The organism is Erwinia endophytica (assembly GCF_009295515.1).
Lineage (GTDB): Bacteria > Pseudomonadota > Gammaproteobacteria > Enterobacterales > Enterobacteriaceae > Erwinia > Erwinia endophytica.
In genome coordinates, this window is the sequence record NZ_RQVV01000003.1 from 173,014 (window position 1) to 288,356 (window position 115,343).

At 52.1% G+C, this 115,343-nt stretch carries 104 protein-coding genes and 2 pseudogenes (1 of these 106 running past the window's edge); 60 read left to right on the top strand and 46 right to left on the bottom strand.

Annotated features, from left to right (window positions below; genetic code table 11):
- The first annotated feature begins 322 nt into the window (after nucleotides 1-322).
- A complete protein-coding gene (locus EH228_RS01010) occupies nucleotides 323-595 on the top strand; it encodes a putative hemolysin (protein ID WP_152319843.1) in 273 nt (90 codons plus the stop codon).
- Between the two features lie 48 nt (nucleotides 596-643).
- On the opposite strand, the gene EH228_RS01015 is transcribed toward EH228_RS01010, so the two are convergent.
- Nucleotides 644-1,636, bottom strand: a complete 993-nt coding sequence (locus EH228_RS01015; RefSeq protein ID WP_152319844.1) for a 2-hydroxyacid dehydrogenase — start codon at nucleotides 1,634-1,636, stop codon at nucleotides 644-646.
- Nucleotides 1,637-1,751: 115 nt separating this feature from the next.
- On the opposite strand from EH228_RS01015, the gene EH228_RS01020 reads away from it, so the two are divergent.
- Nucleotides 1,752-4,376, top strand: a complete 2,625-nt coding sequence (locus EH228_RS01020; RefSeq protein WP_152319845.1) for a YdbH family protein — start codon at nucleotides 1,752-1,754, stop codon at nucleotides 4,374-4,376.
- Nucleotides 4,363-4,548: pseudogene (locus tag EH228_RS01025) on the top strand (YnbE family lipoprotein); the annotation flags it as partial. The gene EH228_RS01020 and the pseudogene EH228_RS01025, both read left to right, overlap by 14 nt.
- 138 nt (nucleotides 4,549-4,686) lie before the next feature.
- Here the strand turns inward: EH228_RS01025 and EH228_RS01030 are convergent.
- Nucleotides 4,687-5,292 carry an FMN-dependent NADH-azoreductase gene (locus tag EH228_RS01030; protein WP_152319847.1) on the bottom strand — a complete coding sequence of 202 codons (606 nt, stop codon included), beginning with the start codon at nucleotides 5,290-5,292 and terminating at the stop codon, nucleotides 4,687-4,689.
- 231 nt (nucleotides 5,293-5,523) lie between these two features.
- Between EH228_RS01030 and hrpA the strand changes: the two genes are divergently transcribed.
- Nucleotides 5,524-9,423 (top strand): ATP-dependent RNA helicase HrpA, encoded by a 3,900-nt coding sequence (gene hrpA, locus EH228_RS01035; protein ID WP_152319848.1) that lies wholly within the window; start codon nucleotides 5,524-5,526, stop codon nucleotides 9,421-9,423.
- Nucleotides 9,424-9,447: 24 nt separating this feature from the next.
- On the opposite strand, the gene EH228_RS01040 is transcribed toward hrpA, so the two are convergent.
- From EH228_RS01040 to rstA, 5 genes are all read right to left on the bottom strand, one after another.
- Nucleotides 9,448-10,263 (bottom strand): trypsin-like serine peptidase, encoded by an 816-nt coding sequence (locus EH228_RS01040; RefSeq protein ID WP_152319849.1) that lies wholly within the window; start codon nucleotides 10,261-10,263, stop codon nucleotides 9,448-9,450.
- Nucleotides 10,264-10,376: 113 nt separating this feature from the next.
- Nucleotides 10,377-10,460, bottom strand: a complete 84-nt coding sequence (gene ydgU, locus EH228_RS20920; protein ID WP_476729646.1) for a small membrane protein YdgU — start codon at nucleotides 10,458-10,460, stop codon at nucleotides 10,377-10,379.
- Nucleotides 10,461-10,545: 85 nt separating this feature from the next.
- Nucleotides 10,546-10,917, bottom strand: coding sequence for an acid resistance repetitive basic protein Asr (gene asr, locus EH228_RS01045; RefSeq protein ID WP_152319850.1), 372 nt, complete (start codon nucleotides 10,915-10,917; stop codon nucleotides 10,546-10,548).
- A gap of 207 nt (nucleotides 10,918-11,124) precedes the next feature.
- Nucleotides 11,125-12,426, bottom strand: coding sequence for a two-component system sensor histidine kinase RstB (gene rstB / locus EH228_RS01050; protein WP_152319851.1), 1,302 nt, complete (start codon nucleotides 12,424-12,426; stop codon nucleotides 11,125-11,127).
- A 2-nt stretch (nucleotides 12,427-12,428) separates the two neighbouring features.
- Nucleotides 12,429-13,160 carry a two-component system response regulator RstA gene (gene rstA, locus EH228_RS01055; protein WP_152319852.1) on the bottom strand — a complete coding sequence of 244 codons (732 nt, stop codon included), beginning with the start codon at nucleotides 13,158-13,160 and terminating at the stop codon, nucleotides 12,429-12,431.
- 175 nt (nucleotides 13,161-13,335) lie between these two features.
- On the opposite strand from rstA, the gene EH228_RS01060 reads away from it, so the two are divergent.
- The gene (locus EH228_RS01060) at nucleotides 13,336-13,749 is read left to right on the top strand and encodes a hypothetical protein (protein ID WP_152319853.1); all 414 of its coding nucleotides are present in this window, start codon (nucleotides 13,336-13,338) and stop codon (nucleotides 13,747-13,749) included.
- A gap of 264 nt (nucleotides 13,750-14,013) precedes the next feature.
- Here EH228_RS01060 and ydgH read toward each other — a convergent pair whose 3' ends face one another.
- Nucleotides 14,014-14,964: a DUF1471 family protein YdgH gene (gene ydgH, locus EH228_RS01065; protein WP_152319854.1), complete on the bottom strand. Its 951-nt coding sequence runs from the start codon at nucleotides 14,962-14,964 to the stop codon at nucleotides 14,014-14,016.
- 314 nt (nucleotides 14,965-15,278) lie between these two features.
- Between ydgH and EH228_RS01070 the strand changes: the two genes are divergently transcribed.
- From EH228_RS01070 to pntB, 3 genes are read left to right on the top strand one after another with little or no spacing between them, the layout of a single operon-like run.
- Entirely contained in the window at nucleotides 15,279-15,539 is a 261-nt protein-coding gene (locus EH228_RS01070) for a hypothetical protein (protein ID WP_152319855.1), read from the top strand.
- Complete coding sequence (gene pntA / locus EH228_RS01075) at nucleotides 15,469-17,001, top strand: Re/Si-specific NAD(P)(+) transhydrogenase subunit alpha (protein ID WP_152319856.1); 1,533 nt, start codon at nucleotides 15,469-15,471, stop codon at nucleotides 16,999-17,001. The genes EH228_RS01070 and pntA overlap by 71 nt, the downstream gene beginning before the upstream one ends.
- 10 nt (nucleotides 17,002-17,011) lie before the next feature.
- Nucleotides 17,012-18,400 (top strand): Re/Si-specific NAD(P)(+) transhydrogenase subunit beta, encoded by a 1,389-nt coding sequence (gene pntB / locus EH228_RS01080; protein ID WP_152319857.1) that lies wholly within the window; start codon nucleotides 17,012-17,014, stop codon nucleotides 18,398-18,400.
- 87 nt (nucleotides 18,401-18,487) lie between these two features.
- Here pntB and uspE read toward each other — a convergent pair whose 3' ends face one another.
- Both uspE and EH228_RS01090 read right to left on the bottom strand, forming a co-directional pair.
- Nucleotides 18,488-19,435 (bottom strand): universal stress protein UspE, encoded by a 948-nt coding sequence (uspE, locus tag EH228_RS01085; protein ID WP_152319858.1) that lies wholly within the window; start codon nucleotides 19,433-19,435, stop codon nucleotides 18,488-18,490.
- Between the two features lie 179 nt (nucleotides 19,436-19,614).
- Nucleotides 19,615-20,370: an FNR family transcription factor gene (locus tag EH228_RS01090; RefSeq protein WP_152319859.1), complete on the bottom strand. Its 756-nt coding sequence runs from the start codon at nucleotides 20,368-20,370 to the stop codon at nucleotides 19,615-19,617.
- A 341-nt stretch (nucleotides 20,371-20,711) separates the two neighbouring features.
- Between EH228_RS01090 and frmR the strand changes: the two genes are divergently transcribed.
- From frmR to smrA, 4 genes are all read left to right on the top strand, one after another.
- The gene (gene frmR, locus EH228_RS01095; protein WP_152319860.1) at nucleotides 20,712-20,987 is read left to right on the top strand and encodes a formaldehyde-responsive transcriptional repressor FrmR; all 276 of its coding nucleotides are present in this window, start codon (nucleotides 20,712-20,714) and stop codon (nucleotides 20,985-20,987) included.
- Between the two features lie 39 nt (nucleotides 20,988-21,026).
- Nucleotides 21,027-22,136, top strand: a complete 1,110-nt coding sequence (locus EH228_RS01100) for an S-(hydroxymethyl)glutathione dehydrogenase/class III alcohol dehydrogenase (RefSeq protein ID WP_152319861.1) — start codon at nucleotides 21,027-21,029, stop codon at nucleotides 22,134-22,136.
- A gap of 47 nt (nucleotides 22,137-22,183) precedes the next feature.
- Nucleotides 22,184-22,762, top strand: coding sequence for an S-(hydroxymethyl)glutathione synthase (gene gfa, locus EH228_RS01105; RefSeq protein ID WP_152319862.1), 579 nt, complete (start codon nucleotides 22,184-22,186; stop codon nucleotides 22,760-22,762).
- A gap of 81 nt (nucleotides 22,763-22,843) precedes the next feature.
- Entirely contained in the window at nucleotides 22,844-23,410 is a 567-nt protein-coding gene (smrA, locus tag EH228_RS01110) for a DNA endonuclease SmrA (protein ID WP_152319863.1), read from the top strand.
- Between the two features lies 1 nt (nucleotide 23,411).
- On the opposite strand, the gene EH228_RS01115 is transcribed toward smrA, so the two are convergent.
- A complete protein-coding gene (locus EH228_RS01115) occupies nucleotides 23,412-24,332 on the bottom strand; it encodes a LysR substrate-binding domain-containing protein (RefSeq protein ID WP_152319864.1) in 921 nt (306 codons plus the stop codon).
- A 305-nt stretch (nucleotides 24,333-24,637) separates the two neighbouring features.
- Between EH228_RS01115 and EH228_RS01120 the strand changes: the two genes are divergently transcribed.
- Nucleotides 24,638-25,969: an MFS transporter gene (locus EH228_RS01120; RefSeq protein WP_152319865.1), complete on the top strand. Its 1,332-nt coding sequence runs from the start codon at nucleotides 24,638-24,640 to the stop codon at nucleotides 25,967-25,969.
- 17 nt (nucleotides 25,970-25,986) lie between these two features.
- Here the strand turns inward: EH228_RS01120 and EH228_RS01125 are convergent, their stop codons facing one another.
- Nucleotides 25,987-26,421, bottom strand: coding sequence for a DoxX family protein (locus EH228_RS01125; protein ID WP_152319866.1), 435 nt, complete (start codon nucleotides 26,419-26,421; stop codon nucleotides 25,987-25,989).
- Between the two features lie 85 nt (nucleotides 26,422-26,506).
- Nucleotides 26,507-27,352 carry a LysR family transcriptional regulator gene (locus EH228_RS01130; protein ID WP_152319867.1) on the bottom strand — a complete coding sequence of 282 codons (846 nt, stop codon included), beginning with the start codon at nucleotides 27,350-27,352 and terminating at the stop codon, nucleotides 26,507-26,509.
- A gap of 117 nt (nucleotides 27,353-27,469) precedes the next feature.
- Between EH228_RS01130 and EH228_RS01135 the strand changes: the two genes are divergently transcribed.
- Entirely contained in the window at nucleotides 27,470-28,639 is a 1,170-nt protein-coding gene (locus tag EH228_RS01135; protein ID WP_152319868.1) for a methionine aminotransferase, read from the top strand.
- A 23-nt stretch (nucleotides 28,640-28,662) separates the two neighbouring features.
- The gene (locus tag EH228_RS01140; protein ID WP_152319869.1) at nucleotides 28,663-29,439 is read left to right on the top strand and encodes a transporter substrate-binding domain-containing protein; all 777 of its coding nucleotides are present in this window, start codon (nucleotides 28,663-28,665) and stop codon (nucleotides 29,437-29,439) included.
- A gap of 116 nt (nucleotides 29,440-29,555) precedes the next feature.
- On the opposite strand, the gene pepT is transcribed toward EH228_RS01140, so the two are convergent.
- Entirely contained in the window at nucleotides 29,556-30,800 is a 1,245-nt protein-coding gene (gene pepT / locus EH228_RS01145; protein WP_152319870.1) for a peptidase T, read from the bottom strand.
- 263 nt (nucleotides 30,801-31,063) lie between these two features.
- Between pepT and EH228_RS01150 the strand changes: the two genes are divergently transcribed.
- Both EH228_RS01150 and rhaT read left to right on the top strand, forming a co-directional pair.
- Nucleotides 31,064-32,656 (top strand): ABC transporter substrate-binding protein, encoded by a 1,593-nt coding sequence (locus EH228_RS01150; RefSeq protein ID WP_152319871.1) that lies wholly within the window; start codon nucleotides 31,064-31,066, stop codon nucleotides 32,654-32,656.
- Nucleotides 32,657-32,902: 246 nt separating this feature from the next.
- On the top strand, nucleotides 32,903-33,937 hold the full coding sequence (gene rhaT, locus EH228_RS01155) for an L-rhamnose/proton symporter RhaT (protein ID WP_152319872.1): 1,035 nt from the start codon (nucleotides 32,903-32,905) through the stop codon (nucleotides 33,935-33,937).
- Between the two features lie 82 nt (nucleotides 33,938-34,019).
- On the opposite strand, the gene rhaS is transcribed toward rhaT, so the two are convergent.
- Nucleotides 34,020-34,844 carry an HTH-type transcriptional activator RhaS gene (gene rhaS / locus EH228_RS01160; protein WP_152319873.1) on the bottom strand — a complete coding sequence of 275 codons (825 nt, stop codon included), beginning with the start codon at nucleotides 34,842-34,844 and terminating at the stop codon, nucleotides 34,020-34,022.
- Between the two features lie 100 nt (nucleotides 34,845-34,944).
- Nucleotides 34,945-35,151, bottom strand: a complete 207-nt coding sequence (locus EH228_RS01165) for a hypothetical protein (protein ID WP_152319874.1) — start codon at nucleotides 35,149-35,151, stop codon at nucleotides 34,945-34,947.
- On the opposite strand from EH228_RS01165, the gene rhaB reads away from it, so the two are divergent.
- From rhaB to rhaM, 4 genes are read left to right on the top strand one after another with little or no spacing between them, the layout of a single operon-like run.
- Nucleotides 35,144-36,616: a rhamnulokinase gene (gene rhaB / locus EH228_RS01170; RefSeq protein ID WP_152319875.1), complete on the top strand. Its 1,473-nt coding sequence runs from the start codon at nucleotides 35,144-35,146 to the stop codon at nucleotides 36,614-36,616. The genes EH228_RS01165 and rhaB overlap by 8 nt on opposite strands.
- A complete protein-coding gene (locus EH228_RS01175) occupies nucleotides 36,613-37,869 on the top strand; it encodes an L-rhamnose isomerase (RefSeq protein ID WP_152319876.1) in 1,257 nt (418 codons plus the stop codon). The genes rhaB and EH228_RS01175 overlap by 4 nt, the downstream gene beginning before the upstream one ends.
- Nucleotides 37,870-37,878: 9 nt before the next feature.
- Nucleotides 37,879-38,721 carry a rhamnulose-1-phosphate aldolase gene (rhaD, locus tag EH228_RS01180; protein WP_152319877.1) on the top strand — a complete coding sequence of 281 codons (843 nt, stop codon included), beginning with the start codon at nucleotides 37,879-37,881 and terminating at the stop codon, nucleotides 38,719-38,721.
- Nucleotides 38,711-39,025, top strand: a complete 315-nt coding sequence (gene rhaM / locus EH228_RS01185; RefSeq protein ID WP_152319878.1) for an L-rhamnose mutarotase — start codon at nucleotides 38,711-38,713, stop codon at nucleotides 39,023-39,025. The genes rhaD and rhaM overlap by 11 nt, the downstream gene beginning before the upstream one ends.
- Nucleotides 39,026-39,053: 28 nt before the next feature.
- Here rhaM and EH228_RS01190 read toward each other — a convergent pair whose 3' ends face one another.
- Nucleotides 39,054-40,238 carry a sugar transporter gene (locus EH228_RS01190; RefSeq protein WP_152319879.1) on the bottom strand — a complete coding sequence of 395 codons (1,185 nt, stop codon included), beginning with the start codon at nucleotides 40,236-40,238 and terminating at the stop codon, nucleotides 39,054-39,056.
- Nucleotides 40,239-40,644: 406 nt separating this feature from the next.
- On the opposite strand from EH228_RS01190, the gene EH228_RS01195 reads away from it, so the two are divergent.
- From EH228_RS01195 to EH228_RS01270, 16 genes are all read left to right on the top strand, one after another.
- On the top strand, nucleotides 40,645-41,517 hold the full coding sequence (locus EH228_RS01195; RefSeq protein WP_152319880.1) for an NAD(P)-dependent oxidoreductase: 873 nt from the start codon (nucleotides 40,645-40,647) through the stop codon (nucleotides 41,515-41,517).
- Between the two features lie 211 nt (nucleotides 41,518-41,728).
- Nucleotides 41,729-42,208 carry an RrF2 family transcriptional regulator gene (locus tag EH228_RS01200; RefSeq protein WP_152319881.1) on the top strand — a complete coding sequence of 160 codons (480 nt, stop codon included), beginning with the start codon at nucleotides 41,729-41,731 and terminating at the stop codon, nucleotides 42,206-42,208.
- Nucleotides 42,209-42,516: 308 nt separating this feature from the next.
- The gene (locus EH228_RS01205; RefSeq protein ID WP_152319882.1) at nucleotides 42,517-42,858 is read left to right on the top strand and encodes a helix-turn-helix domain-containing protein; all 342 of its coding nucleotides are present in this window, start codon (nucleotides 42,517-42,519) and stop codon (nucleotides 42,856-42,858) included.
- Between the two features lie 199 nt (nucleotides 42,859-43,057).
- A complete protein-coding gene (locus EH228_RS01210; protein ID WP_152319883.1) occupies nucleotides 43,058-44,077 on the top strand; it encodes an AI-2E family transporter in 1,020 nt (339 codons plus the stop codon).
- Between the two features lie 109 nt (nucleotides 44,078-44,186).
- Nucleotides 44,187-44,690: a ribonuclease domain-containing protein gene (locus EH228_RS01215; RefSeq protein WP_152319884.1), complete on the top strand. Its 504-nt coding sequence runs from the start codon at nucleotides 44,187-44,189 to the stop codon at nucleotides 44,688-44,690.
- A gap of 1 nt (nucleotide 44,691) precedes the next feature.
- Nucleotides 44,692-44,967: a barstar family protein gene (locus tag EH228_RS01220; RefSeq protein ID WP_152319885.1), complete on the top strand. Its 276-nt coding sequence runs from the start codon at nucleotides 44,692-44,694 to the stop codon at nucleotides 44,965-44,967.
- Nucleotides 44,968-45,422: 455 nt separating this feature from the next.
- Complete coding sequence (locus tag EH228_RS01225; protein WP_152319886.1) at nucleotides 45,423-46,088, top strand: GntR family transcriptional regulator; 666 nt, start codon at nucleotides 45,423-45,425, stop codon at nucleotides 46,086-46,088.
- 30 nt (nucleotides 46,089-46,118) lie between these two features.
- Nucleotides 46,119-46,820 (top strand): type 1 glutamine amidotransferase, encoded by a 702-nt coding sequence (locus EH228_RS01230; protein WP_152319887.1) that lies wholly within the window; start codon nucleotides 46,119-46,121, stop codon nucleotides 46,818-46,820.
- 62 nt (nucleotides 46,821-46,882) lie between these two features.
- Nucleotides 46,883-47,938: an ABC transporter substrate-binding protein gene (locus EH228_RS01235; RefSeq protein WP_152319888.1), complete on the top strand. Its 1,056-nt coding sequence runs from the start codon at nucleotides 46,883-46,885 to the stop codon at nucleotides 47,936-47,938.
- Between the two features lie 59 nt (nucleotides 47,939-47,997).
- Nucleotides 47,998-49,128 (top strand): M24 family metallopeptidase, encoded by a 1,131-nt coding sequence (locus EH228_RS01240; RefSeq protein ID WP_152319889.1) that lies wholly within the window; start codon nucleotides 47,998-48,000, stop codon nucleotides 49,126-49,128.
- A 67-nt stretch (nucleotides 49,129-49,195) separates the two neighbouring features.
- Nucleotides 49,196-50,902, top strand: coding sequence for an ABC transporter permease subunit (locus EH228_RS01245; RefSeq protein ID WP_240116203.1), 1,707 nt, complete (start codon nucleotides 49,196-49,198; stop codon nucleotides 50,900-50,902).
- The gene (locus EH228_RS01250; RefSeq protein WP_152319890.1) at nucleotides 50,883-51,890 is read left to right on the top strand and encodes an ABC transporter ATP-binding protein; all 1,008 of its coding nucleotides are present in this window, start codon (nucleotides 50,883-50,885) and stop codon (nucleotides 51,888-51,890) included. The genes EH228_RS01245 and EH228_RS01250 overlap by 20 nt, the downstream gene beginning before the upstream one ends.
- Before the next feature lie 44 nt (nucleotides 51,891-51,934).
- Nucleotides 51,935-52,876: a dihydrodipicolinate synthase family protein gene (locus EH228_RS01255; protein ID WP_152319891.1), complete on the top strand. Its 942-nt coding sequence runs from the start codon at nucleotides 51,935-51,937 to the stop codon at nucleotides 52,874-52,876.
- Between the two features lie 281 nt (nucleotides 52,877-53,157).
- Nucleotides 53,158-53,463 (top strand): YdgH/BhsA/McbA family protein, encoded by a 306-nt coding sequence (locus EH228_RS01260; RefSeq protein ID WP_152319892.1) that lies wholly within the window; start codon nucleotides 53,158-53,160, stop codon nucleotides 53,461-53,463.
- 213 nt (nucleotides 53,464-53,676) lie between these two features.
- Nucleotides 53,677-54,810 carry a metallophosphoesterase gene (locus EH228_RS01265; RefSeq protein WP_152319893.1) on the top strand — a complete coding sequence of 378 codons (1,134 nt, stop codon included), beginning with the start codon at nucleotides 53,677-53,679 and terminating at the stop codon, nucleotides 54,808-54,810.
- 34 nt (nucleotides 54,811-54,844) lie between these two features.
- A complete protein-coding gene (locus tag EH228_RS01270) occupies nucleotides 54,845-55,585 on the top strand; it encodes an SDR family oxidoreductase (RefSeq protein WP_152319894.1) in 741 nt (246 codons plus the stop codon).
- A gap of 845 nt (nucleotides 55,586-56,430) precedes the next feature.
- Here EH228_RS01270 and EH228_RS01280 read toward each other — a convergent pair.
- The 5 genes from EH228_RS01280 to EH228_RS01300 form a co-directional block, all read right to left on the bottom strand.
- Complete coding sequence (locus EH228_RS01280) at nucleotides 56,431-56,742, bottom strand: hypothetical protein (protein WP_152319895.1); 312 nt, start codon at nucleotides 56,740-56,742, stop codon at nucleotides 56,431-56,433.
- A 328-nt stretch (nucleotides 56,743-57,070) separates the two neighbouring features.
- Nucleotides 57,071-57,793: a class II aldolase and adducin N-terminal domain-containing protein gene (locus tag EH228_RS01285; protein ID WP_152319896.1), complete on the bottom strand. Its 723-nt coding sequence runs from the start codon at nucleotides 57,791-57,793 to the stop codon at nucleotides 57,071-57,073.
- Between the two features lie 37 nt (nucleotides 57,794-57,830).
- Nucleotides 57,831-59,609 (bottom strand): ABC transporter permease subunit, encoded by a 1,779-nt coding sequence (locus tag EH228_RS01290; RefSeq protein WP_152319897.1) that lies wholly within the window; start codon nucleotides 59,607-59,609, stop codon nucleotides 57,831-57,833.
- Nucleotides 59,610-59,635: 26 nt separating this feature from the next.
- Nucleotides 59,636-60,979, bottom strand: coding sequence for an LLM class flavin-dependent oxidoreductase (locus EH228_RS01295; protein WP_152319898.1), 1,344 nt, complete (start codon nucleotides 60,977-60,979; stop codon nucleotides 59,636-59,638).
- A gap of 17 nt (nucleotides 60,980-60,996) precedes the next feature.
- Nucleotides 60,997-62,064, bottom strand: coding sequence for an extracellular solute-binding protein (locus EH228_RS01300; RefSeq protein ID WP_152319899.1), 1,068 nt, complete (start codon nucleotides 62,062-62,064; stop codon nucleotides 60,997-60,999).
- Between the two features lie 1,053 nt (nucleotides 62,065-63,117).
- Between EH228_RS01300 and EH228_RS01305 the strand changes: the two genes are divergently transcribed.
- Together EH228_RS01305 and EH228_RS01310 are read left to right on the top strand one after the other, a co-directional pair.
- On the top strand, nucleotides 63,118-64,500 hold the full coding sequence (locus EH228_RS01305) for a diaminobutyrate--2-oxoglutarate transaminase (RefSeq protein WP_152319964.1): 1,383 nt from the start codon (nucleotides 63,118-63,120) through the stop codon (nucleotides 64,498-64,500).
- 13 nt (nucleotides 64,501-64,513) lie between these two features.
- The gene (locus EH228_RS01310) at nucleotides 64,514-65,986 is read left to right on the top strand and encodes a pyridoxal phosphate-dependent decarboxylase family protein (RefSeq protein ID WP_152319900.1); all 1,473 of its coding nucleotides are present in this window, start codon (nucleotides 64,514-64,516) and stop codon (nucleotides 65,984-65,986) included.
- 203 nt (nucleotides 65,987-66,189) lie between these two features.
- Here the strand turns inward: EH228_RS01310 and EH228_RS01315 are convergent, their stop codons facing one another.
- Nucleotides 66,190-66,417: a non-oxidative hydroxyarylic acid decarboxylases subunit D gene (locus EH228_RS01315; protein WP_152319901.1), complete on the bottom strand. Its 228-nt coding sequence runs from the start codon at nucleotides 66,415-66,417 to the stop codon at nucleotides 66,190-66,192.
- Complete coding sequence (locus EH228_RS01320) at nucleotides 66,414-67,865, bottom strand: non-oxidative hydroxyarylic acid decarboxylases subunit C (protein ID WP_152319965.1); 1,452 nt, start codon at nucleotides 67,863-67,865, stop codon at nucleotides 66,414-66,416. The genes EH228_RS01315 and EH228_RS01320 overlap by 4 nt, the downstream gene beginning before the upstream one ends.
- A gap of 120 nt (nucleotides 67,866-67,985) precedes the next feature.
- Between EH228_RS01320 and EH228_RS01325 the strand changes: the two genes are divergently transcribed.
- A complete protein-coding gene (locus EH228_RS01325; RefSeq protein WP_152319902.1) occupies nucleotides 67,986-68,399 on the top strand; it encodes a MarR family winged helix-turn-helix transcriptional regulator in 414 nt (137 codons plus the stop codon).
- A 46-nt stretch (nucleotides 68,400-68,445) separates the two neighbouring features.
- On the opposite strand, the gene EH228_RS01330 is transcribed toward EH228_RS01325, so the two are convergent.
- From EH228_RS01330 to EH228_RS01340, 3 genes are read right to left on the bottom strand one after another with little or no spacing between them, the layout of a single operon-like run.
- Nucleotides 68,446-69,756, bottom strand: coding sequence for a c-type cytochrome (locus EH228_RS01330; protein ID WP_152319903.1), 1,311 nt, complete (start codon nucleotides 69,754-69,756; stop codon nucleotides 68,446-68,448).
- Between the two features lies 1 nt (nucleotide 69,757).
- On the bottom strand, nucleotides 69,758-71,530 hold the full coding sequence (locus EH228_RS01335) for a GMC family oxidoreductase (RefSeq protein ID WP_152319904.1): 1,773 nt from the start codon (nucleotides 71,528-71,530) through the stop codon (nucleotides 69,758-69,760).
- Nucleotides 71,531-71,569: 39 nt separating this feature from the next.
- Nucleotides 71,570-72,286 carry a gluconate 2-dehydrogenase subunit 3 family protein gene (locus EH228_RS01340; protein ID WP_152319905.1) on the bottom strand — a complete coding sequence of 239 codons (717 nt, stop codon included), beginning with the start codon at nucleotides 72,284-72,286 and terminating at the stop codon, nucleotides 71,570-71,572.
- A gap of 328 nt (nucleotides 72,287-72,614) precedes the next feature.
- Here EH228_RS01340 and EH228_RS01345 point away from each other — a divergent pair, with 328 nt between their 5' ends.
- A complete protein-coding gene (locus EH228_RS01345; RefSeq protein WP_152319906.1) occupies nucleotides 72,615-73,634 on the top strand; it encodes a LacI family DNA-binding transcriptional regulator in 1,020 nt (339 codons plus the stop codon).
- Between the two features lie 145 nt (nucleotides 73,635-73,779).
- Here the strand turns inward: EH228_RS01345 and EH228_RS01350 are convergent, their stop codons facing one another.
- Together EH228_RS01350 and EH228_RS01355 are read right to left on the bottom strand one after the other, a co-directional pair.
- Nucleotides 73,780-74,802, bottom strand: coding sequence for an LLM class flavin-dependent oxidoreductase (locus tag EH228_RS01350; RefSeq protein WP_152319907.1), 1,023 nt, complete (start codon nucleotides 74,800-74,802; stop codon nucleotides 73,780-73,782).
- 105 nt (nucleotides 74,803-74,907) lie between these two features.
- A complete protein-coding gene (locus EH228_RS01355; RefSeq protein WP_152319908.1) occupies nucleotides 74,908-75,240 on the bottom strand; it encodes a hypothetical protein in 333 nt (110 codons plus the stop codon).
- On the opposite strand from EH228_RS01355, the gene EH228_RS01360 reads away from it, so the two are divergent.
- The 5 genes and pseudogenes from EH228_RS01360 to EH228_RS01380 all read left to right on the top strand — a co-directional run bounded on the left by EH228_RS01360 (nucleotide 75,221) and on the right by EH228_RS01380 (nucleotide 78,407).
- Nucleotides 75,221-75,748, top strand: coding sequence for a GNAT family N-acetyltransferase (locus tag EH228_RS01360; protein WP_152319909.1), 528 nt, complete (start codon nucleotides 75,221-75,223; stop codon nucleotides 75,746-75,748). The two genes, EH228_RS01355 and EH228_RS01360, sit on opposite strands and share 20 nt — an antisense overlap.
- Before the next feature lie 229 nt (nucleotides 75,749-75,977).
- Complete coding sequence (gene lhpI, locus EH228_RS01365; protein WP_152319910.1) at nucleotides 75,978-76,919, top strand: bifunctional Delta(1)-pyrroline-2-carboxylate/Delta(1)-piperideine-2-carboxylate reductase; 942 nt, start codon at nucleotides 75,978-75,980, stop codon at nucleotides 76,917-76,919.
- A 499-nt stretch (nucleotides 76,920-77,418) separates the two neighbouring features.
- Complete coding sequence (locus EH228_RS01370; protein WP_000493286.1) at nucleotides 77,419-77,748, top strand: type II toxin-antitoxin system RelE/ParE family toxin; 330 nt, start codon at nucleotides 77,419-77,421, stop codon at nucleotides 77,746-77,748.
- A complete protein-coding gene (locus EH228_RS01375; RefSeq protein WP_000780222.1) occupies nucleotides 77,729-78,010 on the top strand; it encodes a helix-turn-helix domain-containing protein in 282 nt (93 codons plus the stop codon). The genes EH228_RS01370 and EH228_RS01375 overlap by 20 nt, the downstream gene beginning before the upstream one ends.
- A 116-nt stretch (nucleotides 78,011-78,126) precedes the next feature.
- Nucleotides 78,127-78,407: pseudogene (locus tag EH228_RS01380) on the top strand (oligopeptide/dipeptide ABC transporter ATP-binding protein).
- 143 nt (nucleotides 78,408-78,550) lie between these two features.
- Here the strand turns inward: EH228_RS01380 and EH228_RS01385 are convergent.
- From EH228_RS01385 to EH228_RS01395, 3 genes are read right to left on the bottom strand one after another with little or no spacing between them, the layout of a single operon-like run.
- The gene (locus EH228_RS01385; protein WP_152319911.1) at nucleotides 78,551-79,351 is read right to left on the bottom strand and encodes a hydroxypyruvate isomerase family protein; all 801 of its coding nucleotides are present in this window, start codon (nucleotides 79,349-79,351) and stop codon (nucleotides 78,551-78,553) included.
- A gap of 10 nt (nucleotides 79,352-79,361) precedes the next feature.
- Nucleotides 79,362-80,630, bottom strand: a complete 1,269-nt coding sequence (gene otnK / locus EH228_RS01390) for a 3-oxo-tetronate kinase (protein ID WP_152319912.1) — start codon at nucleotides 80,628-80,630, stop codon at nucleotides 79,362-79,364.
- Between the two features lie 3 nt (nucleotides 80,631-80,633).
- Nucleotides 80,634-81,302 carry an aspartate/glutamate racemase family protein gene (locus tag EH228_RS01395; RefSeq protein ID WP_152319913.1) on the bottom strand — a complete coding sequence of 223 codons (669 nt, stop codon included), beginning with the start codon at nucleotides 81,300-81,302 and terminating at the stop codon, nucleotides 80,634-80,636.
- 284 nt (nucleotides 81,303-81,586) lie between these two features.
- Here EH228_RS01395 and EH228_RS01400 point away from each other — a divergent pair, with 284 nt between their 5' ends.
- The gene (locus tag EH228_RS01400) at nucleotides 81,587-82,831 is read left to right on the top strand and encodes an alpha-hydroxy acid oxidase (RefSeq protein ID WP_152319914.1); all 1,245 of its coding nucleotides are present in this window, start codon (nucleotides 81,587-81,589) and stop codon (nucleotides 82,829-82,831) included.
- Between the two features lie 12 nt (nucleotides 82,832-82,843).
- Entirely contained in the window at nucleotides 82,844-83,545 is a 702-nt protein-coding gene (locus EH228_RS01405; RefSeq protein WP_152319915.1) for a molybdate ABC transporter substrate-binding protein, read from the top strand.
- Between the two features lie 131 nt (nucleotides 83,546-83,676).
- Here EH228_RS01405 and EH228_RS01410 read toward each other — a convergent pair whose 3' ends face one another.
- The gene (locus tag EH228_RS01410) at nucleotides 83,677-84,711 is read right to left on the bottom strand and encodes a LacI family DNA-binding transcriptional regulator (protein WP_152319916.1); all 1,035 of its coding nucleotides are present in this window, start codon (nucleotides 84,709-84,711) and stop codon (nucleotides 83,677-83,679) included.
- Nucleotides 84,712-84,933: 222 nt separating this feature from the next.
- Between EH228_RS01410 and EH228_RS01415 the strand changes: the two genes are divergently transcribed.
- The 7 genes from EH228_RS01415 (at nucleotide 84,934) to EH228_RS01445 (ending at nucleotide 92,557) form a co-directional block, all read left to right on the top strand.
- Nucleotides 84,934-86,247, top strand: coding sequence for an MFS transporter (locus EH228_RS01415; RefSeq protein ID WP_152319917.1), 1,314 nt, complete (start codon nucleotides 84,934-84,936; stop codon nucleotides 86,245-86,247).
- A 25-nt stretch (nucleotides 86,248-86,272) separates the two neighbouring features.
- Nucleotides 86,273-86,911, top strand: coding sequence for a 3-oxo-tetronate 4-phosphate decarboxylase (otnC, locus tag EH228_RS01420; RefSeq protein ID WP_152319918.1), 639 nt, complete (start codon nucleotides 86,273-86,275; stop codon nucleotides 86,909-86,911).
- Between the two features lie 39 nt (nucleotides 86,912-86,950).
- Nucleotides 86,951-88,099 carry a beta-propeller fold lactonase family protein gene (locus tag EH228_RS01425; RefSeq protein WP_152319919.1) on the top strand — a complete coding sequence of 383 codons (1,149 nt, stop codon included), beginning with the start codon at nucleotides 86,951-86,953 and terminating at the stop codon, nucleotides 88,097-88,099.
- A gap of 58 nt (nucleotides 88,100-88,157) precedes the next feature.
- On the top strand, nucleotides 88,158-88,871 hold the full coding sequence (locus EH228_RS01430; protein ID WP_204902644.1) for a hypothetical protein: 714 nt from the start codon (nucleotides 88,158-88,160) through the stop codon (nucleotides 88,869-88,871).
- A 134-nt stretch (nucleotides 88,872-89,005) separates the two neighbouring features.
- A complete protein-coding gene (locus EH228_RS01435) occupies nucleotides 89,006-90,406 on the top strand; it encodes a c-type cytochrome (RefSeq protein ID WP_152319920.1) in 1,401 nt (466 codons plus the stop codon).
- A complete protein-coding gene (locus tag EH228_RS01440) occupies nucleotides 90,390-90,926 on the top strand; it encodes a sugar dehydrogenase complex small subunit (protein ID WP_152319921.1) in 537 nt (178 codons plus the stop codon). The genes EH228_RS01435 and EH228_RS01440 overlap by 17 nt, the downstream gene beginning before the upstream one ends.
- Nucleotides 90,923-92,557 (top strand): GMC family oxidoreductase, encoded by a 1,635-nt coding sequence (locus EH228_RS01445; RefSeq protein ID WP_152319922.1) that lies wholly within the window; start codon nucleotides 90,923-90,925, stop codon nucleotides 92,555-92,557. Before EH228_RS01440 ends, EH228_RS01445 begins: the two co-directional genes overlap by 4 nt.
- 159 nt (nucleotides 92,558-92,716) lie before the next feature.
- Here EH228_RS01445 and EH228_RS01450 read toward each other — a convergent pair whose 3' ends face one another.
- From EH228_RS01450 to EH228_RS01460, 3 genes are all read right to left on the bottom strand, one after another.
- Nucleotides 92,717-95,092 carry a membrane-bound PQQ-dependent dehydrogenase, glucose/quinate/shikimate family gene (locus EH228_RS01450; RefSeq protein ID WP_152319923.1) on the bottom strand — a complete coding sequence of 792 codons (2,376 nt, stop codon included), beginning with the start codon at nucleotides 95,090-95,092 and terminating at the stop codon, nucleotides 92,717-92,719.
- Nucleotides 95,093-95,412: 320 nt separating this feature from the next.
- Complete coding sequence (locus tag EH228_RS01455) at nucleotides 95,413-96,564, bottom strand: glycosyltransferase family 4 protein (RefSeq protein ID WP_152319924.1); 1,152 nt, start codon at nucleotides 96,562-96,564, stop codon at nucleotides 95,413-95,415.
- Between the two features lie 163 nt (nucleotides 96,565-96,727).
- Complete coding sequence (locus tag EH228_RS01460; protein ID WP_152319925.1) at nucleotides 96,728-98,104, bottom strand: NAD-dependent succinate-semialdehyde dehydrogenase; 1,377 nt, start codon at nucleotides 98,102-98,104, stop codon at nucleotides 96,728-96,730.
- Nucleotides 98,105-98,238: 134 nt separating this feature from the next.
- Between EH228_RS01460 and ptrR the strand changes: the two genes are divergently transcribed.
- The gene (gene ptrR, locus EH228_RS01465) at nucleotides 98,239-99,108 is read left to right on the top strand and encodes a putrescine utilization regulator PtrR (protein WP_152319926.1); all 870 of its coding nucleotides are present in this window, start codon (nucleotides 98,239-98,241) and stop codon (nucleotides 99,106-99,108) included.
- Here ptrR and EH228_RS01470 read toward each other — a convergent pair.
- Nucleotides 99,096-99,269, bottom strand: coding sequence for a YciY family protein (locus EH228_RS01470; RefSeq protein ID WP_152319927.1), 174 nt, complete (start codon nucleotides 99,267-99,269; stop codon nucleotides 99,096-99,098). The two genes, ptrR and EH228_RS01470, sit on opposite strands and share 13 nt — an antisense overlap.
- 148 nt (nucleotides 99,270-99,417) lie before the next feature.
- On the opposite strand from EH228_RS01470, the gene cls reads away from it, so the two are divergent.
- Entirely contained in the window at nucleotides 99,418-100,878 is a 1,461-nt protein-coding gene (cls, locus tag EH228_RS01475; protein WP_152319928.1) for a cardiolipin synthase, read from the top strand.
- A gap of 48 nt (nucleotides 100,879-100,926) precedes the next feature.
- Entirely contained in the window at nucleotides 100,927-101,250 is a 324-nt protein-coding gene (locus EH228_RS01480; protein WP_152319929.1) for an HI1450 family dsDNA-mimic protein, read from the top strand.
- Nucleotides 101,251-101,358: 108 nt separating this feature from the next.
- On the opposite strand, the gene oppF is transcribed toward EH228_RS01480, so the two are convergent.
- From oppF to EH228_RS01510, 6 genes are all read right to left on the bottom strand, one after another.
- The gene (oppF, locus tag EH228_RS01485) at nucleotides 101,359-102,360 is read right to left on the bottom strand and encodes a murein tripeptide/oligopeptide ABC transporter ATP binding protein OppF (RefSeq protein ID WP_152319930.1); all 1,002 of its coding nucleotides are present in this window, start codon (nucleotides 102,358-102,360) and stop codon (nucleotides 101,359-101,361) included.
- Nucleotides 102,357-103,355, bottom strand: a complete 999-nt coding sequence (oppD, locus tag EH228_RS01490) for an ABC transporter ATP-binding protein (protein WP_152319931.1) — start codon at nucleotides 103,353-103,355, stop codon at nucleotides 102,357-102,359. The genes oppF and oppD overlap by 4 nt, the downstream gene beginning before the upstream one ends.
- A gap of 11 nt (nucleotides 103,356-103,366) precedes the next feature.
- Complete coding sequence (oppC, locus tag EH228_RS01495) at nucleotides 103,367-104,275, bottom strand: oligopeptide ABC transporter permease OppC (protein ID WP_152319932.1); 909 nt, start codon at nucleotides 104,273-104,275, stop codon at nucleotides 103,367-103,369.
- 14 nt (nucleotides 104,276-104,289) lie between these two features.
- Nucleotides 104,290-105,210, bottom strand: a complete 921-nt coding sequence (gene oppB, locus EH228_RS01500; RefSeq protein WP_152319933.1) for an oligopeptide ABC transporter permease OppB — start codon at nucleotides 105,208-105,210, stop codon at nucleotides 104,290-104,292.
- 76 nt (nucleotides 105,211-105,286) lie between these two features.
- A complete protein-coding gene (oppA, locus tag EH228_RS01505; RefSeq protein ID WP_152319934.1) occupies nucleotides 105,287-106,918 on the bottom strand; it encodes an oligopeptide ABC transporter substrate-binding protein OppA in 1,632 nt (543 codons plus the stop codon).
- 842 nt (nucleotides 106,919-107,760) lie between these two features.
- Entirely contained in the window at nucleotides 107,761-108,408 is a 648-nt protein-coding gene (locus EH228_RS01510; RefSeq protein WP_152319935.1) for a YchE family NAAT transporter, read from the bottom strand.
- Nucleotides 108,409-108,900: 492 nt separating this feature from the next.
- Here EH228_RS01510 and adhE point away from each other — a divergent pair, with 492 nt between their 5' ends.
- Nucleotides 108,901-111,570 carry a bifunctional acetaldehyde-CoA/alcohol dehydrogenase gene (gene adhE, locus EH228_RS01515; protein WP_152319936.1) on the top strand — a complete coding sequence of 890 codons (2,670 nt, stop codon included), beginning with the start codon at nucleotides 108,901-108,903 and terminating at the stop codon, nucleotides 111,568-111,570.
- 151 nt (nucleotides 111,571-111,721) lie between these two features.
- Here the strand turns inward: adhE and tdk are convergent, their stop codons facing one another.
- The gene (tdk, locus tag EH228_RS01520) at nucleotides 111,722-112,336 is read right to left on the bottom strand and encodes a thymidine kinase (RefSeq protein ID WP_152319937.1); all 615 of its coding nucleotides are present in this window, start codon (nucleotides 112,334-112,336) and stop codon (nucleotides 111,722-111,724) included.
- 442 nt (nucleotides 112,337-112,778) lie between these two features.
- On the opposite strand from tdk, the gene hns reads away from it, so the two are divergent.
- A complete protein-coding gene (hns, locus tag EH228_RS01525) occupies nucleotides 112,779-113,186 on the top strand; it encodes a histone-like nucleoid-structuring protein H-NS (protein WP_152319938.1) in 408 nt (135 codons plus the stop codon).
- Nucleotides 113,187-113,309: 123 nt separating this feature from the next.
- Here hns and EH228_RS01530 read toward each other — a convergent pair whose 3' ends face one another.
- Both EH228_RS01530 and EH228_RS01535 read right to left on the bottom strand, forming a co-directional pair.
- On the bottom strand, nucleotides 113,310-114,317 hold the full coding sequence (locus EH228_RS01530; RefSeq protein WP_152319939.1) for an NAD-dependent epimerase: 1,008 nt from the start codon (nucleotides 114,315-114,317) through the stop codon (nucleotides 113,310-113,312).
- A gap of 14 nt (nucleotides 114,318-114,331) precedes the next feature.
- Nucleotides 114,332-115,343 carry the 3' portion of a UDP-glucose dehydrogenase family protein gene (locus tag EH228_RS01535; RefSeq protein ID WP_152319940.1) on the bottom strand. 329 nt of this gene lie beyond the right edge of the window, so the window shows 1,012 of its 1,341 coding nt (coding positions 330-1,341); its start codon lies off the right edge, out of view; it ends in the stop codon at nucleotides 114,332-114,334.

Sequence of the window (115,343 nt, forward strand, 5' to 3'; positions counted from 1 at the left end):
CGTCGCGCATTATCGATCTGATGCGGTGCTGCTCCTGCGTGGCTGGGTGATGTCGATCATCCTTTTACACAATGCGGATTCCGTATTGCAGTTGATTACCGAAAAACAGGATAAGACACAAAAGAAGAACCATTAAAATAATCTATCATTTTGTTTTATAATTATTTTATCTCCATGCTCGAAGGATTTATATAAAATAAGACCAGGAGCTATTGCTATTTTTGGTTTTTTATTTAGTAAAAATTCGTGACAGACCTCGACCTGCTCAAGATCGTAGCTTATGCTGGCGAACTGCATATTCACTAATTTTCGGAGTTTCTGAATGAAAGCAGCGACTTTTCTCCTTGTGGGGGCCGCGCTGATGTTGTCTGGTTGCAGCAGTGATAGCGCTAACGAACCACCGCAACAAGCCACTGCCGCACATATTCCGCCGCGGGTCGTCATGTCCGGCCTGGCTGAAAGCGCCTGTTCGAATGCCGGAGGAACACTGGCCCTCTCGCGTCAGTTGGATGGAAGTTCTGTTGGGATGTGTCAGTTAACTAATGGTCGCCGCTGCAGTGAAAATGCACTGATAAGCGGTAACTGCGCACGTTGAGAATGTCGTCGCCAATAAGGCCGGATAAACCGGCCTGGGCGGGGGGCATCAGACCGTCAGTTCATTCACACAGGGGTGGTTATTTTCTAACTGCCTGAGGTTTTCCAGGGTGGTTTCGGCAATGCTGGTGAGCGCCTCTGCCGTCAGGAAAGCCTGATGTCCGGTAAACAAGACGTTATGGCAAGCGGAAAGCCGACGGAACACGTCATCCTGAATCACATCGTTCGAATTGTCTTCAAAAAACAGGTTCTGCTCGTTCTCATAAACATCCATGCCCAGCGAACCGATTTTCTGCATTTTCAGCGCATCAATAGCCGCCTGTGAATCGATCAGACCGCCCCGGCTGGTATTGATAATCATCACCCCGTCTTTCATTTGTTCAAATGCCGACATATTCAGTAAATGATTATTTTCCGCCGTCAGCGGACAATGCAGAGAAATAACATCAGACGCTCTGAACAGGGTTTTCAGATCGACATATTCCGCACCCAGTTCAAGAGCCTGCGGGTTAGGATACGGATCGGAAACCAGCAGACGCATGCCGAAACCTTTCAATATACGCAAGGTGGCAAGACCAATTTTTCCGGTACCGATGACCCCGGCTGTGCGGCCATGCATATTAAAGCCGATCAGCCCTTCAAGTGAGAAATTAGCGTCACGGGTACGCTGGTAGGCGCGGTGAATACGTCGGTTCAAGGTCATCATCATGCCGACCGCGTGTTCGGCGACCGCTTCTGGCGAGTAGGCCGGTACACGAACCACTTTAATACCCAATTGTCTGGCTGCGTCTAAATCAACGTTGTTAAACCCGGCACAGCGCAGCGCCACAAATTTGATCCCCAGTTCCGCCAACTCACGCAGTACCGCCGGGTTGCCATCATCGTTGACGAAAATACAAACTCCCTTGCAACCGGTCGCGGTTTTTACCGTTTTTTCAGTCAACAGAAAGTCGAAAAAATCCAGTTCATAACCATACGCTGCATTGACCTGCTCAAAGTATTGCCGATCATACTGTTTGCTGCTGTATACCGCGAGTTTCATGGTCCTTCTCCTGTAGACATAAACTTAAAGTTGCCTGGTGCAATAGTAACACGGGAGAGAACATGCCATCATTCACCCCTATGATATTCACGGACAGAACGGAATTTTTATTGCCATGACCCGGGGTTGGAAGCTATTGACTGCGGCGATAACGTCGGTGTTGTTGATCGCGGTATTGTTGCTCACCATTCCCCACTGGTTGCCAAGGCTGGCGGGGATATGGCTGCCTGTTAATACCACGATCCGGCTGGATGGCGCTCTGCACTGGCGCGATGGTGGCATCGAATTACCTGGCGTTCATTATTGGGTGGGGGATTGCGAGCTCGCCACGGTTAGTGCTCTGTCATTAAAGCATACCGCGGGGCGCTGGTCTCTCAGCAGCAGTAAAGTGGATATTGATAGCGGATGCGTCAGTAAATTTCACCACAGCGACCAGGTTAGCGCGCCGAAATCGCTGGCGGAATGGCAAGCGATGTTACCCACCAGTGAGATGACCGTAGGCCAACTGATTATCCATCCCTGGCAGGACTGGGCTGGTTCGCTGCATTTGAATCTCGCCAAAGGGCAACAATCCGTGAGTTATCAGGGGGATAACGTTGCCCTGGAGGCTTTATTACAGCGACAACAGCTGGATATCCAGTCCCTGACGCTCAACGCGCCTGGCGTTCCACAACCCGTCAAAGTGGCAGGCAGGCTATTTCTGGCTAACCAGCCAGATTCATTGCCCGTAGCGGGTAAGGTAGTCGCTGATCTGAAGATGACGGGACTCGCCGCCTCGCTGAACGCGACACTCAACTGGCAGCAGGATAAAGGCGAACTGGTGGTGCGGCAGGACGATGATCCGGCTCCGTTGGTGTCCCTGCCGTGGCAGGTTTCTGCCGAACGTATCCGTATTCAGCAGGGGCAGTGGCGCTGGCCTTATACCAGCCCGCCGCTTGCTGGCGGCGTTAATCTGACCCTGGCGCATTGGCAGCAGGGGCTGACCGCGACGGATATCACCGGGCGCCTCAATGTGCTGACTCAGGGGCGCGGAGGCAAGGGCAACATGGTGCTGACGTTGGGGCCAGGAAGACTGGACTGGCGCGCCAGCCAACTGCCGTTTCGCCTGACTGGCGACAGTAAACTGGCGCAACTGCTGTTTTTCGCCAGCATTCCAGGCGAGGTGCAGGGGCCGTTGTTCGATCCCAAACTCACTCTGAAGCCCGGGTCGTTGCTGCGAATGCGTGGACGATTGCTGTCCACGCTTGAAGTCGATGAAGCCCGCTGGCCATTGTCTGGCCTGACGGTTTCTTCTGCAGGGATAGCGGGTCGCCTACAGGCGATCCTGACCGCTCATGATCCGACAATGGGGCGCTTCAGGTTACATCTTGATGGCCGGGCAAGCGATTTTTGGCCGGATAAAGGACACTGGTTTTGGCGTTATTGGGGCGAGGGTTTTATGGCGCCGTTGACCGCGAAATGGGATGTCAATGGCCGGGGGCGCTGGCAGGATCAATTGATCGAGCTGGAGTCGCTGTCGACGGGCTTTGATCACATCCGCTACGGCAGCGTTAATGTTCATTCTCCCAGACTGGTACTGGATGAAGCGGTGCGCTGGCAGCGGGGTGTCGCGAATCAGTCTTTCTCCGGCAGACTTCGTCTGAATGCGCAGCAAACCACTTTCAGCGGTGGTGGTTATCTGCCGCCAGCCACGCTAACGCTGGTCTTGAAAGGGCAGGATCCGGCGGCTTTCCTGTATAACGGCACCCTGGAAGCTAACCCCATTGGCCCGGTACGTGTCCAGGGACGATGGGATGGGCAACGCCTGCGCGGTCAGGCGTGGTGGCCGCAACAGCCGTTGCGTGTTTTCCAGTCGCTGCTCAGCAACGATCTGAAAATAAACATTCAGGAGGGCACCCTGAAAGCTCAGGTGGCATTCTCTGCAGCCAGCGATCAGGGATTTGAAGCAGGAGGGCACTGGGTGGTGAACGATGGCAGCGTGTGGATGCCGGATAACCAGATCAACGGAATCGACTTTTCGCTGCCGTTCCGGCTGAAAGACCATCAATGGTATTTCGGTGCCAGAGGCCCGGTTTCGCTGCGGATCAGCGAAGTTAAAAACCAGTTCACTTTGCAAAACATTACCGCCGATCTGCAAGGATGGTATCCATGGAATGCCCGGCACCCCCTGCGCCTGAGTCATGTCGGCATGGATGTGTTGGGCGGTGAAATGAGGATGGAAAGCCTGCAAATGCCGCAGACTGAGGCCGCCACGCTGCGGTTGAAGAACATCAACATGAGCGAATTGGTTACTGCTATCCGGCCAAAACAAATCGCTATGTCCGGTCATATTAATGCCGCCTTGCCATTGTGGCTAAATGATTCACGCTGGCTGGTGAAGGGGGGATGGGTGGCCAATAGCGGGCCGCTGACCGTGCGGCTGGATAAAGATTTTGCCGATTCTATTTCGGCTAATAACATTGCCGTGGGTGCGGCGACAGACTGGCTGCGCTACATGGAAATTTCGCGCGCCTCAGCTGCGTTGGATATCGATAACCTTGGCCAAATGACGCTAAAAGCCCAGGTCAATGGCACCAGCCGCTTCAGCGATAAAAACCAGCGCGTTGCGCTAAATTATACACAACAGGAAAACCTGTTTCAGCTTTGGCGCAGTCTGCGCTTTGGCGATAATTTGCAATCCTGGGTGGAGCAGAACGCCACCTTGCCGATGCAGAAGGAAAACGTCCATGAAACCCATTAGTCTGCTGATGCCTGTTGGAATACTGCTGCTCAGCGGTTGTGTTCCCCGTATTGAGGTGGCGGCGCCAAAGGAACCGATAACCATCAATATGAACGTTAAAATCGAGCATGAGATCCGTATCACGGCCGATAAAAATGTCGACGCACTGCTTAAAAACCAGAACGGGCTCTTTAACGCTGACAGCGGTAAGCATCCAGCACGAGAGGGAATCGATGAAAAGGACAGCGAACAGGGCGGTTCGGGGAGGTAATTTGGACTGCTTTCGTCGTCACCCCCAGAGGCAACCTCTGGGGGGATGATTAAGGCAAGATTATGCTGTTGCAATCTGCTTCAGTACGTCTTTCGCCTCGTTAGCGGCTTTGGTGGCCACTTCTGGTCCGTAGGCGATGCCTTCAGCAAAGACAAATTTCACCTCTGTCATGCCCAGGAAGCCCAGGAACAACTTCAGGTAAGGGGTGAGCAGATCGCTTGGGGTATCTTTGTGGATACCCCCACGGCTGGAAATGACCACGACTTTTTTCCCAGTGATTAGACCTTCCGGGCCGTTTTCGCTGTAGCGGAAGGTCACACCTGCGCGGGCAACCAGGTCGAAATAGTTTTTCAACTGGGTTGGGATATTGAAATTGTACATTGGCGCGGTCATAACGATGAGGTCATTAGCCTGCAACTCAGCGATCAGTTCATTGGACAGATCCAATGCTTCCTGCTGCCGCGGTGTCAGGGGAGCATCAGAGGGACGCAAAGCACCGACCAGCTCGCCATCCAGTACCGGGATTGGATTTGCTGCCAGGTCGCGCACGGTGATATTGTCGCTACCATGAGCGGCTTTCCACTCGGCAATGAAGTGATCAGCCAACTGGTTGGACTGGGAATAACCCGCGAGAATACTGGATTTCAGGACTAAAACTTTGCTCATGATAATTTCCTGTGTTAAGCGGAATAGCTTCCGCGCAATAATGACACTCTATGAGGAAACCCCGTCGAGTGATAGTGCAATATTCTGAGGCCTATATTCGAATTTACTGAACAAGTTTACCCACATGGAAGTCTGGCTAAGTGATTGTCTGTGCTACACTACGCAAAATTTTGATAACCTGAATCATCAGAAGTCGGCCAGCCTGCTGGCGATTAGCGAGTTTTATATTTTATGTCTGACACCCCCCATTCGCCTTTGACGTCACTCCTCCCACGTCTGGACTCACTGATGCTACGTGATCGTCAGCGTTTGCTGAAACGGTTGCACGGCGCAAAAAAAGTAAACAACCCGGCGGCGCAACAGGCGATAGCAGAAGAACTGAGTGCGGAGATCGTTGCCGCTGAACAGCGGGTTAACCAACGGCGTTTGGCCACGCCGGCTATCCGCTATCCGGAAAACCTGCCAGTAAGCCAGAAGAAACAGGACATTGCCGATGCGATTCGGGCGCATCAGGTGGTTATCGTGGCGGGTGAGACCGGCTCGGGTAAGACCACCCAACTGCCCAAGATTTGTCTCGAATTGGGCCGCGGGATAACCGGGTTGATTGGACATACGCAACCTCGCCGTCTTGCCGCCCGCACGGTCGCTGACCGTATTGCCGATGAGTTGGAAACCTCTCTCGGCGGGTGTATTGGCTATAAGGTGCGTTTTAACGATCAGGTCAGTGAAACGACGCAGGTCAAACTCATGACCGACGGTATCCTGTTGGCGGAAATTCAGCAGGATCGCCTGCTGATGCAGTATGACACCATCATCATTGATGAAGCCCATGAACGCAGCCTGAACATCGATTTTTTGCTGGGCTACCTGCGTGAGCTGTTGCCACGGCGTCCTGATTTGAAGGTCATTATTACTTCAGCCACCATCGATCCCTTACGCTTCTCAAAACATTTCCACAATGCGCCGATGATTGAAGTCTCTGGCCGTACCTGGCCGGTTGAAGTTCGTTATCGCCCGATAGTCGAAGAAGCCGACGATACCGATCGTGACCAGTTGCAGGCCATTTTCGATGCAGTCGATGAGCTTGGTCATGAGAGCTGGGGAGATATCCTGATTTTTATGAGCGGCGAGCGCGAAATCCGCGATACCGCCGAGGCATTGAGCCGTCGTGAACTGCCGCATACAGAGATCCTGCCGTTGTACGCCCGGCTGTCGAACGCGGAACAAAATCGCGTGTTTCAGTCGCACACTGGCCGCCGTATTGTGCTGGCGACCAATGTGGCGGAAACCTCGCTGACCGTTCCGGGTATTAAATATGTTATCGATCCCGGGACGGCGCGTATCAGCCGCTACAGTTTTCGTACCAAGGTGCAGCGTTTGCCGATTGAGCCGATTTCCCAGGCTTCCGCCAATCAGCGTAAAGGCCGATGTGGACGTGTCTCGGAAGGGATTTGCATTCGTCTTTATTCGGAAGATGATTTTCTCAGTCGTCCGGCGTTTACCGATCCCGAGATCCTGCGCACTAACCTGGCATCGGTCATTCTGCAGATGACCGCGCTCGGGCTGGGCGATATCAGCGCGTTTCCTTTTGTTGAAGCGCCGGATCGTCGCAATATTCAGGACGGCATCAGATTATTGGAAGAATTGGGAGCGATAACCCAAAGTGAAAACCAGCACTATAAGTTGACGCCTTCCGGCCGTGCGCTGGCCCAACTGCCGGTTGACCCGCGATTGGCGAAGATGGTCCTGGAGTCACCAAAATATGCCTGTACCCGCGAAGTGATGATCATTACTTCGGCGCTTTCTATTCAGGATCCCCGTGAACGTCCGGTAGATAAACAGCAGGCATCTGACGAAAAACACCGGCGATTTGCTGACAAAGAGTCAGACTTTTTGTCCTTTGTTAATCTATGGGATTATCTGCAAGAGCAGCAAAAAGCGCTGTCCTCCAGCCAGTTCCGCCGCCTGTGTAAGACGGATTATCTCAACTATTTGCGGGTGCGTGAATGGCAGGATATTTATACCCAGCTACGTCAAGTCGTCCGTGAACTGAGGATCCCTGTGAACAGTGAACCAGCTGATTTCCGTGGTGTGCATACGGCGCTACTGACGGGTTTGTTGTCGCATATCGGCCAGAAGGATGCTGAAAAACAGGAGTATACCGGCGCTCGCAATGCCCGTTTCGCCATTTTCCCGGGTTCCGGTTTGTTTAAAAAACCGCCGAAGTGGACTATGGTCGCCGAACTGGTGGAAACCAGCCGTCTGTGGGGGCGGATTGCCGCCCGTATCGATCCTGAATGGATTGAGCCGGTCGCACAACACCTGATCAAACGCAGCTACAGTGAACCGCACTGGGAGAAAGCCCAGGGCGCGGTGATGGCCAGCGAAAAAGTCACGTTATACGGACTGCCAATCGTTGCGGCGCGTAAAGTGAATTACAGTCAGATTGATCCGGTGCTGTCACGGGAGCTGTTTATTCGCCATGCGCTGGTAGAGGGGGACTGGCAGACTCGTCATGCCTTCTTCCGTACCAACCTCAAGTTGCGTGAAGAGGTGGAAGAACTGGAACATAAATCTCGCCGCCGCGACATTTTAGTCGATGAAGAGAGGTTGTTCAGCTTTTACGACCAGCGCATTCCGCATGAGGTGGTCTCCGCTCGTCATTTCGACAATTGGTGGAAGAAAGCCAGCCGCGAACAGCCGGAGTTACTGAATTTCGCCAAAGAGATGTTGATCAAAACAGGGGCTGAAAACGTCAGCAACCTTGATTATCCGAATGTCTGGCAACAGGGTAATCTCAAGCTACGCCTGAGCTACCAGTTCGAACCAGGCAATGATGCTGACGGTGTAACGGTCCTTATTCCACTGCCGTTGTTAAATCAGGTGGAAGAACAGGGCTTTGAATGGCAGATCCCCGGCTTACGTCGCGAACTGGTTATTGCGTTAATCAAATCGTTGCCGAAGCCAGTGAGACGGAATTTTGTCCCGGCGCCGAACTATGCTGAAGCCTTTCTGGCCCGCGCCACGCCGCTGGAACTGCCGCTACTGGAGGCCCTGGAGCGAGAGTTTCGCCGCATGAGCGGGGTGAGCATTGAGCGAGAAGCCTGGCAATGGGATTTGGTGCCCGATCATCTTAAAATGACCTTTCGGGTGGTGGATGAAAATAATCATAAGCTGGGTGAAGGGCGCGATCTGAGTACGTTAAAGGTGGCGCTGAAAGGCAAGGTTCAGGAGACGCTGACGAAAGTGGCGGATGAGGGGCTTGAGCAAAGCGGGTTGCATCTCTGGAGCTTTGGCGATTTACCCGACCACTTTGAACAGAAACGGGGGAGTTACAGCGTTAAAGCCTGGCCGGCACTGGTAGACGAGAAAGACAGTGTGGCTATCCGTCTGTTTGATTCTCAACACGAACAGCAAAAGGCGATGTGGCGAGGCCAGCGGCGGTTGTTATTACTCAACATTCCGTCACCCATTAAATATCTGCATGAGAAGTTGCCAAATAAGGCTAAATTGGGACTGTATTTTAACCCTTACGGTAAGGTGCTGGATCTGATTGATGACTGCATCACCTGCGGTGTCGATAAGTTGATTGCCGGGTACGGCGGGCCCACCTGGCAGGAAGAGGGGTTTACCCAACTGCATGATAAGGTTCGGGCGGAATTAAACGACACGGTGGTGGATATCGCCAAACTGGTTGAGCAGATCCTGACGGCGGTTTTCCGCATTAATAAACGCCTTAAAGGGCGAGTGGACATGACTATGGCACTGGCGCTGTCAGACATCAAAACACAGATGGGCGGACTGGTGTATCGCGGTTTTGCCACGCAGAACGGTTGGAAACGACTGGCGGATACGTTGCGCTATTTGAACGCGATTGAGCGTCGTCTGGAGAAGTTACCGATCGATCCTAATAGTGACCGCGCCAGGATGCTGAAAGTGGAAAAAGTCCAGCAAGCGTGGAGCCGTTGGTTCAACAAATTGCCGCCAACCCGTCAGGATGATGACGATGTTCAGGATGTCCGCTGGATGATAGAAGAACTGCGGGTTAGCTATTTTGCCCAGCAACTGGGTACGCCTTATCCGGTTTCCGAGAAACGTATTCAACAGGCGATGGATGAGATACCACAATAGTCAAAGATTGATCTTTGCCATCAGTTATTCCCGTACCAGCGCTTCCAGATTATCGCGAAAGGCGGTCACGGCAATGGCTCTGTTATCCGCCAGGTAGCGATCTTTCGCTGCCGGCGCTGAGCTTTGCACCGCTATCAGTTGCCAGGCATTATTCACCTTCAGCAAGAGCGGGGAACCGCTGTCGCCGGGCAAGGTGTCGCACTGATGTGACAATACGCCTTTCTGCACCCAGCCAGTGACCAGACAGTCATTGTGTGCATAGAGCATGTCCAGGTGATCCAGCGGATAGCCAGCCTGAGTGACTCGTCGCGCGGTATTTTTCAGTGCGACGCTCAGATCATTGCGGCTACCGGTGAACAACGGCAGTGGCGTAATACCCGACGGTGGATTGTGTAAAATAATCAGACCGTAATCATAAGGTGCTGCGGAGGTTGGCACGATCCAGCCTTCGCCATCGGCTTTCAGTCGTTTACCCAATTGTGGATCAACGCGACTTTCAATATCGTGAATTTCGTAGCGCCATTTCCCTTTGCCGTTGGAAATAAAGCGTAGCGCAACCGCTTTATCGAGTTTACCCGGTGGGGAGAACAGGCAGTGTCCGGCGGTCAGGGCCAGATGCGCGGAAATAAGGGTGGCAGTGCAGAGGTTACCGCTGGCGGTTTCTAACTGACCAATCGCCTCCCAGGGTTGGCTGGCGGTCTCAGTAATCGGTTGGCGATCATCCTTACCAAAGAACAGTGTTTTGAGTTCAGTCGGGTCTGGAGTGTCATCATCGTCATCAGCATGGGTATAAAACGAAAAGGCTAAACACCCGATTAAAAAAACAGCAATTAAGCGCATGTCTCTCTCTGAATGGAGAATATTAGAAAATCTCAGAACCAGTAAATGACCAATACTATAGTCGGATAGTTAGAAAAAAGGGAGTTTAATATTGGAATATCAGCAAACCAGGATTAAAGATAGAAGCTGGCAGCGATAACGCCGCAAAGAATCATTAAACCCAGGATAATTTCGAATAAATAGCGACGCACCATCATCCGATACTCCAGAAAGAAACACCCGGACGAACCGGGTGTTTACGTTATCGATCTACAGTGAAGAACTGTATTTTCACTTTATTCGTTATGCTTTAGGCGCAGCGGCTTTCTTGGCAACTTTTTTGTGATGAACTTTTTTAGCGGCCTGAGCTTTCTGTGCTACTGGTTTTTTAGCCACTTTTTTGTGATGGGCTTTTTTAGCGGCCTGGGCTTTCTGCGCTACTGGTTTTTTAGCCACTTTTTTGTGATGGGCTTTTTTAGCAGCCTGAGCTTTCTGCGCTACAGTTTTTTTAGCTGCTTTTTTCTTGTGGTGAACTTTTTTAGCAGCATGAGCTTTCGCTGTTGTTGCTGTGGTGGTGGTAGTAGTAGTCGCAGGAGCCGCTGTAGTTTCAGCAGCGAAAGCAACTGAAGACAGACCCATAGCAGTGGCTACAACCAGAGCAAATAATTTTTTCATTGCAAAACCCTCAACGTTTATTTCATGTGTCAGCCCACTGCGGGGCCGGTGAAAACAATATATGAGAATGCAATAAACGTTTCCGTAAGTGATTGGTATCGGCATGTAACCGATTGTACAAAGTCGGTCGTTGTGGTCGCGGTGAGAGGTTCAAACCTGGCGCCAGAGGAGTCTGGCGCAGATAAATCATGGGGGTTGGGAGCGCAATCAGGCAGTCCGGGCAGGCATTAAGGGCAAATTCACCGGCCAGCAGAAGCGTACACAGGCACCGCCGAGTTGGCTGGAATCAATCAGTACGTGGCCACCAAACGCCAGAGCGATCGAGTGAACGATAGCCAGTCCCAGGCCGCACCCTCCCGTGGCACGGTCACGGCTGGGATCAAGACGGACAAAGGGTTCAAACACGCGTTCACGCTCGGTCAGGGGAATACCCGGACCATCATCTTCAACTTGCAGGCAGGCGAGGTTACCGTTAAACCAAAGTCCGACGCGCAAATGTTGTCCCGCATAGCGCAAGGCGTTATTCACCAGGTTATCCAGTACGCGCTCCATCAGCCGGGTATCCGCCACGCCAATGTTTTGTCGCTGTGGGATATTGAGATCAATTTTAAATTCCGGATGAACGGAACGAATATCATCCAGACGCTCACTCAGCCATCCTGCAAGATCCAAAGATTGCAGATTAAGATCGACTTTAGGGCGGTCCAGGCGGGCATAGGTCAGTAGTTCTTCAATCAGCGATTCCAGTTGGCCAATATCGCGGTTAAGCGCTGCAGCCTCGGCCTCACTAAGGTTATCACTGATCTCCAGTCGATAACGTAACCGCACCAGCGGCGTGCGCAGCTCGTGGGCGATACCATCAATCAGTTGCTTCTTACTGGCAACTAGCGTGTTGATATTATCGGCCATCTGATTAAATGCCACACCAAGGCGCACCAGGCTGGAAGTGCTGTCAAAATGGATACGTTCATCAAGATGCCCCTGGCCGAACCGCTGCGCGGCTGATTCCAGCCGTAACATATCCTTCCAGTGTGGGCGCATCCAGATAAATACCGGCAGCGCCAGCGAGATCCCAATAAACGCCAGCAGCGCAATATCGAGAATGCGCATTTCATGTAAAAAGAACAGGTAAGGAATAGGGCCGACTGCCAACACATAATGGCTGCGCGGGATATGCTGCAGAAAGGTATATTCATCATCCAGCGCCACAATCTCACCGGCGCGCAGGCGATGCTGTGTAACCGGATCGAGCTGGTATTTGTTCATGGGTTCAATGTGCAGCTTGAACGACAGATTCAGTTCCAGGTTATCGATGGTTTTATTCCAGTCACGCGGCGGGATCTCGCGCAGTTCACTGCGCATCAAATACAGTGAACTTTTCATCAGGTCATCCATCGACTGACGGCCTGCTCGCTCGGCGGTAAATTTGTAGACCAGCCCGACCAACATAGCCATCACCAGAAAGCAGACAAACAACAACAGATAAAACTGAATAAAAAGTTTCTTCATTATTATTTAGCGTCCCATGCGTGTGGCGCAAACAGATAGCCTTTATTACGGATTGTTTTGATGCGGTAAGGTTCCGTGGCATTGTCCAACAGCTTTTTACGCAAACGGGAGATGGCCACATCGATGCTGCGATCCATGCCATCATAGCTTACGCCACGCAGCGTTTTGAGTAACGCATCGCGGTTCAGAACGGTCCCTGCATGGGTCGCCAGTTCCCACAACAGATCAAAGTCGGCGGTGGAAAGGGCGATGTTTTCATTGCCCAGCGTCACCTGACGGTTGGTCGGATCGATCGACAACGTGTCAAAACGTAATGTTTTCTGCGCGGAAATCACCGCTGTAGCGATGTCTTCTCCCTGCATCGGCGTCCCGGCCTGGCGCAGATGCAGACGCAGACGGGCCAACAGCACCGCAGGCGGCGTGGTTTTCAGGATATAGTCATTCGCCCCCATTTCCAGCGACAGAATATGATTCATATCGCTATCCAGCGACGTCAGCAACACTATCGGCCCTGACCAGATGTGACTGGCGCGCAGATCGCGGCACAGGGTCATCCCGTCTTTACCGGGTAGCATAATATCCAGCATCACCAGATCCGGCTCGGCGGTAGCGATGGTTGCTTCAGCACGATCGCCGCGACTTTCTACAATGACGTCAATGTCATGGCGGCTCAGATAGGCCGCAATCAGTTCACCAACATCCTGGTCATCTTCAACAAATACAATTTTGTTCATAGCGCTATTTATCTGAATTGGAGCGGATAGATTACTATTTGTTAACCCGGTCGACTACGGCTCGTTGTGAAATAACGCTCGATGTATGGAATAAGAGCCATGAAATATGCCATTATATCTGTAGGGCTGTTTCAGGCTGCCCGGGGATTTTTTTACGGTGAAAGGAGAGCGAAGGGTGACTGATAAAGAACTGGTTTCAGCGGTACGCAGCGACCATATCTGCCTCAATTACACCGATTTTCTTGCAGCTTCCTGTAAAAAACGCTGGAGCTTTGTTGATGCTATCTACGGCGTGATGCCGATATTTGGTATGGTGACCCGTAAGTCACAGGATCTACCTGGCACACCCGATGAGAGGCTGAAAGCGCTGGCGTTACAGATAATCTCCACCCAAGTCAGCGATGAGATAAACATCGCCCGGTTGATAACGTTAGCTGAACAGCAGCACATCGCACAGTTCGATATTTTGCTGCCTTACCCACTTTCCGAGCAGCAACTGGCGGGGATCCGCCAGGAATACATTAAACCGTTGTCCATTGAGCAATATGATGATCGATTGGTGGTCAGCATTCCTGCCTTCTCTCATTAACGCCCCGGTAAGCATATCACCGGGACAGACCCGGCCTTCCAACCCTTTCAATCCATCGTCTGAGTCAAATTGTGTCTCTGGAACACCATGTCGAGCGTATAAAACGAGGCATCTCTGAATCCGGCAACAATGGCGATTTTACGATGGAGCCAGACAGAGGCAATGAGAATATGGCTAAAAAGCGATAGTGTGCGGACAGACAAAGGGCGGGGGATATGTCAGTAACGGAGACGGCGGCAAGTCGTCTCCGTAAAGGGATTATGCTTATTTGAACAGGTCAGCAGAAATGGTCAGATTCCCTCCGCTCTGGTTAGACCACTGACGGGTGATATGATAATACTTAGCCCCTTTTTTAATGGCTGCCCGGCCTACGGCGTCAGAGATCTCGGTTGGCGTACCAAAATGACCCGTGAACGTCACGCTGTCAAACGGCTGCATTTGCGCAGCGGTAATCGCGTTAACTTCCTGCACGCTTTTACCATCAGGGGTTTTGACCGTGTAAGGCTGACCGGATGAAGACTGCGTTTCAAAGAACCGTCCGACTTTATTGCTTGGGGTTTCAGAAGAGGCGACCCCCGGGATTTGCACCGTTTTCGCTGCGACGCCACCGGCGGCAATGGCCGCTTTCCCTGCCTGAGAATCCGCTGGGATCAAGTCTGGAGACTGCACTGTACGCTCTGGCGCATCCGCTTTGTAGATATACGCGGTGATGTATTGGTTACCGCCGCTGTTAGCATCAATCTGGCGGACAATGAAGAAGGATGCGGCGCCTTTAGATTTAGCTTGTTTAGTGATCGCATCGTTCACATCCGGCTGACTGCGGAAAAAGCCGCTGACTGAGACGGTATCGTAAGGCTCCAGTTTAAATGCTTCGCTTTTGGTCAACTCGCGTACACCGTTAATGACACGGTCATTGTTTTTAGGGGCGTCGGGCGCATCTGCATGATACAGATCAGCGACCACGCGCCAGTTACCACCGTTGCCGTTGGTGTCATTAATGCCCTGGATATAGTAGGCCGAGGCCCCCAACTCATCGGCACGTTTTGATATGGCATTGCTCGCATCACCAATTGCGTTAAAACGACCAGTAATGGCAATACGATCAAATGGCTTCAGTGATGCTGCTTTTTCTGGCGTCAGTTCCTGTGCCGCATGTGCAGTTAATGCTGTTAGTGATAATAGGGCTGAGGTCAGAATGGTATTCTTCAGCTTCATAAAAATAATCCTTCGCCTTACGCAAAAAATGAGTACGAAAACGTGCTGGACTCTTGATGTGTAACAGATTAGCTGCCGATTATTGCATGTAATAATACATCCTGTCTCAGCCATTTTGAGCGGAATGAGTACTCAGGCAAAGCAGGGGAGTTGAACATATTAAAAAAATGTTAGCTTTGGCTTTTTTTGCTTGTTTATCTGTTATAGCGATTATTGATATCAATAATATCATTAACAACTTGTTAATTAATGCTTTTATGATGCGAAGAACGCAGGATTAGTCCTGAATTCAATTAGCAGGATATGCGCAATTATTGCGTAAATTCAGTGCTGAAATAGCGTTTTTGTCACTTGCCTCTGAATTTTTATATGAAAAGCAGAGAAATGCGCCTGCGATAGCTGGATTGTCAGTCATAATTTCAGTAGGTTATAAACAGTTTGAAACACTTCCTGCGCAGGCTGGCGCAGTGAGGAACAATCTCATCTCTGATGAAAGGGAATATTATGCTAATTGGAATAACCAAAGAGCGATTGCCCAACGAAGCACGCGTAGCGGCGACACCGAAAACGGTTGAGCAGTTGCTGGCTCTGGGCTTTAGTGTCGTGGTTGAAAGTGGGGCGGGTAAACTGGCCAGTTTCGACGATGCCGCTTATGTCGCTGCTGGGGCTACACTCGCCGATACCGACAGTGTCTGGCAGTCCGATATCGTTTTGAAGGTCAATGCGCCGACTGACGAAGAAATCGCACTGACCCGCGAAGGCGGCACATTGGTGAGCTTTATCTGGCCGGCCCAGAATCCGGATCTGCTGGAAAAACTGGCCACCCGCAAAATGACCGTGATGTCGATGGATGCCGTGCCGCGTATTTCGCGCGCGCAGTCTCTTGATGCGCTCAGCTCAATGGCCAATATCGCAGGCTACCGTGCAATCGTGGAAGCGGCACACGAATTTGGCCGTTTCTTTACCGGTCAGATAACCGCTGCGGGCAAAGTGCCGCCCGCGAAAGTGATGGTGATTGGCGCCGGAGTGGCCGGTCTGGCCGCAATCGGTGCGGCTGGCAGCCTGGGCGCTATTGTCCGTGCATTTGATACCCGCCCGGAAGTCAAAGAGCAGGTTCAGAGTATGGGGGCTGAATTCCTTGAATTAGATTTTGAAGAGGAAGCAGGCAGCGGTGACGGTTATGCCAAAGTGATGTCCGAGGCTTTTATTAAGGCTGAGATGGCGTTATTTGCCGCGCAAGCAGCAGAGGTTGACATTATTGTCACCACGGCGCTGATCCCCGGACGTCCGGCACCGACGCTGATTACCGCAGAAATGGTTGCGTCAATGAAGCCAGGCAGCGTCATTGTCGATCTGGCGGCACAAACGGGCGGCAACTGTGAGTTGACTGTTGCTGATCAGGTGACGACCACGGAAAACGGCGTGAAGATTATTGGCTATACCGATCTGCCAAGCCGCCTGCCAACCCAGTCATCTCAACTGTACGGCACCAATCTGGTTAATCTGCTGAAGCTGCTTTGTAAAGAGAAAAATGGCGAGATTGCCATTGATTTTGAAGACGTGGTGGTGCGTGGTGTGACGGTTATCCGCGATGGCGAAGTCACCTGGCCGGCTCCGCCTATCCAGGTTTCTGCCGCGCCGAAAGCCGCGCCAGCCGCTGCGAGTGTCGCGGAAAAAGTCGAAGAAAAACCAGCGTCTCCGTTCCGTAAATATGCGTTATTCGCGCTGGCGATAGTGCTGTTTGGCTGGTTCGCGACCGTTGCGCCGCCCGCTTTTCTTTCACACTTTACTGTATTTGCCCTGTCCTGTGTGGTGGGGTATTACGTGGTGTGGAATGTCAGTCATGCATTGCATACTCCGCTCATGTCGGTGACCAATGCCATTTCCGGCATCATTGTTGTAGGCGCGGTACTGCAAATTGGTCACGGCGGCTGGGTCAGTTTCCTGTCCTTTATTGCCGTGATGATTGCCAGCATCAACATCTTCGGTGGTTTCACCGTGACTCAGCGCATGCTGAAAATGTTTCGTAAAAACTAAGGGATAATCAATGTCTGGCGGATTAGTGACTGCAGCATACATTGTTGCCGCAATTCTTTTTATATGCAGCCTTGCCGGGCTGTCGAAACATGAAACCTCCAAACAAGGTAACTTGTTTGGTATCTCGGGGATGGCTATTGCACTGCTGGCGACCATTTTGGGGCCGGACAGCGGCAACATTGCCTGGATATTACTGGCGATGGTCATTGGTGGCGCTATCGGGGTCCGTCTGGCGCAGAAAGTCGAGATGACCGAAATGCCGGAACTGGTCGCCGTGCTGCACAGCTTTGTAGGTCTGGCGGCGGTGCTGGTCGGTTTTAACAGTTATCTGGATCATGGTCCTGGCCTGGATGCGATACTGGAAAATATCCATCTGAGCGAAGTATTCGTGGGGATCTTTATTGGTGCGGTGACCTTCACGGGATCGCTGGTCGCCTTTGGCAAACTGTGCGGTAAGATCTCTTCCCGTCCGCTAATGCTGCCACATCGCCACAAGCTGAATTTGCTGGCGCTGGTCGTCTCACTGTGTCTGCTGATCATCTTTGTACGTACCAACAGTACCGGTGTTGAAGTGTTTGCGCTGCTGGTGATGACACTGATTGCACTGGCTTTCGGCTGGCATCTGGTTGCCTCTATCGGTGGTGCGGATATGCCCGTAGTGGTATCGATGCTGAATTCTTACTCGGGATGGGCGGCAGCGGCTGCGGGCTTTATGCTCAGTAACGACCTGCTGATCGTGACCGGGGCGCTGGTAGGTTCAAGCGGGGCAATCCTGTCTTACATTATGTGTAAGGCGATGAACCGATCGTTTATCAGCGTGATTGCCGGAGGCTTCGGCACCGACAGCAGCTCAACCGGTGAAAGCGAAGAAGTAGGCGAGTATCGTGAAATTGATGTGCAGGGAACAGCGGAACTGCTGAAGAACTCTCATACCGTGATAATCACACCCGGATACGGTATGGCAGTGGCGCAGGCACAATATCCCGTGGCCGAAATCACCGAGAAGCTGCGCGCACGCGGCATTAAAGTTCGTTTTGGCATCCACCCGGTAGCCGGTCGTTTGCCGGGACATATGAACGTGTTGTTGGCAGAAGCTCGCGTACCGTACGATATTGTTCTGGAAATGGACGAGATCAATGACGACTTTGCCGATACTGATACCGTGTTGGTCATCGGTGCTAATGATACCGTTAACCCGGCCGCGCAAGAAGATCCACGCAGCCCGATTGCAGGCATGCCGGTACTGGAAGTGTGGAAGGCGCAGAATGTCGTGGTCTTCAAGCGTTCGATGAATACGGGCTATGCTGGGGTGCAAAATCCGCTATTCTTCAAAGAAAATACGCAAATGTTATTTGGCGATGCGAAAGCGACTGTGGATGCCATTTTGAAAGTGTTGTAAGTAAAAAACCACCGGCATAAGGTGGTGTTCAGATGTGTGTAAAAAGGGGACCCCGGGGTCCCCTTGTTCTATCCGTTCCCGGCAATTTCACGCCATATCCTCATCCGGCTCAATCGGTGAGGTGAAACCATCGGGTTTAATTGCCAACAGGTCACAACGCAGATGATCAATGACCTGCTCAGCGGTATTACCAAGGAAAGCGGCTGAAAGCCCGGTGCGCCCAATCGTCCCCAATACTACCACACCGGCATCCAGTCGCTCGGCCAACTCCGGGATCACATCCTCCGGCAGCCCTTTATCTACATGAGTGAATTTCTCATCAATGCTGAATTGCTGTCGTAGCGCCTTCATTGCCAGTAAATGCTGTCCACGGATGGCATCGTTGTACACGCTGGGATCAAAATCAGGCAGTTCAATGGCAATATTGATCGGTGTAATAGGGTAGGCGCCGACCAGATGTACCTCGGTATGGTTAACCATTTCCGCCAGTTCCAGTGTCTCCTTCACCAGTTTGGTGTTTAGCGGGTCATGGTGTGGTTCTTCGCTCGCCAGGTTAACAGCAACCAGCGCTTTACCGCCCTCCGGCCACGGTTGGTCTTTCACCATCCATACTGGACAAGGGCATTTGCGCAGCAGGTTCCAGTCGGTCGGCGTAAACACCACTGCCTGCAGACGATCATGTTGATGAGCCATCTTTAGCACCAGGTCATAACGCCCGTTGAGCACTTCCTGAATAATCGCCTCAAAAGGGCGGCTATGCCAGACAACGTTAATATCAATATCCACACCGGCTTCAAGATAGGCTTTGGCCTGCTCACGGATCCATTCCGTGCGCTGGCTGATGACACCTTGACGCATAGCAATACGTTCATCGGGTGACAGCAGGGTGGTCATCTCATAAGAGAAATCATAGATAGGCAGGAAGGCGGTTATCTGTCCACCCAGGCGCTGATTAAGGTAGACAGCGCGGCGGAGCGCTGGCTGATCGTCTTGCTGTGGATCGACAACCACGAGAATGTTTTGATACTTAGCCATAACGGGATCTCCATACGCTGGGTAGGTTAAAGATAGCCCAATTGCGGCAGGTTCAGAAGGGAAAAGTTATAATTGGATCAATATTATAACAAATAATGATTACACTGTTCATGGCCAGGAACCAGAAGGAAAGGCCCAGTGGAAGATGGCTGGGCTAAAGTATTAATCCGCTCTGGGGTTCAGGCAATCGCACGACTCTGACCGGCGAGTAGTGATAATTCGTCATGATTTTCGATGGTGATATATTTGCCTTTCACGGCCAGCATGCCACTCTTCTGGAAACGTCCCAGTAGCCGACTGATGGTTTCCACCGTCAGGCCAAGGTAGTTGCCGATATCGCCACGCGTCATGGTCAGGCGGAACTCGCGCTGGGAGAAGCCTCGTTCACCGAAGCGGCGGGACAGGCCGTATATAAAGGCGGCCAGGCGTTCTTCCGCATTTTTCTTCGACAACAACAGGATCATCTCCTGGTCGCCTTTGATCTCGCCACTCATCAAACGCATCATCTGTTGGCGCAGACTGGGCATCTTGCCGGACAGGTCGTCGAGAGTTTCAAACGGAATTTCACACACCATGGCGGTTTCCAGCGCCTGAGAGAAGCTGGGATGTTGGCCTGCACTGATGGCATCAAAACCGACCAGATCACCCGCCAGATGGAAGCCGGTTATCTGCTCATCGCCCTGTTCGGTGATGGTATAACTTTTGATCGTTCCAGAGCGAATAGCGTATAGCGATTTAAGTTCGTCTCCGGCCTTGAACAGGGTCTGGCCTTTTTGAATCGGCTTCTTACGTTCAATAATATTATCCAACTGATCGAGTTCATGCTCGTTCAGCGTGAAGGGGATGCAAAGCTGGCTGATGCTGCAATCCTGACAGTGAATAGCACATCCGCCAGACTGAATGCGTCTGCTGATAATACGCTTTTCAGGGATCATAATTATAGGCTCGATTGATTATTGACTGAGGTCAAATTTATCATTTTTTGCTCACAAAATGAAACCGAGTAAGGTCGTTTTAGCTACCTTAAATCCATGAATGTCACTTTTAGTGACATTCTGTTTAAAACTCCCTTATCTCGATCTCATGATGCCTCCCTGAATATTGCTGAAAAGAGCACTTTTCAGATTTGCTTCTACACTGACAGGCTAACGCTTTCGCTTTTTTAGCGCGCAAATCCTGTTTGCACCTACATGTCCTATACTGGGATATAGTATCCATTGACCAGCATCAATACTGGTGTATAGTATATGAAATCTCAATTAACAACAGGTGAGTCATGCCCAGTACACCAGAAGAAAAAAAGAAAATTCTCACTCGGGTTCGCCGTATTCGGGGGCAAATTGATGCTCTGGAAAGATCGCTTGAAACTGGCGCCGAGTGTCGTGCTGTTTTACAGCAGATAGCCGCTGTCCGCGGTGCCGCAAACGGATTAATGGCGGAAGTGCTCGAAAGTCACATACGGGAAACATTCGACCAGAATGAAGTTTACAGTCTCGAAGTCAGTAAATCCGTTAACGATACCATTGAACTGGTTCGAACCTATCTCAAATAACCGCGACAATCCATAGATTAAAGAAGGAGATAATATTCCATGAAATCACGCGCAGCAGTTGCTTTTGCGCCAGGGAAACCCCTGGAAATTGTCGAGATTGATGTCGCCCCGCCAAAGAAAGGTGAGGTGTTGATCAAAAATACCCATACCGGGGTCTGCCATACGGATGCATTCACCTTGTCCGGAAACGATCCGGAAGGCGTTTTCCCGGTTGTACTCGGACACGAGGGGGCCGGTATTGTCGTTGAGGTTGGCGAAGGGGTAACCAGCGTTAAGCCGGGTGATCATGTTATCCCGTTGTATACCGCTGAATGCGGTAAATGTGAATTCTGCCAATCCGGGAAAACCAACCTCTGCGTCGCGGTTCGGGAGACCCAGGGAAAAGGCCTGATGCCTGACGGCACCACTCGCTTTTCTTATAACGGTCAGCCGCTCTATCATTACATGGGCTGCTCGACGTTCAGTGAATACACTGTCGTGGCCGAAGTTTCCCTGGCCAAAATCAATCCACAGGCAAACCATGAGCATGTCTGCTTACTGGGATGTGGGGTCACCACGGGGATTGGTGCGGTGCACAACACGGCAAAAGTACAGCCGGGTGACTCTGTGGCTATTTTTGGTCTGGGCGCTATTGGGCTGGCGGTGGTACAAGGGGCTCGTCAGGCAAAAGCAGGGCGCATTATCGCCATAGATACTAACCCGACAAAATTTGCGTTAGCCAAACAGTTTGGTGCCACAGACTGTATCAACCCGAATGACCATGATAAACCGATCAAAGATGTCCTGCTGGATATCAACAAGTGGGGAATCGACCACACCTTTGAGTGTATCGGTAACGTCGATATCATGCGCGCGGCGCTGGAGAGTGCACACCGTGGCTGGGGACAGTCAGTCATCATCGGGGTGGCGGGCGCTGGCAAAGAAATTTCCACCCGTCCATTCCAGTTGGTGACGGGGCGCGTCTGGAAAGGTTCCGCTTTTGGTGGCGTAAAAGGACGTACTCAATTGCCGGGTATGGTTGAAGATGCCATGAAGGGTGACATCGAACTGGAACCTTTTGTTACGCACACCATGACCCTGGATGATATTAATGAAGCTTTTGAGCTCATGCACCAGGGTAAATCCATCCGGACCGTTATTCACTACTGATTTTCACTGTCGGGCAGGCCGTTCTGCCCGTAATTAATGGAGTCAATATGGACGTCATCAAACTACACCCTGCACTTGATAATGGTATGCCCCACCAACCTGACGCTGAATTTAAAGGGGGGACGCTGACCTGCCTGTGCGAACACCACCCGGTTAAAGTCAGAGTGGATGCCCAGACGGCACATAACCATGCCTGCGGCTGTTCAAAATGCTGGAAACCGAAAGGTGCGATCTTTTCTCTGGTCGCAGTCGTATCCCGGGATAAAGTTACCGTGACTGAACATCAGGAAAAACTGGTTATTGTTGATGAAAAAGCCCCGATCCAGCGTCATGCCTGCCGGGAGTGCGGCACCCACATGTATGGACGGATTGAGAATACGGCGCATCCTTTTTATGGTCTGGACTTCATTCACACGGAACTCTCTGATGATCAGGGCTGGAGCGCGCCAGAATTTGCGGCGTTTGTCTCTTCCCTGATTGAAACAGGCACGCCAGTCTCACAGATGTCGGCCATTCGTCAGCAATTGAGCGATATCAGCTTACCCCCGTATGATTGCCTTTCTCCGACGCTAATGGATGCCATCGCGGCACATAATGCCAGGGCTTTGGGGACATACAAGGAATAATTCAGCCAGCTTTTGCTAAACTAGCCCGGTGGATGCCACAACCATGCCATCATTTTTTGTTGCCACCGGGGGACCCGTATAATGAGCTTTGACGATAAAGATCTGTTCAAAGAGGCGATGGAAGATGTCACACCGCTGAAGAATTGCGCCAACATTCTTTGGTTGAAATCCCCCCCGACTCACTATCCCCGTCAGAAAATGGCAGACCTGCTGCTGGATAATCCGCTGGTCAGTGGTTTCATTAACATCGTGCCGCTGGAAACCCCGCTGGAATATAAAGCGGAAGGCATACAGCAAGGTGTGCTGGATAAACTGCGTCTTGGAAAGTACCCGCTGGATGCCAGCCTGAACCTGTTACGCCAGCCGGTGGAGACTTGCCGCCAGTCACTGTACCGCTTTATGCTGGAAGCCCGACGCGATAACCTCCGCAACGTGCTAATTATTCATGGTAAAGGCCGTGACGATGAAGCTCATGCCAATATTGTGCGTAGCTATGTGTTCCGCTGGTTGCAGCAGTTTGCAGAGGTCCAGGCTTTTTGTTGTGCTCAACCGAAGCACGGCGGCAGTGGTGCCTGTTATGTTGGCCTGAAAAAGAGTCATCAGGCCCGGCTGGATAACCGTGAACGCCACGCCAAACGCAGCCGCTGAATTAACAGGGTGATTTACGGATAGTTGCCATCAGGACCTCTGCACTGATGCTCAGAGGCTCTCCCGTGCGAGTAATCATACCAACCGGTTCGCCGGAACCGAGTGAAGTAATCGGTAGCGCCGTCAACGACTGGTGCAGTAAATCGTCCTTGATTGCCCCGGAAGGGACAAACCATACATAGTCATAACGTAGTGCCAGTTGTCGGGCCAGAGAGGTGGCTGACGTCTCGACCAGCGAGGCAGGGAGTTGACAACCTTGTTCCTGAAGTAAGGCATTGGCTATCCTGCGCGGCGCCGTGCCTTCGGGTGAGATGACCACCGGGAATGAAAGGGCGCGTGACAATGTGACGTTGTCACTTAGTAGTGGATGTTCGGGGCGGACGACCAGTTGTAATGATTCAAGGAACAACAACTCATAGCTTAAGCCCGTCATCATGTCGGGAGCGGCCATGCGGCCAATGCACACATCAAATTCACCCGCTTTCAACCCCGCCAGCAGTACATTATTGTGCAGCGTCGCGACCTGAACCCGAGTCTGTGGTTGCTGCTGATGAAAACGTTGCAGAATAGCAGGCAGTATGCCCAACGCCACCGTGGTCAGAACCCCAACACTTAAGGTGGCGGGTTCCTGCCGTATCGCCGGACTGAAGGACTGACCGGCATGATTGAGAGCATCCAGGATCCGCACCGCATGGGTCAGAAACTGTTCGCCCATCGTTGTAAGCTGAGCCCCCAGCCTTCCACGTTCGAACAGGCGGGTGCCGGCCAGCGCCTCAAGTTCGTTAAGCGTTTTCGATAAGGCAGGCTGACTGAGCGACAGTTTTTCGGCGGCACGCCCCAGCGAGCCCTGTTGAGCCACGGCGACAAAGGTATGTAAATGACGCAGGCGAATGCGCTGATTAAACAGGTAATTTTTGTCCATACCCCAGCATAGTCAGCGTTTCTGTCAGCAGACAAGCTTGATACTACATAAATGTTACGTTTGTTGGGAATTTAATTAACACTTTCTCATTTTGTCCCGGTTTCTATCACTTTCCTGGTCATCTGCCGTGGAAATCATCATTTTTACTGATGAAATTTCTCATTATCGCCCCTAACCACTGCCTGATCTGGCGAAGGGCGGTATTTTTGCAGGTGAAGAAGAAGACAATCCGCTATTATACTTGACACTTTTTTCAGGAATTGATGCCAGTCTGCTTACCAAACACTGGCCCATGGAGCGTTATCATGGAGAGTATTGCTGCAACCGATGTACGTACCTTGATTAATGAGGGCAACCTCAGTCGCTACCAGCAACGGATCATTGCCCTTTGTTTCGCAGTTGTGGCAATGGACGGGATGGATATCGCCCTGATGGGCTTTATTACTCCGGCACTCAAAACTGCCTGGAACGTTAGCACTCATCAGTTGGGCGTGGTCATCAGTGCTGCGCTGATTGGTCTGGCGCTGGGCGCGATGTTTGCCGGACCGTTAGCGGATCGTTTTGGTCGCCGGGTGATCATCGTGAGCAGCGTGTTCTTCTTTGGCTTGTGGACGCTGGCTACCGCGTTTTCACACAACATCGACCAAATGATGCTGTTCCGCTTTCTTACCGGACTTGGGCTGGGGGCGGCGATGCCGAATGTCGGCACCCTGGTAGCGGAATATTCTCCTGAACGCAAACGCGCCTTTATTATCACCGTGGTATTCTGCGGTTTTACCTTTGGTGCCGCTGGCGGCGGTTTTGCGGCTTCCTGGCTGATTCCCCATTATGGCTGGCCGTCAGTACTGATTGTCGGTGGTTTACTGCCATTATTGATCGTGCCGATGTTGCTGAAATGGCTGCCGGAGTCAGTGTGTTTTCTGCTGGCCCGCAATGCGCCGGTTGCTAAAATCCGCCGTATCATTGAGAAAATGGTGCCCGATCAGGTTCATCATGATAGCCAGTTTACTATGGTGGAAAGGGCGCAACAGCATGGGGCTGTGCGGTTGGTGATGAGTCGTCCTTATCTGCTGGGGAGCGTGTTACTGTGGGGCGGCTATTTTATGGGGCTGTTCCTGGTGTATCTCATCGGCAGCTGGCTGCCCTCACTGGTCAGGGATCTGGGGATGACGGTGACCCAGGCCGCGCTGGTGACCGCGATGTATCAGGCTGGTGGCACCATCGGCTCGCTGTTTGCCGGTTGGCTGATGGATCGGTACAACGCAAATCTGGCGCTGGCGGCAATCTACTTTGCTGGTGCGATAATCACCATGGCGATTGGTTATGCGCCTGCCGATACGCTGGTTCTCAGCCTTGTCGCCTTCTGCAGCGGCTTTTGCCTTAATGGTGCTAATACCGGGATGAACGCACTGTCGGCCAGCTATTATCCGACGCATGCGAGAGCCACTGGATCCAGCTGGATGCACGGTGTGGGGAGGATAGGCGCGATCCTTAGCGCATTTGCCGGGGCGCAGATGCTGTCAATCGGCTGGCATATCACCGAGGTCTTCACCAGTCTGGCTATCCCGGCGCTGCTGACATCACTGATGTTGCTGGTAAAGTACCGTTATGGCTACCGCCGCCCCGAGCAGGAATGAGCCTCCCCTGATGATAATTACTGCAGGCTGGGGTTCCGGATTAAGCCGTATCTGCCAGCGCCCAGCAGCATAACGGCGCAGGCGCTGAAGAAGTAAAATGCCTCATCTTCTAATGCCCATGCACCAGTGACCGAGCGGTGCCATACCGCGCCGGTTCTCACCAGCAATGTTGCCACGACCAGATTAACCGCGATGATAAAAGCGGCCGGACGCGTCATCAGACCGATAATCACCATCACTGGGGCGACCACTTCGCCAAGATAGGCGCCATAAGCCACATAGCCGGGAATACCATGCGCTTTGAGGTGTGAGGCAATCCACCCCACGCCATGCAGTACTTTGAACTGACCATGAAACAGCAGAAGCGCACCGAGAGACACGCGCAGTATCAATTTACCAAAGTCCGGATGATCGCTGAGGCGGGAAAAGCCGTTATTGATGGCCGCAAACATATTCGATCCTTATTTTAAAATTTGAGGCACAGTTAAGCGTAAAGCTTCCTAAAACTCAATTTTCATTGCTATTAAGGAAAAGAAATTAAGACACTAACCAGGCTACCAGCTCCGATAACTGTGGTGGCGCATCCGCAGAGGGGCGCTGAACCAGGCTGTAGACAGCCCCCGTTTTCACGGTGGCGTTGAAGGGGGCGATCAGCCGTTTCATCGCCAGATCAGCTTCGATCAAGGTCACATCCGCCACGGTCACGCCAAACCCTTGGATCGCCGCGCTGATGGCGAGGTCCATGGTATCGAAATGCTGGTTGCGTCTGGCGGTCACCCGTGTTTGCTGCTGGCTAAGCCACAACTGCCAGTCACGACCATCGGCAGTAGGATGGAGGAGGGTAAAACGCGATAAATCTTCAACGAGCAAGGGAGATTCCGGCTGCAGACTGGCGGCAATAACAGGCGTTAATTCCTCATCAAACAAACGGAAACTGCCAGAAATGGGGGCGCCATACAGGATAGCCGCATCAAAATTATCCAGTTGGCTGTTGTGATCAAGGGTGGTGGTCAGTGCCACGTGAAGATCGGGCCGCGCCTGTTCCAGCGCGACCAGTTTCGGCACCAGCCAACGCATGGCACAGGTTGGCGCTTTCAGGCGTACTGCGGCATGTGTTTTGCTGGCCTGTTCCGCGGCCTGCACCATCTGTTCAAAGTTACTTTTCATCACCGGCAGCAAACTTGAACCCTGCGGAGTGAGACGCAGTCCCCGGGCATGGCGGTCAAAAAGCGCAAAACCCAGCCAGTTTTCCAGCGCGGCAATCTTACGGCTGACGGCCCCTTGAGTGATGCATAACTCTTTGGCGGCATGAGTCAGATTAAGATGGCGAGCGGTGACAATAAAGGCATAAACTGCATTTAACGGGAACGGGCGCCGTGACATGAAATCCCTTTGAGCTATGTTTAAAAGTCATAGCTATTATGACCACAATTCGCTTGTCGGCTCAAGCCTCCTCACGTTGAATAAGGCTCACCGCCTTACCTCTTTACTGGAGACAGTATGACCATCAAATCTTCTGTAACGTCGCGATCCAAACTTCCCGATGTGGGCACCACCATTTTTTCCGTGATTGGCCAGCTTTCAGCCCAGCATAATGCGATCAACATGTCGCAAGGCGCACCTAATTTTCCTTGTGATCCAGCGCTGGTGCAGAGGGTGATGCGGGCTATGGAACAGGGGCATAACCAGTATGCGCCAATGACCGGGCTGGTCGCGTTAAAAGAGGCGCTGGCCAGCAAGGTCTTTACGCTGTATGGCCAGCAGTATGATGTGAACAGCGAAGTGCTGATTACAGGGAGCGCCAGTCAGGGTATCTATGCGGCAATCAGTGGACTGGTACATGCGGGCGACGAAGTGATTTTCTTCGAACCCGCTTTCGACAGCTACGCGCCGGTGGTTAGATTGCAAGGGGGCGTCCCTGTTGCGCTGAAGTTGCAATTACCGGATTTTGCTATTAACTGGGATGACGTCCGGGCGGCCATTACGCCGCGGACCCGGATGATAATCATCAATACTCCGCATAATCCGAGTGCGCAGGTCTTGTCTCGCGAGGATCTGGACCAACTGGCGGCTATTATCCGTAATAGCGATATTGTGGTGTTGTCTGACGAGGTCTATGAGCACATTTTGTTTGATGGCCGCCAACACCAGGGCATGGCCACGCATACGGAACTGGCTCAGCGTAGCGTGATCGTTTCCTCTTTTGGTAAAACGTTCCATGTGACTGGCTGGCGGGTGGGCTATTGCCTGGCGCCGGCAGAGCTGATGGCCGAACTGGTCAAAGTGCATCAGTTTATGATGTATGCCGCCGATACGCCAATGCAGGTGGCCTTTGCCGACTATCTGCGCCAGCCGGAAAACTATCTGGGGCTGAGTGAGTTTTATCAGCGTAAGCGCGATACGTTAATCGCCTTGTTGGCCGCCTCGCCATTCCGTCTGCTGCCTTCGGCGGGATCGTTCTTTATGCTGGCCAGCTATGCGGATTTCAGTGACGAAAGCGACAGTGAAATGGTAAAACGTCTCATTGTTGATTACGGTGTAGCAACTATCCCACTTTCGGCGTTCTACACGGATGGTACCGACAATAAATTGATCCGTCTCTCTTTTGCAAAAGACGATGCCACACTGCGGGCAGGCGCTGAAGCGCTGTGCCGGGTGAAGCCTCGCTAAAATATATTCCTGAGGGGAAGTTGATGAAAAAACTGAGTGTACTGTTAGTCGCGGCAGGATTGCTGTCTTCGGTATCGGCAATGGCGCAGGAAACGTTGCGTTACGGTCTGGAATCACAGTATCCACCGTTCGAAAGTCGTAACGCGTCTGGTGAGCTGGAAGGCTTTGATATCGAGTTAGGCAAAGCCATCTGCCAGGTGGGTAACTTTAAGTGCAGTTGGGTGGAGAGCAGCTTCGATGCGCTGATCCCGGCTCTGGTCGCGAAAAAATTTGATGCCATCAACTCAGCGATGAATATCACGGCAGCACGGATGAAAAGTATCGACTTCACCAAACCGATTTACCGCATTCCCAGCCAATTGATCGTTAAAACAGGGTCAAATCTTGCGCCAACCGTTGCCGCGTTAAAAGGTAAGAATATTGGTGTATTGCAGGGTTCCGTCCAGGAAACGTTCGCCAGGAAGCATTGGGAGCCGCAGGGAGTAACAGTGACGTCTTATCAGGATCAAAACCAGGTTTATAACGATATGGTTGCCGGACGTCTTGACGGTACGCTGGTGATGTCGGCGGCGGGGCAGTCGGGCTTCCTGGCAAAACCACAGGGTAAAGATTTTAGTTTTGCCGGTAACCCTGTTGAAGATGATCAGATTCTCGGCGTCGGCATCGGTTTTGGCCTGCGTAAAGGCGATACTAAACTGAAGCAGGAACTGGATGCCGCAATCAGTAAAGTTCAGGCTGACGGCACGGTGACCAAACTTGCCGCTAAGTTCTTCCCGGGAATTGATGTCAGCGTTAAATAAGAGAGAAGTCAGTCGCTCTTCGGGGTCTCAGCCCCCTAAAGCACCGGGAAAACCGATAAAACATTGTTCCTGACAGCCAGGCTCGCGCCATCAATGGCGCGAGATTATCGTTGTGGTTAATCGCCTAATCCCTGAGCCGCCAACAGGCAGATTTTTTCCGCCACCAGATAAGACTTCACAAACGAAGGAACCGGCAGAAACTCATATCTGGAGTGGAAGTTGTGCGCACCGGTAAAAAAGTTAGGCGTCAGCAAGCCTTTAGCGGACAATGCCGCGCCATCGGTGCCACCGCGCATTGGGGTGATCTTCGCGATGATATTCAGTTGTTCCAGCGCACGAAAGATCAGCTCGATAGCACGGCGATCTTCGCCGATCGCGTTACTGATGTTGCTGTAAATATCACTGATCTTCAGTTCAACCTTGCCGGTTGGATAGTGCGCGGCGATTTTTCCCGCCACCTCCCGTAACTGATCTTTACGCTGTTCAAATGAGGCCAGATCGAAGTCACGAATGGAGGCTTTGAGCTGCGCCTCGCTGGCATTGGCCGTCATGTCGTTAAACCAGATATACCCTTCGCGGCCTTCGGTATGCTCCGGTGTCTGCTGACGATCGAAGTGAGCGATAAAATCCCACGCCATCAGCAGTGGATTGACCAGTACCCCTTTCCCCGACATCGGATGGGCCGTCACGCCGGTAAAGGTTATCTGGGCCGCCGCCGCGTTGAAGTTCTCGTACACCACTTCGCCCAATTCACAGCAGTCAATGGTGTAAGCAAAATCCACGTTAAACCGCTGCTTAAGATCCAGTGCTTTCGCTCCACGCAGGCCAATCTCTTCATCCGGTACAAACGCCACCACAATATCACCATGCGGCGTATCATGGCTGAGGTTCTCCATCAGTGTCATCACCACAGTAACGGCGGCTTTGTTATCCGCGCCCAGCACACTGGTGCCATCGCTGAAAATAATATCCTGGCCATGATAAGCATTGATTTCAGGGTGTTCAGCCGTGCGCAACCAGATGTCCTGCTGAGGGTTGAGGCACAGATCTTTCCCTTCAAAACGCAGAATCTGTGGATGAATATGCGGGGAAAGGCCGACATCCACCGTATCAATGTGGGTGATAAAACCAATGCGCGGCGCAGCAGGACAATTGCCCGGTTTCACGGCGGTGACGGTAGCGTACTGATCAATCACCACCTCCTGTAACCCCATTGCCTGTAATTCATCCGCCAGCATCCTCGCCATATCATGCTGGCCTGGTGTACTCGGTAATGTGGTGGATGAAGCGTCACTCTGGCTGCTCACGGCCAGATAACGGTAAAAGCGGGTACAGAGCTGATGAGCCAATTCCTGATTCATGCCAATAGGGTCCTGAGTATCCTTTGAGGGGTTCTTAATTTACGGACAGAACATACTGTCTGGCAAGCCACCGTCCGGAAAAAGACCGTAAAGTTCATTCTCAATAAACAGGGAAGGATTTGATGAGCATTCATAAGCAAGGCATCGCACATTGGGAAGGCGATATCAAGCAGGGGAAGGGCACAATCTTTTGCTGGTTCCCCCAGCATTACGCGATTAGATTGTTACCTGGATGACAGGAACAATCAAAATGAGAGGGTGGAATGAAAACATCGGTATTGAGAACGGCGGTGGCCGCTCTGACATTGGCGATAACCAGCGGCACTATGGCGAAAACGTTGGTGTATTGCTCTGAGGGATCGCCAGAAAACTTCAATCCGCAGTTGTATACCTCGGGTACCAGCGTGGATGCCAGCGCTGTTCCCGTCTATAACCGCCTGGTCGATTTTAAAGTCGGCACGACCGAGCTGATACCCAGCCTGGCTGAAAGCTGGGATATCAGCCCTGATGGCACGGTTTATACTTTTCATTTACGTAAAGGGGTGAAGTTTCAGAGCAATAAACTGTTCAAGCCGACACGAGACTTCAATGCCGATGATGTGATCTTCTCCTTTATGCGGCAGAAAGATGCTAAAAACCCATACCATAATGTCTCGAATGGCACCTACGCCAACTTTGAGAGCCTTGAATTTGGTTCGCTGATTAAAAACATCGAAAAAGTTGACGACCATACCGTACGTTTCACGCTGGCCCATGCGGAAGCGCCATTTCTGGCTGATCTTGCCTGGTACTTTGCTTCCATTCTTTCAGCCGAATATGCCGATGCGATGCTGAAAGCAGGAACGCCTGAAAAAATTGATCAAGACCCGATAGGTACCGGTCCATTTGAACTGGTGCAATATCAAAAGGACTCGCGCATTCTGTTCCGTGCTTTCCCGCAGTACTGGCAGGGCAAAGCGCCGCTCGATCGTCTGGTGTTCTCTATCACGCCAGACGCGTCGGTGCGCTATGCCAAGTTGGTCAAAAATGAGTGTCAGGTGATGCCATTCCCCAATCCCGCTGATCTCCGGCAAATGGGAGAAAACAAAGATTTGACGCTGATGCAAAAAGCCGGGCTGAATACGGGATTCCTCGCATTTAACACGCAAAAACCGCCGCTGGATAATGTCAAAGTGCGTCAGGCGCTGAGCATGGCCATTAATAAACCGGCCATTGTCCAGGCCATATTCCAGGGAACCGGTACAGTGGCTAAAAACCTGCTGCCGCCTGGCGTATGGAGTGCAGATCAGGACTTGAAGGATTACGACTACGATCCGCAACAGGCAAAAACATTGCTACAGCAAGCCGGGATCAAACCGGGAACCACTATTGATCTGTGGGCGATGCCGGTACAGCGCCCCTATAACCCCAATGCGCGACGGATGGCCGAAATGATCCAGGCAGACTGGGCTAAAGTGGGGATTAAGGCCAATATTGTCAGCTTTGAATGGGGCGAATACCTTAAACGGGTGAAAAATGGCGAACACCAGGCCGCGTTGATGGGCTGGACAACGGCCACGGGTGACCCGGATAACTTCTTCGGCCCCTTGTTCAGTTGCACCTCAGCCAACGGCGGTTCTAATTCCTCAAAATGGTGCTATAAACCGTTCGACAAACTGATTACGGAAGCCCGTGGTGAGCAGGACCATAACAAACGTATCCAGCTTTACCAGCAGGCTCAGCAAATTATGCACGATCAGGCGCCGGCGGTGATGATAGCCCACTCGACAATTTTCGAGCCTGTCCGTAAAGAAGTGACTGGCTATGAGATTGACCCGTTTGGCAAACATATCTTTTATCAGGTCTCACTGAAGTGATTAACTTGGCACATTTTCCTGACAACATGCAGAAGTCGCCCCCTGTCAGACGGGACTGTCTGTCCGGCAACGTGGCAGAATAAGCTATGGCGCATCCATCGCGGATTTGTGATCGCGATGAGCAACAGATGCTAAATTTTGCCATTTTAATCCAGAGCCGGACCGTCAGCATAAGGTGGCGGCGGAATATTCCTTCGTAGACTGCACATTATCAGGAAATCAACCCATTCACGGAGGAAGAGAATCATGAGTCAGGCAATTTTGTCAGGGATCCTCTGGCATCTGGTCGGTGCCGCCAGTGCCGCTTGCTTTTACGCCCCGTTCAAAAAGGTTCGCCACTGGTCATGGGAGACCATGTGGGCGGTGGGCGGCTTTATGTCGTGGATCGTGCTGCCATGGGCGGTCAGCGCCATTTTACTACCCGATATATGGCATTATTACCGTTCTTTTTCTCTCTCACAGTGGCTGCCGGTCTTCCTGTTCGGCGCGATGTGGGGGGTGGGTAATATCAATTATGGCCTGACCATGCGTTATCTGGGCATGTCGATGGGGATTGGCATTGCCATCGGTATCACCTTAGTGGTGGGAACGCTGATGACGCCGTTGCTGCAAGGACGGTTTGTCGAATTGTTCAGTTCTGCTGGCGGCCGGTTGACGCTGTCAGGCGTACTGGTCGCATTAGCAGGCGTGGCGATTGTCTCCCGCGCGGGATTACTGAAAGAGCGGGCGATGGGAATTGCCGCTGAAGAGTTTAATTTGCACAAAGGGCTGCTACTGGCCGTTCTGTGCGGCATATTTTCCGCAGGAATGTCCTTTGCGATGAACGCCGCCAAACCCATGCATCATGCCGCGACGGAATCAGGCATTGATCCGCTGTACAGTGCGCTGCCAAGCTATGTGGTTATCATGGGCGGCGGAGCGGTGGTTAATCTCGGTTTCTGCTTTTTCCGCCTCGCTACCCAGGCCAACCTCTCAGTCAGGGCCGATTTTTCAGTCGTAAAATCATTGTTGATAAGCAACGTACTGTTGTCATTGCTCGGCGGGACGATGTGGTATCTGCAATTTTTCTTCTATGCCTGGGGACACGCCCGTATTCCAGCGCAGTACGATTTCATCAGTTGGATGCTGCACATGAGTTTCTATGTGCTGTGCGGTGGTCTGGTCGGGCTGATGCTAAAAGAATGGAAAAACGTCGGGCGTCGTCCGGTGAGTGTACTGTGTGGCGGCTGCGTTATGATTATTATTGCCGCCAATATTGTGGGCATCGGCATGATGTTCTGAATATCATCCGGGGCCATAGTGCAGATACCCTCTGAACAAAACAGTCTTAACGTGGAATGTTATTCATTCTTCCAGACGGCCCCTAGAGGTCATTTTGTCTGATGGCCCGTGGCGACGTGCCGAACTCACGCTTAAACAGGGTAGAAAAGTGATTGCTGTCACCAAATCCGCAATGAAAAGCGATGTCTGTTATTCGCATCTCACTGTGTCGCAGCAGGTGCCGGGCTTGCAACAACCGCAAGCGGTTGAGGTAGCGCTGCGGCGTGCTGCCGGTTTGTTGCTTCATCTGGCGATGCAATGTGCGCAATGAAAGCGAAAAGGTATCCGCCACCACTTCCCAGTCCACTTCTTCGCTGAAATGCTCGGCCAGCCAGTCGAGCAGTCCACGCATCCGGCCATTCTGGTCGTCTCCTGGCTGTTCACTGCAGCCACGGCGTAGCAGGAGCAGCAATTGCATAAAACGCATCTCCTGTTCAGCCTGCACTTCCAGCGTAAACGGCAAGGCGGGTTTTTCCATCTCATTAATTAACAATCTGGCTTTCTCCAGCACTTTATTACTGACGCGCCAGTGGGAAGGGTAATAGCCCTCACATTCCTGTGGTAACAGATGATGGTAGCCAGTAATGAAACGAAACGCCTCCGGGCCGCGAAATAACACATTGGTCAGGAACAACTGGTCGGTTTTCTCGTAAAGATGCCGATCATGGTCGCGTACGAAACAGACGCACCCGCCGCAGAGTGAGCGTGGTTCACCGTTAAAAATATGAACGCCGGCCCCTTGTTCGACGATGACGATTTCATGAAAGTCATCGTGATAATGCTCCGGGAAAGCCACCTGTGGCGTCCGGGGTTCAATCGCCACCGGTCCACCGTCGGAGAAAAAATCCACACTATGCAACACGGTCATGATTTGCTCTCCTTGTCATTTCATTGCAGCGGTCTACTGTCAGATCCTGCCTCTTCGTCCTAAATTCTCGACAGAAAAAGTCGCGCCGCCAACTGATTATTCAATAACTGGTCAGGTGATATACAGAATTGCGCGTCAGGTCACATCCGCTCCCGCCACTGTTAGAAATAAAAACGTGAGCTACTTCACGTTCATCTTTGTGGTGCTGCCAGCCCCCGGCAATGGCTGGCAGTAGCAGGAAGGTACTAAATTTGCTGACTTTTACACTGATGGTATTGAACAGACAGGAAGCCAATGCCATGAGCATGCGAAATTGTATTGCCATTGATCTGGGCGCATCGAGCGGACGTGTAATGCTGGCCCGTTTTGATTCTCGCCGCGGGGAACTTCAGTTGGAGGAAGTTGCCCGCTGTAAAAACAGTCTGGTCACCGTTGATGATCATCAGTGCTGGGATATTGAGGCGCTTGAGACGTTTATCATCGATTCGTTGAACAAGCTGGAGCCACAGGGAATGGCGGTGGACAGTATTGGCATCGATACCTGGGGGGTGGATTACATTCTGCTGGATAAGGCTGGGCAACGTATTGGTCTGCCGATCGCCTACCGCGATGATCGCACCCATGGGGTACTGGAGCGCGCTTGTCAGGAACTGGGACGTGAAACAATCTATCAGCGTACCGGTATTCAATTCTTGCCATTCAATACCCTCTATCAGCTACGCGTATTATGCGAAAGCCAGGCCCCCTGGTTGAATGAGGTGCAGTATGCGCTGATGATCCCCGACTACTTTCATTATCGGCTGACCGGAGAGGCCAACTGGGAATACACCAATGCCACCACGACTCAGTTGCTGAATATTCACAGCGGCGAGTGGGATCCCCTGTTGTTGAAATGGACTGGCGCGAAACCGGACTGGTTCGGTAAACCTTCATCGCCGGGACGAAAAGTCGGCAACTGGCAGACCGCTGCCGGGCGGGATGTGCCGGTGATTGCGGTGGCGACACATGATACCGCCAGTGCGGTATTGGCCGCGCCGCTGGCAGGAAATGATGCCGCCTGGCTTAGTTCGGGCACCTGGTCGCTGATGGGGTTTGAGAGTTTCACGCCCTGTAACGATGAGGCCGCCCTCGCCGCCAATATTACCAATGAAGGTGGTGCTGAAGGGCGTTATCGGGTGTTGAAAAACATTATGGGACTGTGGCTGCTCCAGCGAGTCTGCAGTGAAGAGGCCATTGAGGATCTGCGTACACTGGTAAAAGAGGCTGAAGCTCAGCCAGCCTGCCGTTCGCTGGTTAATCCTAACGACCCACGTTTTATCAATCCAGCCAGCATGGTGCGCGAAATTCAGAAGGCATGTGACGAGCAGGGGATGCCCGTCCCCACAACCATCGCCGCCCTGGCCCGTTGTATTTTTGACAGCCTGGCGCTCTATTACCGCCAGGTGTTGGAAGAGCTGGAGACGGTACGCGGCAGGGCGTTCAATCAACTCCATATCGTTGGCGGTGGGTGCCAGAATCCGCTGTTAAACCAACTGTGTGCCGATGTGTGCGGTATCCCGGTGGTGGCAGGCCCGGTTGAGGCTTCAACCCTGGGCAATATCGGTAGCCAGTTGATTGCCAGTGGTGATGTGCGCGACGTGACCGCATTCCGCCAATTGATCACGCAAAACTTCCGTTTACAGACTTTTACCCCACAAGCCAGTGACGTCTACCGCCAGAATTGGCCACTTTTTCAGTCACTGACACATACCGCTAAGGAGCTATGTATATGACCCGAGCAATCGAACAGATGTTCGAACTGGCGAAACAGCGTTTTGCTGAAGTAGGCATTGATGTCAACGCCGCAATGGCTCAGCTGGATAAGATGCCCATTTCCATGCATTGCTGGCAGGGTGATGATGTTCGTGGCTTTGAAAATCCACAGGGTTCCCTGACGGGCGGTATCCAGGCTACCGGTAACTATCCGGGCAAGGCGCGTAATGCTGTCGAACTGCGTGCCGACCTGGATAAAGCGATGTCGCTGATCCCTGGCCCGAAAAGACTCAATCTGCATGCGATTTATCTGGAAAGCGATACGCCGGTTGCACGGAGCGATATTGAACCGAAGCACTTTGCGCACTGGGTCGAATGGGCCAAAGCCAGACATCTCGGACTGGATTTTAATCCCTCCTGCTTCTCGCATCCGCTAAGTGAAAGTGGCTTTACGCTGTCCAGCGCCAGCAAAGAAATCCGCCAGTTCTGGATTGAACACTGTAAAGCCAGTCGCCGGGTTTCTGCTTCATTCGGCGAACAATTGGGTACTCCTTCAGTGATGAACATCTGGGTACCGGACGGCATGAAAGATCTGACGGTTGATCGTTTCGCGCCACGTCAGCGTCTGATGGATGCGCTGGATGAGGTGATCAGCGAAAAACTGAGCCTGGCCCATCATATTGATGCCGTTGAGAGCAAATTGTTCGGTATCGGCGCTGAAAGTTACACCGTGGGTTCTAATGAGTTTTACCTGGGCTACGCCGCCAGCCGTCAGACCGCGCTGACCCTGGATGCCGGTCATTTCCATCCCACTGAGGTGATTTCCGACAAAATCTCCACCGTCATGCTGTATGTGCCGCGCCTGTTGTTGCACGTCAGTCGTCCGGTACGTTGGGACAGCGACCATGTGGTGTTACTGGATGATGAAACCCAGGCTATCGCCAACGAAATCGTTCGCCAGCGACTGTTTGACAAGGTGCATATCGGTCTGGACTTCTTCGATGCGTCCATCAATCGCATCGCTGCCTGGGTTATCGGTACGCGCAATGCGAAAAAAGCCTTACTCCGTGCGTTGCTGGAACCGGTGGAACAGCTGAAAAAACTGGAACGGGAAGGCGATTACACTTCACGCCTCGCGCTGCTGGAAGAGCAGAAATGCTTGCCGTGGCAGGCGGTGTGGGAGGCTTACTGTCTGCATCACGACGTTCCGGCTGATGCCAGCTGGCTCGGTGAGGTGCGTCATTACGAACAACAAATTCTCAGTAAACGTTAAGGGTGCAACATGCAACACATTCTGACTTCATGGTTTGTCCAGGGAATGGTCAAGGCTACCAGCGATATGTGGCTGAAAGGATGGGACGAGCGCAACGGCGGTAACGTCAGTCTGCGTTTGCTGGATGAAGAGGTAAAACCCTTCGCGCAGGATTTTTATCGTGAACCCCGGACGGTTGAGTTGACGCAGCCGGCGCCAGCATTGGCAAATTGCTGGTTTTTGGTGACAGGTTCAGGAAAATTCTTTCGCAACGTCCAGCTCGATCCTGCGGATAGTCTGGCATTACTGCGGGTCAGTGACGATGGCCGTGCCTACAGTATTTTTTGGGGGCTAAGTAACGGTGGCCTGCCGACCTCTGAGTTGGCTTCACACTTCCAGTCCCACGGCGTGAGAATGAAAGTCAGCAACGGGGCAGACCGCGTGATTATGCACTGCCATGCCACCAACTTTATGTCATTAAGTTATGTGGTGGATTTAGATTCAGCACGTTTCACCCGTCTGTTGTGGGAAGGCAGCACCGAATGTCTGGTGGTGTTCCCGGATGGTGTCGGGATCGTGCCATGGATGGTGCCGGGTACTGATGATATTGGTGATGCAACCGCAGAGAAGATGGCTTCGCACAGTCTGGTCATGTGGCCATTTCATGGCATCTTTGGCGCGGGCCCGACGCTGGACGAAACCTTTGGCTTGATCGATACCGCCGAAAAATCCTCAGAGGTGGTGGTGAAAGTGCTGTCGATGGGCGGGATGAAGCAAAGCATTACCACTCAGGAACTGATTGCGCTGGGCAAACGTTTCAATGTCAAACCGTGGCAGGCGGCACTGGAGGCAAGGCATCCTTATGTTGCGTAAAGCGTTTGTCATGCAGGTTCATCCTGACAAACATCAGGAATACCAGCAACGGCACAATCCCATCTGGCCGGAACTGGCACAAACGCTGAAAGAGCATGGCGCGCATCATTACAGTATTTTTCTTGATGCGCAACGTAACCTGCTGTTTGCCGTGGTATCCATAGAATCGGAAGAACGCTGGAACGCCGTGGCACAAACCGAGGTATGCCAGCGTTGGTGGCGTTCAATGTGTGAACTGATGCCATCAAACGCCGACTGTAGCCCGATAAGCGATGAGCTGTTACCGGTGTTTTATCTGGAGTAAAAAAGCGGGGCGATTGTCGCCCCGTTTTTTAACCGTTAATCCGTAACTGTGGATAACGACGCATACTCCATGCGCACCACGCTAACGAGAGCAAACCGATACTGCCGCCAACATAACCAATATTGGCCATATTCAAATGCAGACTGACCTGATTCCCCAGAAGTGCGCCGCCGCCAATCCCGATATTATAAATCCCGGACAGTAATGACATTGCCACATCGGTAGCATCCGGTGCCAGTGCCAGCACCCGCACCTGAACGGCCAGGCCAATAATCATCATCGACATGCCCCAGATAATGCAGAGTACTGAAATGGCCATACTGTGCGTAGCCGACAGATACAATGCCAGCATACACAGCGAAATTAGCGCAATCGCCCCGAGTAAAAATGTCGCCGGATATTTGTTGCCCAGCGAACTGAACAAAATACTGCCGACAATACCGGCTGCCCCGAATATCAGTAGCAGGAAGGTGGTGAAATTATCCCCCATTGCCGCGACCCCCTGAATAAACGGCTCAATATAGCTATAAGCGGTATAATGGGCCGTCACCACAACGGCAATCAGCAAATAAAGTGCGACCAGAGCAGGGCGCTTAAATAATATCGGCACACTTTTCAGTGAACCAGAGTGTTCGCTTGGCAATGCCGGCAGCAATTTCGCCAAACACAGCATGGTCGCTAACGCCATTACGCCTATTACCCCGAAGGTGCTCCGCCAGCCCAGATATTGGCCGATCAGCCGTCCTATCGGTAAGCCGAGCACCATCGCCAGTGCGGTCCCCGTTGCCAGCATACTTAACGCCTGCGTTTTTTTACCTGGCGGTGCCACACGGATCGCCAGCGAGGCGGTGATTGACCAGAAGATAGCGTGCGCCAGCGCGATGCCAATTCGCGACACCACCAGAATACTGAAGCTCCAGGCAAAAGTGGACAGCGCGTGGCTGGCAATAAACAGCAGGAAGATAGCAATTAACAGAAAACGTCGCTCAACCTGACGGGTCAGCAGCATCATCGGCAACGACATCAGCGCCACCACCCACGCATAGATGGTCAACATCAGTCCGACCTGTGCTGTATTCATAGAAAAACTGGTGGCGATATCGGACAACAGACCAACCGGCACAAATTCGGTGGTATTAAAAATAAAAGCAGCAATGGCTAACATGATGACACGGAGCCATGCGGTTTTGCGTGAGACGGTGGTTGATTGCATTGAAGTTAACAACTTATTAATGTTTGGTTAACTCCGCATTGGGCGGAATTAGAGTAAAGTGCGCATATTGTGTTTTATTTATCGATCAGATGACATCCCCAAAAAACACTTTTTTGTAAATCAGATTATTTGCCCCGCAAATGGCTCTTCATCTTGTTTGACTGATGATGAGTGCGGTTTTGAAAGTAAAAAAACGGCCAGGTTGATCGCTACAATATTCTGATTTTGCTGTGACACGGACACTATCGATCCTCATTGTCAGCTTAAGCTCGTAACACTTTCTTACCGATTCACACTGTGCAGCATCCTGCGACTCAGGCATTTCGCGGCATATTACGCTACCGTGGATAGTTGACAGTGGCCGCCGCGCCACCCCTGTAACCTTTATTTATAAGGATGACACTTGATGAATCAACGTCCCTCTGTCGCGGTATTGGGATTGGGCATGATGGGTCATGCGTTTGCCGCCAACTTGCTGAAGAATGGTTTTACCACCTATGGCTGGAATCGTACCAAAGCACGAGGTGAAGACCTGAAAAGTGCGGGCATGCAACTGACTGACAACCCGGAAGAGGCGGTTAAGCAAGCCGATGTCGTGATTACCATGTTGGCGGATGCCGCAACCACGGAAAATGTACTGAAACAGGCCTTGTCTTCATTGAAGCCAGGGGCGATTGTGACGCAAATGGGGACTATCGGTGTGGAATCGACCACCACATTGCTTGCCACATTTCGCGAACTGCGTCCTGATGTGGTTTTTCTTGACGCGCCGGTTTCCGGTACTAAAACTCCCGCGGAAAATGCCCAGATAGTGGTGTTGGCAAGTGGTGATCGTGAACGAGCCAAAGCGATAGAGCCTGTTTTTGCCGCGATTGCTAAAGGAACAAAATGGCTGGGGGAGGCGGGGGCAGCATCACGCATGAAACTGGTAGTGAACGCGTGGTTAATGTCCATGGTACAGGGACTGTCGGAAAGTACCCAAATAGCTCATGAGTTGGGATTCACGCCGGAGGAATTCTGGAGCGTACTGGACGGTGGCCCACTGGCCGTACCTTACGTCAAAGGGAAACTCGACATGATCGGCGGAGGTGACTACGAACCGCAAATGCATCTGGCCTGGGCGTTGAAAGACGTCAAACTGGCGTTGGCGGCCGCGCCGAACAGTCAACTCCCGGGACTGAAGTTGATTTCAGACGTCTGGCAGAATGCAGTCGATAGCGGCTACGGCGAGAAAGATCTCTCGGTTATCTACCAATATTTAATGGAAAAAAAACAATAGAGGCTGGCTGGTCGGTCATTGACCGACTGGCATAAATCATCTATTTTTCAGTGTAATAAGGGGAAAAGCAGTAATCGCTTAAGGCGAATCTTCTAAAGTGCAACTATATTTGTTATATTAATTAAACATTTTTCAATACTTTACTGATTTTTAATGCTTTTTAAGACCACCCTGCCAAGGGTGATGCGCAGCCAAAAGCAAGGATCCGAACATGCTTGATATTCGTTTCCCTACGGCCTTACAAATGGTGCTCAGTGTGGCCTATGCGGAGCGGGAAGGTAAACGCAGCACCAGTAAAACTCTGGCAACAGGCCTTGAGGCTAACCCCAGTTTCGTCCGTAAGATGATGGTGCCGCTGACCCGTGACGGTATCATTGTTTCAACGTTGGGCCGCAGCGGAACCATCCGACTGGGACGGCCGGCGGAAGCAATTACACTCTGTGACATCTATATGTCGGTACTGGAAGATAAACCATTGCTGGCAGGGCGGCCTGAAGTTCCGGCACGTTGTCTGGTCAGCGCCAACACCTGTTGGTTCTTTAAAGAACTGGCGCGAGAGGCTGAGCAGGCCTCGATGAATGTGCTGGCCAGGCGCACAGTAGCCGATGCGTTGAAAGAGATTTACGAGCGGGATCGCCGCTGTCCTGAAGATCGTCGCGAGACGCCAAAAGAGGCGGAAAACGCCGAATAGTGCTTCATTTCCTCCTGAAAGAAAAACCGGCTATCTGATGATGTCCCGGTTTTTTTTATGTCCTGAAATGTCCGCCGCCTTTCTTCTATTTGAGCCATCAATAAACCACAGGTTGCGCGACCTCAGTTTCTCTGACGGTATCAATCGCGATGGTCATGAATCGCATTAAATGCAACAATTAAACTTGCATTTAATACAAGGGCGTTCTACGGTAGGTAAGTGCACTTGTTAAAGTTACTTTTACTCAGCTTGCGGTAAAAGGTCAAGATAAGAAAAGGTTGTGACTATATAAGCGTTAAGGGGAAACCATGAGTCATGATGATTTTATTAACGATCTTGTAACGTGGATCGACACTCATATTGAAGGGAAGATGGACCTGGATACCGTCGCCCGACGTGCTGGTTATTCAAAATGGCACCTTCAGAGAATGTTCAAGCAACATACTGGCTACGCGCTGGGTGAGTATATTCGAGCCCGGCGTCTGAAAAAATCGGCTGAACGTCTCGCTCAGGGAGGAGAACCAATTCTGGATGTTGCTATTTCTTTTGGTTTCGACTCCCAACAGTCGTTTAACCGCAGCTTTAAACGCCAGTTCGGGCAATCTCCGGGGGCCTGGCGTCGTCAGGTTCAGGTCAGCGCCTGCTCTTAACTGTCTTAAAGCGGGCTAAAGCCCGCTGTGAGTGATATACCGGATTCTCCACCTCACGACATTCAATCACACGACAGGTAACCCGACAGACATGCCGTCAGTAACGAAAGCCCCATAGCAATGACTCAGCATTAATTCTGATGGCGTTGTATACTGCCTGAATTGCAATAAGTTTTAAACAATTCAGGCAGGTATCGTGATGGAAATATGGAAAATGAATAAGCAGGGGATCTGCGCAGCGGTCAGCTATATGCTGATTTTACTCGCACTGTTTTTAATCTTTCCTCTGCGGCTGCTGCCTTGTTTTCTGGCAGGTTTTATTGTTTATGAAACCATTCTGGCGCTGACGCCCTGGGTGGAAAGACTGGTTAAAGGTCCACTGGCCCGCTGGATAATTATCTTATTCCTGACGGTGTTGGTATTGCTGTCGCTGGTGTTCGGCATCACCAAACTGATCGGTTTCCTACTGCATGACTTCCAGAACCCAGAAGCCTTCCATGCCACTGCCAGCAAATTGTTGGAAGATGCACAGCGCACACTGTCACCCGTGGTGACTCGCTATTTGCCTGCAGATATTGATGAGTTACAGCATCAGGTGGTGACCTGGCTGCGTGAACATCTGGTCGTTGTACAAACCTTTGGCCGCACTGCCGCGCACACCTTCGCAACCATGCTGATTGGTATGCTGCTTGGTGCCATTATTTCGCTGCGCGGCGGCGAGGGCAACCAGACGAATATGCCGTTAACGCATGCCATGTTTGAACGGCTGGGCAGGCTGGCGGATGCCTTCCACAACGTGGTTTTTGCGCAAATTAAAGTTTCGTTGGTTAATACTGTACTAACCAGCGGTTTCCTGTTTGGTGTCTTGCCGCTGTTCGGGCTGCATTTTCCGTTTGCCAAGACAGTGGTGGTGCTGACCTTTATCGCCGGGCTGTTGCCAATCATCGGCAATCTGATTTCCAACACCGTGATTGTGTTGATTGGCTTGTCGATTTCATTGAAGGCGGCTCTGATTGCGCTGATCTTCCTGATGTTGGTGCACAAACTGGAATATTTTATTAACGCCCGCATTTTTGGTACGCGGATTAATGCCAAAACCTGGGAAATCCTGCTGGTGATGCTGGTCTTTGAATCCGCTTTTGGTCTCGCCGGCGTCGTTGCAGCCCCAGTTTATTATGCTTATCTGAAAAGCGAACTACGTTACGCGAAGTTGATCTGAGCGGCCTGATTTGGCGCCCCGCATGCGCTGGCGTCTTTCAGACTGGGAATCAAGGGCTTTGGTCGTGAGACGCTGGACGTTAATCCAGTCCTCAGGGTAATATTCCGCGATGAATAAAAAACTTATCATCGCGGCGATTTTTGCCATTGTGGCCGTCGCCGCCGGATTACGTCATCCGGCAAAACACACTTCACTTCCGCAGACTACCGGCGAGAATCGTCCCCACGATGCCGCCAGTAGTCGTATTTCCCGTCAGACGGAGACACTTTCCAACCGCGATATCAGCGTTCTCACCCAGCAGCAAAAGGTGGCTGATTATCTTCATCAGCACCAGCGTCTACCTGCTTATTACCTGCGAAAAAATGAGGCGAGAAAGCAGGGATGGGATCCAGCCAGCGGCAATCTCTGTAATATCTTGCCTGGACGCGCTATCGGCGGTGATCATTTTTCTAACCGGGAAAACGTGCTGCCTGATCAACCAGGGCGCCGCTGGTTTGAAGCGGATGTCAACTATCAGTGCGGTCATCGCGGCAGCGACAGAATGCTCTATTCCAGTGACGGATTGATTTACGTCACCCATGATCATTATCGTCACATGGAGCAGATTTACTGAAATGAAAACGGTCAGCTTTGATTTCAACACGATTCCCAATGTTGCGGAATTTTATCGGCAGTTCGCCCTTAAATTTGCGATCAAAATCGATTTTGGCGCTAATCTCGATGCACTCTGGGATGCGCTGACCGGCATGATTGGACTTCCTGTCCAGGTCACATTGCTTCATCTGGCTGAGCAGGACAATGCTGCGCAGTTTACCGAGGTCATTGCGGTTATGCAGCAGGCGGAACAGGAACTGAACGGCGCATTCCGCGTTATTTTCGCCCCCAAATAATCCCCTGATGCCGTCTCCCGGTAGCCCCATTGCTCCCGAACAGGGAAGGGGCTTTTTGAATCGTGCTCACACTGGCGAGCTGAACACTTGCCTGCTTTCGCCAGTAATCCGGCTGACTGAACACCCACCGCTGTTTGCAGACGGCTGGAGTGATACGGAATAAATATCGTTAACCGCTTTCAGTCAGATCAAAATACTGGCATTGATTTCCATCCGGCCCGTTTCTCTACCGCTCGTTAGAACCCGCTATCGGTAAGGACAGTGTGTCTTTGCTGCCTCAATACAATGAATTTTCCCGATGCGGTAAAGAATAAGATTTGCTTATTTCATGACTATTTTCTCCATAATCCAGGATAATCAACGCATTTCGCCACCATAATCCATGTAGACAAAAGGTGTACAAATAGAATACAAAAACAGGGAAGGGTAAAAAAATATGCAGTACGGGGGTGGGAATGAAAGCAACGGTATTAACCCCAGCCAATGACCAGTCGTTAACGCAAAATGCTTTTGACGCCGTACTGCAGATGATTCAGCTCGGTACGCTGGCCAATGGCGATGTGGTTAACGAACGCCGGCTGGCGGAACAACTTGGCCTGTCGCGTACGCCAGTACGTGAGGCGCTCGGACGGCTGGAAGGTCGCCATTATCTTCGCCGATCTGGCCGGACGCTGCTGGTTAACGGCGTGGAGTTGAGTGAAATTCTGGAAATTATGTCAGTACGCTGTTTGCTGGAAGCCGATGCTGCCCGTAACGCGGCAGGCAAAATGCCGCCAGCCAGGCTGGCCATTATTCGCCAACAGTTGATGGAAATGGACCAACCTGAGCAGGTAACGGCGACCCGCCACTGGCAAATCGACGACTTTTTGCATCTCAGCATCGCGGAGACCAGCGGCAATAAGTTGTTGTTGCGTCTGATCGATGAACTGCGTACTCGCACCAGAATGTTTGGTAAAGAGACGGTGCCGGCGCGCTTTGAACCGGGACGTCACGAACACCTGGCCATCATCGACGCGATTGAGGCGGGTGACGGCGAGCGGGCAGCACAGGCGATGATCAGTCATATCGAAGCCGCGCGCCTCGCGATATTTCAGTCGGTTACCGGCGGCGCGTTGCGCTGATGGCCTGTCAACCAGCACCAGGAGGTCTCGATGGGGCGCAAACGTTTGCTTTATCTCCATAATGGTCGAACGCAACACACCATAGCCCGTCTGGACGAGCGTTTTGAGTCATGGGGGTTGGAGGTTGATCGTTATTGGGCTTACCAGAACCAATTTCCCGCTGACTTGACCGCTTATGACGGTATTTTTCTCTCTGGTAGCCCGCACGGTGCTTATGAGGATATTCCCTTTATTCATCGGGAGCATCAGTTAATCAACCAGGCCGCCGAATTGGGCATTCCTATCTTAGGAATCTGTTTTGGCAGCCAGATCCTCGCGTCGGCCTTGTGCGGTCGGGATCAGGTTTTCCGCCGCGCCAACTGCGAAATCGGCAATAAATGGCTACAGGCTACGCCAGCGGCGGCTGATGATGTCATTGCCTCCGGCATCGTGCCGCAGGTGTATATGTTTGTCTGGCACAACGACGAAGTGCGCGCCACTCATCCGGATATGACCGTCCTGGCTTCCAGCGATCAATGTCCCAACCAGATTTGGCGTTATAAAGACCAGCCCATTTGGGGGATCCAGGGCCATCCTGAAATTACCTTACAACAGGCACCGCTGTGGTTTGAGCAGAATCGCGCCACCATGGAACGCGATGGGGCCGATATTGATCAACTGATCGCCACGGCAGATGAAGCGGTAGCTGCCAAGTCCATGCTCAGCCGCTTTGCTGCGTTTATCTCCAGCTAGCAGTTTATCGTCCGGGCCCCCTCCGGGAACGAAGTCTGTCAATTAATGAAGGAAGAGAGGTGATGGCAAGATTGCAGGTAAAATACCCCAATGTGCTGGCCGCTTGCACAGTAGTCGTCTCATTGTTACTACCGTTAAGCGCCACCGCTGATGAAATGACCTTCGCCAGTTGGGGGGGCGCTTATCAGGATGGCATCCGCGCGGCGTGGATAAAACCTTTCACGCAGGAAACCGGCATTCAGGTTGTCGAGGATACCAATCCGCTTATCGCGCGGATCAAAGCGATGGTGGATACCCATAATGTGCAGTGGGATGTGGTCACCGCAGGGGGAGCCAGCCTGATGCAAGGGGCGAAAAGTGGTTTGTTCGAGAAAATCACCCCCGATAAGGTTGATGAAAGCAATGTCCTGCCCGCTGCGCGTAATGATTATGGCGTCCCATCGGAAATATTCTCCACGGTCATTGGCTATTCAACGAAGGCCTTTCCCAATGGCGGCCCGAAAACCTTCGCCGATTTCTGGAACGTTAAAAAATTCCCCGGTAAACGCACGCTGCCGGATAAGCCGGATACAGTACTGGAAGCCGCATTACTGGCTGATGGCGTAGCGCCAGCCGATGTATATAAAACGCTGGATACCCCGGCGGGGATGAAACGCGCATTAGATAAGATCCGCCAGATAAGACCTTATGTCGCAATGTGGTGGTCGTCAGGCGCCCAACCCGTACAAGCGTTGGGCAGTGGTGATGTGGTCATGGCGCTGGGCTGGAATGGTCGTTTTCAGGCCGGTATCGATGACGGTCTGCCCATTGCCATGTCCTGGGGGCAGTCGGTAGCTCAGGTAGGTTATTTTATGATAGTCAAAGGCGCGCCGGATAAGGCGCAGGCGGTTAAATTCCTCAACTACATCATCCGTCCGGAAGTTCAGGCCCGCTTCAGTAAATACGTGGCTTACGGCCCGGTCACCCCCAAATCGATTCCGTTAATCGACAAATCGCGTCTTGACCGATTGCCCTCAACGCCTGAGCGTTTATCCAACGCCTTGTTTATGAATATTGACTGGTGGGCAGCCCATTCCCTGGCGGCAGGCGAAGCCTATAACACCGCGATGCAGCAATAGTTTTATCCGTAAGCATGACCCGCCCAGCGCGTGGCCAATCAATCAAAGAGGTATCAGCGATGGTGGAAACCAATTACTGGTTTGAAAAAGCCGAATATGACCAGCGACTGGCGCGGGTACAGCTGCAGTTAGTGGAAAAGGGCTATGACGCCTTGCTGGCGTTTATGCCGGAAAGTGTGACCTGGCTGACGGGATTTTTCACCCGCGCCTACTCATCGTTTCAGTTTGCCATTATCCCGGCAAGTGGCGAGCCGACGGTTATCTGTCGCGACGTGGAAGCCTATTACCTCGACAGCACCTGCATCTATGCTGATCGGGTGATGTGGAGCGATAGCGATGATAAAACCACCGTCGCGGTACAGGCGATCCGTTCCCGACTCGGTCATTCGCCTCGACTGGCAGTGGAAATGGGCGCATGGCCGCTGTCGGTGGCGCGATTCCATGGTATTCAGGCCGGTCTGCCCGCGGCGTTAATGATGGATGAAAGCCAACTGGTGACCCGGATGCGATTTATAAAGTCTGCGGCGGAAATCAACTATCAGCGGCGGGCCGCCCGGGCTGCAGAGGCGGGGATGACGGCGGCGATCAATGCGGCACAACCCGGTGTCAGTGAACGCGAAATGGCGGCGGAAATCTGTCGCGCCATGATCCGTGCTGGCAGTGATCTACCAGGACCTGGCGTGATGTCGTCTGGGGAGCGGGCTTATCATTTACATGGCGGTTACAGTGATCGTGTACTGGCTCGCGGGGATATTGTGCAGATTGAAACCACGCCCAATGTGCGGCATTACCATGCCCGTTTTATGCGGCCGATCCGGGTGGCTCAGGCTAGCGAAGAAGACCTGTGGGCGGTAGAAAAACTGATTGCTATACAGGATGCGGCACTGGCGGAAGTGCGGCCCGGTGTGGCTGCTGCCGTACCGGATTCTGTCTATCGCGAGGGCATACTGGCTGCTGGATTACGTGAAACCTATACCAATAAAACCTTCTATTCTGTCGGCCTGCTGTTGGCCCCCAGCGGCGGCGAACCGCTGGAAGCGGCACCCGGTTGTAGCTGGCATTTTTCGCCGGGTATGACCTTTCATACTTATGTACTGGCGCGTGGTTTCGGGATGTCTGAAACCATTGCCATTACTCACGATGGTTACGAGCGATTAACACAATTTACGCGGCAGCTGTTTATCAGTTAACCCGCCATCATCGGGATACTCATCACATCATCGGTACGAATGCCTGAACACAACGCATGGGGAGCTTATGTCGACGATAACGCTGAGTGCGGCGGAAGAGGAAAGGGGGATGCGCCGCTTTTCCCGTTTGGTACTGCTAACCCTGCCGCTGCTGATTTTCCTGGCACTGTTTTTTTTCTGGCCAATTATGGGGTTGCTTAAACAGGGCTTTTACAGTCAGGGCGCATTGTCAGCGGATAACTATCTTCGCCTGCTAAAGGTGCCTGTTTATCGGGTTGTGTTACAAAATACCTTTGTTATTGCCGCGGCGGTGACTTGCAGTTGCGTGATCATGAGCTATCCGCTGGCTTATCTGATGGCCACGGTCAGGCCCGCGTTGTCGAAACTCTTGTTTTTTGCCGTGCTACTGCCATTCTGGTCCAGCGCGCTGGTGCGAACGTCAGCCTGGGTTGCGCTGTTACAGCAAAACGGACCACTGAATACGCTGCTTATCACGACCCGTCTGATCGATCATCCTGTCGCCTTTCTCTATAACTTTACCGGCGTCTTGATTGGTATGACTCATGTCCTGATGCCCTTTGTGGTGTTGCCGCTGTACGCGTCATTCCGTGCGCTGGACAACTCGCTGGTGCAGGCGGCTCAGAGTCTGGGAGCCGACTCGATTGGCATTTTCACCCGGGTGATTTTACCGCTGACCCGGCCTGGCGTGGTGGCCGGCGCCATTATCGTTTTTATGAACGCGGTAGGGTATTACATCACACCATCACTGATGGGCGGCCCGGCACAACGCATGATTGCCGAGCTTATCTCACATAATATCAGTGATGAACTGAACTGGGGCATCGCTGCCGCACTGGCGGGGGTATTGCTGCTGACCACGCTGTTCACGCTGTGGTTGTTCAACCGTCTTTTCGGCCTGGATAAACTGATGGGCGGCCCGGCGGCGGGCAAGGGGAACCCGCCCGCCCGCATCCGACGCACCCGCGGCGGGCGGCTCAGCGCTCTGGCGGGTCTGCTGTGCGCCGCGTTCCTGCTGGTGCCGATCCTGGTGGTTATCCCAATCAGTTTCGGCACCAGTAGCTTTCCGACTTTTCCGCCTGCAGAGTACGGCATCCGCTGGTACCGCAATTTTTTTCAAGACCCCAAATGGATGGGGGCATTGTGGCAAAGCATTGAGGTCGGCGTTGTGGTTACCCTGATCTCAACGTTGCTGGGCGCCTCTGCCGCCCTGGGTGTATACAAAATGCGTTCAGCCCGCAAGGGGATTCTGGAAATATTATTTATCATCCCGATGGCTGTGCCAGCGATTATCACCGCCGTGGCGCTGTATTATCTGTGCGGCCCATTGGGGCTTATCAATAATTCAGTGGCGTTAATCATCGGTCATACGGTGATGGCCACGCCTTATACCTACATTACTCTGCGCGCTGCGCTACAAAGTTTTGATCCCAATCTGGAACTGGCGGCACTCAGCCTGGGGGCCAACTGGCGACAAATGTTCAGACGAGTGATGTTTCCTGCTCTGGTGCCAGGTTTGATCGGCGGGGCGGTGTTTGCCTTTATCACCTCGTTTGACGATGTGGTAATGGCTTTATACCTGACCACACTGCGTAACCGCACATTGCCCAAATTGATGTATGAAGGATTGTCGTTAGATTTCGACCCGACGGTCATTTCCGCCTCCTGTGTGTTGATCGCCGCTACCGCGTTAATGTTAATCGCCCACAGTTTGTTCGGTCGTCATGGAGAAAAGCATGCAACAACAACAAGGTAAAGATGTCACGCTGGCGGGGATCCGCAAAACCTATGGTGAAGTTATCGCTCTGCCACATGTTGATCTGTCGGTACGACGCGGTGAGTTTTGCACCCTGTTGGGCGCCTCCGGCTCAGGAAAAACAACCTTGTTGAAGATTATCGCTGGGTTTGAAAAACCAGATCAGGGCAGCGTCTATATCGCCGGCAAAAATGTCAGTCGGACACCAATAGCTGAACGCAATATCGGTATGGTATTCCAGAACTACGCGCTGTTTCCGCATATGTCAGTGTTTGAAAATGTCGCTTTTCCATTGCGTATGCGGCGGCTGGCCGAAGAGGATATTAAACGTAAGGTCAGTGAAACCCTGGCGCTGGTCAGTCTGGAGCATTATCACACACGTTTACCGGGAGAACTGTCCGGAGGCCAACAGCAACGTACCGCGCTGGCGCGGGCATTGGTCTTTAATCCCGATATTTTGCTGATGGATGAGCCATTAGGCGCCCTGGATAAAAATCTGCGTCAGTCGATCCAGTTACAAATTAAACAACTGCATCAGGAACTGGGCCTGACCGTGGTATTCGTCACGCATGATCAAGAGGAGGCGATGAATCTGTCCGATACCATTGTGATTATGGAAAACGGCAGCATCGTCGAATCCGGCGCACCGGAAACGCTGTACCGTCAGCCAGGCAGCCCGTTTGTCGCGGGTTTCCTGGGCGAGTGCAATTTTATCCGTCAGGACGGTGGCGGCATGGTGGGTATCCGACCCGAACATCTGTTGGTCGGCCGCCAGGGGCAGTTGGCGGTGCAACATCATCAGGGCGAAATCCAGCAGGCAACCTTCTGCGGTTTACACTGGAAATTGTTCATTGCTTCGTTGGGACAAACCATTATCGCTTATGCTCCGCCTGATATTTCACCGCCTGAACGTACGCCGGGACACATCGTCGACTGGGGATTTCAGCCAGCGGACACCATGGTATTTCAACCGGATATGTCTGCCTGATCGGTGGACGACAATGACTCTTTTTATCACGCAGGAAGGCAGCGATGACCAATAAACTCGATGAACAGGCGCGCGGCGTCTATATCATTTCAGCCACGCCGTTTACCGATAATGGTGAACTGGATTTAGACAGTACCGATAGCCTGACCGATTTTTATCTGCAACAGGGCGTCAGCGGCATCACGATTCTCGGCATGATGGGCGAGGCGCCCAAGCTGACGGACGAAGAGTCATTGCTTTTTATGCGCCGGGTGTTGGCACGGGTTAATGGGCAGGTGCCTGTGGTGGTGGGCGTCAGTCATGCCTCACATCGCCATGTACAGCGTCTGAGCCATACCGCGATGGAACGGGGTGCCGCAGGGGTGATGTTGGCGCCAGTGCCGGGCCTTAAAACCGACGATCAGGTAAGCCAGTACTATCTGACGGTGGCAAAACTGTTGGGAAATGACGTACCGGTCTGTTTACAGGATTTTCCACAGTCTACGGGGGTACATACTTCCGTGGCGGTTATCCTGCGTTTGATTGAGCTTCTGCCGCAACTGGTGATGCTGAAACATGAAGATTTGCCAGGACTGCGTAAGCTCAGTCAGGTACGGCAACAAAGCACGGCGCAAGGCCTGAGGCGTATCAGCATTCTGGCGGGTAATGGCGGGTTGTTTTTGCCCCAGGAAATGCGCCGTGGCGCGGATGGCGCGATGACCGGATTCGCTTATCCGGAAATGTTGGTGCAGGTCTGTGCGCTATTCCTGGCAGGTAAACCCGAAGAAGCCGAGGATTTATTTGATATCTACCTGCCGTTGCTGCGTCATGAATTCCAGTACGGTATCGGTTTAGCACTGCGCAAAGAAACCCTGCGTCGTCGGGGCGTGATCCGCTGTGCGACGGTACGTCAGCCTGGCCCGGTACTGGATAACGATGACCTGCGCGAACTGGAGCAACTGATCGCGCGTCTTGAACTGCGGCTACGGGAACATGAACCCGCCTGACTTTTGATTTAATATTTCCGCGCCGGATGGCCGCGCTTTTGCGCCGGGGCTCTTGAGAATAAGGGCCAGGCCATTGGTACAGGGAATCATACGGACTAATTCGTATCAAAAATAGCCAAACTGTGATCAGATGAAAATACTCTCCTTAACATTGATTAAGTTATGGCTGAATTTTTCATAACAATTTATTAGCAATAAAAGCTAAAGCATGAAACATAAAAAAGGTGTTTAGTCGCTCTGTCAGTACTGATCATCAGGCTGGAATCTTCCGGAGCAACGTAATGAAAAACCTGGTCAATGATATTATCTCAATATTTTCACCTCATGCGATACAACCTGTCGTGATCCGTACAGGATTATCTCCGCGCGAGTTAGCCGCACTGCAACCAATGGGGATAACGTCGGTTAGCTGGGTGACATCAATGGAAGAATTGAACGATGCTTTTGTTAAGAAAGCGCTGGATGCTGGCGCTGTCGGCTATCACATCATCGATGTGGAATCTCACAAACCGGGTAACGATGGACAGTATCTGCTGGCTGCCAGGGCGACGTTGTACCATATCAATGACAAAGTGGCGCATGGCTGATGAGTCGCAGGATAATATGGAAATCAAAATGCCGCAATTCAGAGAGACTTGCGGCATTTTTTTATCCGTATCCTCTTGATTTTTCACCAGGTGGCCTGAAGCTTGAACATATCAACGTCATCACTGCATCCGTGAATCAGCCTGTATCAATCCCGGCATTATCGCTGAGGTAGTCACAGTCTCTTTCTGTCACTTTTATCATGGAAAAGGCGTATGTTTCATCTGATGTTCAGTCTGCCAGGTTGGTATGTTATCGTGCGCTTTATTGTCCCGTTAGCGCTGCCGTTAGGGATAAAGCTCATCCTGTCAATGCTGGTATTGCTTGCCTCACACTATCTTCTGCTTAGCAGACTGACCTCAGGCAGTATTTTCTCAGCTGAGATGCCAAAGCCCCTCATTATTCTGTTCAACTGGGCATTCAGTGCCGTGCTGTTTCTCGCCCTGATGCAATTGATGATGGATGTACTGGTCTTGATCTCGTTGCTATTCCGCCATCAGGCGGAGATTCCCCCTGGCGTTCGCTATCTGGCCGCTTTCTTTGCGATGATCCTGGCGGCGGTGGGGGTACAACAGGGGATACGTGTCCCGCCTGTTAAAGAATTGATCCTTGAGGTCAAAAACTTGCCTCGTGAGTTCGAAGGGTATCAACTGCTTCAGTTGACTGATTTGCACATCACCCGATTGTTCAATGCTTCATGGACGACGGCGTTAGTGAAACGGGCGATGTCGCTTAACGTTGACCTGATCGTTATCACCGGAGATATCGTTGATGGCTCGCTGCAAAACAGGTGGGCTGACGTTGAACCATTACGCGGGTTACATGCACCAGATGGCGTATTTGCGATTACCGGCAATCACGAGTATTTCTACGGTCAGGAACAATGGACCGCGCACCTGACCTCTCTGGGGCTAATCACGTTGCTCAACAGCCATAAAGTGATTAAACGGGGAGGGGTAAGCCTGGTGATTGCCGGGCTGCCTGATGCCTCCGCCCCAAGACGAGGCTCCACAGGCCCGGATCTGGCCAAAGCGCTGGAAGGCGCGCCAGCAGATGCGCCGGTGATTTTGCTTGATCATCAACCCCGTAATGCACGAAAAAATACGGCTCATGGCATAGATATACAATTATCCGGTCATACACACGGTGGCCTGATCATCGGTTTTGACCGACTGTTTGCCAAACCCAACGCGGGTTTTGTTTCCGGGCTCTATGACGTGGACAACATGCAGCTCTATGTCAACAATGGCACAGCACTCTGGCCGGGAATGGCGGTGAGGTTAGGGCGGCCATCCGAGCTGACCCGCATCACGTTGCAGCGCAAAATTCAGATGAGTACGCCTGCCTGAAACAGGTTTTTTATTTCGGACAAAGGAAAAATTCATGGGGCGGTTTAGCGGGAAAAAAGTGCTTATTACCGGTGGAACTGGCGGAATGGGGCTGGCAGGCGCGTTAAGGATTGCGCGAGAAGGCGGGCAGGTCGCTATCACCGGGTTGAATGACGCCAGGATTAAACTTGCCCGTCAACAGTTGCCTGAGACATCGCGGGTTATTCGCAGTGACGCTGCGGTGGTATCAGATATTGATGCTCTTGGGGCTGAAATCGAGAAATGGGGCAAGATTGATGGCTTATGGCTTAATGCCGGTTATGCTGAGATTGCGACACCAGAATCCATCACCGCTGATGCCTTTAACCGCATGATGAACACGAATGTCAGAGGGCCAATGTTACAACTTGCCAGACTGTCTGACTTGCTCAATCCGGGCGCTTCGGTACTTGTCACCGCCTCATCGTCGGTTTATGAAGGGGCCGCCATGACCAGCCTCTATGCCGCCACTAAAGGTGCGGTAACAGCGATGGTAAGAAGTTGGGCATCCTCGCTTGCTGAGCGAAATATTCGTGCAAATACCCTTGTTCCTGGCCCCATTGAGACAAATTTCCGCCATTTCATGCCTGAAGATGCCCGTCAGCAGTTTGAGAATTTTGTTGTCAGCCAGGTGCCACTTAAAAGGGCTGGGACAGCTGATGAAGCAGCCGCCGTGGCATTATTCCTGTTGTCTGATGACGCCGCATACGTCACTGGCAGCCAGTATGCCGTGGATGGTGGGCTGATCCACCACTAGGCTGTGCCCCGCAATTTTGTCGCGTTGGGTAAGCCCGGAGATGATGCCAGGATATGAGCAACCAACATAACCATGAGCACCAAGCCCCAGATTTCACGTACCGCCAACTTCAGGAAACCGGATTCTTTCTGTGGCAAGAGACAAGTAAGGTTGATGAGCCATTGCATTACCACAAAATTTATCCGGTCTGTGTCGCCGTAGACGCTTTGCCATGTCTTAGCCGGTGCCGCAGCAACATGGCCATCCGTCAGCATAATCGCGCACAGACTGCGGAAGTGATGATAAGCCATTCAGGCACGCGACGAAATGCCGGAAATCTTTTCCGGTGTTTGTCGGGTTGGACAAGCCGGAAGCGCGTTCGTATGTGAGCAACCATGACCACAAAACCTCAGAATCCACGTAACGACACCTTGGTGCGCATAATGTATATTATGTTAAATAATCTCCATGGGTTTATTACTTCATGGTTCTCTGGTGCAGCCACAGAAATCAGCATGTTGTGAATTTTGAGATACCTCCCTTTTATTGCATTAGGGCTGTCGTACACTCCGTTTTCTCCGTAATTTTGATGAACACCACCACTGCCACTGACAGCGACAACCGTTCCACAACGGGCACGTTCATATTTCAGCAGACAGCTGAAGACCAGAAATATATCCTCATATTCTCCCTCTGGCTCCTGCCAACGAGCAACAGATTCCGGAAGTGCGGCGTAATGAAAAGTCCCTTCCTTAATCGTCAGAGTAGTTGAGTGACAGGATGGGCATGCCCAGTTTGGACAATGGTTGATTCATGGCTTTTTTGTCTGCCGTACTCGCTGGAGTATCTGCTTACTGTTATTGTGGTCAGTCTATTATTTCTGATGGCTTTTCATTTTCGGGTGACCAGTAGCCACCGCTACCATGGTAGGTTTCTGCGCCAAGAACGAACTGAGTCCGGCAATAGTTACATACGAAATGATAATCAACTATATCGCCCCACACCATCTTCTCAGCACATTCGTGGAAGCTATATTGATTCCAGTCCCTCGTTGATTTGATTTCAGACAACATCCCCTCACTGAGCGCATTTATGGCAATGCGAATAGCTTTCCGCAATTGCTCTGGTGACCGGATGACATATTTAACGCACAATGCCTGGCAATGCTCACAGCTCATTCGAGGCACCTCATGTTAATGTGTCTATAGCCAAATGTCGAAAAACCGACAACAGCTAAATAGCTTCGCAAAATAGTAGATCACTTAAAGGGAACTCAGCCCGGATTGTGCGATCTGATCAATCGCCAAAAAGAAACAAACCACCAACCGGACTGAGCGATGCCGATCATAGCAGCTATCAAAATAGCATCAAAACAACCTCAAAAGCAGCTATTGAGGGTTGGTTCATGAAGCAAATTTCTAACGAAACAGTTTTGACTGATAAACAATGCATTATAAAAACTATTGTCAGTGAACCAGATTAGTCCATATTGTAAACATCGTCACCTCAATCGGCATAAGATGGATCCTCATGGTCGAGGATGCGTTTCATCTCTTCAAAATGCGCGATGGAAAAATCGCTAATCCCTTCCCAATCCCGCGCGGTTTTTTCCGCAATGTCATCGCTGAGCACTTTCAGCGGCTGTTGCGTAGCATACGCCAGGCAGAGGATCTGGCAGGCGCGCTCCAGCGTATATATATCATCGAAGGCTTCTCCTGTTGTCCCGGCGGTCACCAGCACACCATGATTCCCCATCATTAATCGCGATTTATCACCCAACAACGCCACCAGACGCGCACCTTCATTTTCGCTATCAGCCATACCATCAAAATCAGCATCGACTGCCACCCGATTAAAGTATCGCGCCGTATTTTGTTCAATCGGTTTGATGGTGGGATCAGCCAGGGTCGAGATCGCCGTAACATGGACCGGATGCAGATGCATCGCTACGCGGATATGTGGCGCCCGGCGGTGAATCTGTCCATGGATCGCCCATGCGGTGGGATCGATATCCCCCCTTTTCATGCTGCCCGCATCGTCAGCATCCAATAAAATCAGGTCACTGGCGCGAATAGTTGAAAAATGTTGCCATTTGCGATTCAGCAGGAAGCGACGCCCATCGGCGGACACCGCAGCACTGAAATGGTTAGCCACCGCTTCATGCATACCAAGTCGGGCAATAATACGAAAGGCTGCCGCAAGATCGATGCGAATCTGTTCTTCGTTCATAAACGTTCACCTTAAAATAACTCAGCAAATCATTGCCTCAGCCATTTTGGCTGTGCATATTACGTGGTCTGACGAGCTGCAGTACGCCAAATAACGCCACCACTACCAACAAAACGACCGTGGATGCGGCTGCCAGTGTTGGGCTGATTTGCAACAGAATGTCGTCCCACATCTGTTTTGGCATGGTGGTTTTCATACCGCCGCCAATAAACAGCGCGACGGTCAGCTCTTCAAATGAAGTGAGGAAGCCGATGATGAACGCCGCCGCCAGCCCGCCTTTGATCGAGGGCAACGTCACTTTCAGCAATACCTGCCAGCGGTTAGCCCCAAGTGTGGCGGCAGCATTATCCAGCCGCCAGTCATGGCCACGAAAAGTGGTGAGTAAAATGACAAATACCATCGGCAGCGCAATCACGACATGACCGAGTACGATGCCGGTATTGGTGGCAACCAGTGAAATCTGAGCGCAGAAATAGAACAGCGCCATGGCGATGACTATTGCCGGAACAATCATCGGCAGCAGGAACAGCAGGAATATCCCACCGGACAGACGACTGCTGGCTCTGGTGATGCTGTACGCCGCCAACGCGGCAAGAAAGGTGGTGATCGTCGCCACCACAAAACCAATGCCAAACGAACGCAGTGTGGCCCCAATCCACAACGGTGAATTAAAATAGACGGCAAACCACCGAAAGCTAAACCCGACCGGGGGAAAAGAGAGAAAACTGGCGCGCGTGAATGACATCGGGATCACCGCCAGCACCGGCAACAACAGTACCGCGATCAGCAGACAGGAATAGATTGCCAGCAGATTGATCTTCAGCACCCGGCGCAACGAGACATCGTAAGCATGCAGTAGAAAAGAACTAAGCCGGGCCAGCAGTGCCACGATGACCCGTCCCAGTTTACGCAGTATTCTGTTATGCAGGCGCGGAGGCGTACTGTTTTCACTGCCCGCCAGTGATGAGAGACCAAAAATCAGATCGTAGAGAATACAACTGAGCAATGCGGCAACGACTAATACCACCGCCAGGGCGCTGCCTAACTGCCAGTTTTGTAGTTCGTTGATCTGCATGATGATTAACTGCCCTAACATCATTTCATGCGGACTGCCGAGAAACGTTGGCGTAATAAAAAAACCCAGGCTGCCGATAAAAATTAACAGACCGGCCGCCGCCACACCGCGCATTGATTGAGTAAAAAATACCTGCCAAAACGCCTGCGCGCGATTAGCCCCAAGCGTGGCGGCGGCCATTGATAAACGACGGTCAATCTGATTCATCACCGGCAGCATAGTCACCACGGCCAAAGGCAGCAACGTATGTACCATCGCAAAAATAACAATGCCGCGATTGAACAGAAACTGTACATGATTGAAGCCGAGCGTGTGCATTACCTGCTCGACAAATCCACCTCTGCCCAGCAAGATAAGCCAGGTAAAGTTCTTAACCAGCGTACTGCTCCAGAACGCCAGCAAGACAAACAGCGAGAGGATTTGCTGCTGACGCTTCGACAAGCCTGACAGCCAACAGGCCAGCGGATAGCCAAATAGCAAACAGTACAGCGTGGTCCACAACGAAATAACAAAGGTATTCTCCAGCACCCGGCTGTAAACGCCAGGGGCGAAGAATCGTGCGAACGCGGCAAAAGAGAGTGTTCCATCACGACCTGTAATACTCAGCAGAAAGATTCTGAATGAAGGAAAAATAAAAAACAGCGCCAGAAATAGCACGCCCGGCAAGGCTAACCAAATGGGACCGGGCCGGAAACCAACCGCCCTGCGCTCTTTTCTGCTTACCTCTGTCAGTGTATTCATCTGGTTTACCCTGGTGATATCAGGTATCACTCGCTCACGGTGCCGACATGGCGGTTAGACGGTCGGGCCAGACCGAGATGATCACGTAAGGTGTTGCCATGGTAATTTTTGCGATACACGCCGCGACGCTGCATCTCCGGCACCACCTTCTGCACGAAATCCGCCAGGTCATCGGGCACCAAATGAAAACTCAGCATGAAACCATCAGCGGCATCGCTTTCGGTCCACTCAATCATATGGTCGACAATTTGCGATGGCGTGCCGCACAGCGTCACCTTGCCGCGCTCATAGCGGGAATACAGTTCTCTTAAGGTCAGCTTTTGCTCGCGGATCATGCTGGCAATCTGCTCGAAGTAGGCCTGATGGAAGTTGGCTTTGGCTGGGATCATTGATTCAGGAACCGGCTCATCCAGCGGCAAACCGCGCAGATCAGCTTCCAGATCCTGTCCCAGGCGCATCAGGCCAACATCAGGATGCAGCATACGTTGTAATTCCTGGTATTTGTCCTGCGCTTCCGCTTTGCTTTCGCCAACCACGACGGACAAACCCGCCAATATTTTCAGTGAACCCGGCAAACGGCCAAACTGCGGCAAACGCCCTTTTACATCGGCATAAAATTTTTGCGCAGCGGGCAGATTTGGATCGGAAGCAAACACCACTTCCGCCGTTTCAGCCGCGAAAGCTTTACCGGTTTCGGATGAGCCCGCCTGAATAATCACCGGGTGTCCCTGGGGCGCACGGGCAATATTCAGACCGCCATGAACGTTGAAATACTCACCATGATGATCGGTCAGGTGATATTTTTCTGGCTGAAAATAAGTGCACTGTTGCCGGTCATAAGGAAAAGCATCATCTTCCCAGGTATCCCACAGGCTGCTCACCACCTGGAAAAATTCCCGGGCTCGCTGATAGCGTTGATCGTGTGGCGGGAGCTTATCCTGTCCATAATTACGCGCGGCATAATCATTCGCCGAGGTCACAATATTCCATCCCGCCCGACCATGGGAAATATGATCAAGCGAAGCAAACAGCCGCGCAACGTTGTACGGCTCATAAAAGCTGGTAGATGCGGTGGCGCCAAGGCCGATATAGCGGGTGGCTCCGGCAATCGCCGAGAGTAAGGTTATGGGTTCAAAACGATCATTATATTCCGGGTTACGGCTATGAACAGACAGGTTATCGGTGCGCGTCGCGGGAGTATCAGCAATGAAGAACAGATCGAATAATCCCTGTTCAGCTAATTTCGCGACTTCACGGTAGTAATCAATGTTGATGGCGGCATTGAGCGGCGCGCGAGATTTCAACCACGCGGCGGGATGATCACCAAAGGGTTGTGCCAGCAACCCAAGATGGATTTGTCGTGCACTCATATTGCTCTCCTGTCGGTTTAGCTTTCAAGCAGCCATTCCTGGAAGCGCTCATTAGCGCTGTCATAGTTTTTTGCCCACCAGGCTTCATCGCGACGCGCCAGCCCTTCCATGTTTTTCGGGTAGGTAGTGAGCAGTTGCGCTTTATTCTTATCAATAATATTCAACGCCTTAGCATTGCTCGGCCCATTGCTGGTCATGGCTGAATAAACCGCCTGACGTTCCGGTTGCATACAGAAACGCACAAATGCCTGCGCTTGTTTCAGATTCGGCGTCCCCTGCACAATCGACCAGCCATCCACGCTATAGGTGCCCTGCCAGACAATATTTACCGGCGCACCGGCATTGATAGCCGCGATAGCGCGGGCATTCCAGGTATCCGCCATATCGACTTCGCCACTTTGTAGTAGCTGGGTGTTTTGCGCGCCATTAGACCACCAGACCGCTATCGACTGATGGATCCTGTCCAGTGATTTCATGGCTCGCTCGATATCTAACGGATAGAGATCTTTCGGGGCGACGCCATCAGCCAGCAGCGCCATCTCAAACGTGCCACTTGGCGAACGATAAAGCGCCCGGCGACCGGCAAATTTTTCAGTATCCCAATAGTCATGCCAGCTCTGTGGACCGCCATTGGTGAATTTGTCGCGGCGATAAGCCATAATGGCGCCCCACACCGAGAAGCCGAACCAGTTTGACGTTACCATGCCCGGCAGAATGTCTTTGTCATCGCCTGGCGATATATCGAGTGGCGCGATGTAGTTTTTATTGGCCGTTAATCGCTGCACATTGTCTGGGGTCACCATCGCGACATCCCAGATATGTGAACCTGCATCGACGGCCAGTTTGAACTGCGTCACCGGATCAGATTCATGCGCGACATTGGTAATACGGATCCCCGTCTCTTTCTCGAAAGGATCATAAAACGCTTTACGCAAAGCCGGCGTCAGAGCGCCGCCGTTGTCGGCGACGATTAACGAATCAGCCGCGAAGGCGCGCGGTATCCACAGCGACGGGGCAGACAGCGCGGCACCGGTAACAGCAATCGTTTTAATAAAATCTCGCCGACTGGCGGTTTTCTTAAACATGGCTTACGGCTCCATAGCAATCATTAAAGACGGTCCGCATGTTTATGTGCGAATGAGGTGTAGAACCTGCCGCCAGATGGGTCTCGCCTGAAAGCGAAATAACCATCTGTATATCCACTCAGGACATTGATGTTTAATAACCTGAAATGAAACAGCGTCGTTAATCAGGACGTCTGTGTAAATAATGTCGACACCGAAAAAATCTTGCCACTTTCGCTAATGACATCAGATAACCCTTTTCCACAACAGAAAGTGAATACTCGTTGGGAAAAATTATTTTTCCTGTTTTTAACGACATTTATCTCAAAATGACTATGCGTTTTAAATCACAAAACAATCAATAAGTTTTTATATTGCCAGTGACATTAAAAAAACTATAAACAGATATCTCATTGATATTTATTGATTTAAATGAAATAAACAAAAACAAATCCGCTGATTTAATAGTAAAGCGTTGCGAGTGATAAATATATTTTTCGTGCGCTATTTTCGACCATCCCGTGGGCAATAATGATGCAGGTGAATTAATTAAGTGCATTTGTTTAATATAATTAAAATTTATGCCTGCTATACTTCACTCTCTCGGTGGGATAACAATGTTCAGCCACCTTAATAAATTATCAGCACCAGCGAATGGATGAGTTTCATCGGTACAGGAGTTTACACCGGAACGTGTTGTCGCTGTCGCCACTCAATGCCAACTGGCGGCAAGAATTATCCAGGGTATAGTGCCTGGTTTACCCCCTGCCATCGTTGTTAACTTTTTTGTCTGGATATGCCAATTTGTATCTCCTGTCCGTCGCTACTTACTGTTTCGGCGCATTTTTTCACACCTCCGTAATAATTACCCATCCTCCCGGTAACACACCCATTAACACAATACCTTCAATGCACTGATTAATAAGTGAAAATAACATTTTTCACTTGGAAAAATTAATGATTGAGATAGCGGGTGAAAAGCCATATATTGAGCGCGTTTTTTTGATGCCTGTTTTTTAACTCATTTATCCAACGCCGGCGTTACTGATAACCCGGCGTTGTAGGAGAGATATGATGACGGATAAAGTCCGTATTGATACTTTAGGTGCGAACTCCTCAAATGGTAACAACCAGACCTATTTAGCGCGACAAGCTGAATTTGAGTCGAATGTCAGAAGTTATCCACGTAAATTGCCGTTAGCGATTGCGAAAGCTCAGGGCGTCTGGATCACCGATGTTGAGAACAATCAATACCTTGATTGCCTTGCCGGTGCAGGAACGCTGGCGCTTGGACATAACCATCCTGAGGTACTGCAGAGCATCCAGAGTGTCATTGCCAGCGGCTTGCCGTTACATACCCTTGACCTGACCACGCCACTGAAGGATCAGTTCTCCGAGTATCTACTCTCCTTACTGCCAGGCCAGGGCAAAGACTATTGCCTGCAGTTCACCGGTCCTTCTGGAGCGGACGCGGTTGAAGCTGCGCTGAAACTGGCGAAGAAATACACAGGCCGTTCAGGGATGATCAGTTTCTCCGGTGGCTATCACGGCATGACCCATGGCGCGCTGGCCGTGACTGGCAACCTGGGCCCAAAAGAAGCGGTAGATGGCATGATGCCGGAAGTGCAGTTCATGCCATACCCGCACGAATACCGTTGCCCTCTGGGCATTGGCGGTGAAGCGGGCGTCAAAGCGCTGTCGTACTACTTCGAAAACCTGATCAACGATGTTGAAAGCGGCGTGCGCAAACCTGCGGCGGTAATTCTGGAAGCGCTCCAGGGTGAAGGCGGCGCTAACCCAGCTCCGGTTGAGTGGTTACAGCGTATCCGTAAAGTGACCAAAGAACACGGTATCGTACTGATCCTTGATGAAGTTCAGGCTGGCTTCTGCCGTACCGGCAAGCAATTCGCTTATGAACACGCGGGCATTGAGCCTGATATTATCGTGATGTCCAAAGCGGTTGGCGGCAGCCTGCCTCTGGCCGTGTTGGGGATCAGAAAAGATCTGGACGTCTGGTCGCCGGGCCACCATACCGGTACCTTCCGTGGCAACCAACTGGCGATGGCTGCCGGTTTGACGACTATCAAGTATCTGAAAGAACACAATATTGCTGATAAAGTCGCGGCTCAGGGTGAGTGGTTGAAAGGCAAACTGGCTGACATGCAGAAGCGTTACCCAGTAATGGGCCATGTGCGTGGTCTGGGCCTGATGATCGGAATAGAAATCGTCAAACCTCACGAAACCCCCGATCATATGGGAAGCTACCCGGCCGATCCCGAATTGTCAGCCCTGCTACAGAAAAAATGCTTTGAAGCTGGCTTAATCCTCGAACGTGGTGGCCGTAACGGCACCGTACTGCGTCTGCTCCCTTCCCTGTTGATCACCAATGCCGAGTTGGAGATCTTCATGGATAAGTTTGAGAACGCCCTGTTAGCCGCTGGCATCAAACCCGTCTGAATGGAGTAAGTCGATGTCCCGGTCTAATCCGATTCTGGCTGCTTCAGCGCAGAGCACTGAAGCCTACCAGCAAGCCATCGCTCAGAGTAGCGCAGCGGTGGTACAGTGGCTGCAACAGCCTGAGATGTATCAGGGGAAATCTGTTGCCGAGCTGCGTGAACACATCAAGCTGAACTTTACCGCTCAGGGCCTGGGTAACCAGGCCGCGATTGAGCGGGCGATTGAGTATTTTTTGCAAGACAGCCTGTCGGTACACCATCCGCAGTGCGTCGCACACTTACATTGCCCAAGCCTGGTGATCAGCCAGGCGGCTGAGGTGTTGATCAACGCCACTAACCAGAGCATGGACTCCTGGGATCAAAGCCCGTCAGCCACCATTATCGAGCTGAAGCTGATCGAATGGCTGCGTACTCAGGTGGGTTACCCGGCTGGCGATGCGGGCGTATTCACCAGCGGCGGCACCCAAAGTAACCTGATGGGGCTGATGCTGGCGCGTGATGCCTTCTTCGCTCGTCAGGGACATTCGGTCCAGCAGGATGGTCTGGTCGGCAACCTGAAGAAGTTGAAAGTGCTGTGTTCTGAAAACGCCCATTTCTCGGTGCAAAAGAACATGGCGTTGATGGGATTGGGTTATCAGTCGGTCACGCGGGTGAAGACCGATCAATATGCGCGGATGGATCTGCACGACCTGGCCGAAAAAGTCGCGCAGGCTGAAGCGAATGGCGAGCAAATTCTGGCGATAGTGGCGACGGCCGGTACCACTGACGCGGGCGCTATCGATCCACTGCGGGCTATTGCCGAACTGGCGGCGAAACATCAGATCTGGCTGCACGTTGATGCCGCCTGGGGCAGTGCTCTGCTGCTGTCCGAACAGTACCGCCACTACCTGGATGGCATTGAACTGGTCGACTCGATTACCCTGGACTTCCATAAACAGTTCTTCCAGACCATCAGTTGTGGCGCATTCCTGTTGAAAGACGCCCGCCATTACGAGTTGATGCGTTATCAGGCGGCTTATCTGAACTCCGAATTCGACGAAGCACAGGGCGTACCGAACCTGGTGTCTAAATCGTTGCAGACCACCCGCCGCTTCGATGCTCTGAAACTGTGGATGGGACTGGAAGCTCTGGGACAAAAGCAGTACGCCGAGATTATCGACCACGGCGTCACGCTGGCACAGCAGGTGGCGCAGTACGTTGCGGAACAGCCTTCACTGGAACTGGTCATGCAACCCCAGTTAGCCAGCGTGCTGTTCCGCTATCGTCCGGCGCAACTGGCTGGGAATGGTGATGCCGCCATCGCCCTGCTGAACCAGAAAATTGGCGACGCATTACTGGAGAGTGGGCGTGCCAATGTTGGCGTGACCGAGCATAACGGCGTGACCTGTCTGAAAATGACTCTGCTGAACCCAACGGTGACGCTGGACGACATCAAACGCCTGCTGTCGCTGGTCGAGACCACTGCTGAGCAATTGCTGTCGGCATAAGATCCACTGGCGGTAACGCATAAAGACTTAAGCCCACCTGTTGGTGGGCTTGTTTTTTTATCGTGTCGGGCTCTGGTGCACAACACTGCCACAGGAACCGGGCCATCAACAATCTGCCGATGTCTCCCCGCCAGTGAGGCTATCACGATTTGCATGGCAATCAGCATCAGTAATGGCAACGTCCATCCTGCTGTATACTCAGGTTATTTGCGCAGTAACGGTGGGATAGACGGCACCATTGGGGCATTATCAATATCCTGCTGGGTCATCCGAAACGCCTCAGGATAGTCCTGTCGCTGGGTACGCCGCACGGGTTCGGTTGAACGCCAGGTATAAAGACAACGCTGGCACTGGTGTACCGTCCAGACTCCCGCTATCGGTGATGTCGCCATCAATTCAATATGCTCACCGGCACAACGTGGACAAATCATAATCCCTCCTGGGTAGCACCAGGCTGACGCGCGGCCAGCAGTTGGTTTAGTTTCACGATCCAGTCTTTGGTTTCAGGCAGATCCTGCACCGGCTGGCTGTAGTGACCACGGACATCCGGCGCCACTGGCGTGGTGGCGTCAATAATCAGTTTATCGGTGATACCCGCCGGTGATGAACCAGGGTCCAGCTCCAGCACAGACATATTCGGTAGCTGAACCAGATCGCCCGCCGGATTAACCTTAGACGAAAGCGCCCACATGACTTGTGGCAGATTGAACGGGTCGACATCTTCGTCAACCATAATCACCATTTTAACGTAGCCCAGCCCATGCGGCGTAGTCATCGCCCGTAAGCCGACCGCTCGCGCAAAACCGCCATAGCGTTTTTTGGTGGAAATAATCGCCAGCAAACCATGGGTATACATGGCATTGACGGCTTGTACCTCCGGGAATTCCGCCTTCAACTGCTGATACAGCGGTACGCAAGTTGCGGGCCCCATCAGATAGTCAATTTCAGTCCACGGCATGCCCAGATAGAGCGATTCAAAGATCGGCTGACTGCGGTAAAAGACTTTATCAACCCGTACCACCGTCATATTGCGACCGCCAGAATAGTGGCCGGTAAACTCTCCAAATGGTCCCTCAATTTCGCGCTTACGCCCTTCTATCACCCCTTCAAGGATCACCTCTGAGCCCCATGGCACGTCAAAACCGGTCAGCGGCGCGGTGGTGATGGGATAAGGAGAACCACGTAATGCTCCTGCCATCTCATATTCTGATTGATCATACTTCAGCGGCGTCGCACCCATCAGAGTGATTATCGGGTCATTACCCAGGGTGATAACAATCGGCAGGTCTTCGCCCCGCTCTTCAGCTTTGTGCAGATGCAGCGCAATATCGTGCATGGGGACCGGTTGTAAGCCCAGCTTGCGCTTGCCTTTCACTTCTATGCGGTAAATCCCTACATTCTGTTTATCAAAGCTGTCTGGATCGGTAGGATCACGAGAGACCACACACGCTTTATCGAGATAAAATCCACCATCGCCGTCATTAAGCCGAAACAACGGCAACAGATCGAAAATATTAATGTCATCGCCTTCCTGCATATTCTCGGCCCACGGCGGATTATCACGACGCTCTGGTGTCAGCGGAAAATCATCCCATCGGCGAATAAATTCATCGATTTGGTCGCGGGTAGATGTTGTCGGCGGCAACCCAAGCGCAATAGCATGATTTTGCCAGGAACCCAGCGTATTTAGCGCGACTCTGGCAGAGGTGAACCCCGCAATATTATCGAAATAAAGCGCCGGTGCGCCTTCCCCTATCCGCCCAGTCGCATTAGCTGCCGCCGCCAGATCCGGTTCCGCCTGTACCTGCTCCGTAATTTTCAGTAACTGACCGTTTTCATCCAGTGCCTGCATGAAACTGCGTAAATCATCAAACGCCATCATGTTTCTCCTTTTGGCTTATTGTTCGTATACGAACAAGTTACACCCTATACCTATTTTTTGTCCTGTGCAATGCCATTGTCGGTTAAGATAACTGCCCGGAAAAAAGTGAGAAAAGTGATGGCTTCAACGTTTGAACAGGAAATATTCCATCTGATGCGGAAAGTTTTTCAACAACATACCGCACGCTGGCAGCAGTATTTACCTGAGCTGACCAAACCGCAGTACGCGGTACTTCGGGCTATTGCAGAACACCCGGGTATTGAACAGGTACAACTAACCGACGCCGCGTTGAGCAGCAAAGCCACACTGGCAGAACTGCTGGCAAGGCTGGAAGCACGGGGATTATTGCAGCGAGAGCAGGATCCTGCTGATAAACGCCGGCGCTTTATCACTCTGACAGCTGAAGGCGAGGCATTGCTGGATGCGTCGTTGCCAGTCGGTCATGGGGTGGATAATCAATTCCTCAGCCGTCTGTCAGTGGCGGAACAGCACAATTTGCGCATGTTGCTGCTGAAAATAACCGAAGATTGACACGAAAAAAGGCCAGCATATGCTGGCCTTGAGATGATGTGATCGATTAGTGAGCAGGCATCTGCGAAGGTTGCTTCAGTAGCTTACGTTGGTCCGCCACTTCCTTCGCGGTCACCGCCGGCGCGGCATTACCCCAACTGTTGCGCAGGTAAGTCGCTACCGCCGCCACCTGTTCATCTGACAGTTTCCAGGCAAAAGCCGGCATGGCTCCGCTGGTCGGGTTACCTTCAGTCACTGCGCCTCTCCCCCCTTCCAACACCGTCGTGATGATGGACGACGGATCGTCTGCCAGTAGCCCCGGGTTCTCTGCCAGACTGGCTGCCAGATGAGGAATGCCCTTGCCATCGCTGTTATGACAAGCGCTACAGTTAGCCGAATAGACATTCGCGCCCATTTTCATCTGTGCACTCTCCGTCGCCAGTGGCTGTGGAGGCACGTTGTCTGCGGCCGGAACAGATTTCAGATACACCGCAATAGCCCGCAGATCCACCTCGCTCAGATGCTGAGTGGAGTTGGTCACCGCCTCGGCCATTGGGCCGGACGCGACCGCCACATGGTTACTGCCAAGCTTCAGGTAATCAACGATCTGCTGCTCATTCCAACGCCCAATCCCGGTATAGTTGTTCGGGGTAATATCCGGCGCATGCCATTCCGCCAGGTTGCTCCCCTGCAGATACGTATCTTTATCGCCACCCAGCATATTTTTCGCCGTATGGCAGGCGCTGCAGTGCTCCAGACCTTCCACCAGATAAGCGCCACGGTTCCACTCTGCTGATTTAGCCGAATCGGGTTGATAACCTTGATTCTTAAAGAACAGCAGATTCCAGCCCATCATCGCCAGACGGATATTATAAGGGAAGCCGAGGTCAGTCTCCGGCGCCTTATAATTCACCGGTTTAACCGAGCGCATGTACATCCACAGATCATGCATATCCTGGTCGCTGACTTTGACGTAGGCGTTATACGGCATCGCCGGATAGAGATACTGACCGCCTTTCCCTTTGCCGTGTCGTACCGCCCGGTAAAAATCACGCTCGGTCCAGTTACCGATCCCATATTCCGGATCCGGGGTTATGTTGCTGGCCACAATACCCCCGAAAGGCGTGCTGATAGTATAACCGCCAGCAAAAGCGTCTTTACTTCCCGGCGCGGTATGGCACGCCACACAGTCGCCGGCAATCGCGACATATTTGCCGCGCATCACGGCATCCGCATCGGCGGCTGTCGGCGGCTGACTGGTGAGGATATTGGTGCCAGCCACATCATCTGCACGGGTATCACCATTCTGCCACAGCAACCCCACCGCGACGGCAATGGCCACGATGGCCACCCCGCCCAAAATTGTTGTTTTTTTCATCTCACACCTTCACCAGCGGGCCAGGATTTTTCAGGTACTGTTCGATAATGGCTTTCGCCGTCCACAGACTCAGTGCGCCAATGGTTCCGGTCGGGTTGTAGCCCGCATTATTGGGAAACGAAGAGGCGCCAAGGACGAACAGGTTGTGTACATCCCAGCTCTGCTGATAGCGGTTAAGGACGCTGGTCTGTGGATCGGTACCCATCACCGCGCCACCAATGGTATGGTCGCTGGCAAAACTATAAGGAGAATAATGTCCAGCCGCCGAGTTGGTGCCAATGACGGTTTTGGCGCCCATCGCTTTGCCGATCTCCACACTTTTCTCTTCGATAAACTTCGCGGAACGGCGGTCGTTCTCGTTGTAATCGAAGGTCACACGCAGCAACGGATTGCCATTGTCGTCGACATATTCCGGGTCCAGATCGAGATAATAATCTTCGTGCGCATAACTGGTCCCCTGTCCGAAGATAAACGTCCCGTTCTGGAAGGCGTGAGTGTAGGCTTTTTTCCAGTCTTTGCCCCAGCGCGGGGTACCCGGTGGCAGCATATCGGCGTTACCAATCGGTCGGGCTCCACGCCCTACCACCAGAATACCGGCGCCGCCGATAAAGCCCAGACCGCTGTGGTCAAAGTTATCGCCGTTGAAATCATCCACCTGCTGAGAGAGCGCCCCGGCACCAATGAACTGGTTGAGATATTCATTCTCAAAGAACAGGTTAGCGCCCGAAACAGTCTGGAAGGTGTAAGCACGGCCCACCACCCCGGTTTTCGTCACCGGATCATATGGCTTACCGATCCTGGACAGCAGCAGCAGGCGGACGTTTTGCATCTGGAAGGCCGATAACACCACGATATCTGCCGGTTGTACCCACTCTTTTTTATTACGATCGACATAGGTTACGCCGGTCGCTGTTTTGCCATCAGCGGCTTTATTGACACGGACCACAGCTGACTCAGTGAGGACGGTAAAATTCTCACGCTGCATCAGCGCGGGGATCACACAGGCGTTCGGGCTGGATTTTGAGAAGTTGCCACAGCCGTAATACAGGCAGTAACCGCAATAGGTACAAGGCCCCATACGTACGCCAAGCGGGTTGACATAAGCGCGGGAAGCCTGACCCGCCGGTACCATAAATGGATGCTGACCAAGAGATTTTGCCGCGTCGCGGAACAAATCAGTCAGGCGTACCCCTTCCAGCGGCGGTAACGGATATTCACTGCTACGGTTACCTTCAAACGGGTTGCCGTCCGGAATGATTTTACCATTCAACTTGCCTGCCTTGCCGGAAACACCCGCGATCTTCTCAAACCGGTCATAGAACGGCTCCAGTTCGTCATAGGTGACGCCCCAATCTTGTAAGATCAGGCCGTTGGTAATCTGTTTTTTACCATAGCGTTGCAAGGTCTGAGTGTAAGGCTGGAAGTCAAATGGCGTAAAACGCCATGCCATTCCTGCCCAGTGAGTACCGGAACCGCCAACGTTATAACCCAACTCATTCAGGTTCCAGTCGCGGGTCGGTAACGCCTTTTGCGTACGGTTATTACGGAAAGTGGTGGTCTCTACTGCTGGCGGCAGCAACATACTGCGGCGGGTATCCCAACGCAGCTCATCCGTATCAATGGAAGGGGGAAAATCGGTCGCAGTTTCAAACCAGGGGCCACGTTCAATGGCCACCACATTTAAACCGGCTCGGGTCAGCTCTTCAGCAATAAGCGAGCCGCACCACCCCAGCCCAACGATGACGACATCAGCTTTTGGACGTACATTGTTCATAGTTAAAAACTCTTAATGAAGAAATATAACGACTCAGCTTCAGAGAGTGTTATCAATCAGGCTGGTTGGAATAATATTAAGCTTTTGCCCTTTCTTGCTGAGCAAATCACGGAAATCATAACGAGCACCGGGGAAACCAATCATTTTCCAACTGGTCATGTCTTTATTTCCGCCATAAATCGGATCGGATAAAAAACCTTCCCGCACGTTTTGCAGTAATAGCTCAAAAAAAACTTTGCTGTCGACGTCCTGACCTAAATCATACTGGCCTGCTTCCATTGCCTGCAGGATATGGTCTTGCTGTTCGCCCGGAAGATCGACAAAGTTTTTACCCGACTGTTTCTGAGTGGCTTTATCGAGCGCCGCCAGGCCCTGCCGGTATTGTTCTGCCGGAGTCTGTGCCAATTGGGGGCCCTGCTCAGGGGTACCTTTGACGAAACGCCCCAGGCGATAAACGGTAACGGCATGCCCATAATCGCCCGCCAATTGTCGGTCAATAAAGACGGCACAACCCGCTTCTTTCCCACTCAGGCTCTGCTCATCCGCAGGAATAAAGCGTTCGGCAATCGCGCCAACCGTGTCGAACTCATGCTGAGTTAAATATTGCAGACCGCCTTTTCTCGGCGGTGAAGGAGGAGTATTAACTTTTCCTGCCTGCCATGGCTGTCCACCATTAACCACTTCCGCCTGAGCGCCTGGCAATGAGGATGCAACGCCCAGTGCCACCACTGACGTGAGAAACTCTCTACGTTTCATATTTTCCTGCCGGTTGATTGATCACATTGCGTATCGGACTATTCTTATTTGATAACCACCTAACAATTTCTTGTTGTTATTATTACCAAATTCAATCTATTTGATTTACAGAATTAATAATAAATTAACAACATGGCGATCATAATTTCTCCATCTGCCTCAGGAAAGATTTGCGTTGATGGTTTTACATCATTACAGTCTGAGTGGTTTTTAATTGTGCAAAACAGACTTGCCAGATTTATTTTGCGCTCCATAATTACGCCGGCCCTAAAAGAGTCAGCTTAGCGCGGCCCCTTTGCCCTGGCGGCAGCTGTAATGTGGAGCAATAATGAAAAAGTTAACCCTGCAGATGCTGGCAAAAATGGCTGGCGTCGGCGTGGCAACCGTTGACAGGGTGTTGAACGAACGTGGCGGTGTTTCACCGGACACGGTACGTAAGGTATTACAAGTCGCCAGAGAAGCGGGACTGAAACGCCCACTGCCGGAAGCGTACCAACATCCGTGGCGCATCGAAGTTTTTCTCAGTAGTACTCCCTCTCATTTTTTCAAACGGCTGGCGAGTGAATTCAGCCGGATAGCCAGCCAACTGGGCTATCAGCGGCTGACCCTGTACCGTACGTTTGTCGCGGAATCGCAACCGGAGATCCTCGCACAGCGAATAATCGAAAGCGGCGAACAACGCGACGGACTGATTATCTTTGGGCACGATTATCCCATTATTCATCAGGCACTGGCGCATTGTTGGGCCCGGCGAGTGCCGGTTATCACTATCGCCACCGATATTCCGCAGGCGCAGCGATTGTGTCATGTCGGCATCAACCAGTATCAGGCGGGCAGAACAGCGGGACTGCTGATGAGTAAGACGCTAAAAAGAGCTGGCGATGTGATTCTGGTTAGCGGGAGAATAGATTACCGGGCGCATCGGCAACGGATTGAAGGTTTTCGCGAAGCAATGAGTCAGCGTTCACCGGAGATTAAAATACGCGAAGCGCTGGCGGGTCAGGATCAACGGGAAACCATTCGCCACCTGTTACAGAGTACCCTGACCTTCTCTCACGATGTCGCCGGTATCTATAATAGCGGGGTGGGAAATGGTGAAATCCAGGAAATTTTGCAGCAACATCAATTGTTAGGCAAATGTACCTGGATAACTCATGAACTGTATTCAGTCACCGAAAAAATGCTGCATCAGGACTGCGTGGCGTTCACGCTCGATCAGAATGCCGACCAGCACGTCCGGCTTTCAATTGAGCTGATGCTGCGCCATCTTGAATCAGGTTATCAGCCAGAACTGTACAGCGACGGTAAGGTGCCGCTGAAGATTATTACTGCGGAAAATCTGGACTGATCGCCGGGCTGGCAATTGCGTCAGCCCGCACTCAGGCGTCCCCGCGTTAGCGGGCCTCCAGGCCGCAGATACGGGCAGCGATAGAGCCGCCCACACGGATCGGCCTCCGGTAAAACATTAAGCCCGGAGTCTGTTATTCACGAAATTAGCGCCAACCCAACGCCGGGGCCACATGCCTGAGGATCGCTTCCAGAACGTGGCTACAATAATCAACCCCCAGCTGATTTGGAATGGTCAACAGGAGCGTGTCAGCCTCCGCCACCGCTTCATCCTGCGCCAGTTGGGCGACCAACTGTTCCGGCTCCGCAGCATAACTGCGCCCGAAGATCGCCCGTGTTTTTTCGTCAAGATAACCGACCTGATCACCGCCCTGCCCGCTGGCGCCAAAATAAGCCCGATCAGTATCATTCATCAGGGCAAAGATGCTGCGGCTGACAGAAACGCGCGGTTCGCGGTTGTGACCCGCCGCCTGCCAGGCATCACGGTAAGCACGGATTTGCTTCGCCTGCTGAATATGAAACGGCTCACCGGTTTCATCATCCTTCAGGGTGGAACTTTGCAGATTCATTCCCAGCTTCGCAGCCCAGATCGCGGTGGCGTTAGAGCCGGATCCCCACCAGATACGCTCACGTAACCCTGCGGAGAAAGGTTCCGGCCTTAATAATCCTGGCGGATTAGGAAACATAGGCTGTGGATGGGGTGTGGCAAAACCTTCCCCCCGCAGTACATCCAGCAGTGCTTCGGTATGACGGCGGCCCATCTCCGCATCATTTTCCTCTTCGGCTGGCTGATAACCAAAATAACGCCAGCCGTCCACCACCTGCTCAGGAGAGCCACGGCTGATCCCCAATTGCAGACGACCGCCACTGATTAAATCTGCTGCACCAGCCTCTTCCGCCATATACAACGGATTCTCATAGCGCATATCAATCACGCCAGTACCTATTTCAATCCGTTTAGTACGGGCTGCCACGGCGGCTAATAGCGGGAAAGGCGCACTGAGCTGACGGGCAAAATGGTGCACACGGAAATAAGCGCCATCGGCCCCCAGTTCTTCGGCAGCCACCGCCAGTTCAATGGACTGTAATAATGCATCTGCAGCTGAACGGGTAGCCGACTGCGGCGACGGCGTCCAGTGACCAAATGACAGAAACCCTATTTTTTTCATGGTGAATCGGCCTTTTTACTGTTGAATAATGACACTGACTCAGTATTGGCGAGCAAGGCAACGTGACGCAAGCTGTAAGCCGTTACCAATGATGTGGCTGCCATGTCAGACCCGATTCGTCAGGCTTACGGAAGCAATATTTTCCTGAAGTGCATTAATCAACGTCCGTAAACCACGATTGGCCGGCTTGTCGCGGCGCAACATGGCCAGTTCGCGAGTGAGCGGAGTTTCCAACAATGTGGTGCCGCCCGTCGCCGAGAAACGACGGGTACGTGCCACGAGGCAAAATGTCTGTAGTTGATCAAGATTAAGCGCGGCCATGAAAGTTTTTCTTATGTGTTGATAAGCCAGGCAATCTACCGTATCGCGCAGATTAGCGTTACGATGATAATCAGTACTAACATTCAATGAGAAAAAAATGGAAATCACCTCAGCCATTCCCGAACACCTCGTCGCAATACAACAGATTTACGCCTGGCATGTAAACAACGGCATTGCCTCATTTGAAACCGTCCCGCCAGACCATGAAGAGATGGCGGCACGCCTGACAAAAGTTATCGCCAGTGGCGGTATCTGGCTGGTAGCCCTGAGGGATACTCAGGTCGCAGGTTATTGTTACCTGGCGCCGTATCGTCCACGCTATGCCTACCGTTATACTCTGGAAGATTCAGTGTATGTCCACCCTGATTTCTCCGGTCAGGGCATTGGTAAGGCACTGTTACAGCACGCTATTCGTCTGGCGGAGATGCGGGGCTTTCGTCAGTTGATCGCGGTTATTGGCAATAGCGAAAACCATGCGTCCCTGGGGCTGCATCGTTCACTGGGATTTGAACTCACTGGCGTGATGAAGTCGGTTGGCTTTAAGCATGGTCGCTGGGTTGATACCGTCATCATGCAGCGAGCGCTTGGGGCGGGGTCGACAACATTTCCAGAGCCACTACGCTGAAAATTAGCCCATTAAGTGACAATGTCACGAAAAAAAACAACATCACTGGCGGACTGAAAACGCCAACAGTGGCAATATATCATCGGCTTTTTAAGTCGACTCATCAGATATCGACCATGATACGGTCAGCAGGGATGGCCTGACTGATACGGGGCTTTTCTGGTTCACGGTTATTTGAACGACCTGAGTCCCCTATTAGCCCGGAAAAAATTATCAGGAGTGTCATTCTATGAGCAAACTAGCGGTTTACCACACTGAACCCGCACCATTTATAGTCTGTAATCAGGAGCAGACCGCCGCATTACTGGGTTTTGAGGCAATGCTTGAGGCGATTGCCAGTACGGTACTGGAATGTGAAAAAGGCGATATTAACAGCCCTGAGCGCATGGTCGTGCCATTAGGTGATGGCGGAGTATTATTAAGCATGCCAGCCACCGCGAAAGACATTGCTATTCATAAGCTGGTCAACGTACAGCCTGGAAATAAAAAAAACCAGTTACCCACTATTCACGGCACCGTAACCGTTTGTGATGCGCAAACCGGCCAAATTATCTGCCTTCTCGATGGTCCGGAAGTTACCGGGCGGCGTACTGCGGCAGTGAGCATGCTGGGTATCCGTACGTTTTTACCCACCGAACCGTCTCGCATCCTGCTCATCGGTACGGGTGTGCAGGCCCGTTATCATTTACAGGCGATAAATGCGTTATTCCCTGCTGCTGATGTCCTGGTACGCGGCTCGTCTTTGAGTGCAGCTCAACAATTCTGCCAGCAAAATGCTGACAGACACTCTCGCCTGACGGCATGTGGCGAAACGCTGCCTACTGATTTGGATGTCGTGTTGACACTGACCACCAGCACCAAAGCCGTTTATGACCTTCCCGCCATACAGGAGCGGCTGATTATTGGCGTGGGCGCCTTTAAACCGGAAATGTGCGAGATCGGCAAAAACACCCTGGACGGTAGCGCGCTTTACGTTGACGACCCCGATGGCGCCAGGCATGAAGCCGGTGATTTTATTCAGGCAGGCGTTGACTGGTCAGCCGTCAACTCTCTTGCCCATGCGCTGCGCTCGACTGCTGCTTTGTCGCGTCCTGTGGTGTTTAAAACCGTGGGAACCGCCGCGTGGGATCTCGCTGCGGCCCGTGTGGCGCTCCAGTCGCTAACCCGCTAAAAGCGAAAACGTCCAACAAACCCTCGTTTGCCGGACGTTACTGAAATGACCACCAAAACTTAACTTTGCCTGACCTCCACAAACTACCGCCTTAACTGGCGGGGATTCTGCACGTCTGCAATATGTCGCAGTACAAAAAACGGCCTTAACGTACAATAATTTTCGATATCCAGACCATTTACCCATCCCGACCACGCAAAAAGGCCTCTGAGCCGCTTTTAGCGCGGTATGGCTTTGCAGGGGGAAGGGATGGATAGGCGATCCCTTTCGATCCCTCATTTGTATCGGCGGCTAACCCTCTGTGCTATCTGTCATTTCATCCTGCCGCCTTACATGCGCTGACGCGCATAAATCCCCGTTCCTCAGTGGAACGAAAATTCACGCTAAAAGGGTAGTGACTGGGTAGCCGCGATAACTGCCAACAAAATTAGCTTACAGGTTAATTTCACCTTGCCTGAAATTAGCCTGTAGGTTAATATTAATAGAAATGGGAGATCACATGTTTAGCGTTGTTTATCACCCGGAAGCCAGGGAAGAAGCCACAGCATTACCCGTAAAAATCAGGGTGAAGTTTGACCGTCTCATCGGCAAACTGGAGTATGACGCCCGATTACTGCGGGAACCGGACACAAAACCCCTGGGCGATGGACTTTTTGAGATCCGCACGATGGGGACGGACATAGCCAGGGGCATCTGGGTATACCACAAAGGCAATACCATCATCATGCTCCGGGTTTTCATCAAGAAGTCACAGAAAACGCCAGCGAAAGAAATCGATCTCGCCAAAAAGCGGTTAGCGGAGGTACTTAATGAAACTGGTAAGCCATAAAGAACTGCATAACGAGTGGATGCAGGACGATGAATATCGCGCTGCATGGCAGGAAGAAGAACGCAAGGAGAAGCTCAGAGAGCTACTTGCGGAATGGCGTAAGCATGACAACCTGACAAAAGCGCAGGTTGCTGAACGCATGGGGGTTACACCTCCGGTTATTTCCCGCCTGGAAAACAACATCACCAAAGCCAGCATCGACACACTGACCCGCTACGCTCACGCCTGCGGCATCAAGAAACCTGTCATTGCCCTGTACTAAATGACCAGCCCTCCGGGGCTGGCCATTTTGATTTGCAAGAGAAGCTCAATCTGAGCGTCTTGTTTGTCGCCCATGATTTGCGTCTTGTCCGACATATTTCGCACCGCGTGGCAGTGATGTATCTGGGAGAAGTGGTTGAAGTCACCACCACCGAAACCCTGTATCTGAGCCCCTGCCATCCTTACACTCAGGCATTGCTACGCGCCGCGCCAGTCATCGACCCGACTCAACGAGGTAAAAAGGTCAGTCTGAGCGGCGAGCTCCCCAGCCCACTTCCCCCCCTTCCGGCTGTCGTTTCCATACCCGCTGCCCTTATGCCACCGACCGCTGTCGTGCTGAACGACCTGTGTTGACCGAAAAAACACCCGGCCATAAGGTAGCCTGCCATCTGGTATAAAAGCCGGGGAGCACTATCTGTTACTGCCTGTTTTGTCATTATCGTGGTCTGGTCACTGTTGGTCATATCACCGTGGCACATTTTCGGAACGCCCCTTCAGGCATCCGCAAAACCGTGCAAACGGTGCCGTCGTGTTCCTGACATCATCGCGCAGCATCCGCCGGGTATGCCGTCATCCAGCCCAAACTCTCCAGGGTAGTACTCAGCGGACGGTATTCACAACCAATCCACCCGGCATAATCCAGTCGTTGTAGCTGATTAAACACGAAATCCCAGTTCAATTCGCCACTGCCCGGCTCGCTGCGGGTGGGCGGATCGGCTATCTGCACATGCGCCGTCAGCGGCAATAATGCGGCAATATTCCGGCTGAGATCACCGTGCATCATCTGGCAATGGTAGATATCCAGCATCAGCCGCACTGATGGACTGTTAATCTGCCGAACAATGTCAGCGGCAAGATAATAATCGCTGAGGAAAAAATGGGGAATGTCGTGACGATTGATAGCTTCCAGCAGCAAAACCACGCCCTGCTTCCCGGCTTGTTCCCTTGCCCAGTTGATGTTGTCTGTAAATTGCATCAACGCCGCCGCAACCGTGGTGTTATCAGGTTGCAGGCCCGCCTGTAAATGGACAAACGGGCAGGACAGCGCGGCAGCATATTCCAGTGCCTGTAGCATTCCGTTCTGAAATTCAGCCACATAGTCAGGATGGCAGGCAGCACCGGAACGCAACGGCGAATCTGGCGGTCCGACCGGGGTATTAATCAGGATCTGCTGCAAGCCATTCTCACGCAAATGCTTCTGCAGGACACCCACTGGCCAGCCATAAGGCTGGGCATATTCGACGGCACGAAAACCGGCCTTCGCCGCCGCCGCAAAACGCTGCTCAAAGGGTAGCTCGGTAAATAGCCATTTCAGATTCGCGCAAAAACGCAGTCCGGCCATCGCTTATTCCTCAGCCACGCAATGCACTCACCGCCCGGGCAAAAAAGTCTTTGCCACCAAAATTACCGGATTTCAGCGCGAGGGCAATAGGCTGCTCCCCTTGAGAAACCATCGCCGGAACACCGGTATCGATCTCCTCGCCGATAGTCAACGCTCCCAGATTCAGGGCGCTGACTACCGCACCGGAGGTTTCTCCGCCGCCAACCACAATGCGACGGACTCCTTTCTCCACCAGTTTTTGCGCGGTCATACCGAATAAGTTATCCAGTGCGGCGGCCACTTTTTCACGGCCGTGCTGCTGCTGAACCGCCTGTACCGTTTGCGGATCGCCGGAAGAGTACACCAACGGTGCCTGCCCCTGATGTTCAGTGATAAAATCCACCAACTGCTGTGGTCCGGTTGTACCGCTCAGCACATCACTCACCTCGATCATCAGCACCGGATGCGCTTTCTGATGCTCGGCAATTTGCTGACGGGTCGCCCCGGAACAACTGCCTACGAGGATCGCTTCCGGCCCGTCGATATGCGGGACACTGGCTTTCTGCCCTTTCGCCAGCCCCTGAGCGATAAAATTATGGGGTAGTGCCAGCGCGATACCCGATCCCCCGGTCACCAGTACCGCATCTTTACAGGCACGGCCTATCGCGGTCAGGTCATGTTCGCTGATCGCATCGACAATCAGTAACGTCCGGCCTTGCTGTGCTTCACGCTGGAAAGCGGATTGTAGAGCCTGACTTCCCTGTACCACCGTGTTCCAGCCGATATGCGCCACGCGGCGATGACTTTGGCGTTGCAAGACACGACGCAGATCGGCGTCTTTCATCGGCGTCAACGGATGATGTTCCATCCCTGATTCATTGAGCAGTTTGTCATGCACAAACAAATGCCCCTGATATACCGTTCTCCCCATCGCCGGAAACGCCGGGCAGACCACCACGCTTTGCGCGCCCAGATGTTCCGCCAGCGCATCAGCGACCGGGCCAATATTACCGTTATCGGTGGAATCAAAGGTGGAGCAGTATTTGAATACAATCTGTCGACAGCCCTGCTCTTGTAGCCAGCGGCAAGCCGCCAGCGATTGCGCCACCGCGTCTTCTGCCGGGATTGAACGGCTTTTCAGCGCAATGACTCCCGCTTCCACATCAGCCGCGGCAGGTCGTACCGGCAGACCGAGATACTGGGTCGTTTTCAAACCACCTTCCCCTTTCAACCCTTTTGACAGGGTGATGGCAATATCGCTGGCCCCGGTAAAATCATCGGCAATAACCCCAATCAACATAACTTACTCCTTCCGGCCAGCCAGCACGCTGGCCTGTATACGTTTTACTGCGGCATGGGGCGCGGTCAGCACCGGAATATCAACCTGTTGCCGCACACTCGCCGCCGCACGAGAGGTGGAGAAATGTGCCAACATGATCACATCGCAATGGGCCAGTTCCTTCGCCCGTGCAGCAACCAGCCGGTTGTGACTTTCCGCATCACCTTTTTTCAGCAACCCAATCGCGTCATCAACCAGAATGGTGGTCAACCTGGCAGACGAATGGTTCTGCGCGACATATTCGTTAAATTCGTCGGTCATGGTTTCCACCGCCGGACCAAATGTCGCCAACATACCGATATTTTTACCCTGTGCTACCGCCTCGTGAAACATCGCTTCATTAGGCTTCAGTACTGGCACCGGCACTTCTTTTGCCAGTCGGTCGATCGCCGGACCAAAAGCGGAACAGGTTATCAGAATGCCCTGCGCCTGCATGTCATAAGCATAATGACCAAACCGCACAAACCGGTCGATCATCGCAGACGATAGCTCTGGCTCTCTGGCACGATCGACAGACAGACCATCGTCCAGCAGATTGATGGTTTCGGCCTCAGGCCAGACTTCCTCAAACGCGGTATGGATCGGTGCCATCGCGACGGGTGTGGCATGCAGTAATACGATTCTTGCGGTCATTTTAGACTCCAGGGAGAAAATTCTGGTGTAAGGAGGTTCAGCACGGCTAATTTTCTTCGCGCATTATCCCTCCGTTGCGACCCCTTAAATGTAAGGGCTTACAAATGTTTCTGTAAAGTGAGCGGGATCACATAAAAACGTGTTGGTGATGTTACGGTGTTATTGAAATGTTAGTGATGATTAGCCAAAATTGAAAGCGCTTACAAAACAAAACGCATTATTCGTCATGCTCAGTCATGGCGTTATGCCTCACCGCTAAACCCTGATGGACAGTGAGAACGCATATGACATCACCCGCAAACTCTTCTTCACTACAGAATGTCGTGAACAGTACTGCTAAAGCGAGCAATAGTGCCGCGATAAAAAAACTGCCCCGGCATTTTCGCGATCTGTTAGCGCTGGAGGATTTTGAACGCCACGCACGCCGTCGCCTGCCCAACATGATTTATCAGTATGTGGCCGGAGGTGTTGAAACCGGGCGCGGAATTGCTGGAAACTTTGAAGCTTATCAGCAATATTCTTTTATTCCGCGCATGTTCCGTGACGTCTCAGGACGTGATCAGCGCATCACCTTGTTTGGTCATACTTATCAGCACCCTTTTGGCGTTGCGCCGCTGGGGGGGGCCTCTTTTGTCGCCTATCAGGCAGATATTGCGCTGGCGAAAGCGGCCCGGGAGATGAATGTACCGATGATCCTCAGCGCTTCTTCGCTGGTGAAACTGGAAGATGTTCATACCGCTAACCCGGATGCCTGGTTCCAGGCCTATCTGGCGGGCGATCAGCCGCGCATTGATCGGCTGGTCGATCGCGTGGCGGCCGCGGGTTATCAGACGCTGGTGGTGACGGGAGATACTCCCATGCTCGGCAATCGCGAGCACAACATACGCAGTGGATTCAGTATGCCCATCAAGATAACGCCAAAAGTCGCCTTCCAGTGTGCGATGAGTCCTCGCTGGCTACTGGGCACCGTCGCGCAGACCTTCCTGCGCCACGGTGCCCCCCACTTCGAGAACACCGATGCCGAGCGCGGCCCGCCCATGATGTCCAGCAAGGTACGCAACACTCATGCTCGCGACAAGCTGAGCTGGAAGCACGTGGAAGCTATTCGCAAAAAATGGCAAGGTAATCTGGTGATCAAAGGGCTGATGTCGCCAGAAGACGCTTTTATTGCGCGGGATTTAGGGGCGGACGCGGTGATTCTTTCCAACCATGGCGGACGCCAGTTGGATCACACCATCCCGCCACTGCATACATTACCTGAAATCGCGGCCAAAAAAGGCGCGATGAAAGTGATAATCGATAGTGGGATCCGCCGCGGAACCGACGTGATGAAAGCAATGGCGCTGGGGGCGGATTTCGTGTTTCTTGGCCGCCCTTTCTTGTATGGTGCAGTGATTGGCGGCCAGGCGGGCGTGGAACATGCCATGCATATTCTGCGCGACGAAATCGATCGCGATCTGGCGTTGATCGGCGTCAGAACACCAACCGAACTGGACCGCAGCTATCTGCGTAAACGGACTGATTATTGAGGAAAAGTTTTCATGACAACCGCTAAAGCGATCCGGGTATTTAGCGCACTGGCAATCCGTGCGCCCTTTGTTGAGCTGGAAAACGCCTGGCTGGAGCAACACCCAGACCAGCCGCTGGTCATTGACTGGAACCCGACAACAGTGATTGAGAAGAAGATTGCCGCAGGCGAGCAGGCCGACGCGGTGATCCTTACGGTACCGGTGATGGACAGGCTGATTGCCGAAGGGCTCATTGTGCCGTCCAGCCGGGTTGAACTGGTGGATTCAAAAGTGGGACTGGCGATACTCCCTGAGGGTAAAGCACCGGATATCAGTAATGTTGAGGCGTTAAAAACCGCCTTGCTGGAGGCAAAGTCTGTCGCCTATTCTCTGGGGGGCGCGAGCGGGATTTATTTCCAGACGCTGCTGAAAAAACTGGGCATTGAACAAGAAGTCAACGCCCGGGCAACCACGATCCCGGAAGGTTTCACCGCGACACAACTGATTGCAGGCAAAGCGGATATCGCGGTACAGCAGATCAGCGAGTTGCTGATGGTACAAGGGATAAAAGTGCTGGGGCCATTACCGGAAGAAGTACAGAAAGTGACGTCATTTTCAGGCGGAATTTTCAGCCATGCCGTCAATCCTCAAGGGGCAGCCGCCCTGCTCGCGACCCTGCGTTCCCCGACCGCGCGTAAAGCGTTTGAAGCGTTTGGGCTGGAATGCAGAAACTGAGCCTGAATGGCTTACGCTGTGCGTCCGTAAGGTGATAAAACCCGGTCGCACAGCCAGTCTTTCATTCTGCTGCTGCCATGATAATTAATGCGCTGCGGGTAGCATTCAGACCAGCCAGGTTAGAGAAAACGCTACCGTGAGGGTCGCGGTGCCGATCCCGTGCTGCCACGAACAATAAGCTCTGGCTTCAGCAGTGTTTGCCGCTGTATTGCCTCGCCGTTTAACGCCGCCAACAGGTATTCTGCCGCACGGGCGCCGATTTTATCCAACTCCACTCTCATGGTGGTCAGCGGATGCTCCAGGTGCTCCGCGTACTCATAGTCGTTAAATCCGGTTATCGAAATATCATTAGGAATACGCAGATAGCGTTCTGATGCCGCTCTCATCGCCCCAAAAGCCAGCAAATCGTTGCCGCAAATCACCGCTGTCGGCGGATTTGGCCCATCCAGTAGCTGGAACATCGCCTGACGGGCGTCGTTCATGGTAAACGCACGGCTAAACAGATTGGCATCGTCAAGGGTCAACCCCACTGCCGACAGCGCCTGCCGGGTTCCGGTAATACGATCCGACACGCGATCATTCGATGGCGGCGTCCCGACAATCACGCCAAAGACCTTATGGCCCAGCGCCAGCAAATGCGCGGCTAACTCACCCGCAGCCTGTTCGTTATCGTAACCCACGCTGGGGTAATGTCTGTCGACTGTAAAGGTCTGAATGCACGGCAACGCCTGCTGATTAATGCGTTGCCACAAACGGGGATGATGAGAATTCCCGACCAGCATCAGCGCATCAATACCATACTCCACCAGCTTGTTCACTTCCTTCAGCTCGGTATCCGGATCGAAATTCGAATTGGCCAGCAACAGCGTATAGCCAGACTGATGGATCTTTTGCTGAAAGGTCGCCAGGGGTCGGGAAAAGGTCTCCGTAGCCAGCGTTGGCACCACCGCGCCAATGGTCATGCTGCGGCGAGACGCCAGGGTCCGGGCGGCCCGGTTAATCACATAGCCCAGTTCTTCACACGCCTTTTCCACCGCTTCCCTTCTCGATTGCCGCACGGTCGTACTGCCGTTAAGCACCCGGGAAACAGTGGCAGTAGAAACGCCTGAGCGCAGGGCCACGTCTTCGAGGGAAACTCTGGCAGGAGATGAAGGCTTATCGGTCATCGTCAGACTCCAGGTTAAATTAGTGACGCCGTCCACAAATTTAGCAAACAGTCAACGCTTCTTTTTGAAAGCGCTTACTTTTCGCTTGACTGATTTTTGTAATTGCTTACTTTTAACATCATATTATCAATAAGCCAAATTCCACTACCAATCGATAACAATATGGTGGGCATTTTGTTCATAAGCCCCCCAAAAAATACCAGGATAATAAAGGAATTCACCATGCGTAAATACCCACGAATCCGTTGGCTAATGATTGCGTTTTGCTTCTGCGCTATCGCCATCAACTACATAGATCGTATCAATCTGGCCATCGCTGCCCCCCATATTAAACATGATCTCGGGCTGGATGACACCAGCATGGGACTGATCCTTGGCGCCTTTTTCTGGACCTATGCCCTGATGCAGATCCCTGTCGGGCGCATGATTGACCGCGTGGGCGCCCGTGTCGGGCTGGCTATCGCCGTCGGTTGGTGGTCGCTGTTTACCGTCTTTACCGCCTTTGGCCGTGGTTTTACCTCGATCTTCGCCGCGCGTCTGATGCTGGGTCTGGGCGAGTCAGGCGGCTATCCCGGCTGCGCGAAAGTCGTTTATTCCTGGTTCGCCAAAAAAGAACGCGCCACCGCCAGCGGTATTTTCGATGCCGGTCCACGCGCCGGGAGTGCTATCGCCCTGCCGTTAGTTGCCTGGCTGATCAGTACCTGGAACTGGGAAACCTCCTTTATTTTAACTGGCGGACTCGGCCTGGCCTGGGTCGTCATCTGGTTGCTGTTCTACCGTGAACCGGAAGCAATGAAAGGACTGAACGAGCAGGAACGCCAGAACCTGCTGGAGGATCGTAGCGTTCCTGCCATCGATAAAAATGAGAAAGTCAATATCGGCGGCCTGTTCCGCTACAGAACCGTCTGGGGGATGATGATTGGCTTTTTCTGCATGAACTTCGCCACCTACTTCTTCGTCACCTGGTTCCCGACCTACCTGACCCAGGCGCACGGTTTCTCGCTGAAAGAACTGGGCACCCTTGGCGCCATCCCGGCATTGATGGGGATCCCCGGCAGTCTGCTTGGCGGCGTGGTCTCGGACTGGATGTTCCGCAAAGGCTTTTCGCTGACCACTGCCCGTAAAACCTGTCTGATTGCCGGTATGTTGCTGTCCTCGGTGATTGCTTTTGCCGCCTTCACCAACAGCATCGCGGTGATCCTGACCCTGTTCTCACTGACCTATGCCGGTCTGGCATTTACCGCCGCGAATATCTGGACCTTACCCGCAGATGTAGCCCCCAGTTCCAGCTATGTCGGTACCCTTGGCGGCATTCAGAACTTCGCCGGTAACCTGGCGGGGATTGTTACCGCATCCTTTACCGGGATGATGCTCACGTTCAGCCATGGCTCCTTTGTGGTGCCGTTGTTAGTGGCGGGCGGAATCTGCCTGTTTGGCGCGATTAATTTCATGTTCATCATGGGCAAAGTCGAGCCGTTGGAGATAAAAAAAACCAATCCGCTTAGTGGAACACTGACTGCCAACCACAAGGCTTAACCCTTTATTGCCGGAGAAAACCTGTATGCAAAGTGAAAATCAGCTTCGTGAGGAGATTTGTCTGACCGGCAAAAGCCTGTTCGATCGCGGCTACACCGTCGGCACAGCCGGAAATATCAGTGCCCGCCTTGAAGATGGCTGGCTGATAACGCCAACTGATGCCTGCCTGGGACGTCTTGATCCGGCCAGGATCGCCAAAGTCGCCAGCAACGGCGAGTGGGTTTCTGGCGATAAGCCGTCGAAAACTCTGCAACTGCACCGCCAGGTGTATGACCGTAACCCGACGGTTCATGGCGTGGTCCATACTCACTCAACTAATCTGGTCAGCCTGACGCTGGCGGGTGTCTGGCAGCAGAGCAGCATTTTGCCGCCGATTACCCCTTATCAGGTGATGAAAGTGGGCCGTATTCCACTGATAAATTATTATCGTCCCGGTGCGCCACAGGTTGCCGAGCAGGTGGCGCATCTGGCCTGTGAAGTCCGTGGTGTGATGTTGGAACGCCTGGGGCCCGTTATCTGGGGACCTTCCGTATCCACCGCCTGCTTTGCCCTCGAAGAGCTGGAAGAAACCGCCAAATTGTGGCTACAGGCACAGATCAAACCTCAACCATTGAGTGATAAAAACGTTGCCGAGTTGTGCGATATTTTCGCCATTCGTTGGTAATCCCCGTCCTCCCCCTACAAATTTGATAAGGATATAATAATGAAATATCGTCTTTATGCTGGTGCCCTTGTCGCAATAATGGCCATAGCCGGCAGTGTTCAGGCGCAGAGTCTGGTCTACGTTTCCAACGCTGACAGCGGCACGGTAACCGGTTATCAACTGGATAAAAGCCAAAAGACGCTGATCCCCATCGGAACGTTCCCTGCCGGGGATAAAGTAATGTCGTCAGTGGTGTCACCGGATAAAAAAATGCTGTATGTCTCTGTGCGCAGCAAACCTTACCATGTGGTGGCGTATCGCATTCAGCCTGATGGCAAACTGGAAAAAACAGGTCAGTCGCCGTTACCGGGAAGCATGGCTTACCTCTCCACCGATAAACAGGGACACTTTTTACTGAGTGCGTCTTATGGCAACGATCTGTTCAGTATTAACCGCATCGACAGCGATGGGCAGGTCGAAGCCAAACCGGTGCAGGTGGTACATACAGGTAAACGTGCGCACGCGATTCAGGTTGATCCCAGCAATCATTATTTATTTGTGACATTACTGGGCGCGGATCAACTGTTGCAATTCCATTTTGATCCAACTACGGGCAAAGTCACACCAAACACCCCGTCGTTTATTAATATTCAAAGCGAAGCCGCCACCGGTCCGCGCCATTTTGTTTTTGCGCCGAAAGTCGATGGACAGGGTAAACGCAATATGTATATCCTGACCGAAATGGCGGGCAACATTACCCGCCTGACGTTGAATAAAAACGGGACCGCCACCCCCGTTGAAAATGTGAATTCCGTATCGCCGAAAGAAGATATGCAACGTGGCGAGGCCCGTCCGTTAACCGGTGACGATGACCTGCCACCATCAGCGAAACCGCGGATCTGGCAGGCTGATATTCATATTACGCCGGATGGGCGTTACCTGTACTCCACGGAACGAACCAGCAGTACGTTGTCCTCTTTTTCAGTTGACCCCAATGACGGGCATTTGACTTACCTCTCCAGTATTAAAACCGAACAGCAGCCACGCGGTTTCGCTATTGATAACAGCGGGCGCTTCCTGATCGAATCAGGGCAAAAATCAACTCAGCTTTCCCTCTATTCCATTGATGGATCTACGGGCGCCTTAACACTTCTGGGCCGTTATCCAACAGGGAAAGGAGGCAACTGGGTTTCACTGGTTGAAAAGTAAGGTCAGAAGAGGCCCGGTAGTGGTTTCCCGGGCTGTTTATATGTCAAACGGGAGTTTTATGAATCGCAATCAGCATCCCCTTCTTTCCGTCCTGTACGCTATGGGCCTCGTCGCCCTTTCAACGTCCCCTTCGGTGCTGGCCGCTGAGCCAGTTGTCGCCACCAACCTGGAACCATTGCATCACGTTATTCTGGAAAACCAGTATGTTACCGTGATGAGGGTGATGATCCGGCCAGGGCAGTCGACGTTGTTTCATGAGCAACACCTTGATTACGTCAACACCCATATCGACGGTAGCCTGACACGCACCGCTTTCCCGAATAAACCGGCCAAAGACGGCGAGATGAAAAGTGGCAACGTCAAATTTGGCGCACACCAGGGGGAATCAGAAACCGACAAAGTGACCAATACCGGCACCACGCTAAATCATCAGGTGGCTTTCGAGATTAAGCAACGCGGGCCACAACACTTCGGTGGTGCCTCCCGTCCCGATCTTCCTGTTTTTCAGCAAGTGTTGGATCAGAAAACGGTCAAAGGCTGGAAAGTCACGCTGCAACCCGGCGAGAGCACCACGCTGTATACCCAGCATGGGCCTGGCGTGAGAGTGTTCTTTACCGAAGGCCGTCTGCTGGAAGCGATTCCCGGCAAGCCCAATCGGAATAAAGAAATCTGGCTGCACCGCGGTGATGCGGTACTCACCTACCCAGGAAAAGTTGAGTTAACCAACGGCGGTGAAACCCCACTGATTTTTAACGATTACGAATTGCTGTAAGTTTTTTTTGCCCGTTCTGCCGCGACCTTTTACCGGGTGGCGGCGTGCGGGTATTTGTCGTTTGTCACGTATAAAAAGACCTTCTTTACCCTTACAACAATAAAATTTTTTGACTATTTACAGGAGCATGTCAGGTGATTCGACTTTATCTGCCTTTAGCGCTAAGTCTGATCCTGTTTTCTGCCGGGCCATCTGCCCTTGCCCAACCGCCGGAAAACCAGGATTTGTTCACTAAAGGGAAATATCTTGCAACGGCCGCAGACTGCGGCGCCTGTCATACGTCGCCGCACTCAGGGGCGCCAATGGCAGGGGGCTACGCTATCCAGTCGCCCATGGGGAGTATTTACGCCAGTAACATCACCCCTTCGCGTCGTGACGGCATTGGTGATTACAGTGAAGAGGACTTTGCCCGAGCTGTACGTCAGGGCATCAACAAGCAGGGCCAGCACCTTTATCCGGCGATGCCCTACACCTCCTACGCGAAAATCAGCGATGACGATATTCACGCCCTGTATGCTTATTTTATGCATGGTGTGCAACCCGTGGATATTGCCGCGCCGCAGACCCATCTTCCCTTTCCTTTCAACATTCGCGCCAGCATGGGTATCTGGAATCTGCTGTTTGCCAGCGACCAGCGCTTTACCCCATCGGCGGATAAATCACCGCAGGTCAACCGTGGCGACTATCTGGTCAACGCGTTGGCTCACTGCGATACCTGCCACACGCCCCGCAATGCGCTGATGGGTGAACAGAGCGACAAAGCCCTGTCCGGCGGCAGTCTGGGAAGCTGGTATGCACCGAATATCACCCCTGACCCACACGCCGGTATTGGCGACTGGAGCGATGCCGAGATAGCGCAGTACCTGAAAACCGGCCATGTCCGTGGTAAAGCCCAGGCCGCAGGACCGATGGCCGAAGCGGTCGAACACAGTCTGCAGTATCTTTCTGATGAGGATATTCAGGCCATCGTGGCTTATCTGCGGCAGATACCGGCGGTGAACAATGGTTCGGCGATCCCCCGTGACCGTTATGGCAAACCTTCGGATACTGAACAGTCGTTACGTGGCCAGACCGCGCAGGTCGATCCCGGCTGGAAGGTCTTCAGCGGCAGTTGCGCTAACTGTCACCAGCCGGATGGTCAGGGCAATAGTCATTATCCTTCCCTCTTTCACAACAGCGCCACCGGTGCCGATCGCCCGGATAATCTGGTTTCAACCATTTTATATGGCGTACAAAGAAAAGTGGGCGATGAGGCGATAGCGATGCCTGCCTTCGGCCCAGATGCTGACTTCACCACCCGTCTCTCGGACCAGCAGATTGCCGATGTCAGTAACTATGTGCTGAAAAACTATGGCAATCCTCAGGTTTCCGTCACCGCCGCGCAGGTCAAAACGTTGCGCGAAGGCGGCGACACCCCCTTGCTGGCCAGACTCACTCAGCCCGTCGTCCTGGTCGCAGTCGTCGTCATTGTGTTGATCATTGTCGCCCTGGTGATATTCAGCCGAAAAAGGAGGCCCCATGTCACAACAAAATAGTGCCCCGCGCGCGCTCAGCCGCCGTCGGTTACTGAAAGGCATGGCGATACTGTCCATCAGTGCCGCCTGCGCCTCGTTGTTCCCCGCACAGTTTGCTGCTGCTCAGCAGGCTACAGACAGCGTTTTTTCACGGGTCTCCGCCTTCCTGGTCAACCGTCCGGTGAGCCCAATTCTCAGCCAGCGTTATCTGGCGGCATTAAATAAACATTATCCCGACTTTCCGACCCGCCTGAGTGCGCTGACGCAGTATCTGGACGCTCACGCTTTCACGCATGTTGATGATTTTCTGCAGGCGGTGGATGCGCAGGATCCACTGCGTCACACCGCGACACTGATTATCGGCAGCTGGTATACCGGCGTGGTCGGTGAAGGGGCGGATATCGAGCTGATTACCTATGCCGACGCGATGATGTACCTCCCCACCCAGGGCATTCTGATTATCCCAACCTACGGCAGCGGCCCGGACTCCTGGGGCAGTAAACCCATTGAATCACTTACCGACAAAGGACAGCCAGCATGAACAAAAAAGTCGATGCCGAGGTCATTATTATTGGTTCCGGCGTGATGGGCGGACTGGTTGCCACCCAACTGGCGAAAGCAGGTAAATCGGTGATTATTCTGGAAGCCGGACCGCGTATTAAGCGCCAGGATATTGTTGAACGCTTCCGTGATTCACCCTTTAAAATGTCGCTGACCAACATGAAGTTACAGGGCGTGGGTTCACCTTATCCGGATCTCCCGCACGTACCTTCCACCTACGGCGAATATCTGCTGCAAACCGGCCCGGTAAAGTATCCGGCCAAATATCTGCGCGTGGTCGGCGGCACCACCTGGCACTTTGGTTCTGCGCTGTGGCGGATGATCCCCAATGATTTCAAGTTGCAAAGTCTGTATGGCCGTGGACGTGACTGGCCGTTCGGCTATCAGGAACTGGAGCCGTGGTACGGTAAAGCCGAACAGGAACTTGGCGTCTCCGGCATGGATGGCCAGGATGAGAGCGGACATGGGGGCGACGCCTGGCCTCCCCGCTCCACGCCATTCCCGATGAAAGGGCTGGAGCCCAGTTATATGTTCAAACGTCTGGCGGAACTGCTCGGCAAAGGCGGTTATAACCCGGTACTGGAACCGAATGGCCGGGCCACCCGCCCTTACGGTAAACGCCCGGTCTGCGCGGGCAATAATAACTGTAATCCGGTTTGCCCGATTGGCGCCAAATATGATGGTTCGGTGCATATCGATGAAGCGGAGCGCCACGGTGCGACGCTACTGGATAATTCGGTAGTCTATAAAATCGAGGCGGATGATCAGGGCAAAATTACCGGTATCTGGTATCGCAAACCGGACGGTTCGAATCATCACCTGACGGCAAATTATTTTGTGCTGGCCGCCTACGGCATTGAATCGCCTAAACTGCTGCTGATGTCCACCTCTGAACGCTATCCTAACGGCATCGCCAACAGCTCTGATCAAGTGGGCCGTAATCTGATGGGGCATACCGGCATCAGTATGAACGTGATGATGAAGGAGGATGTCTGGCCGGGCCAGGGTCCGACGGAACTGCTGGTGTATCTCAACAATCGCGATGGTGAATTCCGCAAAGATTTTCCCAGTTACAAAATCAAAGTGCGTAATACCGTGCCTACCGCTGACTATGCGGCAAGTCTGATCAAGAAAGGCGTGCTGGGCTCGAAACTGGATCAAGCGCTGAAGCAGATGTCGGCCCGGTCACTGAATTTCGCGATTGATTTTGAGACGCTGCCGCTGCCGGAAAACCGCATTGTGCCGAGTAAACATAAGCAGGATGCGATCGGCATTCCGGTACCGGAAATCTACTACAGCGTCACGGATTACTGGAATGCGGGCAAAGAACAGGGCCTGAAAGACTTTGACAATTTTGCCCGGTTACTGAATACCGATATATCAAAAATCGATACCGGCTATCAGGATCGCCAGCACATCATGGGCACCACGATTATGGGCGATGATCCGAAAAACGCCGTGGTGGATAGCAACTGTCAAAGCCATGACCACCCTAACCTGTTTATCGCCGGTACCAGCGTGATGCCTTCAGCATCCTGTATGAACCCGACGTTAACCGGGGCCGCGCTCAGTCTGCGACTGGCGGATCATATGCTGAAAACCATGAGTTGACCAACGACGCAAACGCAGGAAATGAAGCCTCTTGTACCAGGGACGGTACGCGTTGGCGGTTATGGAGAATATTTTTTGCGCGGGTTAATGTCACTATCCGCGCAGAGAATATGATAAACAATCTCCGCCGGGCGGCAACAGTGCGCCCGGCGTTTTAACTTATTTCAGACGATACGCTATCACCGCATCACCCTCTTTGGTGCCCAGAGAACCGTGACCTCCCGCTGCGATAACCACATACTGCCGGTTATCTGCCCCCATATAGGTGGATGGCGTGGCCTGGCCGCCAGCTGGCAACTCGGTCTGCCACAACAACTTACCGGTACTGATATCATAAGCGCGGAAGAAATTATCTGCCGTCGCACCATGGAACACCAGATCGCCGGCGGTAACCAGAGGACCGCCATGCGCCACCATGCCCATCGGGAAACCTATCGGGAAACGACCGGGCAGGAAGGTGGTTTTCAGGTTTTTGGTGGTACCGACACGACGCAACCACACGGTTTTACCGCTGGTCAGATCAACCCCAACCATCCGTCCCCACGGCGGCGCAATACATGGGATCCCCAAACTGGACGCAAACTGCTGGATATGGATAGCGTAATCCCCCTGGAAGTTTTCGTTCCAGTATGGCGTGCCTTCCTGGGTGAACAGACGCTTATCGGCCGTCTGTGGCGTACGCTTAATCAGATTATATTTGTAAGCCAGACGAACCGGTGAAGCGATCAGGATCTGTCGCTGTGGATCGACCGCCACCGATCCCCAGTTGAAGACACCGATGTTGCCAGGGAAAATAATGCTGCCCGCTTCGGTAGACGGTGTCCATGGATTGCCATCATAACGCATTGATTTAAAGTCGATACGACAAGCCATCTGATCAAACGGCGTCATCCCCCACATGGATTTTTCGTTCAGTGGCTCCGGGATAAAGTTCAGCGCGGAAACCGGCTGGGTCGGTGAGTACTTTTCCCCGGCAATACCGTTGGTCGACACATCCACCTGATTAATCGGGTATACCGGCTGCCCCGTCAGTCGGTTCAGCACGAACAAATTACCGGTCTTGGTCGGCAGAATAACAACCGGTTGACGCTTGCCCTGGTAGTCGATATCCAACAGCGAAGGCTGAGACGGATTATCACGGTCCCACAAATCGTGTCTTGACGACTGGAAGCGCCATTTGAAAGCCCCTGTTTTCAGGTCCAGCGCCACTAACGTGTCACGGAATTTCTCGCTGTTGCTGCTTTCATCGCGTTCGATCCCCAGCTCATCCGGCGAGGCATTACCAAACGGCACATAGACCAGACCATTTTTCATGTCTGCACTCAGGGTGCCCCAGGCAACCGGCGTATCCTGCGGGTAAGTCTGATCGCCCGTCAGCGGCTGCGTGTTATCTGGATTGGCCGGATCAAAGTTCCACACCAGACGGCCGGTTATCACATCATACGCACGGATAACCCCTGACGGGTTACCGCGGTTATAACCGTTATCCATCACCGAACCACCGACAATCACCAGATTGCCAGCCACCAGCGGCGCCGCGGTCTGCATCAGCGCATGTGGGCGGACTTTGCCCATATTGGCGCTTAAATCAACAATCCCATGATTGCCGAAATCGCTGCACAGCTTGCCGGTATCGGCATCAATCGCCAGCAACTTAGCATCGTTAGCGGCGTTGAAAATACGCTTGCGGCACACCGTTGTCACCGCAGACTGAACGCTATTTTCTGCGGGTGGCGCTTCGTAATAACTCACGCCGCGGCAGGTCTGATGCTGCTGTAAATAAGAGCGGTCTTTTGTCGGCTCATATTTCCACTTCAGCTCACCGGTTTCCGGATTCAGGGCATGGACCTCGTTATGCGGCGTACAAAAATAAAGGGTGTTATTGACTTTAATCGGCGTGGCTTCAAAGGTGTATTCAGTCGCATCCTGAGCATTACGCAGATCACCAGTATGATAAGTCCACGCGACTTGCAGATTGCTGACGTTATCTGTGCTTATCTGCTTCAGGGCAGAGAAACGCTGGCCGTTATTATTGCCGCCGTAAGCGACCCAGTCATTGCTGACACTATTGCTGTCAGCAATCGGGGTACGCTGATTGGTGATATTTCCAGCCTGTGGGTAGGGATCGTAAAACATCAGGCCAATCACAATGGCGATCATGATGATGACGGTGGTACCGAGAAAAGGATGAAATTTTGCCGGATTTGCCGGGTTCTGTGCTTTTGTCAGCGGAGCAACCACCCAGGGCATTGCCAGCCAGAAACCGATCAAACCAATCAGATCGCCTCGTGGGATCCACTGCCATTTATCGAAGCCCACCTCATAAATCATCCAGGCCAGCACCAGCCACATCAATATGGCATAGATGGATAACGCCATTGTTTTGTTTTTAAACAATGCAACGGCTGTTATTAGCAGACCGATCGCCATAATGACATAAAATGGCGTCCCGCCGAGTAACAGCAGCTTACCCCCCATGTAAAGCATGGCGAAACCGACTATCGCTATAACCACACTTGTTAACTTATTAATCATTTTTTCTCTCAATATAAATAAATGAATGGCTTACACCCCTTAAAATATTACCATTATACAACATTTTATTAACAATAAAATGTTCGATAAATCCTCCCTTCCTTATAAAGAACACTCATCAAGCGTGCCAGTACGCCCAATAAGTGACAACGTCACCAAGACAGTGAATGAAAATCCATCAGGAAGCAATTTGATGACGTTCGTGCAGTCATTTCCCTGACGATGACTATAGCGCTTAATATAACCGCGCAGAGAGAAAATGAGCGAGGCGTGGTGGGGTGAAGCGCCAGAATTCTCTGACGCAACGGCAGGATAGGGTCTTATTGCTGGTAGAGGTTGCGGAGTTTTGCCTGGTAGGCCGCCATGTCATGTTCATCACGGATCCGGCCAATGGCCGCATTGGCTTTCTGGATGATCTGTTCAGGGTGTGCAACGATATCCACCAGCAGATTTTTCAACTGACTCACGGTCCCCTGACGCAGTCTGTCACGATCGGCCGTCGATGATACCGTATACTCGCTGTCTTCATTGAGCTGATGGCTAATCTGCCATCCGGCCTCCTGCGGGTTGATCTCCGGCAGCGCACGGACGTTGGTGGTGATAATCGGACAGCCGCAAGACTGCATCTCAAGCACCGAAAAACCGTAAGTTTCCGCCCAGGTTGGCAACAGGCCGATATCGGCTTTCTGCAACAATGTCAGTACCTGTTCATTAGGCATAAAAGCGTGATGCTCAAACAGGCTGTGTCTGGCAATAACCGCTTCGGTGTTACTGTAAAACTGGGGATCGTCCTGATAGTGGCCCAACGCATAGTTATGACGTTTTTCCAGATCGCCAATCAAAGTGACTTTGACCTGATCTGGCGAGATTTTGCCTTCATTGAGCAATTGTTCAAAAGCGGCCACGATTTCTCCCCCACCTTTGCGGTAAAACTCATTACCAACAAAGACAAAATGGATCGGCTGGTCACTTTGGCGCGGTTGACGCGCCTGCAGATATAATTTCTGCGGGGGATGGAGCACCACCATTTTTTTGAGGATCGCGTCTGAAAGCTCGGGACTGCAGCGGAGCAATTTTTGTTCCATCCGATATGCCGCTTGCGACAGCGCGATCAATGCCAGACAGTTTCCCGCGGCCAGGGCAGGAAAAAGCTTTTTGAGCTGAGGAATATTGTCACTTTTATTACCACCAGGCGGCGGCAATATCCGTGGCAGTTCGGTTTCAAATGTAGCCACCCACTGGCGTTCAGTTAGTGCCACATCGTTAAAAACATGAAAAATATCAACATCTTTTGTCGATAATCCTGCTAACGGTTTAAACAGGAAATTTTTCCGTTTCTTCAACACTTTCTGATTGAAAATATTCAGATAGTAATAAAGATTCTTATTTTTGTAATTAACATATTCCACTCCGCTATCGACAATGATTGTCCTTTTCTCCGGGTAGTTATTATTGGATATACCGACTCTCATTAAAGAACACCTCATTAAAGACATTAGCAGCCTGGAACATGGGCTTTATCATCTGTCCAGATCCATTTATTATTTTAGACTACCACATATTCCTGGGCTGTAAAGTCAGGTATATTCTTAATACTGTTCATTATTTTCGATGCCAGCAGGCTACCGCGCCCGATCAGGATTCGACCCAGACGGTCTGTGCATTGGTGAACTCGCGGATACCGAAATGTGACAACTCCCGACCAAAACCACTGTGCTTCACGCCGCCAATAGGAACGCGTGGATCAGAGAAGCTGGGGGAATTGATAAACACGCCGCCAGTCACTATTTGTGTCGCCAGTTGACGTGCTTTTGCCAGATCGTTGCTCCACAGGCTTCCCCCCAGACCGAACGCGGAATCATTCGCCATCGCTACCGCATGGTCTGCGTCTTTCGCCATAATCAGCGAGGCGACCGGACCAAACAGCTCCTGACAGAAACTGGTCATTCCCGGTTTGACGTTACTCAACACCGTAGGGGCATAGAAGTTACCTTCCCCCGCGATTTTCTGCCCACCGAGCAAACATTCAGCGCCTTCTGCCAGCGTCGCCTGAACCTGCGTATGCAGTTCATCACGCAGATCGTAACGCGCCATCGGACCGATAAAGGTCGCCGGATCACTCGGATCGCCAACCACCATCTCTTTCACCGCGGCGATAAACTTGTCACGGAAACAGTCAAAGACCGCCTCTTCCACGATGATGCGTTTCGCCGCGATACAAATCTGTCCGCTGTTGATAAAGCGCCCGGTAATGGCCCCCTGTACGGCTGCATCAATATCAGCATCAGCCAGCACGATAAAAGCATCCGACCCACCCAGCTCCAGTACGCTTTTCTTGACCGCGGCCCCCGCAATGCTGGCGATCGCCGCTCCGGCACGCACACTGCCGGTGACAGTCACCGCGGCAATACGGCGGTCATTAATCATCTTCGCCACTGCGTCGTTATCCGCGTTCACCACGCCAAACATCCCCTGCGGCACCCCGGATCCGGCCAGGATCTCCTGCAACAACAGCGTGGTACCCATGACGTTTGGCGCCGGTTTCAGCAGATAGCTGTTACCTGCCATAAAAATAGGTGCCGCGCCACGCAGTACCTGCCAGACCGGGAAATTCCACGGCATTACTGCCAGGACAGGCCCCAGCGGCAGGTACTGCACGTAAGCTTTATTATTTTCCACCAGGGTTGGCTCTGGTGCCAGGAACCCCGGCCCCTGCTGCGCATACCATTCACACAGGCGCGCACATTTTTCCACTTCCGCCTGGCTTTGGCTGATGGGTTTACCCATTTCCGTCGTCATCATCACCGCCAGTTCCCGCGTGCGCTGACGCAATCCAGCGGCGATGCTCAGCAGCAATGCGCGACGTTCGGCCACGGCACTGTTGCGCCATAACTGAAAAGCGTCATCCGCCTGGCGCAGTACGTTTTCTACTTCCACAACGGAAGCAAACGGGGTCTGGCGGATAATTTCGCCGTTAAATGGATTACGGGATACAGCAAATGAAGCAGTCATAACAAGTCTCCTGAGGCACACGGCATTGCTCCCTGAGTGCCAATTATTGGTGTTGATACGGCCATCATAGGCTTGCGGACATTTCCTGAAAAATGAATAATAATGAAAATATCCTGCTCAAAATGAGAAAGACCATGGAGTTGACGCAGCTGGAAGTGTTCCGCGCGATTGCAGAAGAAGGCAGTGTCACCGCCGCCGCAGAGCGGCTACACCGGGTACCGTCGAATATCTCCACCCGTTTACGCCAGTTGGAAGAAGAACTGGGGGTGGCGCTGTTCAGCCGTGAGAAACTTCGTCTGCATATTACCGATGCCGGCAGAACGCTACTGGATTACGCGGCGCGCATCCTGGCATTAACAGAAGAAGCCCGTGAACGGGTGTCCAGTCAGTTGCCCGCTGGAATATTTACCCTTGGGGCGATTGAGAGCACTGCCGCAGTGCGTCTGCCTCCATTGATCGCCCGTTATCATCAGACATGGCCCGAGGTAGAGCTGGATCTGTCAACCGGCCCTTCCGGTGAGATGATCGACGGCCTGCTGGCCGGAAGGTTCAGCGCGGTGTTTATTGACGGGCCACCGAAACATCCTCAACTGGAAGGCATGGCGGTTTTTGCCGAAGAAATGGTGTTGATCACTTCGCTCAATCATCCGCCGGTCAGATCCGCTGCAGATATTGCCGGAGCGACCATTTATGCCTTTCGCGCTAACTGCTCTTACCGGCGTTTATTTGAAAACTGGTTTGCACAGGATAATGCCGCGCCAGGTAAAATTTTCGAAATGGAGTCCTACCATGGCATTGTCGCCTGTGTCAGTGCGGGAGCCGGACTGGCGATGATACCGGCAAGTATGTTGCAAAATATGCCAGGACGGGACAGCGTCAAAGCCTGGCCTCTGGCGAGGCCGTGGGGTGAACTGCATATCTGGCTGGTGTGGCGTAAAGGCAACCTGTCCGCTAATCTGCAGGCGATAGTGAATATGCTGAACGCGGAAGATCAGACCATTTGATTGACAAACAGAATAGAACGGCGCTGCTGCTGGTTCAACTTATGACGGATGACATGCATACGGCCATAGCGTCTTGACTGCCCTTCCAGCCAGCGAGCCCGGCGGCGCTTGATCTGGCGCGACATCCGCCAACGTGCGACTTCATTTCTACTCCGTCTCATTTCACCCTCTGAGGTTAAAACTGGTGCCACATTATAAACATTTCCACCATCAGACCAGATCCGATGACTTTGCAACAGAAAAGATTTGCCCTGCTGTTATCTGCACGTAAACTCCTTGTATTCAAGCGTGAATGGGATTTCCACTGACATGTCGACTTTTTATACTGTACTCAGCTGGCTGCTGGTTTTTGGCTACTGGCTGTTGATCGCCAGTGTGACCTTGAGAATTCTGATGAAGCGCCGTACAGTCCCTTCGGCCATGGCCTGGTTGCTGATCATCTATATCCTGCCGCTGGTCGGGATCATCGCTTATCTTTCGTTTGGCGAATTGCATCTGGGGAAACGCCGTGCCGAACGCGCACGAACCATGTGGCCCTCCACCGCTAAATGGCTGAACGATTTAAAATCCTGCCACCAAATTTTTTCCCATGACAACAGTGACGTGGCCCGTGCATTGTTCCAACTGTGTGAAAAACGCCAGGGCGTGGCGGGAGTCAAAGGTAATCAGCTACAACTGCTTACCTCGACTGACGATACCCTGCAGGCGTTGATCCGCGATATTCAGCTGGCGCGTCATCATATCGAGATGGTGTTCTATATCTGGCAGCCGGGCGGACTGGCGGATGAAGTGGCGGAATCACTGATGGCCGCCGCACGACGTGGCGTACAATGCCGCTTAATGCTCGACTCAGCCGGTAGCGTGCAGTTTTTCCGTAGCCCGTGGGCCACAATGATGCGCAATGCCGGTATCGAGGTCGTGGAATCACTGAAAGTAAGCCTGCTGCGTGTATTTCTGCGCCGAATGGATCTCCGTCAGCACCGTAAAGTCGTGTTGATTGATAATTATATAGCCTACACCGGCAGTATGAATCTGGTAGACCCACGCTACTTCAAACAAGATGCAGGTGTCGGCCAGTGGGTTGATCTGATGGCGCGGATGGAAGGTCCGGTGGCCACGACGATGGGGATTATCTACGCCTGTGACTGGGAAATTGAAACCGGTAAACGTATTCTGCCGCCGTCGCCAGATGGCAATATCATGCCTTTCGAACAGGAAAGCGGCCATACCATTCAGGTGATTGCTTCCGGTCCGGGTTTCCCGGAGGACCTGATCCACCAGGCCCTGCTGACCGCAGTCTATGCCGCGCGGGAGCAGTTGATCATGACCACCCCCTATTTTGTCCCCAGCGATGACCTGTTGCACGCTATCTGCACTGCCGCGCAACGTGGCGTGGATGTCAGTATCATTGTACCGCGGCACAACGATTCAATGCTGGTTGGCTGGGCCAGCCGCGCCTTCTTTGCCGAGTTGCTGGAGGCCGGGGTGAAAATTTATCAGTTCGAAGAAGGTCTGTTGCACACCAAAAGCGTGCTGGTCGATGGCCAACTGAGTCTGGTCGGCACGGTTAATCTGGATATGCGCAGCCTGTGGCTGAATTTTGAGATAACCTTGGTGATTGATGATGACGGTTTCGGCGGCGATTTGGCCCGGGTGCAGGATGATTATATCGCCCGTTCACGACTACTGGACGGGAAACGCTGGTCTCGCCGTGCTTACTGGCAGCGAATTGTCGAACGACTGTTTTACTTCTTCAGTCCATTGCTGTAAAACGAGCGAAATTGTACAGCTCCCTGGCGGGGCATGATGGGAAATGTTATGGATTTAAATAATCGCCTTACCGAAGACGAAACGCTGGAACAGGCTTACGATATTTTTCTTGAGCTGGCGGCAGATAACCTGGATCCAGCCGATATCATCCTGTTCAACCTGCAGTTTGAAGAACGTGGCGGCGCGGAGTTATTTGACCCGGCGGAAGACTGGGCTGAACACGTTGATTTTGACCTGAATCCGGATTTCTTCTCCGAAGTGGTTATCGGTCTCGGTGAGGTCGATGGCGATCCGATTACCGACGTTTTTGCCCGAGTCCTGCTGTGCCGGGAGAAAGACCACAAACTGTGCCATATTTTGTGGCGCGAGTAAGCGCAGGAAAACGCACGCCCATGTCATCACACTCGCCCCCCAGCAACTGACTCAGCGGTGCGTTACTACAGTGACGTGCGGTGTGATGACTAGCGCGTGCGCAGGTCCTTACAGTGGATCGACCTTCAGGCAGGACACCGCATGCCGGAAATTCCCCTCCAGCAACGGAGCGGTTTTCGCGCATTCTTCCCCGGCCATCGGACAACGAGTGCGGAACACGCAGCCTGATGGCGGATTAATTGGCGAAGGTAATTCGCCTTCCAGCAGTTGGATAACCTTGTTTTTTTCCCGGTCCGGATCGGGGATCGGTACGGCCGACATCAGTGCCCGCGTATAAGGATGCAACGGATTGTGGTAAACCTCATCGTAGGTTCCCAGCTCGACCGCATGGCCTAAATACATCACCAAAACCCGATCAGAAATATGTTTAACCACCGCCAGGTCATGCGCGATAAAAATGAGCGCCAGTCCCATTTCACGCTGCAATTTCTGTAGCAAATTCACCACCTGCGCCTGAATGGATACATCCAGCGCCGATACCGGCTCATCGCAGATAATCAGTTTTGGCTCAAGGATCAACGCCCGGGCAATGCCGATACGCTGGCACTGGCCGCCTGAGAATTCATGGGGATAACGGTTAATCAGGTTAGGCAACAGCCCCACCTTGATCATCATGTTTCTCACCCGCTCCTTCACCTCCTGACGCGGCATCTTCGGATGATAAGTGCGCAACGGCTCTGCAATGATCTCGCCGATAGTCATTCGCGGGTTAAGCGACGCCAGCGGATCCTGGAAAATCATCTGCATATCGTTGCGCGCCTGGCGCCACGCGTCCTCATTCTGTCCCAACAGGTCACGCCCCAGCCAGGCCACACGTCCTGCGGTGGCTTTCGCCAGACCGATGATCGCCCGGGCCAGTGTGGATTTTCCACAACCGGACTCGCCAACCACCCCAAGCGTTTCCCCGGCATAGAGACGCAGACTGACGCCATCAACCGCCTTCAGCGTTTTCGGCGGTTGCCAGAACCATTGTCGCCCCTCTTTGATCGCAAAATGCACCTTCAGATCATCGATTTCCAACAGCACTTTTTTTTCGGCAAGTTCACTCATCGCAGGTCCTCCACCCGTTTGAAACAGGCACGCTGACGTCCCTCGCCGAACACGGTTAACGGTGGCGCAGTGGTACAGATTTCCATCGCATGCGGGCAACGCGGCTGAAACGGACAGCCTTGCGGCAGACGCAACAGGTTTGGCGGATTACCGGGGATAGTGATCAGCGACTCCCCTTCCGCATCCAGTCGCGGCACCGCGTTGAGCAGGCCAATCGAATACGGATGGGATGGTTGATAAAACACATCACGCGCCGTGCCATATTCCATGGTCCTTCCGGCATACATCACCAGCACCTGATCACAAATTCCAGCCACCACCCCGAGGTCATGGGTGATCATGATAATCGCGGTGTTGAACTCGCTTTTTAGCTCATTCAGCAACGTCATGATCTGCGCCTGAACTGTCACGTCCAGCGCGGTGGTTGGCTCATCGGCGATCAACAACTTTGGCCGACACAATAACGCCATAGCGATCATCACGCGTTGACGCATGCCCCCGGAGAACTCGTGCGGGTACATTTTCATTCGTTTACGGGCTTCCGGCATTTTCACCGCATCAAGCATCCGTACTGATTCTTCAAACGCCCGCGCATTGCTCATCCCTTTGTGCAGTTTGAGCACTTCCATCAATTGTTCACCGACCCGCATGTACGGATTCAGCGAGGTCATCGGATCCTGGAAGATTATCGCCATTTCCCCAGCACGCAGGCGGTTGAGCTGTTTCTCCGGCAAATTGAGGATCTCCTGGCCGTTAAATCGCGCCGAGCCGCCAATGCGCCCGTTGCCGGCCAGCAATCCCATCAAGGCGAACGCGGTCTGTGATTTACCGGAACCGGACTCGCCGACAATCCCCAGCGTCTCACCTGCGCTCAGGCTAAAATTCAAGTCGTTTACCGCCGTGACTTCGCCGTCCGGCGTACTAAACGTCACTCGCAGATCCTTCACCGTTAACAGATGTTCATTTGTCGCAGACTGTCGTTCAGTCATATTCATCGGCTGATTCCTTAGCGATCTTTCGGATCGAGGGCATCACGCAGGCCATCGCCGATAAAGTTAAAACAAAACAGCGTCACCACCAGGAATCCTGCCGGGAACAACAGCAACCAGGGTGAGACTTCCATAGAGTTAGCGCCATCGCTAAGCAACGCGCCCCAACTGCTTAGCGGCTCCTGGGTTCCCAGCCCGAGAAAGCTGAGGAACGACTCAAACAGGATCATGCTCGGTACCAACAGCGAGGCATACACCACCACCACGCCAAGCACGTTGGGAACAATATGCCGCCGTACGATATTGCGGGTGGAAACACCCCCAACGTGAGCCGCTTCAATAAACTCTTTACGTTTGAGGCTCAGCGTTTGTCCGCGCACAATACGGGCCATATCCAGCCAGGAAACCAGCCCGATAGCAACGAAAATCAACAGGATATTACGCCCAAAGAAGGTCACCAGCAGGATAACGAAGAACATAAACGGAAAGGAGTTGAGGATCTCCAACAGGCGCATCATCAACGAATCAACTTTGCCGCCAAGGTAACCCGCCAGAGAGCCGTACAGCGTCCCGAGCAGTACCGCCACCAGCGCGGAGGCGATACCGACCATCAGCGAAATACGGCCGCCAATCGCCACCCGGACCAGCAAATCACGACCGGAAGAATCAGTCCCGAAGTAGTGTTTCGAGGCCAGATCCGGCGCCGCCGACATCATGTTCCAGTCCGTGTCGTCATAGCGGAAAGAGGACAACATCGGCGCGAAAATCACAAACAGGGCAATCAGTAGCAATACAATCAGGCTACCCAGTGCCGCGCGATTATGGAAGAAACGGCGACGGGCGTCCTGCCACAAACTGCGACCTTCAACCTCCAGTTGCTCACTGAAAGCGTCGAGAGCATCGCTATTTTTTTTACTCAACATCATGGCGAGCTCCGGAGTCAATAACGAATTTTAGGATCGATGACCGCGTACAGCACGTCAACGATCGCATTGAACAGAATGGTTAATACCCCGACCAGAATGGTCAGGCTCAGCACCAGCGAGTAGTCACGGTTCAGCGCGCCATTAACGAACAACTGACCAATCCCCGGCAGGCCGTAGATGGTTTCAATCACCATCGAACCGGTGATAATGCCGACAAAAGCCGGTCCGAGATAAGACAGTACTGGCAGCATTGCTGGCTTCAGCGCATGACGCAGCACAATACGACGCATCGGCAAACCTTTCGCCCTGGCCGTACGAATAAAGTTGGAGTGCAGTACCTCAATCATCGAACCGCGCGTGATACGGGCGATACTGGCGATATAAGTCAGCGACAGCGCCACCATCGGCAAGATCATGTATTTCACTTGCCCGCCATTCCAGCCACCGCCCGGCAACCATTTAAGGGCGATGGCGAAAATCAGCACCAGCAAAGGCGCCACCACGAAGCTGGGGATCACCACCCCGGTCATCGCCAGACTCATCACCATAAAATCCCATTTACTGTTCTGCCTGAGTGCAGCAATCACCCCGGCCGTTACGCCGAGAATAATCGCCAGAATAAAGGCAGCCAGCCCCAGTTTTGCCGATACCGGGAAGGCGTGGCCAACCAGGTAGTTCACCGAGTAATCTTTATATTTAAACGATGGTCCGAAATCGCCGTGCGCCAGTTGCAACAGATAATCGCCGTACTGCTTCCAGAGCGGATCATTCAGATGATATTTGGCTTCAATGTTCGCCATCACTTCTGGCGACAATGTACGCTCGCCGGTAAAAGGACTTCCCGGCGCCAGACGCATCATAAAAAAGGAAATAGTAATCAAAATGAATAACGTCGGAATCGCTTCCAGAAAACGACGCAAGATAAACTTTAACATTGCCCAACCCTGCTGACTTGTGCCTCAGCACTGCTTAAATCGGGGGGAAAGTCGCCCTTCCCCCAACGTCCTGCTATTAATGCTTAATAATGTACAGATCCTTGTCGTAAACATTATCGAGTGGATCTTTACCGCTATAGCCGCCGACATACGGCTTCACCAGGCGGGTGTTCGCGTAATAATAGACCGGTACAATAACCGAGTCTTTATCCAGAACCTGCTCAGCTTTGGTGTAAAGCGCAGTGCGGGCTTTTTCATCGCTGGCCGCTGCAGCATCCGCCATCACTTTATCGAACGCTGCCGACTGGTAGTGCGCGGTGTTGCTGCTGCTGTTGGACAACATGGTATTCAGGAACGAGGTGGGTTCGTTATAGTCAGCGCACCAGCCCGCCCGCGCCACTTCAAAATTCCCCTGATGGCGGGTATCCAAAAAGGTTTTCCACTCCTGGTTGTTCAACCTGACGTTCACGCCGAGGTTTTTCTTCCAGATTGCCGCGGCGGCAATCGCCAGCTTCTTATGCAAATCGGAGGTGTTATACAGCAGATCAAAGCTCAGCGGCTTGTCCGCGGTATAACCCGCCTCGGCCAGCAGTTTTTTCGCTTCTTCGTTGCGTTTTTCCTGCGACCAACTGAACCATTCCGGTTTGATCACCTCGGCCCCATCCGTGGCGGGCGGTGTGTAGCTGTATGCCGGTTTCTGCCCCTGCGCCAGCACTTTATTCACTATGATGTCGCGATCCAGACCAAGCTTCAGCGCGGTACGCACGCGGGGGTCCGTAAACGGCGCTTTCTGGTTGTTTATTTCGTAATAATAAGTGCACAGATAGGGGTCAACATGCAGTTCCTGCGGATTATCACGCTGCAATTTTTTAAACAGCTCGATTGGCAGATAGTTATAAGTCATGTCACTGCCGCCTTCACTGAAGTAACGATTCACATCACTGACTTCGGAGGAGATGGGCAGGAACGTCACTTTATTGAGCACGGTGTGGGCGTTATCCCAGTAGTATGGGTTACGTACCAGCACAATACGTTCGTTGACCACATGCGACTGCAGTTTGAACGCCCCGTTACCTACCCAGTTTTCCGGCTGGGTCCATTTTTCACCAAATTTTTCGACCGCGGGCTGGTAAACCGGTGACACGGACGGGTGGGTCATCAGCTTGTAGAAATACGGCACGGATTCGCTCAAGGTTACCTGCAGAGTATGCGCGTCCAGCGCCTTAACCCCCAGTGTATCGGGGCTTTTCTTACCGGCAATGATCGCGTCAATATTTTCCAGGTGACCATACTGCAGGTAGCTGGCATAAGGCGATGCCGTTTTCGGATCAGCCAACCGCTGCCAACTGTAAACGAAGTCCTGCGCAGTGACCGGCTCGCCATTCGACCATTTGGCATTGGTACGCAGATGGAAGGTCCAGACTTTACCCTCCCTGTTCTCCCAGCTTTCCGCCACACCAGGGATCGGGCGGCCCTGTGCATCACTGATCAGCAGCCCTTCCAGTAAATCACGGCTGACGTTGGCTTCTGGCACACCTTCAATTTTGTGCGGGTCAAGCGACTGAACTTCGTCACCATTTCCTTTCACCAGTTCCTGCTTCGTCGCCAGTTCAACCCCTGCCGGCACGGTTGCCGCCACTGCCATATTACCTGCCAGGGCAGTCATTACCCCCAGGGCAATCAGGCTGCTTTTCATGCTGTTGTTCATTATTTACCTACTCCCGTTTTTATCATTGTCAATGTGCTCACGGTGGCTAAACCGGGTAAGCGTGGTTCTTCAACCTGCCCTATAAGAAAAGCCAAATCCATTTGCACATCTGATGCCAATGTTCACCAATACAACCAAAAACCAGCAATACACCATTTTTACCCACAACGAAAAATGTCGAAAATGTTAACGCATGCGCTTTTATCGGCACAAAATTCGCCATCAAATGTTATTTAACATGAAGAAATAATCAATAACCACATGAAAAATATGAATTTATATTAATTTGGTGCCCAGGATGGTCCATACAAAAAAGCTCAACGAACAGTAAAGAAATAAAAAGCCATTTTAATTAAATAATTAGAGATATGATTTGTATATAAAACAATTAAAAGAATAAAATTTCACAAAAAGTAAAATATCGCTATTATTTTTTGTTAAGAAAAGTCAAATTTCAGTGGTGGCTGGCCGTTTCATTATCTGTTTCAGTAATTACATTGATAATAGCAATCGATTGTTAAGTAACTCGAATAATTGCACCTTTATAGATCGAAAAAAAATCTTATTGCACCATATGTGTGCAAAACTTTTCAATAAATAGAAAAAAAGCGCAGATTATACGATTTATCAGTGTTTTTTTAGTGAGATAGGAATACCGGGAAGCAGGACAAAACGCCTAATGCGGGGTGTCGAATGGCGCCGGCGCAGATCTCAGAGAAAGGGGTTTTCAGAGCAACTCCCCCCAACAAAGGAGGGCAACCGATGTGTTTATGCGGCTAAGCCGTATGACTGACTGGACGCCGTCAACGCACCACGATCTGAAGTCTCGCAGGAATAGCGATTCAGTTAACCAGTCCGGGGAACAAGGCCTTGATGCCGGTGACCACAAATTCGATACCCAGCGCCATCAGCAGTAGCCCCATGATTCGGGTGATAACATTAATACCGGTTTGCCCAAGCGCCCGTACCATCAATGGCGCGGCACGGAACAATAGCCAGCAACAGAAGGCAAACAGCGCAATCGCCAGACTGAAACCGAGTAAATTCTGCCAACTGTGGTAACGGCTACTCCAGACAATGGTCGAACTGATCGCCCCCGGTCCAGCCATCAACGGCAAAGCCAGTGGGACCACGCCAATACTCTCTCTAATCGCCGTTTCCGATTTTTCCTGCTTATTCTGTTTATCTTCTCCCAACTTGCCGCTGATCATCGACATCGCGATGGTCACCACCAGAATGCCCCCGGCAATACGGAATGAATCAATCGATATACCAAAGAATTTCAGTATGAGGTCGCCCAAAAACAGCGAGGTCCACAGAATGATAGCCACCGAAAGATTGGCCGTCAGATTGGTTTTGTTACGCGCCGCTGGCACCTGGCTGCTGGTCATACTGATAAAAACCGGAATAATGCCAAACGGGTTGACCAGGGCAAACAGCCCAACGAAAAATTTGATATATACGGACAGATCGAAAAGTGCCGGGTTCACACTGAGCTCCTGAACGGGCTTAATTAACAGGCAGCTAATTTAATTGAAAACTCTCGCTGTTACCATGCATAAAAGAAGAAATTTTCAGCTATTTTTCAAGCGTATTGGCAGTGATACAAGGCACTTTATTTAAAATTATTAGCAGATCACTCTTTTTGTATTACTAAAAGAATAATAATACTTATGGGTAAACAAGCAAAGCGGCTAAAAACCTTAAGCTGAAAGGAGTCAGCTTTGGGTAAAGATGACTCAGATCAAAATTAGATTACTCCATAATGGGTAAGATCCGTCATAACAAATGGTCCTGGTGGTGATGTTCGCACTTCCGGCACAGGAAATCGCGCCGAGACTCTTTCAGTAAACCTGTAAAAGTTATTTTAGATAATTGTAGTAAAGTCACACGACCTTAACAGCACATCAACAACCTGTGGCTATACTCGTTAATTCTGGCTTGTTTACTAATAGAGTTTAAACTTTCATCAGGAGAGCATTATGGCCGTTACTAATGTTGCTGAACTTAACGCACTGGTTGAACGTGTTAAAAAAGCACAACGCGAATACGCCAATTTCACTCAAGAGCAAGTAGACAAGATTTTCCGCGCCGCCGCGTTGGCCGCTGCCGATGCCCGCATCCCGCTGGCAAAAATGGCCGTAGCCGAATCGGGAATGGGGATTGTTGAAGACAAAGTCATCAAAAACCATTTCGCCTCCGAATACATCTATAATGCCTATAAAGACGAAAAAACCTGCGGCATCCTTAGCACTGATGAGACTTTCGGCACCATCACCATCGCCGAACCAACAGGATTAATCTGCGGCATCGTCCCAACCACCAACCCAACATCTACGGCCATTTTTAAAGCGCTAATTAGCCTGAAAACCCGTAATGGTATTATTTTCTCACCACATCCCCGCGCGAAAGATGCAACCAATAAAGCCGCTGATATCGTACTGCAGGCCGCGATTGCAGCCGGTGCGCCAAAAGATATTATCGGCTGGATTGATGTCCCTTCCGTCGAGCTTTCTAATCAACTGATGCATCACCCGGATATTAATCTGATCCTCGCCACCGGTGGCCCGGGCATGGTGAAAGCCGCTTACAGCTCCGGAAAACCAGCCATTGGGGTGGGTGCGGGCAACACACCGGTCGTGATTGATGAAACGGCCGACATCAAACGTGCTGTGGCGTCGATTTTGATGTCCAAAACCTTTGATAATGGCGTTATTTGCGCATCCGAGCAGTCGGTTATCGTGGTTGACTCGGTTTATAATGCCGTTCGCGAGCGTTTTGCCAGCCATGGCGCCTACCTGTTGCAGGGCAAAGAACTGAAAGCGGTTCAGGACATCATTCTGAAAAACGGTGCGTTAAATGCCGCTATCGTAGGTCAACCTGCGGTGAAAATTGCCGAGATTGCCGGCATCACTGTGCCACCGGACACCAAAATTTTGGTTGGTGAAGTGAAACTGGTCGACGAATCTGAACCTTTTGCCCATGAAAAACTGTCTCCTACGCTCGCAATGTACCGCGCGAAAGATTTCGAAGACGCGGTCAGTAAAGCGGAGAAACTGGTGGCGATGGGCGGTATCGGTCATACCTCCTGTCTGTATACTGACCAGGATAATGAACGTGAACGCGTGAACTTCTTCGGCGACAGGATGAAGACAGCACGTATTCTGATCAACACCCCGGCATCACAGGGGGGGATCGGCGACCTGTACAACTTTAAACTCGCACCATCGCTAACGCTGGGCTGTGGTTCCTGGGGTGGCAACTCCATTTCTGAAAATGTCGGACCTAAACATCTGATCAACAAGAAAACCGTGGCTAAGCGAGCAGAGAATATGTTGTGGCATAAACTTCCCAAATCCATCTACTTCCGTCGCGGTTCCCTGCCTATTGCTTTGGAAGAAGTGGCTACCGATGGTGCCAAACGCGCGTTTATCGTGACCGACCGCTACCTGTTTAATAACGGCTATGCCGATCAGGTGGTGACCGTGTTGAAATCACACGGTATCGAAACGGAAGTGTTTTTCGAAGTGGAAGCCGACCCAACGCTGAGTATTGTGCGCAAAGGGGCGGAACAGATGAATTCCTTCAAACCTGATGTGATTATCGCCCTGGGTGGTGGTTCACCGATGGATGCCGCTAAAATCATGTGGGTGATGTACGAACATCCGGAAACCGCTTTCGAAGAACTGGCACTGCGCTTTATGGATATCCGTAAACGTATCTACAAGTTCCCGAAAATGGGAGTGAAGGCCAAAATGATCGCCATCACCACCACTTCCGGCACCGGTTCTGAAGTGACACCATTTGCGGTCGTCACCGATGATGCCACCGGTCAGAAATACCCTCTGGCCGACTATGCTCTGACCCCGGATATGGCCATTGTTGATGCCAATCTGGTAATGAACATGCCTAAGTCTCTGTGTGCTTTTGGGGGGCTGGATGCGGTGACCCATGCGCTGGAAGCCTACGTCTCAGTACTGGCCAATGAATATTCTGACGGTCAGGCGTTGCAGGCACTGAAACTGTTGCAGGAAAACCTGCCAGCCAGTTACAACGAAGGTGCTAAAAATCCGGTCGCCCGTGAACGCGTGCACAATGCGGCGACTATCGCGGGTATCGCTTTCGCTAACGCCTTCCTGGGGGTTTGTCACTCAATGGCCCATAAACTGGGTTCCGAGTTCCATATCCCACACGGGCTGGCTAATGCTCTGCTTGTCAGTAATGTCATTCGCTACAATGCGAATGACAACCCGACGAAGCAAACCGCATTCAGCCAGTATGATCGTCCGCAGGCACGCCGCCGCTACGCTGAGATTGCCGACCATTTACGCCTGAGCGCCCCGGGCGACCGCACCGCACAAAAAATTGAAAAACTGCTGCTGTGGCTGGAAGGACTTAAAGCTGAACTGGGTATTCCTAAGTCTATCCGTGAAGCCGGTGTTCAGGAAGCCGACTTCCTGGCGAAAGTCGACAAACTGGCGGAAGATGCTTTTGATGACCAGTGTACTGGCGCTAACCCTCGTTACCCACTGATTGCCGAGTTGAAGCAAATCATGCTCGATACCTTCTATGGTCGCGAGTATTCCGAGCCTTTTTCCGATGTCGCCATCGCGGTTGAGACGAAGAAAGTGGAAAAGAAAGTTAAAAAGTAAAGTAGTGATAATAAAAAACCCGCCAAAGGCGGGTTTTTTATTATGTCCAGCTGTAAGAGAATATAACAAACATCTACAATTGTATTTGTGATGGACTGGCAATTCTCGGGCGGGTGAAATAATACATTATCGGCATGACCTGCCAGCCTGTTTATCCCTCACGCTCACCATGCACTGCCCGTATGCACCCCTGCTCTATTGCCATCTTGTAATGCTTGCGACAAACCGAAACATAACGCTCATTACCACCGATAACAACTTGTTCACCATCTTTAAAAGGTGCGCCTTTTTCATCCAGCCTTAATACCATCCCGGCTTTCCTGCCACAGTGACACACTGTTTTTAATTCAACCAGCTTATCGGACCATGCCAGTAAATACCGGCTTCCACCGAATAATTCCCCACGAAAATCAGTACGCAGACCATAACACAGCACCGGTATATCGAGATTATCAACAACATCAGATAATGCCTTGACCTGATCTCGGGTGAGGAATTGGCATTCATCGACCAGCACGCAGTGAACGGGTTCACGTTGATGCTCAGCATTAATTTCAGCAAAAAGTGCAGTATTGTTATTATACAATTTAGCGGGAGAAGAAAGGCCAATGCGTGAACTAACCTTACCAGAACCAAAGCGATTATCGATTTCTGCGGTATAGACCAGCGTGCGCATACCGCGCTCCTGATAGTTATATGATGACTGTAGTAAGGCGGTGGACTTACCCGCGTTCATCGCGGAATAATAGAAATAAAGCTGGGCCATCAGGCTTCACTCCAGGGAAAAGGTGATATCAGATTGAGAAAAATTGTACCACAGTTCCACATCAGCAGGAGGACGGAATGACATCGATAAATGACATTTAGTGGTCATAAAATCACAAACAACCCTGCCAATAATGGTTAACTTTTCGTAAAGTTATCCAGCCAATACTTAAAGAATTCTTTTTTATAACGATAATTATTATGCTGGTATTGTAAGTTATCGATACATGTTATCTGCATCCAGATGCGACAGAATGATAAAGGATTTTATTCGGAAAATGTTAATTCCTCGTCATGTTAATAGTCATTCTGCTGAATCACCTGGCGAATGCTTAGTTATTCTGAATTCCTTACAAAATTAACTATTGCAGTTCGTATTGCCGCACTCTATTATTATCAGGCAGAACAATCCCACTCCCATTATAATTTTTGAGATCAGGAATATGAGCGAAGCACTTAAAATTTTGAACAACATCCGTACACTGCGTGCACAAGCACGAGAATGTTCTCTGGAAACTCTGGAAGAGATGCTGGAGAAACTGGAAGTTGTGGTTAATGAACGTCGTGAAGAAGAGAGCCAGGCTCAGGCTGAAATCGAGGAGCGCACCCGCAAACTGCAGCAATACCGTGAAATGCTTATCGCTGACGGTATCGATCCTAATGAATTGCTGTCCGCTACCGGAACGGTCAAAGCACAAGGGAAAACAAAACGCGCTGCCCGTCCGGCTAAATATAAATACGTTGATGAAAATGGTGAAACCCGGACCTGGACTGGTCAGGGCCGTACTCCCGCTGTGATTAAAAAAGCAATTGAAGAACAAGGTAAACAACTGGAAGATTTCATGCTGTAATCCTGCCGACTGGTACTGGCAAATTCCCCGTCTCTGTGATGGGGTTTTTATTTACGACGCCCTATTCTCATCTGTACCCCATAAAAAGAAAGTCATTCTCTCTTCCTGTTTATTTACCGGCCATCAAACCTGATAAAACGAACGGTACCAATTGACGAAACGTGCAATCCCTTCATCAACACGGGTCTGAGGTCTGAATCTAATAGCGTTATACAACGCGGTCGTATCCGCACTGGTGTCCAGTACGTCCCCCGGTTGCATTGGCAGCATATTTTTGTTCGCGGTTATCCCCAATGCCTTTTCCAACGCGGCAATATAATCCATTAACGTCACCGGATGACTGTTACCGATATTATAAATCTGGTAGGGCGCAGAACTGGTCGCCGGACTTCCCTCTTCTACCGTCCAGTTGGCATCTGGTTGCGGAATAACATCTTGCAGTCTGACAATCGCTTCGGCAATATCATCAATATAAGTAAAATCACGACGCATCTGACCATTGTTATACACATCGATCGGCTCTCCAGCGATCATTGCACGGGTGAATTTAAACAGTGCCATGTCAGGTCGCCCCCATGGTCCATACACCGTAAAAAAGCGCAAGCCTGTGGTTGGGATGCCGTAAAGGTGCGAATAAGTATGAGACATCAGCTCATTGGCTTTCTTGGTCGCGGCATACAGTGAAACTGGATGATCCACTGAATCATCAGTAGAGAATGGCAATTTACGGTTAAGACCGTAAACCGAACTGGAGGACGCATACAGCAGGTGACCAATCTTATTGTGACGACATCCTTCGAGAATGTTCAGATGGCCAATCAGGTTAGCATCAGCATAAACCAACGGATTATCCAGCGAATAACGGACCCCCGCCTGAGCGCCCAAGTGAATAACCCGCTCGAATCCACCCTCACAAAAGAGTGTGGCTATCCCTTCTCTGTCGGCAAGATCCAGCCGAATGAAGGTAAATGCGGAATACGGTTTAAGTAAATCAAGGCGGGCCAGCTTGAGTTTGACATCGTAGTAATCATTCAGGTTGTCGATGCCGACAACCTGGTGACCGGCGTTGAGCAAGCGTTCCGCTACATGGAAGCCTATAAATCCCGCTACGCCAGTCACCAGAAATTTCATACTACCCTCGTCAATTATGCAATTTGAATAGAAGCACCACGGCCGATTGCATAATAAACAAAACCGCGTTTGCTGAGTCTCTCCGGATCATACAGGTTACGACCATCAAAAATCACGGGTTCTTTCAGCGCATGTTTAATGACGTCAAAATCCGGTGCGCGGAAATTCTGCCATTCAGTACAGATAACCAACGCATCAGCTCCCTGTAACGCGGCTTCTTTGGTCCCCATCAACTTCAGATCGCTGCGGTTGCCATAAATGCGCTGAGCCTCGTCCATGGCTTCCGGATCGAAAGCCTGAACGCTGGCGCCCGCCTGCCACAGTGATTCCATCAGCACACGGCTTGAAGCTTCACGCATATCATCGGTATTGGGTTTAAATGACAACCCCCACAGCGCAAAGGTTTTGCCCTGAAGATTATCGCCAAAATGACGTTTAATAAAGGTTGGCAACTTCGTTTTCTGTGCGTTGTTGACATCCTCAACCGCTTGCAGCAAACGAGGCTGGTAACCAATTTGTTCAGCCGTGCGAATCAACGCCTGCACATCTTTCGGGAAACATGAACCACCATAGCCGCAGCCAGGATAGATGAACGAGTAACCAATACGGGAATCAGAACCGATACCCTGACGCACTTTCTCGACATCCGCACCCAGGCGCTCAGCCAGGTTGGAAATTTCATTCATAAAGCTGATTTTAGTCGCCAGCATACAGTTAGCGGCATACTTGGTCAGCTCAGCACTGCGAATATCCATCAGGATCATGCGATCGTGATTACGGTTAAACGGTTCGTACAATTCACGTAACAGTTCAACAACGTCTTCATTGTCCGTCCCCACCACAATACGCTCAGGACGCATGCAGTCAGCCACTGCCGCACCTTCCTTGAGGAATTCCGGATTAGAGACCACATCAAAGGGAATATCCGCACCGCGTGCTTTCAGTGTCTCGCTCATCACCGCGCGAACACGATCAGCCGTGCCGACAGGAACGGTCGATTTATCGATAACGACTTTATGACCGTCC

Bases quoted from the DNA above. Each gene is read 5' to 3' on its own strand.
- EH228_RS01375 (WP_000780222.1), top strand. From the start codon at position 77,729: ATGAAACTGGTAAGCCATAAAGAACTGCATAACGAGTGGATGCAGGAC.
- tdk (WP_152319937.1), bottom strand. From the start codon at position 112,336: ATGGCCCAGCTTTATTTCTATTATTCCGCGATGAACGCGGGTAAGTCC.
- EH228_RS01470 (WP_152319927.1), bottom strand. From the start codon at position 99,269: ATGAGACGGAGTAGAAATGAAGTCGCACGTTGGCGGATGTCGCGCCAG.
- rhaM (WP_152319878.1), top strand. From the start codon at position 38,711: ATGTTGCGTAAAGCGTTTGTCATGCAGGTTCATCCTGACAAACATCAG.
- EH228_RS01175 (WP_152319876.1), top strand. From the start codon at position 36,613: ATGACCCGAGCAATCGAACAGATGTTCGAACTGGCGAAACAGCGTTTT.
- EH228_RS01255 (WP_152319891.1), top strand. From the start codon at position 51,935: ATGACCAATAAACTCGATGAACAGGCGCGCGGCGTCTATATCATTTCA.
- otnC (WP_152319918.1), top strand. From the start codon at position 86,273: ATGCAAAGTGAAAATCAGCTTCGTGAGGAGATTTGTCTGACCGGCAAA.
- EH228_RS01530 (WP_152319939.1), bottom strand. From the start codon at position 114,317: ATGAAATTTCTGGTGACTGGCGTAGCGGGATTTATAGGCTTCCATGTA.
- EH228_RS01100 (WP_152319861.1), top strand. From the start codon at position 21,027: ATGAAATCACGCGCAGCAGTTGCTTTTGCGCCAGGGAAACCCCTGGAA.
- EH228_RS01455 (WP_152319924.1), bottom strand. From the start codon at position 96,564: ATGAGAGTCGGTATATCCAATAATAACTACCCGGAGAAAAGGACAATC.
- EH228_RS01115 (WP_152319864.1), bottom strand. From the start codon at position 24,332: ATGGACAAAAATTACCTGTTTAATCAGCGCATTCGCCTGCGTCATTTA.
- EH228_RS01200 (WP_152319881.1), top strand. From the start codon at position 41,729: ATGCTTGATATTCGTTTCCCTACGGCCTTACAAATGGTGCTCAGTGTG.
- rstB (WP_152319851.1), bottom strand. From the start codon at position 12,426: ATGAAGAAACTTTTTATTCAGTTTTATCTGTTGTTGTTTGTCTGCTTT.
- EH228_RS01405 (WP_152319915.1), top strand. From the start codon at position 82,844: ATGACAACCGCTAAAGCGATCCGGGTATTTAGCGCACTGGCAATCCGT.
- EH228_RS01440 (WP_152319921.1), top strand. From the start codon at position 90,390: ATGTCACAACAAAATAGTGCCCCGCGCGCGCTCAGCCGCCGTCGGTTA.
- EH228_RS01335 (WP_152319904.1), bottom strand. From the start codon at position 71,530: ATGAACAATGTACGTCCAAAAGCTGATGTCGTCATCGTTGGGCTGGGG.
- EH228_RS01460 (WP_152319925.1), bottom strand. From the start codon at position 98,104: ATGACTGCTTCATTTGCTGTATCCCGTAATCCATTTAACGGCGAAATT.
- EH228_RS01385 (WP_152319911.1), bottom strand. From the start codon at position 79,351: ATGGCCGGACTGCGTTTTTGCGCGAATCTGAAATGGCTATTTACCGAG.
- hrpA (WP_152319848.1), top strand. From the start codon at position 5,524: ATGTCTGACACCCCCCATTCGCCTTTGACGTCACTCCTCCCACGTCTG.
- pntB (WP_152319857.1), top strand. From the start codon at position 17,012: ATGTCTGGCGGATTAGTGACTGCAGCATACATTGTTGCCGCAATTCTT.
- EH228_RS01400 (WP_152319914.1), top strand. From the start codon at position 81,587: ATGACATCACCCGCAAACTCTTCTTCACTACAGAATGTCGTGAACAGT.
- gfa (WP_152319862.1), top strand. From the start codon at position 22,184: ATGGACGTCATCAAACTACACCCTGCACTTGATAATGGTATGCCCCAC.
- EH228_RS01285 (WP_152319896.1), bottom strand. From the start codon at position 57,793: ATGAACGAAGAACAGATTCGCATCGATCTTGCGGCAGCCTTTCGTATT.
- pepT (WP_152319870.1), bottom strand. From the start codon at position 30,800: ATGAATCAGGAATTGGCTCATCAGCTCTGTACCCGCTTTTACCGTTAT.
- EH228_RS01020 (WP_152319845.1), top strand. From the start codon at position 1,752: ATGACCCGGGGTTGGAAGCTATTGACTGCGGCGATAACGTCGGTGTTG.
- rstA (WP_152319852.1), bottom strand. From the start codon at position 13,160: ATGAACAAAATTGTATTTGTTGAAGATGACCAGGATGTTGGTGAACTG.
- EH228_RS01010 (WP_152319843.1), top strand. From the start codon at position 323: ATGAAAGCAGCGACTTTTCTCCTTGTGGGGGCCGCGCTGATGTTGTCT.
- oppF (WP_152319930.1), bottom strand. From the start codon at position 102,360: ATGAGTGAACTTGCCGAAAAAAAAGTGCTGTTGGAAATCGATGATCTG.
- oppC (WP_152319932.1), bottom strand. From the start codon at position 104,275: ATGATGTTGAGTAAAAAAAATAGCGATGCTCTCGACGCTTTCAGTGAG.
- ptrR (WP_152319926.1), top strand. From the start codon at position 98,239: ATGGAGTTGACGCAGCTGGAAGTGTTCCGCGCGATTGCAGAAGAAGGC.
- oppA (WP_152319934.1), bottom strand. From the start codon at position 106,918: ATGAACAACAGCATGAAAAGCAGCCTGATTGCCCTGGGGGTAATGACT.
- EH228_RS01210 (WP_152319883.1), top strand. From the start codon at position 43,058: ATGGAAATATGGAAAATGAATAAGCAGGGGATCTGCGCAGCGGTCAGC.
- EH228_RS01330 (WP_152319903.1), bottom strand. From the start codon at position 69,756: ATGAAAAAAACAACAATTTTGGGCGGGGTGGCCATCGTGGCCATTGCC.
- EH228_RS01270 (WP_152319894.1), top strand. From the start codon at position 54,845: ATGGGGCGGTTTAGCGGGAAAAAAGTGCTTATTACCGGTGGAACTGGC.
- EH228_RS01225 (WP_152319886.1), top strand. From the start codon at position 45,423: ATGAAAGCAACGGTATTAACCCCAGCCAATGACCAGTCGTTAACGCAA.
- EH228_RS01120 (WP_152319865.1), top strand. From the start codon at position 24,638: ATGGAGAGTATTGCTGCAACCGATGTACGTACCTTGATTAATGAGGGC.
- EH228_RS01345 (WP_152319906.1), top strand. From the start codon at position 72,615: ATGAAAAAGTTAACCCTGCAGATGCTGGCAAAAATGGCTGGCGTCGGC.
- EH228_RS01030 (WP_152319847.1), bottom strand. From the start codon at position 5,292: ATGAGCAAAGTTTTAGTCCTGAAATCCAGTATTCTCGCGGGTTATTCC.
- EH228_RS01220 (WP_152319885.1), top strand. From the start codon at position 44,692: ATGAAAACGGTCAGCTTTGATTTCAACACGATTCCCAATGTTGCGGAA.
- EH228_RS01315 (WP_152319901.1), bottom strand. From the start codon at position 66,417: ATGATTTGTCCACGTTGTGCCGGTGAGCATATTGAATTGATGGCGACA.
- EH228_RS01450 (WP_152319923.1), bottom strand. From the start codon at position 95,092: ATGATTAATAAGTTAACAAGTGTGGTTATAGCGATAGTCGGTTTCGCC.
- EH228_RS01410 (WP_152319916.1), bottom strand. From the start codon at position 84,711: ATGACCGATAAGCCTTCATCTCCTGCCAGAGTTTCCCTCGAAGACGTG.
- EH228_RS01355 (WP_152319908.1), bottom strand. From the start codon at position 75,240: ATGGCTGAGGTGATTTCCATTTTTTTCTCATTGAATGTTAGTACTGAT.
- otnK (WP_152319912.1), bottom strand. From the start codon at position 80,630: ATGTTGATTGGGGTTATTGCCGATGATTTTACCGGGGCCAGCGATATT.
- EH228_RS01370 (WP_000493286.1), top strand. From the start codon at position 77,419: ATGTTTAGCGTTGTTTATCACCCGGAAGCCAGGGAAGAAGCCACAGCA.
- smrA (WP_152319863.1), top strand. From the start codon at position 22,844: ATGAGCTTTGACGATAAAGATCTGTTCAAAGAGGCGATGGAAGATGTC.
- EH228_RS01040 (WP_152319849.1), bottom strand. From the start codon at position 10,263: ATGCGCTTAATTGCTGTTTTTTTAATCGGGTGTTTAGCCTTTTCGTTT.
- EH228_RS01295 (WP_152319898.1), bottom strand. From the start codon at position 60,979: ATGAGTGCACGACAAATCCATCTTGGGTTGCTGGCACAACCCTTTGGT.
- EH228_RS01250 (WP_152319890.1), top strand. From the start codon at position 50,883: ATGCAACAACAACAAGGTAAAGATGTCACGCTGGCGGGGATCCGCAAA.
- EH228_RS01350 (WP_152319907.1), bottom strand. From the start codon at position 74,802: ATGAAAAAAATAGGGTTTCTGTCATTTGGTCACTGGACGCCGTCGCCG.
- pntA (WP_152319856.1), top strand. From the start codon at position 15,469: ATGCTAATTGGAATAACCAAAGAGCGATTGCCCAACGAAGCACGCGTA.
- EH228_RS01015 (WP_152319844.1), bottom strand. From the start codon at position 1,636: ATGAAACTCGCGGTATACAGCAGCAAACAGTATGATCGGCAATACTTT.
- EH228_RS01140 (WP_152319869.1), top strand. From the start codon at position 28,663: ATGAAAAAACTGAGTGTACTGTTAGTCGCGGCAGGATTGCTGTCTTCG.
- EH228_RS01480 (WP_152319929.1), top strand. From the start codon at position 100,927: ATGGATTTAAATAATCGCCTTACCGAAGACGAAACGCTGGAACAGGCT.
- oppB (WP_152319933.1), bottom strand. From the start codon at position 105,210: ATGTTAAAGTTTATCTTGCGTCGTTTTCTGGAAGCGATTCCGACGTTA.
- EH228_RS01130 (WP_152319867.1), bottom strand. From the start codon at position 27,352: ATGTCACGGCGCCCGTTCCCGTTAAATGCAGTTTATGCCTTTATTGTC.
- oppD (WP_152319931.1), bottom strand. From the start codon at position 103,355: ATGAATATGACTGAACGACAGTCTGCGACAAATGAACATCTGTTAACG.
- ydgU (WP_476729646.1), bottom strand. From the start codon at position 10,460: ATGATGGTGCGTCGCTATTTATTCGAAATTATCCTGGGTTTAATGATT.
- EH228_RS01430 (WP_204902644.1), top strand. From the start codon at position 88,158: ATGAATCGCAATCAGCATCCCCTTCTTTCCGTCCTGTACGCTATGGGC.
- EH228_RS01165 (WP_152319874.1), bottom strand. From the start codon at position 35,151: ATGCTCATGGCATTGGCTTCCTGTCTGTTCAATACCATCAGTGTAAAA.
- EH228_RS01190 (WP_152319879.1), bottom strand. From the start codon at position 40,238: ATGCAATCAACCACCGTCTCACGCAAAACCGCATGGCTCCGTGTCATC.
- lhpI (WP_152319910.1), top strand. From the start codon at position 75,978: ATGAGCAAACTAGCGGTTTACCACACTGAACCCGCACCATTTATAGTC.
- EH228_RS01325 (WP_152319902.1), top strand. From the start codon at position 67,986: ATGGCTTCAACGTTTGAACAGGAAATATTCCATCTGATGCGGAAAGTT.
- EH228_RS01195 (WP_152319880.1), top strand. From the start codon at position 40,645: ATGAATCAACGTCCCTCTGTCGCGGTATTGGGATTGGGCATGATGGGT.
- rhaD (WP_152319877.1), top strand. From the start codon at position 37,879: ATGCAACACATTCTGACTTCATGGTTTGTCCAGGGAATGGTCAAGGCT.
- EH228_RS01445 (WP_152319922.1), top strand. From the start codon at position 90,923: ATGAACAAAAAAGTCGATGCCGAGGTCATTATTATTGGTTCCGGCGTG.
- asr (WP_152319850.1), bottom strand. From the start codon at position 10,917: ATGAAAAAATTATTTGCTCTGGTTGTAGCCACTGCTATGGGTCTGTCT.
- EH228_RS01305 (WP_152319964.1), top strand. From the start codon at position 63,118: ATGACGGATAAAGTCCGTATTGATACTTTAGGTGCGAACTCCTCAAAT.
- hns (WP_152319938.1), top strand. From the start codon at position 112,779: ATGAGCGAAGCACTTAAAATTTTGAACAACATCCGTACACTGCGTGCA.
- cls (WP_152319928.1), top strand. From the start codon at position 99,418: ATGTCGACTTTTTATACTGTACTCAGCTGGCTGCTGGTTTTTGGCTAC.
- EH228_RS01135 (WP_152319868.1), top strand. From the start codon at position 27,470: ATGACCATCAAATCTTCTGTAACGTCGCGATCCAAACTTCCCGATGTG.
- EH228_RS01230 (WP_152319887.1), top strand. From the start codon at position 46,119: ATGGGGCGCAAACGTTTGCTTTATCTCCATAATGGTCGAACGCAACAC.
- EH228_RS01425 (WP_152319919.1), top strand. From the start codon at position 86,951: ATGAAATATCGTCTTTATGCTGGTGCCCTTGTCGCAATAATGGCCATA.
- rhaS (WP_152319873.1), bottom strand. From the start codon at position 34,844: ATGACCGTGTTGCATAGTGTGGATTTTTTCTCCGACGGTGGACCGGTG.
- EH228_RS01260 (WP_152319892.1), top strand. From the start codon at position 53,158: ATGAAAAACCTGGTCAATGATATTATCTCAATATTTTCACCTCATGCG.
- EH228_RS01240 (WP_152319889.1), top strand. From the start codon at position 47,998: ATGGTGGAAACCAATTACTGGTTTGAAAAAGCCGAATATGACCAGCGA.
- EH228_RS01205 (WP_152319882.1), top strand. From the start codon at position 42,517: ATGAGTCATGATGATTTTATTAACGATCTTGTAACGTGGATCGACACT.
- uspE (WP_152319858.1), bottom strand. From the start codon at position 19,435: ATGGCTAAGTATCAAAACATTCTCGTGGTTGTCGATCCACAGCAAGAC.
- frmR (WP_152319860.1), top strand. From the start codon at position 20,712: ATGCCCAGTACACCAGAAGAAAAAAAGAAAATTCTCACTCGGGTTCGC.
- EH228_RS01280 (WP_152319895.1), bottom strand. From the start codon at position 56,742: ATGAGCTGTGAGCATTGCCAGGCATTGTGCGTTAAATATGTCATCCGG.
- rhaT (WP_152319872.1), top strand. From the start codon at position 32,903: ATGAGTCAGGCAATTTTGTCAGGGATCCTCTGGCATCTGGTCGGTGCC.
- EH228_RS01395 (WP_152319913.1), bottom strand. From the start codon at position 81,302: ATGACCGCAAGAATCGTATTACTGCATGCCACACCCGTCGCGATGGCA.
- adhE (WP_152319936.1), top strand. From the start codon at position 108,901: ATGGCCGTTACTAATGTTGCTGAACTTAACGCACTGGTTGAACGTGTT.
- EH228_RS01125 (WP_152319866.1), bottom strand. From the start codon at position 26,421: ATGTTTGCGGCCATCAATAACGGCTTTTCCCGCCTCAGCGATCATCCG.
- rhaB (WP_152319875.1), top strand. From the start codon at position 35,144: ATGAGCATGCGAAATTGTATTGCCATTGATCTGGGCGCATCGAGCGGA.
- EH228_RS01245 (WP_240116203.1), top strand. From the start codon at position 49,196: ATGTCGACGATAACGCTGAGTGCGGCGGAAGAGGAAAGGGGGATGCGC.
- EH228_RS01150 (WP_152319871.1), top strand. From the start codon at position 31,064: ATGAAAACATCGGTATTGAGAACGGCGGTGGCCGCTCTGACATTGGCG.
- EH228_RS01090 (WP_152319859.1), bottom strand. From the start codon at position 20,370: ATGATCCCTGAAAAGCGTATTATCAGCAGACGCATTCAGTCTGGCGGA.
- EH228_RS01320 (WP_152319965.1), bottom strand. From the start codon at position 67,865: ATGGCGTTTGATGATTTACGCAGTTTCATGCAGGCACTGGATGAAAAC.
- EH228_RS01310 (WP_152319900.1), top strand. From the start codon at position 64,514: ATGTCCCGGTCTAATCCGATTCTGGCTGCTTCAGCGCAGAGCACTGAA.
- EH228_RS01265 (WP_152319893.1), top strand. From the start codon at position 53,677: ATGTTTCATCTGATGTTCAGTCTGCCAGGTTGGTATGTTATCGTGCGC.
- EH228_RS01290 (WP_152319897.1), bottom strand. From the start codon at position 59,609: ATGAATACACTGACAGAGGTAAGCAGAAAAGAGCGCAGGGCGGTTGGT.
- ydgH (WP_152319854.1), bottom strand. From the start codon at position 14,964: ATGAAGCTGAAGAATACCATTCTGACCTCAGCCCTATTATCACTAACA.
- EH228_RS01415 (WP_152319917.1), top strand. From the start codon at position 84,934: ATGCGTAAATACCCACGAATCCGTTGGCTAATGATTGCGTTTTGCTTC.
- EH228_RS01215 (WP_152319884.1), top strand. From the start codon at position 44,187: ATGAATAAAAAACTTATCATCGCGGCGATTTTTGCCATTGTGGCCGTC.
- EH228_RS01235 (WP_152319888.1), top strand. From the start codon at position 46,883: ATGGCAAGATTGCAGGTAAAATACCCCAATGTGCTGGCCGCTTGCACA.
- EH228_RS01360 (WP_152319909.1), top strand. From the start codon at position 75,221: ATGGAAATCACCTCAGCCATTCCCGAACACCTCGTCGCAATACAACAG.
- EH228_RS01300 (WP_152319899.1), bottom strand. From the start codon at position 62,064: ATGTTTAAGAAAACCGCCAGTCGGCGAGATTTTATTAAAACGATTGCT.
- EH228_RS01340 (WP_152319905.1), bottom strand. From the start codon at position 72,286: ATGAAACGTAGAGAGTTTCTCACGTCAGTGGTGGCACTGGGCGTTGCA.